Origin of the sequence: Neptuniibacter marinus, from assembly GCF_001597725.1 — a bacterium.
In the GTDB taxonomy this organism is placed as follows: domain Bacteria; phylum Pseudomonadota; class Gammaproteobacteria; order Pseudomonadales; family Balneatricaceae; genus Neptuniibacter; species Neptuniibacter marinus.
In genome coordinates, this window is sequence record NZ_LUTR01000002.1 from 288172 (window position 1) to 383178 (window position 95007).

The window sequence follows — 95007 nt, forward strand, 5'->3', positions numbered from 1 at the left end:
AGCATCAACTAAGCGGTGACGCAAAAACTGGAAAACTGAACGCTGCGCAGAAAACACCCTGAAGGTTAAGGAAAACTCATCAGATTCAGGAATCATATTTGCCGTTAAGGCATCTCAGGCGAGTGCTCAAAACTCTGTCCAAAAAAAGCTTGTAAGGTAAACAGGAATAACGATGTCACGCCCCAAACTAAACCGGTAACGACGCCTAAATCGATAATCCCTCGCCAAGGCTGTTCAAGCTGATGAACAAGAAGAACCATCCCGACAATCCCTAACGTCAAGCAATAGGTCACTATCATCCTTTTACGCACAATGGAGAAAAAGCCCATACAAAACAACGGTGCTAAGAACACTCTTAAAGGGGAGGCGTTCTGAGAAAGATATAAAATACGTGCAGCTACCCGCGGAGCCCAAGCTTTTTGGAATCCACGATAACCTTCAGCAAACCCCATAAAAGCAATACAAACGGCCATCGCCAACCAATGATACCACTCCAGCTCATATGTGAAGGTTTGCCAACCTATCGAACTTAACCGATAAATCGCACTGCCTAACAATAAACTGATGCCGGTAATACCCCACAGCGCTGCTAAATAACCTAACACCCTAGTATCTCTTTTCTGCCGTAAATAGTTTGAACGGCGGATTATACCTGTTGCAACACGAACTGCCCAATAGTGCTAAATAACAAAGTAGCACTAAACAAAAAAAACCACCGCAAGCGGTGGTTAAATGCACTAATCAACAGATTAGAAATGGGAAGTTTTAAGGGAAACCTCCCAGGGACGAGATTAATTAATAACCATTTAATTGGTCGATATATTCTGGCAGGAATAATGATATCTGAGGAACATAAGTAATCAGCATCAAGAAACCTAAGAGCAAACACAACCAAGGTAGACACGCCTTGATAACCCATATCATGTTTTCCCCGGTTATCCCGGCTGTGACAAAGAGATTGAGCCCCACCGGCGGGGTCAGCATCCCTATCTCCATATTCACCACCATAATGATGCCTAAATGGATAGGATCGATACCCAGCTTCATAGCAATCGGGAACAAGATAGGCGCCATAATCAACAATATTGCTGAAGGCTCCATAAAGTTACCGGCAATCAATAACAAGATATTGACTACGATGAGGAAGCCCCAAGCAGGTAAGCCCCAAGCAATAATTTGCTCAGCAATGGTATGAGGGATACGCTCTGTCGTCAGTACATGGGCAAACAGCATTGCGTTGGCAATGATAAATAGCAGCATCATTGAGACTTTAGATGCATCCAGCAACACTTTACGTACTTCCGGATCACTGATGGACTTAGGAATAGCAATAATCATCTGCACAGAGTTACGTACTGCTGCAGCAATGATATTCTCCCCCGATTTCTGCCAAGGAATGCCTTTCATAGGACCTATATCTCGGTACCCCATCACAGCAATAAAATAGCCATAAACAGCCGCAACCGCCGCAGCTTCAGTTGGCGATGCCACACCACCGTATATAGAACCTAATACGATGATAATCAGCATTAAGCCGCCTAAAGCAATCAAACCCGATTTAGCCAGCGCTTTAAAACCTGGGAAAGGCTGAGAAGGCAATCCTTTAACTCTCGCTACAATATAGATAGCGATCATCAAAATAAGACCCATCATCAAACCTGGAAGAAAGCCCGCCATAAACATGCGCGATGCAGATACTTCTGTAGCTGCAGCATAAACAAGCATCACAATCGAAGGCGGTATCAAAATACCTAAAGTACCCGCATTGGCAATAACGCCCGCAGCAAATGCTTTTGGATAGCCGGAACGCACCATGCCTGCGATACAAATAGTACCTATAGCCGCAACAGTGGCAGGCGATGAACCTGATACGGCTGCAAACAGCATACACGCCATAACCGATGCCATCGCTAAGCCGCCTCGAATATGACCAACAGTATCAACTGCAAAGTTAATCAATCGTTTAGCAACACCGCCTGTTGATAGGAAGGATGAGGACAAAATAAAGAAAGGTATAGCGAGTAATGTATAGTGTTCTGATGTCGCTTCAAATAGCTTCAACGAGATTGAAGCAAGGGAATCATTTGAAAACAACAGAATCGTTGTTACAGAAGATAAACCTAGAGCAATAGCGATCGGCATACCGATCAACATGCAACCAAAAAGCATGATAAATAGCACGGCAATAGTCATTATTTATCCCCTTCTTTAGATACTTTAGATACTTTCTGGGGCTGCTCATCACCAAGTGCTGTTTCTTTTAGCTCTTTAGCGATCTCCATAGATTCTTCCGCTTCATCAGCAAAATGAAAACCATCTGCTTGATTAGTCACAACCTTCCAGCCTAGTTGCAAGAAACGAATAATTAGTAAAACAAAACCGATGACAAGAATACTCATAGGAATCCACTTAGGTATAGGTAGATCCTCCAACTCAATTCCGATCATTTTCATCTTGCTTAGGTAGATCCAAGAACCGTAAAGAAACAGCCCGCAATAAACCAAGCATAATGCTACGGCCACTAACGTAATAAAACGGTGTGTATTTTGAGGTAATAGTTTTACGAACACATCAACGCCGATGTGTGCACCTACTTTAACGCCGTAAGAGGCACCAAAAAGGACAAACCAAGCCGCAAGAAGAAGCGTTACTTCCTGCGCCCAGTGGATGCCTGCATTAAAACCAAAGCGAGCAATTACTTCAGCAAAAACAAGCAAGGTCATTGAAACTAGAAGCGCAGATAAAAAGCCCTCTTCCAGCTTAGTTACGAGATTACGTACCATAATGGCCCCCGTAGCGACTCACGTCGTTCGATTAGAATAGTTAGGTGAAACAACATTCACAGGACAACTCCAATAAATAATATTGGTTTGTCTGAAGCTCTCCTCTGAATGTGGGAGAGATAGATACCGGGTAGAAGGAGCGAGATTCCTACCCGGTGAGAGTCCCAACTTATATTAGTTGTTAGACGCTTCGGCAGCTTTGATTAGATCGGCACCGATCTGATCTTCAAACTTTTTCCAAACTGGCTTCATCGCTTCAACCCACTGAGCGCGTTCAGCGTCAGAAAGTGTTAGCACTTCAGAGCGTTTAGAATCAATAATCTTCTGCTTATCAGAATCCGCTTTCTGAGCAGCAATAGAATTACCATGTTTAATTGCTTCATCTAGCGCTTTCTTAACTTCAACTTTCAGATTGCTATCCAAGCCCATCCAAAATTCAGCAGAAGTTACCACTAAGTAATCAAGAACACCGTGGTTCGATTCTGTGATGTACGGCTGCACTTCGAAGAATTTTTTCGAGTAGATGTTAGACCATGTATTTTCTTGACCATCAATTGCTTTAGTCTGAAGTAATGTGAATACTTCGGAGAATGGTTTTTTCAATGGTACAGCATCAACCGCTTCAAACTGCGCCTGAAGTACATCAGATGTCATGATGCGGAACTTTTTACCTGACGCATCACCTGGTACTTGTAACGGGTTGCTAGCAGAAAGCTGTTTCATACCATTATGCAGATAACCAAGACCGACAAGGCCTTTCTTCTGCAGAGCATTCAATAATTTCTGGCCTTCTGGACCGTTCTGAAATTTCTCTACCGCTGCCATATCTTTAAATAGGAACGGAAGGTCAAAAATCTGAAGCGTTTTAGTGTACTTCTGGAATTTAGACAGTGAAGGCGCAGCCATCTGCACATCACCTAACAGCATAGCTTCAAGTACTTTGTTATCACCAAAAAGCTGAGAGTTAGGAAATACTTTTACTTCAACCTTACCAGCAAGACGCTCATCAACAAGCTCTTTAAACTTAATTGCCATCTGGCCTTTAGGTGTGTTTTCAGCAACTACGTGTGAGAATTTAATCTCTACTGGAGCAGCGGAAACAGCTTGCGCTCCAAAAGTTAAAGCTAGGGTAGTGACTGCAGCAGTCAGTAAACGCATGTGAAATCTCCTGTTATGGGACTTTTATTTATCGTTCTTGTTTTTAAACTCAGCGCTATTCCACTTTTTTACGCAGACTTGCCTGAATCTATATACCCAATACAGCAAAAAGAAGGCCAACTCAGATAAAAACGTATATCGCTAAGCTGGAGAACCCATAGTTACTGATATAAATAGATAAACTACGGTTTAAAGAAAGCTCTATTCTTGAGCCGAAAACGGCGGATAACCACACATCCAAAAAAAATTTAAGGCGGATACTGACCCCTTTTTTGTAGAACAATAGTGGACGCAAAACCTTTTCCTATAGTTGTTTGATCTGCATCTATCTTATTGAGCTATAAGCGGTATACGAAAATATCACTTCACCTTAGTATAAATATACAGCTAATATGATCCCTAAACCTATGAAAAACAGGAGCTAGAGTGTGAAACTAGATGGCCTTTCAATTCAAACAAAAGTAAACCTCTCATTAGCGGCTGTTTTTCTTATTATCTTAGTCAGCTCCCTAACCGCCATCTATAGAAGTGAATCGGGACTAGTTTCAGAAGTAGTAAAAAAGAACACCAGCGATACAGCAGATTCCTATTTTGACAGTATAAATATACTGATGCTCAGTGGCGCAATGTCGAATCGTGGAGCGCTACAAAAAAAGATTTTAGCGAACCCCGATGTGTTGGAAGCAAGGATTATTCGTGGGGATATAGTCTCCAACATATACGGCCCAGGCACCGCGGATTCAAAAATTGAAGATGAGCTTGATCTTAGAGCAATGGGTGGCGAACATATAGTTGAGGAGGTTAATGATACGCAAGGACACCGCCTCACGATTATTACTCCTATGAAAGCCCTATCTGATTACAAAGGGACCAACTGCTTACTCTGCCACCAAACGGAAGAGGGTAATGTTTTAGGTGCAGTACGCGTAACCTATTCTTTTGAAAATTTAGATAACACCATTCGTAGCAATCTAATTAGCGTTGCCGTCACAGAGCTAGTGCTCTTCATTGGCGGACTCATCCTTATCAGTTTACTTTTGGGTCACCTGGTTATCCGCCCTGTACGCAAAATGGGTAACACTATTAATACCATCCATAAAGATTCTAACCTTAAGCTCAGAATCGAGGTCAACTCCAAAGATGAGATAGGCATGATGTCTAACTCTCTAAATGTCATGTTGGAAGATTTCCACGGCAGTTTAAGCAAAGTAAGTTCCACCGTTCACCAACTAAGTACATCAAGCACCTCGATTAATGATATTGCCGACTTAGCGAATAGCGCAGTTCATAGCCAACAGGTACAAACCGATGCGGTTGCGGTTGCAATGGAACAGATGGAAATATCCACCCAAAATGTAGATACGAATGCCAGCAACACAGTTTCAGCTTCTGATATGGCATTAAAACAAAGCCAAGAAGGTACCCTCATCACCGAGCAGGCACTGAATGCCATCGAGCAGCTAAAAAATAACATTGATCGTGCTCTCGAAGTTATCAACAAACTTGACCAACAAAGTCAGAGTGTCGGCACTGTTCTAGAGGTAATTCAAAAAATAGCAGAGCAAACCAACCTCCTCGCACTTAACGCCGCAATCGAAGCAGCACGCGCTGGTGAGCAAGGCCGTGGCTTCTCCGTAGTTGCAGATGAGGTGCGTACTTTAGCCAGTAAAACGCGCTCCTCCACGGAAGAGATCAATACCATTATCGAAGAACTGCAAGAAAATGCTAAAGACGCAGTAACGGTCATGGATCAAGCACATATTAGCGCTGAGGCGGGTGTCACAAAAGTACAAGAGACCTCTGTGGCTCTTACAAAGATCTCTGACGAGGTACGTAGGATCAACGATATGAACCATATGGTTTCATCTTCAGCAAAAGAGCAAACAGTGATGACGTCTAGCGTAGATACAAGCGTCCAAGAGATTGCTCGAACAGCTGCACAAACCTCATCCCGTGCTGGAAAACTAAATCAAGTGGCCCATGAACTGAATACTTTAGCTGGGCAGCTGGAATCTATGGTGCAGAAGTTCAAACTTTAAAAATACTGCAAACCCAAAAGCCCCTAAACCTGAATTTTATAGGGGCTTTTTAGTATATGGGATCTCATAACAGCGATCTAACTCAGTACAAACAACTTAGTTTCACTTATTCGAGCTATTTAAAATCTTTCTTATCTAGGCCATATTTCTTCATTTTGTCGTACAGTGTTTTCCTTGGTAGACCTAAGCTGATTAATGTTTCTTTGATAGACCCTCCACAACGAGATAACTCAGCTTGGATCAACATACGTTCAAATTGGTCTACTTTATCAGGCAAGGTCATATGGTTGCTTGCGTTAACATCAGTAATCGGCCTATTTTCAAAATCGAATGAACAGCTCTCCCCGAGTAATACATAGCGTTCAGCCAAATTACGCAACTCACGCACATTGCCAGGCCAATCATGCATCATTAAACTATGCATCCGTTCAGGGGATAATAAAGGTACCTCTCGGCCATATTGAGAAGATGCTATTAAGGCAAAATGTTGAAATAACATGCCAACATCATCTCTACGCTCACGTAAGGCTGGAATATCAACCCGCACTACATTTAAGCGATAATACAGATCCTCTCTAAATTCACCTCGCTCCGCCGCTTCCTTTAAATCCACTTTAGTGGCGGCGATTACACGCAGATCCAGAGGTATAATTTCATTCGCGCCTAAGCGCTCTATTGACCTATCTTCCAATACCCTCAATAACTTAATCTGCAAAGTCATCGGCATGCTCTCTATCTCATCGAGAAATAGAGTACCTTCATTGGCATATTCAAATTTTCCGATCCGTCGAGCCTTAGCATCAGTAAACGCACCTTTCTCATGCCCAAACAGCTCTGACTCAATTAAATTTTCAGGCACCGCACCACAATTAATCGCTACAAAATTTTTATCGCTACGATAACTATGTTCATGAATATAACGCGCGAGTAGGTCTTTCCCTGTACCGGTTTCACCTAAAATCAAAATATCAGCGGGGGTATCCGCTATGGTATGCACTAAGTTTCGTACTTGGGCAATAGGTCCTGTTTTACCAATAATTCGAGGGCCCGGCACACTTTGCGCTTCAAGCTCCTGCTTTAGACGACGGTTTTCAATAATAAGATGACGCTTTTCTATAGCTCGACGTACCACATCAAGCAACAGCTCAGAGGAAAAGGGTTTTTCTATAAAGTCATAAGCACCGTCACGCATTGCGCTTACAGCCATAGATATATCACCATGTCCAGTAATCAAAATAACGGGCAGCGTGGCATCTAAAGCCACCACTTGCTTCATCAAATCTAAACCATCTATACCGGGTAGATTGATATCGGTAATTAAAATCCCTGGCCAATCAGATGTAATAATATTCAACGCTTGTTCGGCTGTTTCTAGCGCCGTAACGTCATACCCTCCAAGCTCTAAAGCCTGCCCCGCTGCCAAACGGATATGCTTCTCATCATCAACAAGAATAATGGGCAGGGGACTCTGATCACTCATATAAGATTCCAACTATCTATTTTAAGAAATAACATTATCAGGTGCTTGAGCTATAGGTAAACAAATCTTAAAGACAGCACCACCTTGGGGATGATTCTCTACTGATAATTGCCCTCCCATACTTTCAATAATTCGGAATGAGATTGATAGCCCTAAACCTAAACCTTGCCCTGCTTTTTTTGTTGTATAAAACGGTTCAAAAACTCGATTTAAATCATCTTCAGGAACCCCTAGCCCATGGTCTCTCACCAGTAGAACCGTCCACTTTGGTTCGTTATATAGTTCGATATCAACCACGGGGGCCTGTTCGCTTTCCATCGCCTGAAGCGCATTACTGATCAGATTCACTAGCACTTGCTCTAAACGCACAGTATCACCCATTACATAACTACGATCTAAGTCATGTGGCCAGTTAACCTGGGCTTTTACCTTATTAAGGCGGCCATACATTATCGACATAGCCCCATCATGTACGTTTTTAAGACAGACAGGTTCAGCATTTCCTGACGTTTTTCGTGAGAACTCTTTCAATGGATGGATAATTTTAGCCATCCTTTCCGTTAATTTACTTATCTCATTCAAATTCTTTTCAGCCGTATCCGTACGCCCTAGCTTAAGAAAAGCCTGTGCATTATCAGCATAAGTACGAATAGCCGTTAGCGGTTGATTAAGCTCATGGTTAATACCAGCTGACATCTGCCCTAATACCGCCAGTTTTGCCGTCTGAATCAACTCATCTTGTGTATTCTGATGTTTTTCAACCTCTTCCAACAGCTTTCTATTCGCATCTGTTAGATCAGCCGTTCGCTCTTCAACACGGTGTTCAAGAAGCTCTCGAGCATGCTTCAGCTCCTCTTCATACTGCTTACGTTGCGTAATATCGTGGATCGTGACAATAAACCGTTTAATCGCACCATAATCCATATGCCCAATAATTAATTCAATTGGAAAAACCGAACCGTTTTTACGTAAGCCCCGCGCCTCGGTGAATAACTCACTTTGACGATCCTCATCTGATGCGGTCAGATGCTGCCAACAGATTGCTCTATCTTCTTGGGCTAAGAGTTTACTGATATATTCAGATCTAACATTGACCTCATCATACCCAAATAGCTTCTCACCCATAGAGTTCATGCTTTCAATCCGCCCTTGAGCATCTAAGGTAATCAAGCCCGCTTGGGTATTATCAATTATCGCCCTAACTCTCGTTTCATTCTCTTCTAGTGCTTTTGTTTCCAGTAATTTAAAACGTGCCCGCTCCCGAGTAATACGCTGTCGAGTCAGTAATACCATGATCAACAAAACTAAGGCGATAAAGATAAACCCTATAGTCAAAGCGGTATAAAACATTTTAACTTTGACAGACTTAGTACTCGCTAAGACAACAACCGTAAGACCGCTATCTTCTAAGTCTCTACTTTGTAGAAGAAATTCTTTCGCTTGAACCCCGTCTAAGGCTTCGTTATTGATCCTATCCCCATCCACCAGTGTGACGAGTGTACCGCCCTCTTCACGCTCTTTTTTCTCAATAATATCTAGGGCTGTTAATTGGTGATCCCCGTACCTTAAACTTTCTGCTATTCGCTGAACCGCTTGTTGAGATAAAGGTTTAAGGGTTCGAAACTTCCAGTCGGTCTGAGTTGATATAAAAATCACCCCATCTTCATCTGTTACTAAGATGTCTAAATCAGGGTCTGTCCAATCCGATTCAATCTCATTTAAATCAATTTTAACAACCACGACACCAACAATTTGATGATGCTCGTAAACTGGGTAGGAAAAGTAATAGCCTCTTTTTTTCGACACAGAGCCTAACGCAAAATAACGCCCTACTTTTCCTTCCATGGCATCTTTAAAGTAGGGCCTAAACGCATAGTTCTTACCTACAAAAGAGCGCTCATTCGCCCAATTGCTTGCAGCAATAGTTAGCCCGAGGTTATTCATCAAATACACATCTGCAGCATTGATCGATTGATTAACCTGTTCCAGATAGATATTAGCCCGCTGTGTCGATAAATTATCCGGCCATTGAAGCGCATCGGTCAAAGTAGAATGAGATGATAAAAGTTTAGGTAGGTCTTTATAGCGATCCAACTTTTGCTGAAGGCTCAAAATATAACGGTTTAAATCAGCACTAGAACGATGCTGTAGCTCATCCAGCCCTTGAGTACGACTGATTAAGGTTGTTTGCACAACAACAACGACAAAAGTAGAAACCAGAAAGGTCACGAATAGCAATCGGTAACGACGCCAAGTTGTCGATAAAATATGAGACATAAATTTATGGCCAGTGAGGTTATCTGCTCGTTTATTAAAGCTCTTTTTATACTTAGTATCTAGAAATACTTAATTCGTACACTTAGTAGCACTATACTAGAGTCTAATGTTTCTCAAATACGGAGCAAATTTTTCTCATGTTGAAACGTACAAAAATTGTTGCCACTTTAGGCCCATCCACTGACCAGCCTGGTGTATTGGAAGAGATTCTTCGTAATGGGGTAAACACAGTCCGCCTAAATTTCTCCCATGGCAGCGCAGCAGATCACCGAAAAAGAGCCAGTGACATTAGAAAAACAGCACGTAAACTGGGATTATCCATCGCAATACTTGGTGATTTGCAAGGTCCAAAAATTCGTATTGCTCGTTTCAAAGATGATCGCATTACTCTTAAGAAAGGTGATCAATTCACATTAGATGCACAACTCGGCAACCAAGATGGCAACCAACAGCAAGTTGGAATTGATTATAAAGCGCTTCCAGAAGACAGTTCGGCTGGAGATATTTTGCTGTTAGATGATGGCCGCGTGCAGCTCAAAGTTTTGAGCATTGATGGAAGCCGAATTCTGACAGAAGTTGTGATTGGCGGCCCACTTTCAAATAATAAAGGCATCAACCGTCAAGGCGGTGGCCTTTCTGCTGCCGCCCTAACAGAAAAAGACAGAAGAGATATTAAAGTTGCTGGCGAAATCGATATGGACTACATCGCCGTATCGTTCCCTCGTAATGCAGAAGACCTGCACGAAGCCCGTAGATTATTGGATGAAGCGGGAAGCCGTGCGGAGATAATTGCTAAAATTGAACGTGCAGAAACCGTTGCCAGCAATGAAGCGCTAGATCAAATAATCCTTGCCTGTGACGGTATTATGGTTGCCCGTGGTGATCTAGGAGTAGAAATTGGGGATGCGGAACTTATCGGTGTACAAAAACATCTGATTCAACGCTCCAGAGAACTAAACCGCTTTGTCATTACCGCAACACAGATGATGGAGTCTATGATCGAAAACCCAATGCCTACCCGTGCAGAAGTTTTCGATGTTGCTAACGCTATCCTTGATGGAACCGATGCCGTCATGCTGTCAGCAGAGACCGCAGCAGGTCAACACCCTATAGAAGTCGTTAAATCAATGACCTCTATATGCCAAGGCGCGGAGAAACATCAAATAGCACGCCCAATGGAGACAAATATCTCCATAAAAATGGAACGTTTTGACGAAACTATCGCACGGTCTGCAATGTATACGGCTAACCATCTCATCGGTGTAAAAGCGATAATCTGCCTAACAGAATCAGGGTCTACTCCATTATGGATGTCACGTATCCGCTCGGGCTTACCTATATTTGCGCTAACTCGCAATGAAAGAACTATGCGCCGCACCGCACTTTATCGAGGTGTTGAACCGATCTTCTTTGATGCAACCCAGATCAGCGAGGATAAACTTAATACCGAAGTCCTTGCAGGTCTCAAAGCACGTAATCTACTCCAAACCGACGATCTTGTTATCCTTACCCGTGGCGCAACTTTAGGAAAAGATGGCGGCACCAACTCAATGCAGGTATTAAGCGTACCCTGAGCCATTTTCATTAGAGCAGGTATTTTCTTTACCTGCTCTAATGAATTATTTCATTTAAATCCGGTCAATATTGCGAACAATTCGTTTCATTGCAGCAATTTAGCGTTTGCTCAATTATAATGCCCCCCTTCAATGAGTGACTTAAAGGATCAGCGTTTGTCTTCCACAACATCCTATTCCCAACTACAGCAGAAGCTCAGCTGGTTAAAAGAAAGTGGCCACGTTAATTTATTAACTCAGCTTCAGCATGGTTTAGAGAAAGAAGGTTTACGTGTAGATCTTGATAAAGAACTCGCACAAACTTCTCATCCTGTAGCCCTTGGGGCTGCTCTTACTCACGAATATATAACTACGGATTATTCTGAGTCGTTACTGGAGTTTATTACCCCAGTCTTTGAGCAGTCATCTGATGCATTACAATTTTTGGCGGATCTACATCGCTACACCTACCAAAATTTGGACGAAGAGCTGATCTGGCCAGCCAGTATGCCATGCCACCTTTTAGATGAATCAATAATTCCAATTGCCCGTTACGGCGATTCCAATGTTGGGAAGATGAAATACATCTATCGCGTAGGTTTAGAAAACCGCTACGGTAAGATGATGCAAACCATTGCCGGTATTCACTATAACTTTTCAATGCCTACCGACTTTTGGCCGATACTCCAAACCTACATGGGCGATAGCGGCTCCCTGCAAGAGTTCAGATCAGCCTCCTATTTTAGCCTTATAAGAAACTTTCGCCGCTACTCTTGGTTATTAATCTATTTATTTGGTGCATCACCTGCGCTTTGTAGCTCTTTCCTAAAAGGGAAGAAACACGCACTAGAGAGCTTATCAGGAGATACCCTCTATCTGCCTTATGCAACCTCTTTACGCATGAGTGATTTGGGTTATTCCAACAAAGCACAAGCGGGCCTTAATATCTGCTTTAACCACTTACATACTTATGCTAGCTCACTGAACCGAGCGATCCGCACACCCTACGAACCTTATGAAAGCTTAGGTGTTAAGGTCGATGGGCAGTACAAACAGTTAAACGCTAACGTACTGCAAATTGAGAATGAATATTACAGCGATATCCGTCCTAAGCGTGTGACACAATCTGGCGAAAAGCCTGTACACGCATTGATTGCTCGCGGCGTGGAATATATCGAAGTACGTAATACCGATATAAATCCATTTTTACCTCTAGGTATAGATCAATGCCAAGCTGATTTCTTAGACACCTTCTTGCTAACTTGCCTTCTAATGGAAGAAAGAGAGATTAGCACCGAAGAGTGCGATCAGATTAGTGAAAACCACCAGCGCGTTGTTAGCCGAGGCCGAGAACCAGGGTTAACGCTTCTCAAAAATGATCAGGAGATCGCTCTAGACCAATGGGGTAGTGAACTATTGCTAAAGATGCAACAAACAGCCGCTCTATTGGATGAAGCTTACGGAAGTACGAACTACGTACAATCGGTACAAGAACAACAAAAGAAATTAGACAATCCAGAACTCACTCCTTCAGCACAAGTACTAAAAGTAATGCGTGAGCAAAACCTAAGTCATAGCGAATTTGTTATGCAACAAGCCAAACTGCATAAACAAGCGCTCTTGTCTGACCCTATTGATCAGAACATGGAAGTTAAACTGAGAGATATGCAAGGTGACTCTCTGCAAGAACAGCGTGAGATTGAAGCGACTGACAGCCAAGATTTCGATAGTTATCTAGCTGAATACATGTCAAATTAAAGAGTTATATCTTGGAATAAAAAATGCGGGCTTAGCCAGCATTTTTTATTCCAACGAACAATATATAAGCTTACTGAACAACAAAGCTGGTAAAAAACAGGTCAGACACAAAGCTCTCGCTTTCTTCTGCAATGAGAACATCCTGTACGACTTTCAACGCTTTTTTAGCCAATATATTTTGTGCTTCAATCGTCCCAACCGTTTCATCATTTTGAGAACTTAACAAAAAGACCAAATCATTTCTGATTTGCGGCATGTGAGCATTAACCGCATGATGTGCCGATTCACTCGAAACTTGAATTGTTACTTCGCATTTAAGAAAACGAGGTTTACCTACACCATCCAAGTTCGTTGTGAATGACTTCAATTCGATATAGTTCACATAATCTTCAACTGTTTTCTCTGTATCACCTTCAGCCCAAGCCAACTGCACAGAAAAAACCAATACCATTAATAAAGCCAGTCGTTTAAACATTTATCGCCCCGTAAAATCCAACAATATTCCGAGTATAACCCGCTCAGGTAATGCCCAACAGCCGCTCTGGAGAATATTTTCACTCAAGTACAGAAAAATAGCACTGGAACCATGAAGCAACTCAATAAAAATGCGTTTTTCAGACAATGGCTGTTGCGCCTTGAAACAGCTTAGGAATATGATGGTTAAACCAAAGAGCAAAAGTATTGTTACAAACTTATTCTTATATGACTGCCTAAATTAAAGGCAGCAAAGGAGCGCATAATGTTAGAAAAATGTAAGAGCGCTAAGGAACGTTGGGGCGGTGTCAGCGAAATTATTGATAATTGGTTAGAGGGACGGCAGCGATTGATCAGCCTATTTGTCCATCTACCTGAACAACCAATCGATGATGAACTCAATCTACGTGTTCAAACCTTCTGCCAAGTAATGATGGATTACCTCTCTTCTGGGCACTTTGAAGTTTATGAACAGCTACTACTTGAAGGCAGTGACTTCGCTGACGGTAGTTTAGAAGAGGGTCAAGAACTCTTACCTAAAATTCAGGTAAGTACGGACATTGCTCTAGACTTCAATGATGATTTTTCGACTTTATCTGAGCCGACCGTACAGACAATCAGAGAGTTCTCTGAGAATTTATCTAAACTCGGTGAAGCATTAGAGGAACGTTTTGAGTTAGAAGATAAAATGATCGCTGTACTGCATACTTCTCATCAAGATGCTGTAGTGGCTGAGTAAGGATTAAATCATGCCGCGTGTCGTAAAATCTATTCTAGCCGCTAGTGGTTTACTCGTCCTTGCAGGGTGTGACAGCGGCGATGCACCCTCAGCATGGAAAGAGTACGCCCTCCGAGGGGCGTACACGGCAAGCATATCCACAGAAGGAACCTACAGCGTGATCGGCTCATTCGATCACGGTGGAAGTTTATGGGAACTCGACAACCACGAGCGTCTCTACAATTGGAATCATCGAGCAAATACACCTTCTATTATTGCCGCGACCGCCTTCTCTCCTGAAGAGAGTTATGCCGCCACAGCGGACCAACAGAATCTTGTTCTTTGGAGCCTAAGCACAGGTCAGGCAGAAGGGTTCTGGAGCTCTCCAGCCGAAATAATGCAAATGGATCTATCACCCAATGGCAATTATGCTCTTTTAGGATTAGCTAACCATACCGCCGTTTATTTTGATGTGAAAAGAGGTGGGGTTAAACGGACATTTCGCCATGATGCAAGAGTAAGGAGCGTCGATCTAAGCGATGATGGTTCTTTAGCTTTAACGGGATCAGACGCTTACAAAGTCAAACTCTGGAGTGTTGAAACCGGCGAACTACTACAAGAGCTAACCTTAGGAAATGTAGTCGATACCGTTGCTCTTTCACCTAATAAAAAAACGGCCTTTAGTTCAGGTAGTTTGGATAAAGCGATTATCTGGGATATTGATTCAGGTAATGAAATTCATACACTGAGCAACATCGCTAGTTTTTCTCAAAAGAGAATCAGCTATCTCAGTGCCCGTTTTTCCCCTGACAGCCAGCAACTACTCACAGGTACCGCCTCAGGTTTAGTGCAATTATGGGATGTAACCACTGGGGAAGAGTTAAAAAGCTGGAGAGTTCACCGCAGAGACGCCTACGGCCCAGTGCAAGCTGGAGTCTATGCCGTTGGCTTTGGCCAAGGGAAATATTATGCCCTTGCCTCTAATGGCATAATGAACGAACTGAAATAACAGTTCGATAAAAGCCCCCCGCACTACATAACAAAAAAGGCCGCAACATTGTTAATAATGTTGCGGCCTTTTTTATTAATCCAAAGAGAAGAGGTTATTTAGCTTCTTCTTTTGCTTCTTCAGCTTTTGGATTAATTTCAAGTAACTCCACTTCAAAGATCAGTGTTTCGTTCGGTCCAATAGCACCGCCCATACCACCGGGTCCATAAGCTAGCTCAGATGGAATAACTAAGCGTGCTTTACCACCCTCTTTAATAAGCTGTAGACCTTCAGTCCAGCCTGGAATAACACCATTCAGAGGGAAAGAAACAGGCTCTTTACGCGCATAAGAACTATCAAACTCAGTCCCATCAATCAACGTACCACGGTAATGAACTTTTACTATATCTTCAGCCGTTGGCTTTTTACCTTTACCCGCCGTTAGCTCTTCATACTGAAGACCTGATTTAGTTGTTTTGACAGCTTTCTTTTTGCCATTTTCTGCAAGGTACTTTTTACCTTTTTCCAGATTATTTTGGCTTAACTCATCAAATTTCTTTTTCTGTTCGGCAACTTGACGCTCTTGGAAAGCTTTCATAACCTCTCCAACTTGATCAGGTGTCAGCTGTGGCTCTTCACCAGCATAAGTCGTCTTGGCTGCTGTGATGAAAGTATCAAAATCAAGATTAGAAATCGTTTTAAGTTGCTCGCCTACCATTAATCCAACGCTGTAGCTAACTTTCTGTTCTTCAGTTTTTAGTTCTACCGCTGTGACAGCTGGAGAGATTAACGCGGCACTAAGAGCAACCGCTAATAAAGTTTGTTTCATCTGTTCTTATCCTTATTTATTATTCATTGGAAGTCCGTATTCATAGATAACTTCCTAATAACCAAAACCATTTAAGGGCCAATGCAAACGTCTTTCCAGTCCACTTCAGTGTTGCTTAGTCCACGATTAAACCGCAAAGTTCACTCGTAAACCACCCCATTTATTCATAATAGTGATTTAGTGCTGAAAAAATAGGTCCAATGGCTAATTCAAGCTCGGGACTCAATTCAACATTTACTGCTGCTATATAATGCTCAAGATTACTTTGTACTAAATAGCGTGAGCCTTTCGGCTGCACATAAACTCTCTTTTGCTGATATAACAGAGCCAATTCAACCTGCTCACAGGCAAGTTCAGCTTGTTTCAATTTATCATAACATTCAGCGAATTCTCCACAATCAACCTTCTGCTCTCGCACACGAAAGCGTATATTCCTCAATGCACCTGTAACCTCAAGCTGCCATTGATCAGCAGCATCACTTGCTCCAACCTCAGCTTTTTCACCTTGGCAGCCACACCAAACGGCATAGATAACCCGATTGATACTCAAGCCAAATTGATCTTGTAGTAACAAACAAGCCGATTCAATACCGGGTTGTTGATAAAAATTGAGCGCAAAGTCCCATAGATCGTTTTTCAATTGCATCTGTATGTTAAAATCCGCCGCCATGATTCAATTACAAAAAGTAAGCTTACAACGCGGCCATAACATTTTGCTAGAGCAGGCCGATTTAACACTACATCCTGGCTGGAAAGTAGGGCTTGTGGGTGCCAATGGTGCAGGTAAAACCTCGCTATTCAAACTGATTCTAGGAGAACTCCACTGTGATAGTGGCGATTTAGAGCTACCAGGGGGGTTACGTATGTCCCATATGGCTCAAGAAGTCCCTACATCGAATAGATCAGCGCTTGAGTATGTGCTAGACGGTGACATTGAACTGCGTAAAGTCCAAAACCAATTAGCCCTCGCGGAAAAAGAGCATCAACATACCCGCATTGGCGAGTTACATGCAGAGCTAGATAATCTCGATGGCTATACCGCTGAATCTCGCGCAGCACAGCTACTGGCTGGACTAGGCTTTAGCCATACCGATATTACCCGCGGCGTGAAAGAGTTTTCAGGGGGTTGGAGAATCCGTTTAAATCTAGCTCAAGCATTGATGTGCCCTTCTGACCTTTTGTTACTCGATGAACCCACCAACCATTTAGACCTAGATGCCACAATCTGGCTAGAGCAGTGGCTTCGACAGTACCCTGGGATGCTTATTCTTATCTCCCATGACCGCGACTTTTTGGATAATGTTGTCACTCATATTACCCATGTAGAACAGAAGAAGTTGCTGCTATATAAAGGTGGATACTCAGCGTTTGAACGCCAACGAGCAGAGCGCTTAGCTCAACAACAAGCGGCCTTCGTTAAACAGCAGCAGCGAATTAGCGAAGTAGAAGATTTTGTCCGCCGTTTTCGTGCAAAAGCGACAAAAGCAAAACAAGCACAAAGCCGTATAAAAGAGCTAGAGCGCATGGAGAAGATTGCACCTGCGCACATTGATAGCCCTTTCAGTTTTCAGTTTTGCTCTTCTGATAAGATGTCCTCACCCTTGCTCACATTATCCGATGCTGAATGTGGATATGATGGAAAAACGGTACTCAACAAAAGTTCGCTTTCTCTAACACCGGGAACACGTATTGGCCTGCTTGGCCCTAATGGCGCAGGCAAATCCACCTTAGTTAAAACCTTGGTTGGTGACTTAGCGCTCTGCAATGGGGAGCGTCAGGAGAGTGATAATTTACAAATAGGTTATTTTGCCCAACATCAGCTTGAAGCTTTAGATATGGCGGCATCCCCTCTACTCCATATCAAACGGATAACGCCCAATGCTTCAGAGCAAGAAATCCGCAATTTTTTGGGTTCCTTTGGTTTTATAGGCGATCGAGCATTAGAGCCTGTACAGAATTTCTCCGGCGGTGAAAAAGCACGTGTTGCCCTCTCTATGATCGCTTGGCAAAAGCCGAATCTATTATTAATGGATGAGCCGACCAACCATCTCGATCTTGAAGTTCGTCACGCGCTCACACTCGCCCTGCAATCATTTGAGGGGGTACTCATTTTAGTCTCCCATGACCGCCACCTGCTTAGGAATACTGTTGATGAGTTCTTATTGGTCGCTAATGGCCAAGTATCAGAATTTAAAGGTGATTTAGATGATTATCAAAACTGGCTTTTAGAACAGAAACGCCAAGACCAAAAGGCTGAAGCCGACGCCTTCTCTAGGGAAAAAACGGACGAGAAAAAATCTCTCTCGGCAACTGAACGAAAAGAGCAAAAACGCTTAGCCGCGGAACGTAGAAATCAACTACGACCTATCAAGAAGCAAATTGAAAAACTCGACGCTGATATGGAGAAACAACACGAGCAGTTAACAGCAATAGAAGCGGCGCTCAGTGAAAGCTCAATCTACGAAGCGGTAAATAAAAACAAACTGAAAGAGCTCCTGCAGCAACAAGCTAGTTTAAAGCAACAAGCAGAAATAACAGAACTTGAGTGGATAGAACAACAAGAAGCTCTGGAACGTTTAGAAGAAGAACTCAGCGAATTGGAAAAATAACACCCACAGCCACGGGGATCATTATGCGACACCGTGGCTGTAGTCCAGAGAGCCTAATCACCCAATATTTTAGTTAACTCTTTGATATTATTTTCATTACGCATTAGCTCCTGCAGCGTCTCAGCCACTTCATCTTCATTTAAGCCTAGCTCTTGGTACAACTCATCAGGTATCTTATTTACAGGCCCATCACTAAGTCCTTGCTGCCGAAGTAAGCGATTGGATAGATAGAGCAGTTTAGCGTATTGCTCATGCTCACCTTTGTACTCCAGATTATTTTGCTGCCTAATCGCGACAGTTACAGGCTCTGGAAGATCCCAGTTCGCCAACAACCAGCTCCCTATTTGCTCTCGAGTAACACTCAAAATTTGCTTCTCTATCGCATCTAAAGCGAAGTGTGGATTAGCCTCAATATAACGGGAAAGCAATGAAAAATGAGGAGGAAAAAGATGCGCTAACAACAAATAGCCGAAATTATGTAGTAAGGCAGACAGATACACTAAGCCCGGCAGTGGACGATCATCCGTCGCCATCATACGACAAAGCTTCTCTGCAAGGCTCGCATTATAGACCGCTTGCATCCAATAGGGGGTCGCACCACGAGGTAAGTCATCGGGAATAGTCAACATCTGTCCCATTGCCGTACCTAACGCCATATTGATCACAAGATCAAAACCAAGAACTCGAATCACGGCATCATCAATAGAATGCACATCCCCAGGTGCTGCATAGTAAGGCGAAGCCGCCCAACTCATAACCTGAGCAGACAAGCTAGGATCGAGTTTCACCACAGGAACTAATTCTTTAACACCCGCCTCGGGATCCGAGCGTAACATAATAATTTTCTTAACCGTTGGCGGCAACGATGGTAAGCCCAACGTATCTTCAAGTCGCTGCTGTATACGCAAAACCGTAAAACGCTCCACGGCCTTAGAGATCACAGCAGTATCACTACCTTCCGGCTGAAGCTCTGTAATCTGATCCAAAGTCAGCCCCAACTCTAAACGCTGGCCCATTTCCAACTGCTCAACGATAGCAATAAAACTTAATCCCGAATGAGGTTCAATTAGCTCCAACTGCTCATGCTGCAAGCATTCTGAAGCGATAAACAACTTCAATGAAAGCAGTTTGGCTTGCCCATCAGGGAAATTCAATGCATCTTGGCTAAAATATCGGCTTGCATCTTCACCTTTAACCGGCTGAAGCTGACGCTCGGTTTTTTTCCAAATCGCAACAAGGTTAAGGAGCGAATTAGCTGGTAATATAGCTAACGCTTTTCCTTCAGCATCATGCAATAACACTAATCGGAACTGCGGCAGTTCACCGCGTTTTTCCTGAACGCATACACCTACTGACAATTTCCTTTCTCCAAATGCTAGTCTTAGCTTAATGTTAAGAGTAGATTATTAGTAACACTTTTAGAAAGCAAAACTCTTGATTAATTATTCACTTATAAGTGCAATTTTTACCATTTTAACTATGAACTTACCGCACATACATCGAATTGTACTACTTTTTCTTCTATTTTCGCCTTCAATAACTTATGCAGTTAAGGAAGACTTAGCACCTGAAAATAGTACAGGGCTTCAAAAAAACATTATTTCAAGTGAATATAACTCCCTTGTTGTCACAGCCAATCCCCACGCAACAAAAGCCGGTTTACATATACTCAAACAAGGCGGTACTGCTGCGGATGCAGCTGTTGCCATTCAGGCAATGCTCACCTTAGTTGAACCACAATCATCTGGTATTGGTGGCGGAGCCTTTCTCTTATATTGGGATCAAACAACCGAAAAGCTAGTTGCCTTTGATGGTAGAGAAACAGCCCCTCTCGCGGCTAATCCACAACTATTCTATCGTAACAAAAAACCTATGCGCTGGGTTGATGCACTTGTGGGTGGACGTTCTGTGGGTACACCTGGTGTACTAAAAATGCTGGAGCTAACACAATCTAAGTACGGTAAACGGCCATGGAAAACCTTATTCAATGATGCAATTAACCGATCAAAAGAGGGCTTTAAAATAAGCCCTCGCCTGCACAAATTAATCGCTAGCGGCATTAACCCAGGCTTAAATAGATATCCGGAAGCACGAGAGTATTTTTATCTAAAAGACGGCTCACCATTACCTACTGGTTTTCTTCGCAAAAACCCTGCTTTGGCCGATAGCCTTGAGCTGATTGCCCAACAAGGGAGTTCAGTCTTTTATCAAGGCACTATAAGCACTAAAATCGTCAGTCAGGTTCAAAACGGAACAGATAATCCCGGCTTACTCAGTACCGCTGACCTAAAGCAGTATAAAGCGATTGAGCGCGCCCCCATTTGCTTACCCTACCAAGCGTATAAAGTTTGTGGTTTTCCACCCCCCACATCCGGCGGCGTAACTGTCTTACAGATATTGAAGTTGCTAGAGCATACAAACTACTCAGCACTCGCACCTGACAGTTCAACCGCGAAGCACCTATTTACACAAGCATCACGTCTCGCCTTTGCTGACCGTGGTCGTTATTTAGCTGATAGTGATTTTGTTGATGTGCCGGTTTCCGGCCTATTAAATGAAAACTATATTCAGCAACGTGCCCAGTTAATCAATCCCAGCAAAGATATAGGCACCTTAGCACCGGGACGCCCTCAAGGGGTAAATACTGCATGGCAAGACGACCAATCACCGGAGCTTCCCTCCACCAGCCACTTTGTCGTTGTAGATCAATGGGGTAATGCGGCCTCTATGACAAGCAGCATAGAGATGGCGTTTGGATCTACACTCATGGCGGGGGGCTTCCTACTCAACAACCAGTTGACCGATTTCTCATTTACTCCTGAAAAACAAGGTCGTTTAATTGCCAATAGAGTTCAACCGGGCAAGCGCCCACGTAGCTCTATGTCTCCTTTTATGATATTTGATTCGGAGGGCAAGCTATATGCCGCTGTTGGCTCACCCGGCGGGAGCCGTATTATTAGTTATGTTGCAGAAAGCTTATTAATGATGCTGAATACAGAGCTACCGTTGCAGCAAGCAATCAATACACCCCACGTCAGTAACCGTAATGGCATTACAGAATTAGAGGCAGAAACGGCAGCCACACAGCTGGTTGAGCCGCTGAGTCAAATGGGACATGAAATAAAAATTCGTGATCTCAACAGTGGATTACATGCATTTCGCCGTACAGATAATGGTAAATGGGAAAGTGGTGTTGATAATCGAAGAGAGGGCTTAGCCTTAGGCCAATAAGTATAATACGTGCTATTCCCGCGTGATCCGGTTAACACTCTTCAAGTTACGCAACTTTTTCATCACACGAGCCAGATGAATACGGTCAGTCACAGTTACCTCCATATGTACATTAGCTAGCGGCCCTTCATGATCTCCTATATCAATCGCTACAACATCAACACCCGCACTTGCAGCGGTTGTTGCGAGCTCAGCAATAATACCTCGATGAGACTCAACCTCAGTCTTCAAGTTAACGCTAAACTCTTCCTCTAACTTATCGGACCATTCAAGGTAGATACATTTTTCTGGATCATCACGGAGGTAGCCAATATTCCGGCAATCGGTTTGATGGATCACTAACCCTCGCCCCGTACTAATATGGCCGATGATTTTATCGCCAGGAATGGGCAAACAGCATTTCGCATATTGCAGCACCATACCCTCTGTCCCTTTAATGGACATTGGTTTTTGATTACGTAAGCGCTCACTTCCCACTTCATCGCCATTCACAGGCTGCTCGGGGCGCAGGCGTCGTGCTACCACATAGGCCATCCGGTTACCCAATCCAATATCCTCGAGCAGATCATCTAGGCTTGTAAGCTCAGCTTCATGGAGCAGATCACGTAATTTAAACGGATCTATATCATTAACCGAGGTGCCATAATTAGCGAGAAACTGGTTTAACAGGCGCTGGCCAAGCTCGACAGACTCATGCCGCTGTTGGTTTTTCAGATAGTGTCGAATCGCTGTGCGTGCTTTACCTGTTACAACAAAGTTTAACCATGCCATGTTCGGCTGTGCACTAGGCGTCGTGATCACCTCGACAGTTTGACCATTTTCCAAAGGTTGGGACAACGGCGCTAAGCGGCGATTAATACGACAGGACACACAGGAATTTCCTACATCAGTATGTACCGCATAAGCAAAATCAACTGCCGTCGCGCCACTCGGTAATTCCATTATTTTGCCTAAAGGCGTAAAGATATAAACTTCGTCGGGAAATAGGTCCGTCTTAACACTATCGATAAATTCCATGGAGTTGCCCGCACTTTGGTGCATCTCCAATAATCCTTTAACCCACTTGCGAGCGCGCTTATAGGAACCTAAAGCGCTTTCTGAAGCATCACTACCATCATCATTTTTATAATGGCTATGTTCAGCAATTCCTTGACTAGCGACAACATCCATTTCATGGGTACGAATTTGCACCTCAATAGTAATATCTCGTGCACCAAACAGGTCTGTATGCAAAGACTGGTAACCATTTGCTTTAGGAATCGCTATATAATCTTTAAAACGTCCGTGCACAGGCTTATATAAGTTATGTACTGCGCCTAAAGCACGATAACAATCATCTACGTTATCAGTAACTATGCGAAACGCAAACACATCCATAATTTCTGAAAAAGATTTACGCTGCGCTTTCATCTTAGAATAGATGCTATAAAGATGCTTTTCCCGTCCTGTGACAGTACCGCTTAGCCCCTCTTTTTCTAACCGTTTTTCAATTGTTTCCTGAATCGAGCTAATAACATCTTTACGCTGCCCCCGAGCTTGAACCACAGCTCGACGTATATATTTAGCACGCATCGGATAATGAGACTGAAATGCCAAGTCTTCTAGCTCAACTTGAACATCACGCATCCCTAAACGAGCAGCGATGGGTGCATAAATATCGAGTGTTTCACGAGCAATACGGCGCTGTTTATGAGGAGGCATCGCACCTAAAGTGCGCATATTATGTAGACGATCAGCCAACTTAACCAAAATAACGCGAATATCTTCCGCCATGGCCAAAACCATTTTTTGGAAGTTACTCGCTTGCGCTTCGGCTTTAGTTTCAAATTCAAGGTGAGTTAGTTTAGAAACACCATCAACAATATCCGCCACAGATGTACCAAACTGAGACTCGATACCGTCATAGCTGATATCTGTATCTTCAATAACATCATGCAACATCGCCGCCATTAGACTCTGATGGTCCATACGCAGCTCGGCCAAAACATTAGCGGCTGCCAATGGGTGAGTTACATATGGTTCACCACTTTTACGCTTTTGGCCATCGTGCGCCTGTTCTGCGTAAAAATAGGAACGACGCACCTGCTGGATCTGCATTGGATCCAGATAATCGCTTAAGCGTTGTGATAGTGCGTCTATTGTTTGCATTGCCTCTCCATACCACCTGCGTTATACAGAAATAATGCCGTAATAACGCCACTAGGAAAAGTCTTTAATAACGAAAACGCCCTGATAAATCAGGGCGTTTGAAAAGAAATTCTTAACTGAGTAATTAATCGCGTTCGATTTCGTCCAAAATAGAGCGTCCAGTATGGCCTTCAGCGATTTCGCGTAATGCCACAACAGTAGGTTTATCATTCTCCCACTCTACCTTAGCTTCTTTACCGCCAGTAGCCAGCTGACGTGCGCGCTTAGCAGCAACCATTACTAACTGGAAACGGTTATCTACATTTTCCAGGCAATCTTCAACTGTAACTCGTGCCATCGGTAAAACCTCGAAAATTTTGGGGTGTATTTAAAGACCGCGTAGTGTACCGCTTGATCTATATTATGACAAGAGACTAACCAGCAAATCGTGGCAATGATCTTTTTGACGATCAATCTTCATCCGTTGTGCTAAAAAGATACCGTGTAGCTCCATTAGAGCGGTATCAAAGTTGTCATTAATCACCAGATAATCATATTCGGAATAATGACTCATCTCACTTGCCGCTTCAGACATACGTAAGCCAATAACTTCCTCACTATCCGTGCCACGCCCATTCAAACGCTGCTCTAAAACTTCACGCGAAGGCGGCAGGATAAAAATAGATAAGCAATCAGGCATCAAACGCCGGATCTGTTGCGCGCCTTGCCAATCGATCTCTAAAATAACATCTTTTCCTTGTGCTAACTGAGCCTCAACCCAACGCTGAGATGTGCCATATTTATTAGTGAACACTTCAGCAAACTCAAGAAAATCAGCGTCCTCAATCATCTGATTGAATTGCGTCATCGATACAAAATTATAATCAACGCCATCGACCTCGCCAGGTCGCATATCCCGCGTAGTATGAGAAACCGATACAACGATCTCACTATCTTGTTCCAACATTGCTTTAACTAAACTAGTTTTGCCCGCACCAGAAGGGGCAGAAACAACATACAAGGTGCCTTTAGCCATTAGATCATCTACCCTAATCAATCAGATATTATTGAATATTAGTCATTACCGACATATCTATTCATGCAAGTTAGCAAGATAAACTACCCTATTATTTCACTTAAATAGATCTAAAAAATCACATCAATTATTATTTTATCACTAAAATAGTGACTACGCGCAGAGTTACAGTTAGTAAATACGGGCCTTTCAGCCATTAATAATATATGATTAAAATAATATAATTCTAATTTTTAGTATGATGGTAAATTAATGCGCTGGATTTCATCCTCAGCCAATTTTGTTACAGCACTGCCTAAAATCCACCGCAAAGCGCTGGCATTTTTAGCCGTACTGCTACTCATAGCACTCCTTCTTCCCTCTTCGAATAGCTCGGTTAGTACGCCGTTATCCCTGGATCATCTTGTAGATACTGATGCACCTTTATTTGAAACACCCACACTCACTATCCGTCAATTAAAAGCACCTTGGGCTTTTGACTCAGTGCCCGAAAACGAAACCTTATTGGTACCTGCGGCAGGCCTGCGTAATAGCTATCAATATATTGTGCGTAAAGGCGATACCTTAAGCAGTATTTTTGAGCGTCTACAGCTGCCACAAAAAACCATGTATCAACTTTTAGAGGCCGACCTTAACGTCTTAGCCTTAGATAACTTAAAACCTGGCCATACCTTAGTCTTTGAAAAGCAAGACCAGCTGCTGCAGCGTTTAGAATTACAATTTAGCCTTGCGCACAAAGTAGTCTATCAACGTAAAGAAGGCGACGGCTTTGAGTTTAATGAAGTGCAGCTGGAAGGTGATTGGAAACAGCAACTGATAAGCGGCGAAATTCTTTATAGCTTCACAGGCTCCGGCAAACAAGCAGGTCTAAGCCAATGGGAAGCACAAACCATCACCGAACTACTCAAACAACGTGTTGATTTCCGTCGCGACATCCAACGTGGAGATAAATTTGAAGTACTACTCTCGCGCCAATATGTAGATGGCGAAGCGACTGGCGATAATAAAATTGAGGCGATTCGTATTAAAAATCGGCGCCATGAGATCAATGCCTTCCTGTTTGAAGATAACTATTACGACGAGAAAGGCCGTAATTTAGAGAAAGCCTTTCAACGTTATCCATTCAATGGAAAATACCGCCTTTCCTCTAACTTTAACCCCAAACGACGCCACCCAATTACAGGCTTAATTAGGCCTCATAATGGTACTGATTTCGCGATGCGCGTAGGCTCTCCCGTTGTAAGTATTGGCGATGGCATCGTATCTCGCGTAGTTCGCCATAAATATGCCGGCTTATATATAGAGATCCAACATGGCCAAAGTTATAAAACACGTTACCTCCATTTAAGTAAATCTTATGTAGTTAAAGGGCAACGAGTGAAACGTGGCGAGCGAATCGCCAAATCCGGTAATACAGGCCGATCTACCGGTGCTCATCTTCACTTTGAGCTGCACGTGAACGGTCGCCCAGTTAATGCGATGACCGCAAAAATCCCAATTGCAGTCTCCCTAACCGGCAAGAAAAAATCTGCATTTCAGCGTCAGTTAAAGGATTATTTAGCGAGAATAGAAACTGCCCACAAGCAACAATTAGCGTTAAATAAGCAAGACCCTAACAAACAGGAATCAACACTTTAATACCGACTCCGTAATCTGGCACAATGAGAGAGCAGGTCGATAGGCAGCCTGCTCTTCGTTCACAGCCCAAACTTTACAGTTCTTTACAGTTCCTTTAACCCTTATTTACCCTTACCCCTGTTAATTTACCTCCATTAAAATTAGAGGACGTAAAAATGGACAGGAACCTATCGGGTGCAAGGAATGTAGCTCGCTATACTTTACTGGTCGGGTTATTGACATTAACAGGCTGCTCCGTAACTGAACCCCTAACATTCAGTACTCAAGCACATAATGACCTAGACAGTATAGAGCACTGGGAACAATCAGCGGTGTCCTCCCAAACGTCAGCCAAACTACTGGACCTTATTGATTCAAAAGAGGTTGAATATCTTCTTGAGATTGGTCTAGCTAACAGCCCAGACATCAAACAAACCACCTTAGCTATGCAGATCGCCAACCTATCTGTCACTAATGTTGAGGGCAATAATCTTCCTCAAGCAAGCCTATCTCTCAACCAAGAAAAAACAGAAAGTACTGACTCCGTATTCAATTCAGCCTTACAAATTAGTTGGGCGGTAGATATCTGGGGCCAGATGCAGGACAGCATTAACGCGGAACAATCGAATCTTTCAGGCTCCATCGCTGCGGACAAATATGCTCGCGATCTACTCGCTGCCAGCATCATCGACAATTGGTTGCTGCAAACGGAACTTCAGCAACTCATCAGTATTGAACAGCAACGTACCGCTATTTTAGAAACAAATGAAGCCACTATTGAAGAGCGATACCGTCTAGGTTTAGACAATCTCTCTGACCTTGATACAGCAAAGAGCTCCACTGCCAGTTCACAAGCAACATTAACGGCTTATAAAGAGCAACTACAAGTAAGTCGGCGAGCGCTTAAAACACTGCTCGGCGGCCATGACGAGCTCCCAGAAACAAACGCTCGCTTCCCTAAAACGAGTATCCCGCTCGCCTCTTTACCCGCACAGGATTTAGGCCGCAGACCCGACCTACAAGAAGCTTACTTAACAATCAAAAACGCTGAATTTAACGCCGATGTGGCATACAAAGCCTTACTTCCCTCCTTCTCTCTAGAAGCCGCTTTTTCAGGGAGCAACGGAAATCTAACGGACGCTCTTTATCAAAGTGCCGCATGGAGTTTATTAGGTCAACTAACCGCGCCGATCTTTCAGGGCGGAAAATTAAGAGCGCAAGCAAGCAGCGCAAAACTAGAAGCAGAACAAGCTTACTGGGCCTATCAAAAAACTTTGCTAGCCGCCGTCAACGAAGTGGAGAACGCTTTAGGGCAGGAAGCTTCGCTGAATAAACAACAACAGCATATCTCCCAAGCGCTAGCTCATGCCCAGCTCAGTAGCGATACCTATAGAGAGAAATATCGTCAAGGGCTGGTTAGTTTTCTTGATCTATTAGAAGTACAGCAGCAAACATTTAATTTAGAAGCTCAACTGACAGAGATTACCTATCAGCGACTAACAAACAGAATAACACTCGGCTTGGCCTTGGGTTTAGGTGTGTAGACAAGCCTATAGCGCTTGAGGAGATTCAACATGAAAGTTTCAAAAATACAATTAGTCATCACATTTATTGCTGCTGGTAGTATTGCCTTAGCCTTTGCGGTTAGCAGTAACGATTTAGAAAGCTTGCAGAGAAAGGCCCCTCCTAAAAAGCAGGCTGAATATCCAGTTGTAACAACGGTGCCGGTTTCTACAGGTACTTACACCGCATTAGTTAAAGGGTTTGGTTCTGTCACACCCAACCAATCATTACAGCTAACATCTGAAGTCAGTGGGCGGATCGTCCATCTATCGCCAAAACTTAAAAGCGGCCAAACCTTCAAAGCAGGTGCTGAACTATTAGTCATTGATGACGTGGAGTACCAAGAGGCCGTTGCCAGCGCAAAGTCGGATTTAGCCACCACAGAAGTTGAACTGCTACAAGAACAGCTCAATCAAAAACAAGCCCAAGAGGAATGGAAACGCTCAGGTTTAAAAGGACAACCGAACTCTGATTTAGTTTTCTATATTCCCCAAGTCAAAGCGGCTCAAGCAAAAGTAGAATATGCACGTAAAGCCTTAGAAAAAGCCAAATCAGACCTAGCCTACACCCGGGTTAAAGCGCCATTCAATGCTCAGGTTATATCCCGCTCAGTTGAAACTGGAAGCTATGTGCAAACAGGAACTGAACTGGTGCAACTATACGATACAGACCTAGTGCAAATTTCAGTGCCACTCTCTTCACAGCAGTGGAATAATTTGCCAAATATAGAAGCTATGCAGGGAAAAACAGAAGTCACATTAACAAGTGCTGATGGGAACAAACACTGGACAGGCTTTGTTGCTAGGGCCGAACAGCACCTAGATAGTACAAGCCGTCAACGCTCACTTATTATCACCGTTGAAACCCCCCTCAAGTTAGATACGCCTCTCTACCCAGGTAGTTTTGTACAAGCGTCAATCCCCGGAAAGGCAGTCGGTAATCTCTGGCAGATACCTGCATCATCTCTGACCCAAGATAATAAAATTTGGTATTTGGATGCCAACAGCACACTGCAAGCGGCACAAGCCAATATTCATTTTTCTGCCAATGATTACATTTTTGTCAGTCCTATCGAGGGTTTAAAAGAAACCAATATTGTTATTCACCCCTTAAGCAGTTACCTGCCAGGCATGCGCGCAGTGGATAGAAACGCAACAAAGCAAACAACACAGCAACAACCTAATCGACCAACATCTGTTGAAACTGACAAAAGGGATCAACAATGAGTACATCCAACGAAAGACGCATAAATTACAATGGCATTATTGGTTGGTTTGCAGGTAATAGCGTAGCTGCCAATCTACTCATGATCTGCATTCTTATTTTAGGTGTACTCTCCGTCGACAATCTACGCAAAGAGGCGTTCCCCTCTCGCGAATCAGACACCATTTCCGTATCTGTAAGTTATGACAGCGGTGATGCTTTATTAACTGAAGAAGGGATCGCAGTAAAAATAGAGGAGGCATTAACTGATGTATTAGGCATTAAACGTGTCACTTCAGTATCCAACGCCAGTAGCTCTACTGTTAGTATCGAAAAGAAGAGTGACTATGATCTAGACATCCTTCTAAGGGATGTAAAAAACAAGGTTGATGCGATCTATAACTTCCCCGCGGATGCGGAAAATCCGGTTATTGCCAAACAGGAACGTCTAAATCACGCCTACTCAATTAAAATTTTTGGTGATACCGACCGCTCCACACTGCAAACCTTAGCTGAACAGCTAAAAGCCGACCTTCTTACTAAATCTGCGATCAGCAATGTCACCATTAACGGCGAAGCCGACCGACTTATCTCCATCGAAATAGACGAGAAAAAGCTCGAAGCTTATGACATTACACTGACTGATATAAACAATGCCATCAATGCCGAATCCTCTTCTCCCATATCCACCAGCTTAAGAAATGAAAACAAAGTTATTCAACTCAAAGCATCGACCCAAGCCTATTACACAAGAGCATTCTCTCAAATTCCCCTTATTACAACTGAAACAGGGGCGATTATCCGCTTAGGTGATGTAGCAAAAGTTGAAGATACCTTTGAGGATAGCAGCCTAATTTTATCCCGATATGATGGCCTTAACGGTATAGGCATTGAACTCAGCGTTGATCAAACCGGCGATATAATCAAAATTGTTGATGTGGCCAAAACCGTGGTTGAAGAATGGAAATCACGCTCAACACTACCCGCCAATATCAGCGTTGAAACATGGAATGATGGCAGTGAAATGATCAGCGACCGCTTATCTCTGCTAATGAAAAACGCCCTCTCCGGTATCGCATTAGTTTTTCTTGTTCTTGCTCTCTTTCTCAACTTGCGTGTGGCCCTATGGGTCACCGCAGGCTTGCCTTTTATATTTAGTGGCACACTGTTTTTTATGACCGACAATTTTACCGGCATGTCGATCAATGAAATGACTACCTTCGGCTTTATTCTTGCCTTAGGTATTGTGGTAGATGACGCTATTGTTGTGGGCGAAAGTATCTACTCCACACGAAGCCAAGAGGGTGACAGCCTAAAAAGTACAATCAAAGGCACCTTAAAAGTCGCTACACCTACTATTTTTGGTATGCTGACGACTATCGCAACCTTTATCGCCTTAAGTAATGTTGAGGGCGGCCTAGGCAATGTTTATGCTCAATTTGCTGTGATTGTAACAATCTGTTTGCTTCTATCATTGGTCGAATCAAAGCTAATCCTCCCCGCTCACTTAGCCCATATTAACACCCACCGAAAACGCGGCAATGGCTGGAAAGATAGTTGGGCGCACGTTCAACACGCCTGTGATAGCGGGCTAAAATGGGTCAACCATAAGCTTTATCTACCACTTATTAAGTGGGCAATCACGTTTCGCTATGCGGCAGGCCTATTTTTTATCGCCATTTTTGTCCTCGTTATTAGCATGCCTTTTAACGGCAATGTCCGCTTAGCCTTCTTTCCAGAAATACCGGGCAGTTCTGTAGAAGCAAGCCTAACCATGCAGGATGATGCCAGCTATGGACTAACGCGAGACAACTTGCTCTACCTAGAAAAACTCGCTACAGAAACAGATAGCGAGTTGCAAAATGGTCACACCCCCAGTGCTATCACTACTGTGGAGGTCATCGCTAGTGATGATTACAACGGTTCCGTTACTATAGAGTTAGCAGATGACGCCCCCTACTCTTTAACCGAATTTGCTGCCCACTGGAAACAGCGGGTAGGTAGCCTAGAAGGGGTGAAAAAGCTCAATATTAAATCACGCTTTGGTAAAGTCGATAATTTCAAAGTAGAGCTCAAAGCTTTGGACGATCAATCCCTAAAACTGGCCGGTCAGCAATTTAGACAAGCACTAGAAAGCATCCCAGGGGTGCAAGGGATCGATGATAACTTCAACTCGGGGCAAGCCCAGCTAAAATTCACCTTAACCGAGCAGGCCTACACGCTCGGCATGACCACTGCAGAGCTATCTCGACAGCTATTACAAGCCTTTGGCGGCGAAGTTGTACAACGCTACCAACGGGGCAAAAACGAAATAAAAGTAAGGGTTCGTTACCCTGAACAATCTCGCCAAACGATTGAAGATGTAATGAATGCCAACGTACGTACTAACGATGGCACCGTAGTACCTCTATCATTAGTCGCCACCGTTACAGCAGATTATCAACAAAACACACGTACTCGAATTGGCGGGCTACCCGCCTACTATGTAAGCGCCAGTGTTGATAAAGAACTCATATCATCCAATGAGTTAGTGCAACAATTACAGCGAGACCTTGTCCCTCAGATAACGGAAGCCTATCCAGACTTATCCATTCACTTTGCGGGAGAAGCCGAAGAGCAAGCAGAAACTGCGGGATCTATGAGTGAGCTATTTATAATGGCGATGCTGGCAATCTATATACTATTGGCCGTGCCGTTAAGATCCTATATCCAGCCTATCATTATCATGACCGCTATCCCCTTTGGCTTAGTCGGGGCTATTCTAGGTCATTGGCTCAATGATATGACACTCACTATCCTTTCCTTTAACGGTATCGTGGCCTTAAGTGGAGTGGTTGTGAACGATAGTTTACTGCTGGTTTCTCGAATTAATGAGAGTTTGAATGCAGGCGAAGATATTCGCAGCGCTATTATTGAAGCCTGTACCGGACGTTTAAGAGCGGTCTTACTGACCTCATTCACGACATTTGCCGGATTAGTGCCCCTATTAAGTGAGACCTCAGCTCAAGCACAATTTATTATTCCGGCTGCCACCTCACTAGGTTATGGCATTCTCTTTGCGACTGTCATTACCCTTATCCTGATCCCTTCATTAATCATGATCCAACATGATGTGATTGCTCTATTACAAAAAATAGGTGTAATGCAAGCAAAACCGATTCTTGGCAATGACGAGACCAGCGTATTAAGCGACAGCAACGCCTGATATAGCTATCAAGGCAAACGCTCGCAGCATTCTATGCGTCCATAAAATGCTGCGACATCTCGACTAAGCCCTCTGACAACAAATTCATAGCATGAATCTATTCAGGAAAAAGAGAGACGACCCCAAGCTTAAAAAGAGAAGTCGAACAACTGATAAGTTTTTCCTATCAGAAATAGGGTCAATTATTAATTAGACGCCTCCCCTCCTTTCAGCCATGATGACTACTAAGTATGCGTTAAAAGGAAAAGGCCTAAGCAAAATGAGCGATAAGAAAAATAGCACAATACCACTAAATCAATTTCTGGATATCCGCCATGTTGATGAAATAATGAAAGCGGATGAAAACAGTTGGTGGGTACAGCGCCGCTCTATAGGCGTAAACGGCAAGCTCAGCAGCCAATCACGTATTGTATTTTTTGCTCATACCCAAGCCGCCGCCGAACAATGGATAAGAACGCAATAAGAATCTATCCTTAATCTCGCACTACCGATCCGCTTAATAAGCGGGTTCATCGTTGCAAACTTCCGCGGATAGATAACTGAAAACTATAGATTCCAGCTCACCATATATAGGGTTAGATATGACATCAGATAAAACGCCTTTACAGATTCGCCAGATGATTCGTCACGGTGAACATAATGCAAATACCTCTGGTCTAGCTCAAGGTTTCGTACAGGGTAACTTGGCCATTATGCCGCAAGACTGGGCTAATGATTTTTTAAGATTTTGCCAACTAAACCCTAAACCTTGTCCTATTGTTGGCATGTCTAACAAGCCCGGTGACTTTATGCTGCCAGATCTAGGTGAAGATTTAGATATTCGCCGCGATGTACCTAAATATCGTATCTATGAAAATGGCCAACTCACACAAGAACTTAATGATGTATCAGAGGTTTGGCGCGATGATCTTGTTACTTTTGTGCTAGGTTGCTCCTTTTCTTTTGAGGAAGCACTGATAGCCGACGGGCTAGAGATCAGAAACATTACAGAAGGCGTCAATGTGCCTATGTATCGAACCAATATTGAATGCCGTCCTGCGGGTCGCTTCAGTGGATCAACGGTTGTTAGCATGCGTCCAATGAAAGCCGCCGATGCAATTCGCGCAGTCCAGATCTGTACACGTTTCCCTTCTGTACATGGTGCGCCACTCCATTTAGGTGATCCATCACAGATTGGTATCACTGATATCAACCAACCAGACTTTGGCGATGCTGTCACAATTAAAGAGGACGAACTACCTGTTTTCTGGGCCTGCGGAGTGACACCTCAGGTCGCTATAGAGCAAGCAAAACCGCCCTTCTGTATTACACACAGCCCCGGTCATATGATCATTACTGATCTACCCAATTCTCGTTTAGCTATTCTTTAATAAGGAGCGGTCTATGTCATTACGCTTAAATTGTGATCTAGGTGAAAGCTTTGGCTCTTGGAAGATGGGCTTAGATGAAGCGGTCATGCCTCATATTGATCAAGCAAACATAGCCTGCGGATTTCACGCAGGTGATCCGTTAGTAATGCAAAAAACATTGGAATTAGCTAAACAAAATAAAGTCACTGTTGGGGCTCATCCTGGCTACCCCGATTTAGTCGGTTTTGGTCGTCGCAGTATTAAAGCCAGCAGCGCTGAATTAAAAGCTATGCTGACCTATCAGATATCGGCTATGGATGGGATGGCTAAATCCGTAGGCTTAACCTTGGAATACGTTAAACCCCACGGTGCAATGTATAACGATATGATGGCTGATAAATCGGTTCGTGAGATTGTTATGCAAACCATCGCAGATTACCACCAGCCGCTGATATTAATGTTACAAAGCACGCCTGAGGCAGAACAGCATCAACAGGAAGCCGATGCTATAGACATCAAACTCTGGTTTGAGATCTTTGCCGACCGCTGTTATGACGACGATGGCAAATTACTCGCACGCAGCCGCGAAGGTGCAGTCCACAATAAAGAAAAAATGCTCGAGCAAGTAAAACAGCTAAAAGAGACAAGTACAGTCACTACTGTCAGCGGAAGCCGACTTAAGCTTCGAGCCGATACACTCTGCGTCCACGGTGACAATATGGATGGTATTAATGCAATCCAGCAGATCCGCGAGCTTATTAGATCATGAACATTAAAGTTGCCGGTGAAAATGCACTCATCATCTACTTTGGTGAAAAAACCGACCCCGCCACATCCGCCAAAGTGCAGCAAGCCGTCACCATCTTAGAAAAGGAACTGGCCGAGCAGCTGATTGATATGGTGCCATCCTACGCCTCACTCTTAGTGATCTATGACATGCTCCGCTGTGATCACTTGGAGATTCGTAGTCAATTACGCAAACTCCTTGGCCAGCTAGAAGAAAGCAGCGCTATATCTGGAAAAATAGTGACTTTACCGGCGTACTACAGCACAGAATCAGGCCCCGACTTAGAGGCATTAGCAACACGGGCTCAACTCAATATCGAAGAGGTTATAAAGATCCACAGCGATATGGAATACCGAGTTTATGCTATAGGTTTTGCACCAGGATTTGCTTATCTAGGAGAAGTTGATCCACGTATTGCTGCACCACGTCTATCTACACCTCGCCAGAAAGTACCAAAAGGTGCGGTTGCTATCGCCGATCAGCAAACTGCTGTCTACCCGGCGGTGTCACCGGGTGGATGGAATTTAATCGGCCTTTGTCCAGCGCCTATGTTTGACCCAAAAGCCGAACCGACAATGCCTGTCCAAGTGGGTGATAGAGTTAAATTTGAACCTATTAACCGTGAACAGTTTATCGCGTTAGGAGGCCAACTATGAGTGGTTTTAAAGTACTTCAGCCCGGCCTCCTTACACTTATTCAAGATGCGGGGCGTTTTGGCCACCACCGTATTGGGCTAACAACCGGCGGCCCTTTAGATGCACAAGCCTTCAAATGGGCTAATCGTCTATTGGGAAATGCATTAAATAGCACCCTACTTGAAGTCAGCATCGGCGGGCTCGTACTAGAATCAGAAGTCGACACCCATTTAGTCGTTACTGGCGCTGAAATGCCACTGAAGATCAACGGGGTGGAACAAGATCGTTGGCATGCCCATCACATACACCAAGGAGACCGCATCGAGCTTGGCTTTTCTACTCAAGGGGCTAGAGCCTATTTAGCTGTCACTAATGGCTTTAACGTAGAACACAGTTTTTCCAGTAGCTCGACCGTCTCCCGCGAAGGCATTGGCGGGCTGAATGGCGGAAAACTACAGCAGGGTGATTATCTACGCTGCGAACCTGACACTCAAGGTCAAGCGTTTCGCTTAGCTGAGCATCATCGCCCAAGTTACACCGATAATATAAGCCTACGTGTTATTACTGGCTATCAAGAACAAGCCTTCAGCGATCTTGATAAACGTATGTTTTTTAGCAGCGAATATGAAGTAACTAATCGGGCAGACCGTATGGGCTATCGCCTTTCAGGCCCGGAAATAAAAGCATCAATGGATGGTATTTTATCGGAAGGGATCTGCCATGGCGCTATTCAAATTCCAGCCGATGGCCAGCCAATAGTACTGCTTAATGATCGCCAGACTATTGGCGGTTACCCCAAAATAGGCTCAATGATCTCCCTTGACACCGCCCGCTTAGCACAGCAATTACCAGGCTCTACCGTCTCATTTGAAGAGATCAGTATTGATGAAGCCCATAACTTACACTGCCTTGCCCACGTAAAATTTGAACGAACAACACCCGAAAACATAGGCAAGTAGTACGTTAAGAGACGAATACGCGTTCGCAGCCTAGCTGCGGGTCAACATAATTTTGGAAACAAAACCTATGCAGAACAACTCGATCAACGAAGCAGTATTAAGCAAACAAATTGAAGATCTATTAGTTGCGCGTAATCTACGTGGGATGAAAACAATACAGCCAGCACTGGCCAGCGGCTACTATCTGCGTGCCGCTCGCACACTCAACAAATGTAAAGGCCATGTATTGATTGGCACAGGCTTTCCGGTTGTTGATACGTTTGAAACCGATGGTCCTGTAGGAGCGATCGCCCTTTACCAAGCATTAGAAGCCTTAGGCGCTACCCCCGTTATTGTTTGTGGCCCTCCCGTATCCCAAGCACTAATGAACAATTACCGTATACACGAGATCAGCGTCGGTGAGCATCAAGAGCGTACGCTAGAAGCTTTCAAAGCTTTATATAACTACAACCCTGACGCAGTATTATCAATTGAACGTCCAGGACAGGCGGAAGATGGCGAATACTACAATATGCGCGGTGAAAGCATCAGCGATCGCACAGCCTGCTTCGATACCTTCGTCCGTAATGCAAAATGCCCAACAATAGGCATTGGCGATGGCGGTAACGAGATCGGCATGGGCAATATTCAAGAAGCCCTGAAAGAGCTCGATATTATGGCATCCGCCACAAAAGTAGATGAACTGCTTATTGCCGACGTTTCTAACTGGGGCGCATACGGAATTATCACGTTTCTAAGCCTCTGGAACGACAAAGACCTACTTAATGATGTTAAGCCTATCGAGATTCTGAAATACCTATCAAAACTAGGTAGTGTCGATGGCGTCACCCGTGAAAACGAGCTAACCGAAGATGGCTTACCCGTTTCCGAGGGAGACAGTATTATTGCCGAACTACGTGGATTAATCGGTTATAACTAAAACCGAACGACGATTTTAAGCTATATTCGTATGCCAATCTTGGCTCTTTATGACCCTAGATTGGCTGAACAGACTTAGTTATAGTGAGTAGCTTCATTTTAATGAGATGCGCGCTATGCGTCTAAGAAATATAAACACCTTTGTAAAAGTCGCAAGGCTCGGTAGTTTCCACGCGGCGGCTCAACAACTCCATGCGACTCAGCCCACAATCTCTGCTCGAATCAATTCACTCGAAGATGAATTAGGCGTACAACTTTTTATCCGCGATCAACGGGGCACTCATCTCTCTCCACGCGGCGTACAACTACTTCCTTATGCAGAAAAGATTCTCGCTATCAGTCAAGAGATGAAGGAGCAGGTCAGCGAAGAGAACCCTCAACGAGGTACATTACGTATCGGCATTACCGATACCCTCTCGTACCTGTGGCTATCTGACTTACTTAAGCACTGGCAAAAGCAATATCCACTTATATCGTTTGAGCTTATTAGTGATGTCACTACAACACTAACTAAGCAACTAGAGGAGTATCAACTCGACTTAGCACTAACCGTCTCCAACCTTACTCCCCACCCAAAACTGGTAAGCGAACCCTTATGCAGTTATCCACAGCACTGGGTTGGCTCACCCAATCACCCAAATATTGATAAAATAACCACGATTACCGACCTTACTCGCTACTCAATTCTTAGTTTTCCCCGCAATACTCGCCCATGGGAATATATGCAGCAGCTATTTGCACCTTACAAGGACGACCCACTGCTTTTTCATACCTGTAGCTCAGTTATAAATCTATTATCCTTAGCTCAACAAGCTATTGGGGTTGCTCTACTTCCTGAGCCTGTTATCAAAGACTCCTTAGTGCAGGGGTCACTTATAAAACTCGACATCGGACAACGCCCCCCCGATTTAGGTTTTAGCTGCCACTGGCGTTTAGATGACGATCGAATTTTGCCTAAACTATTAGCCGACAGCAGTCGTGAAATCATTACCAGCTAAAACCTTAGGAAATGATCATCAACAACACGCACCTTAATGATTAGCTAAATAAGCTACCAAATAAGAAAAATATAGATAAAAAACCTGTATTTTAAAATTATAAAAGAATATTTCATTATTTTTATTAAGCTATTGAAAGAAATAAACTTTTACTAGAAACTTCGCATCCAGCTGCTTCAGCCTAAAGATCGGCCCTGCTGTTCTGTCGATAGGTAAAATCAACAGACTCACCAAACAGCACTCAACACATTCCGATAATGTGTGACTAAACAAAGCCGTCTAGTGCTATGCCCTTTTATATACAACGCTATACTTAGCAGACGACTAGAAGCAGAAAACCCATAAGCATATAAGTGGAAGGAACGTTAGTATGAGCATTTCATACCTGAATGGCGAATATCAGCCCCTGTCAGAAGCACGAATTTCTCCTCTCGATCGAGGCTTTTTATTCGGCGACGGCATTTATGAAGTTATCCCATACTATGCTGGGAAATCTGTAGGCTTAATGCCCCACATCGAACGTATGATCAATGGCCTTGCCGCGATTGAGATCAAATGCACAAAGACAGCGGAAGAGTGGAAAACTCTTCTGGATGACCTTGTTGCACGCAACAGCGACTTAGCAACTAATCTAGGCGTCTATGTTCATATCTCACGCGGAACCGACGTAAAGCGTTACCACGCCTACCCAGAAAATGTTGAGCCGACGGTCTTTGCTTTCACATTCCCAATCAAAGACCCTGAGCCTGTAGATCGCGCTAAAGTAACTCAATACAGCATGATCAGCACTGAAGATCTTCGCTGGCAGCGTTGTCACATTAAATCAACTGCGCTATTGGGTAACGTGATTCATTTCCAAGAAGGCTACTCCTCTGGAAACGATGAAGCCCTACTCTACAACGCCGACGGTGAATTGACAGAAGGCAGCTCATGCAACGCCTTTATCGTAAAAGATGGCGTTGTCATCACACCGATTCAGGATAACCAAATCCTACCGGGTATTACCCGCCGTATTATTTTGGACAGCCTAAAAGCCGACGGCTCGCTAAAAGTAGAAGAGCGTGTTGTGACAATGGACGAAGTGCGCAATGCAGACGAGCTATGGATTACTAGCTCATCGAAAGAGATCGCACCCGTAACTAAACTTGACGGCAAACCGGTCGGCAACGGTGAAGTGGGCGAAGTTTGGGAAAAAGCGTTCCAGATCTATACTGATACGAAATATGATTTCTAAAGAGTAGGCATCATCTATCGTAAAAAACGCATCCAATGGATGCGTTTTTTTTGCGCTCAGGTCAGCTTATGGTTCTTCGATATCCTGGATCTGCTCATTGAGTAGCGGCCTAGACCCTAACAAACTCAATTAGTTACCGAAAAGAAACCGTTCAAAAGTGCTTATTTCTCACCACTCCCCTTGGCTTTTACTGAATATTAGTGATACTTCTTGGCTATTGAGTGTGTAAAAACAGTGCTGTTTTCACACTGCTGTTCGGGGTAAAAAATAGCAGTATTGAAAGGCTTTATCGGGCACGATTTCCGTCAACATAGCTTTGCCATTTTTTTACTGGTTCTATGCAATAGTGGTTAGTCAGTAGGAAACTCACCTAACCTGAAATGGACATTATGGTGTCTATTTTAATAAAAATAAGCTCAATATGGATACTATTTTAATAAAAATAAGCTCAATATGGATACTATGGTATCCAATATTGATAAATCAGAGTATCGAATATCAAGGTCTACAGATTATTACCTTTGAAGTCACCTTGTATAGACCTCTAACCGCTGCATTTTCCCGTTCCGTAAAATACACAGATGATTACTTACCTTGCATCCCACACTTTTTCGCGCAGAAAAGTGTGTAATTTTACATTTTTATGCGCATAAAAGTGTAATTTGATGGTCTTTGGCATTCAGGGATTCACATTTTCGCCTTGGCCAACGCGCAAACCAAACCTAAAAACAGGATATAAATCCAATTATATTGAGTAAAATGGGAATATAGTCCCTTTGGTTGGTGTTATGGCTAAACGTGATTTGCACAATGTACTGTTTCCAAAGCAGCGCAAAATTCTGACTCATTTTGGTGAAGACTTGCTGTTGGCTATGAAACGACGTGGTTTTACAAAAAAGCTGCTGTGTGAACGTACTGGCTTTGATCATAAAACCGTGAACAAAGTCTTCGCAGGTGATCCGGGCGTTGCCATAGGCACTTACTTAAAAGTGATGGCCGTTCTTGGCATGGAAAGCAACTTTGCAGAAATGGCCGCTCATGATGAAGTGGGTATCAAGCTGCAAAACATAAAATTGCTGGAAGGTTCAAGATGAGCCGTGAAATCGTCGAAGTCTATGTCGACTGGCAGCCAATTGAGCCCCCTTTGCTAATAGGACAGCTGACTTACAGCGATTCAAGCCGAGGTGGCGTGTTTAGTTTTGCCTACGATAAAGCATTTTTAACTTCAGCCTATCGTTTGCAAATTGATCCCATCCTGACCCTCCACTCCGGTGAACTCTACAACGATGAAGCCAATAAAAACTTTCGTGCATTTCTTGATTCATCGCCTGATAGATGGGGGCGTATTTTAATGCAGCGGCGTGCGGCCATTGAAGCGCGCAAAGGTATTCGAGCAACAAGTCGATTAAACGAGCTAGATTACCTGCTGGGCGTACACGACTCTTACCGGATGGGTGGTATTCGATTTAAGCGAACAGGCTCGGCTGCGTTCTTAGATGACAACGCTGAGTTTGCTGCGCCACCAATGGCTTCTTTGCGAGAGATAGAGCACGCAGCAATGCAGATTGAAAAAGACGATAACATCGACAGTGACGAGTATTACCGCTGGTTGAAAATGCTGATTTCCCCAGGCTCATCATTAGGTGGTGCAAGGCCCAAGGCTTGTGTCACAGATGAACAAGGCCACTTGTGGATTGCCAAGTTTCCCAATCTAAATGATACCCATGACGTGGGCGCATGGGAGATGGTCTGTTATGAATTGGCTCTTGCGGCAGGTGTTCACATGTTTCCAAGTGAGATCAAGCAATTTTCGTCACAGCACCATACCTTTTTAACCAAACGGTTTGACCGCGACGGTGAAAAGCGGCTGCATTTTTCATCGGCCATGACACAGCTTCGCTATTTTGAAAACGAAAAGTATGATGGTGAACAATCTCAAGGTGCCAGCTACTTAGAGATTGCTGAATTTATTTCCAATTCTGGTGCACAAACCGAAGCTGATTTAGCACAGTTATGGCGACGTATCGTGTTTAATATTGCGGTGTCCAACACGGATGACCACCTGCGTAACCATGGGTTTTTATTAACAAAGAATGGCTGGAAGTTATCACCCGCTTATGATTTAAACCCGATAGTGGGTAAGCATGGCCTGCATCTGAATATTACCGATGCAGACAACGCTTTAGACTACCAATTAGCGTTTGACGTAAAAGACTTCTTCCGACTTTCGCAAACCCAAGCCATGCAAATTTACGATGAAGTATTAATGGCGGTTAAGCTGTGGCAAACCGTTGCTAAGCGCCTAGGGATCAGCCGAGCAGAGCAAGCCATGAAAGAATCGGCGTTTAGCGTTTAATGAGTAAGTGAAACACTATTTCATTTTTGGTTGGATAATGAAGTTATAGTTTCACGTTCATTCTTTACCTCATACTCCATGTGTTGTAACACGCCACTTACCCCTTGGGCTTTTGGGGCAGTTTGGGCATAGTCTTAAAGACTACCATTACCTAGCAACAGAAAGCTTCGTTTGCATGGGTGTGTGAACGATGCCTTTGATAGTTTTGGTATCTTTAGAAACGAAAGGCATAGCCCTGATTACCCCAATAAGTACCCAAAAGATATGTATAATTTTCTTTGAAATTTATACATATCAAACGTCACAAGTATAAATTATTGCTTTGTGTATACATAAACTAAGACAATCTTGTCTTGTTATCTATTATGGGTATGATTATGCGATTTGTGATAAGAAGCTAATGAAGACTAAAGAAGCGCTAGTTATTGACCTTTTTGCAGGTCCTGGCGGACTCGGGGAAGGCTTTTCATCGGTAAAAGATGGAAACGGTCATGCATTTTTCAAGATAGGTGTTTCTGTAGAAAAAGAGGCTTCAGCTCACAAAACACTTACCACTCGAGCTTTTTATAGAAAGATTAAAGATTCTGGGATTGGCCTCAATAGCTACAACGACTATCTACTGGGTAACTTAACTAGAGAAGAATTATTTTCTCGTTTTCCTCTAGAGGCGAAAGAAGCTCAGCAAGAGACTCTTTATACTCCCCATGCATTGGGCGATGACAACGACGACATTCATCAGAGAATCGAAGAACTGGTTAAAGCTCACGGAAATAAGCCGAGAGTGGTTATAGGGGGCCCTCCGTGTCAGGCCTATTCACTTGCAGGTCGTTCTCGCAACGCAGGCATAAAAGACTATAAGGCAGAAAAAGATCATCGTAACTTTCTGTACAAAGAATATCTAAAAGTGCTATCTATCGCGCAACCGGATGTATTCGTTATGGAAAATGTTCGAGGTATCCTCTCTGCAAAAATAGACGGGGAAATCATGTTCCCGAGAATTCTCAAAGATTTGAGAGCCCCGGGACGTGTGACAAAAATTGCAACACCCAGATACAAAGTGTTCTCTTTGGTGGTAAAGGCAAAGGATGCCACTAACCCAGTTTATGATGACCCTAGCGACTTCCTAATAAAGTCTGAGAATTACGGTGTTCCTCAAGCCCGTCATCGAGTTATTTTATTGGGTGTACGTGCTGATCTTGGAGGGATTCCGGGGACTCTTATCCCCTTTGACCACCAATCGACGGTAGAACAAGTATTAGGGGAGCTACCAAAGTTACGAAGTGGTTTTTCAAAGCGCAAAGACATAACCAAAGATTGGGAAACGACCATTTCAAAGAATGCGACTACTATTAATCGATTACTTAAAGAACGGTTTAAACAAGCAGGAGCGCTAGATATTAAGCCTCTTAAAAAACTAGCACGTTCTGCATCCCAGCCCGTTGAGTACCCAAGGCAAATGCCGAAGCATTTAATTGAGTGGTATAGAGCTGAAAAGCCTCCTTGCGTGCTAAATCATGAAACTCGTGGGCATATGGAAAGCGATTTTCTGCGCTATGCATTCAGCGCTGCTTATACTCAGTTAAGTGACGGGACATCACCTAAGGCAAGAGACTTTCCGGATGATCTTGCTCCTGCTCATGAAAACTGGAAATCGGGTGCACACGCTGATCGTTTTAGAACTCAAGCTGCGAACAAGTGTTCTACAACCGTTACCAGTCATATTTCCAAAGATGGTCACTATTTTATTCACTATGATCCTAAACAGTGCCGTAGCTTAACAGTACGCGAAGCCGCGCGTTTGCAAACCTTCCCAGATAACTATTTATTTGAGGGGAATAGAACACAGCAGTATGTTCAGGTAGGAAATGCTGTGCCACCGTATTTGGCACAACAGATTGGTAGAATCGTTCTGGAATTGTTAACTTGAAGAAATGAGCTAGACAGTAGATACAAACACTTCCTCATCATCAATGAATAATATCATTATTTATTAAGGATTTACTCGGGATTTCATTTTTTATAATCCAATTTGATTCAGAATAACATTTACGTTATAACAACATAACCGCATGAAATTAAAAGACTTTATCTTCCATGAAAAGATATGAATTGTTGATAACAATCGATTGGATTGATAACTCACACCTTACCTAGAATTAAGCACAGTGATATAAAAAATTTAATTAAATATTGACTCGATACCTATGACATTAAGTCAATTCAGCTTCGATATATTTTCTACTTACATGATCTAAAGAGGTGAGTCATAGTGAGAGAAGTAACATTACCACCTAGTGCTGCATCACTGTCTGAGTCTATGAGAGACCTTGGATATTCTTTGGCAACAGCTGTTGCTGACATAATAGATAACAGCATTACTGCTGGAGCGACTGAAGTCGATATCTACTGCGATTTGACTTGCGAAAAGCCGACACTGGTTATCATAGATAACGGAAGTGGAATGACAGAGGACGAACTTCTACTCGCAATGAAACATGGTTCAGCTAACCCCAAGCAGGCTAGAGAGCCTAATGACCTGGGTCGATTTGGTTTGGGCTTGAAAACAGCTTCATTTTCACAATGTAGAAATTTGACGGTCGTCAGCTCGATAAATTCTATAGTTTGTGGGGCTGAATGGGACTTAGATCATGTAAGTAAGAGAGATGAATGGTGTCTCTCAATTCTGGATGACGAGGACATCAAAAAAATACCTTATTTAGGACAGTTAGGTGCGACTGGAACAGCGGTTGTCTGGACTAAGCTGGATCGGTTGTTTGAAGATCAGTATGGTAGCAAGCGAAATGAAATTGTTTTTGAAAAACTGGATCTCGTTGATCGTCATTTGTCTCTGGTTTTTCATAGGTTTCTAGCTGGTGAAGTTAAACATCATCCTAAATTTAGCATTCGTATAAATGGTAAACCCGTAGATGCATTCGATCCTTTCTGTCGAAAAATTAAAGCGACACAGGTGCTACCAGAGGAAATAGTCCGCGTTGATGGTATGGAAGTAGTTATACAGCCATACATCCTACCGCATCATAGCAAGCTCACGGCGAAGGAATATGATTTCTACGAAGATCGAAGCAGCTTTATCTCAAACCAGGGAGCATATATCTACCGGAATGGCAGGCTTATGGCTTGGGGAGACTGGTTCAGATTGGTTCCCAAGGGCGAGGCTACCAAGCTTGCCAGAGTTCAGATTGATTTTCCAAATGCTCTAGACGAAAGCTGGACAATTGATATTAAAAAATCGAGAGCAAGACCGCCGCACGAAGTTAGAGAAAGGCTTAGGCAGATAATATCTAAAGTCACTGGCACAAGTACCAGAATTCATCGGGGTAGAGGGCAGAAGCTTTTTCAAGATTCTCCTGAGCCAATTTGGGAACGTTATGGTGATAAAGATCGAGTTCGGTTTGAGTTGAATTTATCTCATCCTCTTTTACAAAGCTTAAAGGAGGGTTTGTCAGGCCAACAGTCTTCAACTTTACGTTCATATCTGGAAGCCGTTTCAGCAGCAATTCCAGTAGAGATGATCTACTCGGATTATTCTTCAGCGCCTAGAAGCATTGATCAATTCTCAATAGAGAAAAACAATGTTTTGCAAAAGCTTGAAGAGCTTAGAAATTCTTTATTTGGTTCTGGTGAGATAAATGTCGATATGTTTCGGAGTGTTGTTGACTCTGTACGCATGTTTGAGGCTCACAAGGAACTGGTAGAACAATATTTTGAAGGGATTAAAAATGGGGAATGAGAAAGCGAAGTTGGAGGCAAAAAAGAATTTTACTGTCTCCTTGATCACAGCTGCAAAAACGCGTTGGTCAGAGTATGTTCCAACACGCGAAGAAGTTGATGCCTTGGCAGTAGATCTGGCAAAGGTGTTAGGCCTTGATGACGGTGATGCGATAAGTTGTGCAAAGGAAGCTTACTATGAAATAGATTCCAGAATGGGATTGGGTGTTTCACTTGTTGACCCCGAAGCCACTCATGACAAAGAGTGGGTTTATAAGCGTAAAGATATTGAATGGTTTTATTCTGACGCATATGAAAAGCATCTTAAGAAAGAGAAATGGTCTCCTACTGTAGTTCAGTCTTTGAGTGATGTAGGCACGAAAATACTTGGTCATCTTCAAGATCCGACATCGTCCGGTGTGTGGGATAGACGTGGATTAGTTATTGGTCACGTGCAATCGGGTAAAACAGCGAATTATATGGGATTGGTGGCAAAAGCGGCAGATGCTGGATACAAGTTCATTATTGTAATCGCTGGTGTTCATAATAACCTCCGTAAACAGACGCAAGAGCGGGTTGATGAAGGTTTTGTTGGTAGGACACGCGTTGAAGACAAGTGGAAAATTGTTGGAGTTGGTCATGACGATTATCCTCACCCAGCTACTCTGACTAACATATATGCAGATTTTAATAAGAAGACAGCTGATCACAGTGGTTGGAGTATCAACGACTTTAGTAAGCCGGTGATACTCGTTATCAAGAAAAATGTTTCAACATTAAAATCACTGCACCGTTGGTTAGATGAATTGAATTCTAAAGGGCATGGAAAAATTAAGGACGTTCCCATGCTGATGATTGATGATGAAGCTGATAACGCGTCTATCAATACTAAAAAAGAAGATACTGACCCGACACAGACAAACAGAAGAATTAGAGAGATTTTGAGTTTGTTTGATAAGTCTTGCTATGTTGGATACACGGCAACGCCGTTCGCTAATATTTTCATTAATCCTGATGCATATGGTGATGAACAACTTCGAGAAGAGCTCTTTCCTCGGGACTTTATTTATTGTCTCGATGCTCCGACAACATATTTTGGCCCTGATAGGGTTTTCCTGGATGATGAGAGCTCTGATCGAATTTTGGAAACAATTGATGATGCAGAAAACTACATACCTTTCTCCCATAAAAAAGATTTCGATGTTCAAGATCTTCCTCCATCGCTTTACAGGGCTACACGGCAATTTGTTGTAGTGAAAGCAATAAGAAAGCTAAGAGGGCAAGATGAAAAACATTGCTCCATGCTCGTAAATGTTTCGCGGTTTGTAGACGTTCAAACATTAGTCCGCACACACATCAGCGTATATCTCAAAAAACTGAGGGAAGCCATCAAGGCAAACTATTTGATGCCGGATTCAGTCTCTCAAAAAAATGAAAATATGGATCAGTTGAAACAGGTTTTTGAAGCTGATTTTTGGGATGCTGATGTTTCTTGGGAAGAGCTAAAGCGTGAGTTGTATGACGCTGCTGAATCCATAAGAACTTTTGTTGTTAACAGTAAGTCCGATGAGCCGCTTGATTACAAAAAATATGAAAGAGATGGTCATGGTTTAACAGCTATTGCTGTAGGTGGTTTAAGTCTTTCTCGTGGTCTTACAATTGAGGGCCTATGTATTAGTTACATGTACAGAAACACTCGAATGTACGACACGCTAATGCAGATGGGGCGTTGGTTTGGCTATCGTTCCGGTTATGATGATTTATGCAGGGTTCACCTGTCTAGAGATTCAATAGATTGGTATTCGCATATTGCTGAGTCTTCTGATGACTTAAGAGAGCAGATCAAGCAAATGCGAAGAGACGGCCTTAGTCCGAAAAAGTTTGGTTTGTATGTCTTGGATCACCCAGATCGCCTTCTCGTAACTGCTACAAATAAGATGAGGGCTGGAGAAAAGCGTACTTTTAAACATAACTTTAGTGGTCGACTTGTAGAGAGCTACATTCTTTCAAATGACGATGATATTTCCAGCGATAATCGAGATTTAGTAAAGAACTATTGGAAGGCGGGGTTCGGCAAAGGTAGTTCTTACATTGAAGATACAGATAAGGGTTGGATTATAAGAGACGTCAACCTGAACCAGCTTGCTAAGTTCCTAAATTCATTTCGTGTTCACGAGAGTTTTTTGGAGAGAAGGTCAGCAGTAGTATCATATATAAAGTCAATTTATCCCTTGTTTTCATCTGCTGATGTACTTCTCATTTCCATGAAAAAAGGCGAGGACAGTGCTGAAGGAGTTCTTGGGCCACAGTTAAGAAAAGGCGCTGAGGTCAAAGAAGGCAGGTATTGGCGTTTGACTAAAGACCGTGTAGCCAGTAGGGGAGACGAAAAATTAGGTCTTAGCGATTCTCAGAAACAAGCGGCCCAAGATTTAGCCACTGAAAGTGGTAAGAAGCCGTCTGATTTCCACTATCGAACTATCAGGAAAAAACCACTCTTAATGGTGCACGCTTTGAATTTAGGTGAAGGGGAAGGTTCGAAGGAAGATGTCCCTGCATTCGGAATCAGTTTTCCTCCTGGGGATTACTCAGAGGGTGTCAGCGTCGTAGCGAACACTGTTTGGGTTAATCAATTGCATGGCGGAATATTTGATGCGCCAGAAGATGAGGATGATGATGAGTAAAACAAATCCATGGAATGATATTAAGACGCCCGTTGAAGACCTAAGTGTAAGACAGATAAAAATCAGCAGACATCTTCCGTTGTACTGGGGAAAGGACTCTAGCGGACACTGTGTCTTTATTTATGAAATGAGTGAAGATGGAGCAGAGATCTTTCAAAAAAATATGGTGTCTATTCATGGGATAAAGATTGATTACAGGTTGCTAAGCACGACAGGGAATCAGGGCTTGATTCTGGTTCTTGAGAAGCATGTCGATCAAGATCTCTTTTATAGCTTATGCGAAACATTGATTCATGAACTTTCTGAAGTCTCAGACCCATTGGTTGGGTTGTCTGTTGCTCTTTCCCAGATAAAACGCTGGAAAGCATTTATGGCAGGGAAGAAAGGCCGGGTGCTGAGTGCAGAAGAAGTAAGGGGATTATTCAGTGAGCTTAAGTTCCTGCAACAAATGATAGGTGAAATGAATAATGAGCTGGATGCATTAGAAGCATGGCAGGGCCCCGAAACATCTCATCAGGATTTTATATTTTCAGATACTGCCGTAGAGGTTAAGTCACTATCAGGCCGAGAGAGAAATGCAGTCAAAATATCTTCTGAAGATCAGCTCGAAAGCTTAAACAGCAGCCTGTTTCTCAAGGTTTTTAGATTAGTTGATATGCCTGAACCAAAAGCATCAATTTCCTTGAACGAGTTAGTAAATGCAGTTGAGGAAATGCTAACTGAGGCTGAAGCTATAGAGATGTTTGATACAAAGCTAGCTAAAGCTGGCTATGTGCAAATGCTTGCTTACGATAAGCCTAAATTTATTGTCGCTGAAGAGCAGACATATCGCGTCGAAAGTGAGTTTCCAAAGATCGTAAGATCTGAATTAAATATAAGTCTTACAAGAGTTGGTTATGAAATTAAGTTAGAAAGCGTTCACGATTTTTTATGCGCAGATAAGGATGTATGGGGGAAGTAAAATGGAACAAACCATCCAGGAATTTTTTCATGATTTCAAACAGGACTTGTTAGCTGGAGCAGAAGCCAGTAATAGCTTTCAATTGTCGCAGTTTGTAGAAACCGTCGCTGATGAGTTGATGGATACCGGATTTTTGGAAGGGTTTGAGCTTTGTCACTATCGCGCACAAAGAGGAATGAGGGTTGATGGTTACTGGTTTAATGATGAGGGGGCTCTAGATCTTTTCGTTGCTGATTTCGATTGTAGAGAAGAGCTGGCTTCTCTTACGGGGACGGATGTAGATAGCGCTTTTAAGCGAGTTGCGAAGTTTTTTGACGCAAGTAAAAGCAAGGAATTATTCAAAGATCTCGAAGAGACTGCTCCTGAATATGGGCTATCAAGGCAAATTTATGATCGAGGACGCGCAATTCGAAAGGTGAATTTTTATCTCTTTTCTGAGCGAGCTTTGAGTGGTCGAGTTAGCGCTATTGAAGATGGTGAGATTTCTGGGGTGCCAGCTTCATATCATATTTGGGATGTTTCAAGGTTACAGCGCCAACAAAGCTCCCGAGGCCATAAGGAAATTCTTGATATCAATTTTCCTGAAACCTATGGGGCGGGGATTTCGTGCTTGCCAGCACATTTAGGCTCAGATACTTACAAGTCTTATCTTATAGTCATCCCAGCAACTATGTTGTCATCAATGTATGAAAAATATGGTGCTCGCTTATTAGAACAGAACGTCCGATGTTTTTTGCAGGCCCGAGGGAATGTTAATAAAGGTATTAGAAGTACCATTATCAATGAGCCGCAAATGTTCTTTGCTTATAACAACGGTATTACTGCCACTGCTCAGGAAGTAGAAGTCAGGCAAGGAGATGCCGGGCTTGAAGTTGTGCGCATGAAAGATCTACAAATAGTGAACGGTGGTCAAACTACAGCTTCTCTATTTCATACCAGTCGTAAAGACAAGGCCTCCTTGGAAGGGATTTTTGTTCAGATGAAACTATCAGTTATTGATAGCGAACAAAGTGAAGTCGTCGTACCGAGAATTTCTGAATACGCAAACACTCAGAACAGAGTAAATGCTGCTGATTTCTTTTCAAACCATCCGTTTCATATTCGTATGGAAGAATTCTCAAGGCGTATTTGGGCGCCGGCTCAACAGGGGGCACTACGAGAGACAAAATGGTTTTATGAGCGTGCTCGTGGTCAATATGCTGACGCGCAAAGCAAGCTTACTCAAGGTGAAAAGAAAAAGTTCCAGGCAGAAAATCCTAAGCCACAGATGTTCACCAAAACCGACCTTGCTAAGTTTGAGAATGTCTGGGATGAGAACCCAAGGTTCGTTAACCTTGGGGCGCAGAAAAACTTTGCTCAGTATGCGAAGCGAATTGGCTCTGAATGGGAAAAATCATCTGAAGGCTTTAGCGAGTTTTATTATAAACGGGCTATAGCCCGCGCCATCCTGTTCAGAAAAACAGAAAAGCTGGTTTCAGCTCAGCCTTGGTATAACGGAGGTTATAGAGCAAATGTTGTTGCTTATACATTAGCTCTATTGGGGCATTATGCTTCAATGCACAACAAGTCTATAGACTTTATGCGCATTTGGAATGTTCAGTTTATATCAAGTGATTTAGAAAGGGCCTTAGAGATTACTTCAGAGCTCGTTCATGACGAGATTACTTTACCTCAGCAAGGAATATCTAACGTTACAGAGTGGTGTAAAAAGGAAGGGTGTTGGCAAAGGCTAAGAGAGCGATCAGACAGGCTGGATGATCTATTGCCACAGGGTTTTAAAGATAGTCTTGTCTCAAAAGAAGCTATACAGAATGAGAAAAAGCAAGCTCGCAAAGTCCAGAAAATGGACGATGGAATTGAGGCACAGAAGCAGATCTTAGATATCCCTGCGACCAAATGGACAGCTCTGTTACAGCAGTGCCGCACAAAAGGACTGCTGTCTCAAAAAGAAGTTGGCATTGTAAATGTTGCTACTAAAATGCCAAGTAAGATACCTACCGAGAAGCAATGTCTTGTGCTTGTTGAATTGCTTGAGCGTGTAAAAGGCGAAGGAATTGTGGTTTAAGTTTGTGGTGGATACTTGAATTCGTCTGTCTCAATCGCCATCACGCTCAATGGCGGGTCAATCCGCTAAGAAAAGCCGCGATAGAAGAAGTGGGTATTGGCGCGCATTATTACCTAGCCAAAATGAGTCCAGTCAAACTGATCCTAGCCAGACTGTGAGTGGTTATTCCGGTCACCAGTGGTTGCTAGAGTTCTTGCAAGCCCAAATTGGTACAGCACCTAATACACAAACAGGGCAAGGCAATGAGACCATGTATCCCGTGGCCGGCATGGCGGAAAGGCTCTACGTACAAGAAGCTGCACGCATACCCTATTACGGCATGCGCCAAGTGCTGTACCCTGATTTGACGATGACAGTAGCCTTAGGTGGGCAACGTGGCCGTGATAATGGCTACTTTGACAAATTTGAGCACGGCATAGCGCAGTGGTATCACCTGCCGCAAAGTACGTTTTTGCAGAAATTTAAGCAACATATCGCCGAGGAAATTCGTTATTTAGCGTTGGCGTCTACCTCAGACACCCAAAGTTCAACTAAGCAAATTGACAAACTTTGGCCGGTTAAACGCGTAACTGTGTTACCACGCTACACCATTACCGAAGATCAAGCGGGTAAAAAATCAGGGTCTGCTGATTTGTATTATTTATTTGAGCTCGGCAAACCGCTATCGCTGCAAACGCCAGTGACCAACGTGCCACATCGCCCAATGAAAAACTCGATGAAACTCACAACCTTAACTCACCTAGAGAGCGTAACTAAGTTTACCGAGGTTGAAAAAGTGTACGAAGAGGCAGTGGTGTGAAAAAAGGGTGTTATCAATTATGCCGAAGGTGAAATGAATGACAGAACATATCCCTCAAGCCATGATTGGTGAGTTGTATGGGAAAGCAAAAGAACCATTAGTGGGCATATAAAAAATATCTTTACTGAAGGTGAATTAGACGAAAATGCAGTTGTTCGGTTATACCGAACAACTGCCTTACCAACTTCTACTTTTAATTTCATTTAAGAAACAACTAAGGCTATTCATCGTTCAGAAGCTCAATAAAAATTTGATATTTTTCAAACTCGCCTTCCCGTTTAACCCATTGACTAATTTCATCAAGATCGTAATTATTTACCTGATCTTTAGCGACCCAAACAGCCTGCTCAAGCGCTTGCCGATCATTCCAGTAAAAGTAAGCACTTAATCGATCTTTAATGCAATCTTGCGGAGTGATCAGGGTAAACGTACCCATAGAGGTAGCGAGCGTTGACCACTCCCTTATCGGGTCATCGCCAACCGAAAGCGGACCTGCGGGAAATTCAATAACAAAAGGAGAATCAGGATGCTCGTAGTAACGACCTACTGGACTAAAGCCAATTTGAGCCATTACTTCTTTTAGCTTTTTACTGGGTGTATAGGAAGGGTCCACAAAATCTAAATCGTCAGATTGATAAAAATCATTTGAGTAAATTGAAACACAGGTTCCTCCCACTAAGGTCACATCAATACCTTGAGCTGCTAAATGATAAGCAATTAAACCGGCTAACTCTCTAGCACTTATTTCTGAATGAATTAATTTTTGATCAGTCACTTATGCTTCGCTTTAGAGGCTTCTCTGGTTTACGCGGACGGCGGCGATTATTCAGTAAAGCGGTGGAAATATCTTCTGGATAGAACTCGAGTGCCCGCGTGATAAGCGCCTTAAGCTCCTTTACATAAACACATCGAGGGTTAAATGAATACACTCGAGACCGGCCAACCAAGCGACTATACAACACACCAGCGGTTTCAAGTTTCTCTGCTTGAACCTGTATAGGTGTTGCTGGCGCATTAAAAAAATCAGCTATTTCACTTGGATAACCATCACCACGCGCGGTTAAATAAACCAGCACTCGTTCTTTATTAACATTACCTAAAACATCTTCCAACATCGTTTTTATCTACCCTTCACCACCATTATGGCTCAAAAACAAAACCTGTATGGGGCCAATATAAACTTACATCAAGCCCATATCAACCTATATCAGGCCAATATAAACTTATATTAGATTTATATAAATAAAGATAATCGAATAAATGGGATCAGAATAAAATTACTTAAGTAAAGGATAAGCGCTTTGAAGCTCGCTCTTCAGTTATCTATTTCCGCAACTTATCCCCTTAAAAGCTATCCAACGCATTGTAACTTACACCTCTCAATAAAAGAGTTTACTGCAATCATTGATAAAAACAGATCGAGTGAAAGTGCACATAACATAAGGCCTGTACAAACCTAATTCAGGTTTATATCTATAAATTAAAAACACAAAAAAGCCCCGAAAAACGGGGCCTTAGCTTCACAACGGTTCGCTTAATATCACTTAAACATCATTCTATATTTTGGATCTGCTCATTGAGTAGCGGTCTAGACCCTCAAAAAATCAATAAGTTACCGAAAAAAAACCGTTCAAAAATGCCTGTTTGCCCACCAAACTGCCCACCACTTGCCTATGGCTTTTACTAAATCTTAGTGGTTAGCAATGGAAAAACAGTGCCGTTTTTACGCTGCTGTTAGGGTTTAAAAATAGCAGTTTTGAAAGGCTTTATCGAGCACGATTTCCGTCAACATTGCTTTGCCATTTTTTCACTGGTTCTACGCGATAGTAATGAGTCAGCAGAAAGCTCACTTAGCCTGAAATGGACATAAAGGTGTCCATTTTAATAGAAATAAGCTCAATATGGATACTATGGTATCCAAAAGAGATAAGACTGAGTGTCGAATATCAGGTATCAAGGTTTACAGCTTATTACCTTTTAAGTCGCCTTGTGTAAGCCTCCAACCTCTGCATTCCCCCGTTCGGTAAAACGCATAGAGGACTCAACTTGCATTGCACACTTTTACGCGCATAAAAGTGTAAGCGGGTTCTGGTTGAGTATAAATCAGCACCTTAATAGCTATCCTTCTTCTTTGAAGCTGGCTGGCATTATTTGCCAAGTTTTAGCGATGTGGACATGAGCAAATGCTATAAGAATATGACGCCCTTATTTTTTATTTAGCAATTGGATGTCTTGCAGCTTTCTTCCTAGCTCGTCATCACGGGCGACCTTGGTTAGGTCGTCTAACAAGCCTAGGACTGCCAAAACCTTAACGTAGTGACCAAGTGAAACGGAAGGATCACCTTTTGATATTTTACGTAGTGTTGGCTTAGAAATCCCTGTCCTACTATGCATCATTTCTTGAGTAATGCCGCGTCTCTTCATCGCCAATGTTAAGTTTTCTCCCAAGATGTTTAACATCTTCCTTTGTCTAGGGAATATGACCGCAGTGCGTTTTGATTTTGGCTCGACAGTATCCATAGTGAAACTATATTTTCTTAAATATTAATTTAGTGAAATCATAGTTTCACTTTTATCTTCAAGTTGTAAAGAAATAAATTGCCAATCTCTCGAAGTAAAGTGAGCCAAGATCTGAGCTGGTCATGTCGATTTTTTACTGTTTTTTCGACATGTCTTTCTTGTGTGTCGATACACTCGACATATAAACACTCCATCCATACGACTCACCAAAACCGAGTTTTGAGTAGGAAACTTCAAAGCAGTACGCCATCCCTTGGGCTTTTGGGGCAGTTTGGGCAAAGCCTTAGTTCACGCCACTTAGGCACACACTAACCCTGCCCACAGGGAATTTATGACTTGGGGCATAATGTCAATTCTGGGGCAGCTAGCTACCTGTACCCTCAGAAAGCTGCACGATCTGGGCATTTATCTGCCTACTGCGTCCGATTAGTACTGGCAAACTCCTAACTGAACTTAACAGATCAGTGAGGAAGCAAACGATGAACCCAACTACACAATCATCCACCACATCAACACACTCAGCGCGTCAACAGCGGATTTTGCGCTTGCCCGAGGTAAAGGCCAAAACAGGCTTTGGCCGCAGCACCATTTATGCCTTGATGGCCAACGGTGAATTCCCAAGTTCCATTCGTATTGGCGCGCGTGCCGTGGGCTGGTTAGAAAGCGATATCGACCAGTGGATTGAAACCCGCCGTATCGGTGCTGCTTATGGCCGTGGATAAACCATTAGCATCAACCCCGTTACCTACTGCCAATGAGGTGAATAACAACATGCCAACATTACCGGCTGGTTTTGCTTATAACGCGCAAAACTGGCTGGTGATGCAACCGGCGGGGCAAGATAGCCCAATTAAAATCTGCTCTTGGCTGCAAGTGGCCGCCCGTACCCGCGATCCGCAAGGGGACAACTACGGTTATTTGTTGCACTGGTTAGACGATGACAATCGCCATCGTTACTGGGCCATGCCCGCAGAACTATTGGCCGGAGACGGCAGCGAGTACCGCCGAATCCTACTCAGCCGAGGCATGCGGCTGAGTAACAGTGTCAAAGCGCGGCAGTTGCTCTCCCTGTTTATTCAACAAATGGGCGAACTGGCCACGCAAAAGGCCATCAGCGTGAACTGCATTGGCTGGCATCACCACGCTTATGTACATCCGCGCCTCACCTTTTATCCAAGCGAACACAACAACCCGTGCATGGTGCTGCAAACTATGCACCCGATAGAAGGCTTTATTCAACAAGGCAGTAGCGACAGTTGGCGGCAGCACGTTGGCCGCTATTGTCTGGATAACCCGCTATTAATTGTTGGTGTCTGCGCTGCACTGGCTGCGCCTTTGTTGCATTTGTGCGGGGTGGATGGTTTTGGTTTACACCTCTACGGTGCCAGCAGTACTGGTAAAACTGCGGCGCTGTATCCGGCATTATCGGTGTGGGGCGAACCTAATCAACTGCGCCACAGTTGGCGTGCCACGGCCAACGGTTTAGAAGGCACAGCATTAGCGCATAACGATGCCTTACTGGCGCTAGACGAAATGGGCGAAGTTGACCCCAAAGAGGCGGGTGATGTCGCTTATATGCTTGCCAATGGCCAAGGTAAAACCCGTGCAGGCAAATACGGTGAAATGCGCTTACCCGCGCGTTGGCGTTTGGTGTTTTTATCTACTGGTGAAGTGACGCTCGAAAGCCATCTTGCCAGTATCGGCAGGCGCGTGAAAGCGGGGCAGCAAGTGCGCGTGATTGATCTCAGTGCCGATGCCGGAGCGCAAATGGGCGTGTTTAACCAGAGTCATGGTATGAGCGCTGCCGATTTAGCCGATCATCTAAAACAGCAAAGTCGCCAACATTACGGCAGCTTGGCCTTGGACTGGTTACGGTATTTAGCGCAGCACAGCGCGCAGGTGCGCCCCGTTTTCCAGAACGTACGCCAACGCTTTTTAGCTAGCTTACCAACCGAGGCTGACGGCCAAGTGCGCCGAGTCGCCGAAAAATTTGCCATACTGGCCAGCGCAGGCCTGTTAGCCATTCAAGCCAAAATACTCGATTGGCCAGTTCAAAGTGTCGAAGCCGCCTGTTTAAGCCAGCTTAACCAATGGATACTCGCCCGCGGTGGTGTGGCCGCCAATGAAGACCAACAAGCCATTCGCCAAGTACGCAGTTTTATTGAGCAGCATGGCGAAAGCCGCTTTACGCCTAAACAAACTGGTTACAGCAGCCAAGTACGCCAACGGGCGGGCTGGATAGACACCAGCGGCCCACAAACCCTCTACCTGTTCTACCCAACTGGCTGGCGTGAAGCCACCGAAGGTCTCAGCCCAGATCGCGCCGCCAAAGCACTGATGGCCGCAGGCTACCTAGTTCCCGATGGCAACCGACCACAGCGAAAAGTCAGCCTGCCCGACAACACCCGCCCACGCATGTACTGCGTGAAAGGCTGCATCTTGGATGACTAAAAAGGCGATGAATCCTGTTTAGGCTTGTAGCCTTGCAGTGAACCGCCAGTCAACACAAATAGCTAGCGAGGCTTGAAGTCCAACACAGACAATACCGCCAGAGGCATTCCCGTGAACCGCCAGCGTACCAATAACCAGCACCGAACGAATAACAAATACGCTCAATTATTTGGTTTTAACTCAAATAAGTTGAGAATAATCATAATCGTGGTAGGGTAAGCAACAGTGAAAAATCCCCAAGTTTATGGTTAAGAAAACACCGTGGAGAGAGCATGATCCGCTGCCACCTAGCCCGATTAATGGGCGAGAGAAAAATGCGCATTAGCGACGTGATGCGAGAAACCGGCCTAAGCCGAACCACTGTCACGCTACTGTACAAAGAAACCGCGCTCAAGGTGGACTTAGAGGCGCTCGATAAGCTGTGCAGTTTGTTTAACTGCGAGTTAAACCAATTATTGGAACATATTCCGGCCAAAAGCCAGACGACGAAAGATTAAGGAACCCAAATGGCCATTAAGAAAACCGAACTTTACTCTTCCCTTTGGGCCAGCTGCGATGAACTACGCGGCGGTATGGATGCCAGTCAGTACAAAGACTATGTGCTGACCATGCTGTTTATGAAGTATGTTTCTGATAAATACAAAGGCGACCCGTACGGCATGATTGTGGTGCCGCCAGGTGCCAGCTTTGACGATATGGTCGCACTGAAAGGCGACAAAGAGATCGGCGATAAAATCAACAAAGTCATCAGTGCACTCGCCGAAGAAAACGATCTAAAGGGCGTCATTGACGTTGCCGACTTTAACGATGAGGACAAGCTTGGCAAAGGCAAAGAAATGGTTGATCGGCTAGGTAAGCTAGTCGGCATTTTTGAAGGGCTAAACCTTGGCGATAACCGTGCCGATGGCGATGACTTGTTGGGCGATGCTTACGAATACTTGATGCGCCACTTTGCCACCGAATCGGGCAAATCCAAAGGCCAGTTCTATACGCCGTCAGAAGTCTCGCGCATTCTCTCAAAAGTGATTGGTATTGATAGTAACACCCCGCAAGATGCCACTGTTTATGACCCAACCTGCGGGTCTGGCTCGCTATTGTTAAAAGCCAGTGATGAAGCGCCCCGTGGCTTGAGTATTTTTGGCCAAGAAATGGATAACGCCACCAGTGCCTTGGCGCGCATGAACATGATCCTGCATAACAACGCCACCGCAAAAATCTGGAAAGGCAATACTATTGCCGACCCACAGTGGAAAGAGGCAAATGGCCAATTAAAGACCTTTGATTTCGCCGTGGCCAACCCGCCGTTTTCCAACAAAAACTGGACCAGTGGCATTAACCCCAACGACGATGAGTTTGGCCGGTTCAGTTGGGGCATTCCGCCGGAGAAAAACGGCGACTACACCTTTTTGCTGCACATCATTAAAAGCTTAAAAAGCACCGGTAAAGGTGCGGTTATTCTGCCGCACGGTGTTTTATTCCGTGGCAATGCCGAAGCGCGCATTCGTGAAAACCTGATTAAACAAGGCTATATCAAAGGCATTATCGGTTTGCCAGCCAACCTGTTCTATGGCACCGGCATTCCTGCTTGTATTATCGTGATTGATAAAGAACATGCGAATGCCCGCAGCGGTATTTTTATGATCGATGCCAGCAAAGGTTTTGCCAAAGACGGCAATAAAAACCGCCTGCGCAGCCAGGATATTCATAAAATTGTCGATGTTTTTACCAAGCAGTTAGAACTGCCGCGCTACTCGCGTATGGTGCCGCTCAGTGAAATTGCCACTAACGACTACAACCTGAATATTCCGCGTTATATTGATTCCAGCGAACCGGAAGACCTGCACGATTTAAGTGCACATCTGCAAGGCGGTATCCCAAGCCGCGACATCGATGCTTTAGAGCGTTACTGGCAAGTCTTCCCGAGTATTCGCGCCTCCTTGTTTGAGCCTGCCCGTGAAGGTTATAGCCAAGCCTTGGTTAAGGCTTCCGAGGTGAAAAGCACCATTCTGAACCATGACGAGTTTAAAACTTTCGCCGCACAAAGCCTTGAACCTTTTACTGCGTGGGCGCAGCGTTCAAACCTGAACGCCATTGAACAAGGCGAATTACCTAAACAGATTATTCACCGCATTAGCGAAGATCTGTTGCAAAGCTATGCACAAACGCCACTCCTGAGTAAATACGACATCTACCAGATCCTGATGGATTACTGGGCAGAGTCCATGCAAGACGATGTGTATGTGCTGGTGCAAGACGGCTGGCCAGCGGGAAAGGTGCTGCGTGAGTTAGTCGTTAAAAAAGGCGAAAAACTGAAAGAAACGCCTGAGCTAGTGATTGGCAAAGCTAAATACAAAGCCGAACTGATACCGCCTGCGTTAATCGTGGCGCGCTTTTTTGCCGCTGAACAAGCCAAAGTGGATAACCTGCAATCGCTACTTGATAGCGCTAGCCAAGCGTTAGAAAGTTTTATTGAGGAAAATAGCGGCGAAGACGGTTTGCTGAATGATGCACTCAATGACAAAGACAAAGTTACCAAAGCCACGGTCACGGCGCGTTTGAAATTGGCCACCGACTCGGATGAAAAGGCCGCGCTAAAACAAGCCAAAAAGCTGTTTGATGCGGAGGCCGATGCCAAAAAAGCCCTAAAAGAAGCACAAGACGCGCTCGATTTAGCGGTATGTAAGCAATACCCCAAACTTAGCATCGATGAGATTAAATCCCTGATTGTGGACGACAAATGGCTGGCAACGCTTGAAAGCAATATCGTCGCCGAAATCGAGCGCGTCACCCAACAACTGGCCAATCGGGTGAAAGAGTTGGAAGAGCGCTATAGCGAGCCACTGCCTGCTCTTACCCAATCGGTAGAAAACCTGAGCGATAAAGTGGCGGGTCACCTAAAAGCCATGGGTTTGGAGTGGGCGGTATGAGCGGAGTAGCTGAAGTAAGTCCAAAGTATCTGGCGGATATAGCTACGAATGGCGTTCCTGTTGGATATAAGCAAACGGAAGTTGGAGAGATTCCAGAAGACTGGCAGGTAACCACTGTGGGTAAAGTTGTTTCTATCACAACAGGCAATAAGAATACGCAGGATAAAGTTATTGATGGGCTTTATCCGTTTTTTGTGCGCTCTCAACAGGTTGAAAGGATTAACACCTATTCGTTTGATGGAGAAGGCGTATTGACCGCTGGTGATGGCGTAGGTACAGGTAAGATCTTTCACCATATAGATGGGAAGTTCGATTTTCATCAAAGAGTGTATTTAATGTACAACTTTGGTGATGAATTGGATGGCTACTATTTTTACATCTATTTCAGCAATAACTTCTATGATCGAATAATGTCGATGACTGCAAAGTCATCAGTCGACTCGGTTCGCCGTGAAATGATTGCTGATATGTTGATGGTTATGCCTCCAAAGGCAGAACAAGCCGCCATCGCCAATGCGCTATCCGATGTCGATGCGCTGATCAGCGAGCTGGAAAAACTGATCGCCAAAAAACAGGCCATCAAAACCGCCACCATGCAACAACTCCTCACCGGCCGCACCCGCCTGCCGCAGTTTGCCCTGCGTGAAGATGGAACGCCAAAACGCACCAAGCCAAGTGAGTTGGGGGAAATACCGGAGGATTGGGAGGTTACTGGTTTAGGGGATATTGCAGCAATAACAAAGCTCGCGGGATTTGAATATACAAACCACTTCAATTCTTATAAAGATGGCGGGGAGGTCATAGTTGTCAGAGGTACTAATATAACTAAAAATATTTTGGACTTGAGTGATGTAAAAACAATTCCAACAAGTACCTCTAAGCTATTGCCTAGAAGTCAATTGAGCGCAGGCGACATAGTGTTTGCATATGTCGGTACTGTTGGTCCTGTATATATGATTCGCGAAGATAATAAGTACCACCTTGGTCCAAATACGGCAAAAATAACGTGTAACAATAAGGTTGCCCCGGAGTTTTTACGAACGTATTTCACTAGCTATCTGATTAAGCAACAAATCGATGAGCATTTAAGTGTTGGTGCCCAACCGAGTCTGTCAATGGGAAAAATTCGTTCTTTTAATATTTTATTGCCCACCATTGCGATGGAACAAACCGCCATCGCCACCATTCTGTCCGATATGGACGAAGAGATTCAGGCGCTGGAACAACGCCTTGGCAAAACCCGCCAAATCAAGCAAGGCATGATGCAAGAGTTGCTGACGGGTAAGACACGATTAATAAAAGGGGAAGCACATGGTTGATTATCAAGAAACCGAGCTCGATGAAGAATTGGTTGCTCCAGGTGCAGAAGAGGATGAGCCGGAACTGCTTGATGAGGTGATGCACCCGTTCAACCCGACCGATATTGATATCGTCTCTGGCCCGATGTCGTTGGATGCTCTGATAAAACGTATGCGCTACGACGAAATTGATATGAATACCGATTTTCAGCGCCATGCGGAGTTATGGGATAACCGCAAGATGAGCCGATTAATCGAATCCATTTTGATCCGGTTTCCGTTACCAGCATTCTACTTTGATGCGTCTGAAGATGAAAACTGGTTAATCGTAGATGGTCTGCAGCGATTATCCTCTATTAAAAAATTTGTCATTGACGGAAAGCTCCGTCTAAGCGGATTAGAGTTCTTGGCAGAGCTTAATGGAAAGACTTTCGCTGAGCTTTCTCGACAATACCAACGACGAATAGAAGAATGCCAGGTCACGGTATATACCATCCGCCCGGGAACACCAGAAGAGGTTAAATACTCGGTATTTCGCCGTATTAATACGGGCGGCTTAACGCTTAATAATCAAGAGATCCGTAATGCGCTAGCGAAGCCACGAGACAGAGAACTGCTTGAGGAGTTAGCCAATTCTGAATACTCGAAAGTGATGTTAGGTGATCTTTCCAAACGTATGAAGGATCAGGAGCTGGTATTACGATTCTGGGCATTCTATCGTTTCGACTATCTTGACCCCAAAAACAAAAAGGAAATTGCCTCGTTTTTAGACAAAGCCATGGACGATATAAAAAGTCGTGATGAAGAAGAACGAGTCGAATTTAAACAACGGTATCTAACGGCAATTCATCGGTGTTACGGGTTACTTGGTCGCTCGGGTTTTGAGAAAGATCCTGATAATTCTCGAAAGAGATCCAAAAACACCACGCTGTTTGAAGTGTGGATGGTAGCGCTGGCTAAGTTGACGGACACGGAATTCAATTGCCTTATGAATAAGCAAAGCATCTTTCAGGCAAAGGCGCGCGCACTACTCAAAGATGGCGAATTTTTCAATGCCATTACTTATTCGACGCAGAAGAAAGACCATGTTGAACGACGCTATGAAAAGGTTAATGCGCTGATTAATGAGGTACTAAGTGATTGAATTTATTAATATTCAGAATTTTAAAACCTTGTTGAATGCCAGCTTTCCACTGGGCAATCTGAATTTATTTTCAGGCCTTAATGGCATGGGAAAATCGACGCTTGTGCAGAGCTTGTTGCTTTTAAGGCAGTCTTACGAACGTAATACCCTTAAAACCAAAGGGCTGCTGTTAAATGGTGATTACGTCAATATCGGTACGGGTAAAGACGCGCTCTCCAGTTTTAGCGAGCAAGAAGAGATTATTTTCACCGTTAAATGGCGTGAAAAAGAGCAGCCAGCACGGTTTGAGTTTGACTATCAACATGACTCGGATCTTTTACCACTACGCAAGTCGGGTATTGACGGTGATTCTGAATCCTTGAGTTTATTCAACTCTAATTTTCAGTACCTGTGTGCTGATAGATTAGGTCCACAAAGCCATCACCAGTTGTCTGAATTTCACATTCGTGATTTAAAATCGCTTGGCCATCATGGTGAGTTTGCGGTTCACTTTATCGCCGTTAATGGCGCTAAAGACTTGGAAATAGAAGCGTTGCGTCATCCAAAGGCAGTTTCAGGGACTCTACTTGCCAATATTGAAGCATGGATGTCGGATATTACACCCGGGTTAAAAATCAAAGCAGTGGCGCAGCCTCAGTTTAATTCGGCGAGCCTGAGTTACTCTTTCAACCAAGGTAAAGAAACAACCGAAGAGTTTAAGCCGCAGAATGTGGGCTTTGGCCTAAGTTACGTACTACCTGTCGTGACCAGTATTTTAAGTGCGGCAAAAGGTGATTTGCTGATTATTGAAAACCCGGAGTCACACTTGCACCCCGCTGGGCAATCATTAATGGGTAAGCTATGTGCCATTGCTGCCAATAATGGCGTTCAATTAATCGTTGAATCTCATTCTGACCATTTCCTCAACGGTATTCGGGTTGCGGTGAAGCAAAAAGTAGTTGCGGCTGACGATGTAAAAGTCTTTTTCTTGCAGCGAGATGTTCATAACTCTATTCATGCCTCAGAAGTCATGTATCCCAATATTGATGATGAAGGGCGCATTGACTGCTGGCCAGAAGGCTTCTTTGACCAATGGGATAAGGAGCTGGATAGGCTGCTATGAGCAATGGAATTGTGTTGAACCATCACTCTTTGCCGTTTGCCAGCAAAGAGGATGCAGATAATGGATTATTGGCTTTTTTTAACGTGCTTAAAGTTTGTCGAACTTCGGGTCTAAAAATCTTGTTAGTCGATGAAGATCAAGATAAGTCACTGATGGGGCTGGAACTGGCTAACGGCTACTATGTGCGCAATTGGTTTGCCACGGCAAGCAAGGTTGCAGAGCTTGCGGATTGGTGCCGGTTTCTTAAATCCCTTGAAACGAAACAGCCTCTCTTTGAAACCGTGGATATTGAAAGTGTTGGTGATGCATTAGAAGTTGGCTTGCCAGGAGAAACTTCAGGTAAACCGGTGCTATTGGCCGCGTTATATTTTGAGACATTTCTTGCCAGTTTCACTGCTCTGTCTGCCTGGGCAAATAGTCATGTTAAAGTTTGGGTTTTCGAGCTGGATGCAACACCAGAACAAAGGGATGAAGCGCTTTTAAATCTGAGTGATTCTGCAAGCTTAGGTGTGCATGGTGATGAGCTCAAACAACGCCGTAATACGTTGTTATGTTCCGCTAAGAATATTTGGTTGCAAAGAGCGGAATTGTTTCCTCATATCACTTTTCCACTGTCAGGGCAAATTGGTACAAGTCTGCAAGGTTGGTCTGCCAGGCAAAATGTCTTGCTCAAGGCGCGTGATGCACTCAATGTGATGGAGTCGTTTAGTGATAAATGGCTTGCAGGTGACTATGTTGAATATCGCCATGAGTACTTAAGAGACTTGGGCTTGGCTGCTGAAGTTAGCGGTGAATCAGACAGCGTAGCTAATGATCCCAAAAAGAAAAAAGAGCGCATGTTTTGGTTAGATGATGGGCGACAGGTCTATTGCGAGAATCATGTAAAACTACCTGACGGCTACCGCCTGCATTTTTATGCTGATGCATTAAATACGCGGATATATGTAGCGTATTTAGGACCGCATTTAACTTTATGAATTTAAGGAAGCCTCATGATTAACTTAGCTCCATTCTGTATGGCACAGCTTAGCGCACTTGGAGATTGCCATGCCCGTTGATATGACATCGCAACAGTTGCAGGGGTTATTAAAAGAGCTCTGTTCATTGCCCACCGAGACAGAATGGGTTGAGTTTAAACGCAATGCCGATGTTGAAAAAATCGGTGAATATATATCGGCGCTGTCCAATTCGGCTGCATTGATTGGCAAACAAAGTGCTTACATGGTGTTTGGTGTCGATGATGATTCCCATCAAGTAGTTGGCACAACCTTTAAGCCATCGCAGCAAAAACATAAACAACAAGAAATTGAAAACTGGTTATTGCAAAAGTTGCAGCCAAAAATCCACTTTCGCTTTTATGAGTTTCTGGCGGGTGAACTCGAAGAATTGGCCGTGGTGATTTTAGAAATACAACCAGCCACGCACAATCCTGTTCAATTTGACGGTATTGAGTTTATTCGTAGTGGTTCTTATAAGAAAAAACTCAAAGAGTTTCCGGAAAAAGAGCGAGCCTTATGGCGAGCGTTTGATAAAACGCCTTTTGAGCAACAATTAGCTGCAAGCAATATCTCATCCGAAGAAGTGTTGAAGCTGCTTGAGTACCCAGACTATTTTGATTTAACCGGGTTACCCTTGCCTGACAACCGCAGTGGGATTTTGGAAGCGTTAAAAGCCGATAAGTTGATTCAGCCTGCCGTAGGCGGGCAATGGAATATTACAAATCTTGGTGCGATCTTATTCGCAAAGAAGCTGCAAAACTTTGCTCACCTAAGCCGCAAGGCTGTCCGTTTAATTCAGTATAAAGGCAATAGCCGAATTGAAACTGTTAGGGAAATTGAAGGCAATAAAGGGTATGCGGTTGGTTTTGAGGGGCTGATTGATTACTTAAAAACGTTATTGCCGTCAAATGAGGAAATAGGAAAAGCGTTTCGCAAAGAAGTGCCAATGTACCCTGAATTAGCGATTCGTGAGCTAGTGGCTAACGCCATTATCCATCAGGATTTTTCTTTAACCGGTACTGGCCCCTTGATTGAAGTCTTTGAGGCTCGAATGGAAATCGTTAACCCGGGGACTCCTTTGGTTGCGACGGAGCGATTTTTAGACTCACCACCACAAAGTCGTAACGAGGCGCTGGCTTCTTTTATGCGGCGGGTAAACATTTGTGAAGAGCGCGGTTCGGGTATTGATAAGGTCGTTTCGCAAACGGAGTTCTATCAACTGCCTGCGCCGATATTTGAGATGACTCAAAACCATACTCGATCGGTGCTCTTTGGCCATAAAGAGTTTGCTGAAATGGACAAAGAGGATCGCATTCGTGCGTGCTATCTGCATTGCTGTTTAAGACATGTGAACCGTGAGCATATGAACAATGCTTCTCTACGTGAACGCTTTGGTATCGAACAAAAGAATCAAGCTCAGGTAAGTCGAGTGATAAAAGACACCGTGAACGTAGGGTTGATCAGAGCCTATGACCCAGACGCTGGAACGAAAGCTATGCGTTATGTGCCTTGTTGGGCGTAATTTGCTTGATCGTTGCTTGACTGAGTGGTGCTGAATCTAACTGGTTTGGTAGTAATGTATTGATTTAAATGGATAAAATTTGCTTGATCGTTGCTTGATTGGCAAGGGGAACAAGCTTCGAATTGATTAGAGGTTAGGATGAGTAACGTTGGTCAGCGTGAGCGCGCTACCCAAAATCGTATCGTTCAGTTTTTTCAAACTGACTTAGGCTATCGCTATTTAGGCGATTGGCAGGAGCGCGCTAATAATAAAAATATTGAAGTAGATATCCTCGTTGATTGGTTAAAAAAGCGTGGTGTCAGCGAGGCGTTGATCAATCGTGCTATTCGTCAATTGGATACGGCAGCAGCGCTGGGCGAAGGTAAAAAGCTCTATTACGCCAACAAAGAGGTTTATCGCTTGCTGCGTTACGGCGTGAAAGACAAAGAAGGTGCTGGCCATCTTAATGAAACTGTGTGGCTGATTGACTGGAAAAACCCAGAAGCAAACGATTTTGCCATTGCCGAAGAAGTGTCCATTAAGGGCGAGAACCTCTCCCCTAAAATTAAGCGCCCAGACATAGTGCTGTATGTTAACGGTATTGCTGTTGGCGTGATTGAGCTGAAACGCTCTTCTGTGTCGGTTTCCGAAGGTATTCGGCAGAACCTCGATAATCAGAAGAAAGATTTTATTCGTAACTTCTTTACCACCATGCAATTGGTGATGGCGGGTAATGATACGCAAGGCTTGCGTTACGGCACGATTGAGACACCAGAAAAGCACTACCTAGAGTGGAAGGAAGATTGCAGCAGCCATGAGCCAAATAGAGGGCCATACGATCATAAACTCGATTTTCACCTGAGCCGCGTGTGCAACAAAGCGCGCTTGCTGCAAATTATCCATGATTTTATTGTTTTCGATGCGGGTATTAAAAAGACCTGTCGTCACAATCAATTCTTTGGTATTGAAGCGGCAAAACGCCATATCACAAGGCGAGAAGGCGGCATTATTTGGCACACGCAAGGTTCTGGCAAAAGCCTCACTATGGTATGGCTGGCCAAATGGATTCGTGAGAATGTCAAAGACGCCCGTGTATTGATCGTGACCGATCGCACAGAGCTGGATGAGCAGATTGAAAAAGTGTTCACCGGTGTTGAGGAAGATATTTATCGCACCAAAAGCGGTGCCGATTTGGTGGCGACGCTCAATCAGCCCAACCCTTGGTTGGTTTGCTCTTTAGTCCATAAATTTGGTCGGCAGTCTGATTCGGAAAACGATACCGTGACGGATGAGTTTATTGCCGAGTTGAAGAAATCCCTACCATCGGACTTTAAAGCCAAAGGCGATTTGTTTGTGTTTGTGGATGAGTGTCACCGTACTCAATCGGGCAAGTTGCACGAAGCGATGAAGTCCATCCTGCCAGAAGCCATGTTTGTCGGCTTCACCGGCACCCCCTTGATGAAGAAAGACAAGAAGAAATCGGTTGAGGTATTTGGCCCTTACATTCACACCTATAAATTTGATGAAGCCGTGGCCGATGGGGTGGTGCTCGACTTGCGCTATGAAGCACGAGACATTGACCAAAATGTCACTTCGCAGAAAAAGGTTGATGAATGGTTTGAGGCCAAAACACGCGGATTATCTCGATTAGCGAAAACCCAGTTGAAACAGAAATGGGGCACCATGCAAAAGGTGCTGTCCAGTAAATCGCGTTTGCAGCAGATTGTGAATGATATCTTGCTGGATATGGACACCAAACCACGCCTGATGGATGGCTACGGCAATGCCATGTTGGTCTGCTCTAGTGTCTATCAAGCTTGTAAAGCTTATGAAATGTTCAGCCAAACAGATTTAGCCGGTAAGGTGGCTATTGTCACCAGTTTTCAGCCGACCGCTGCCAGCATTAAAGGGGAAGAAACCGGTGAAGGCTTAACGGAAAAGCTCTTTAAGTACGATATTTACCGCAAAATGCTTGCGGATTACTTCGAGCAACCGGAAGACAAGGCCGCAAACCGGGTCGAAGAGTTTGAACAAGAAGTTAAAAAGCAATTTATTGATGAGCCAGGGCAAATGCGCTTACTGATCGTGGTCGATAAGTTGCTGACTGGCTTTGACGCCCCTTCGGCGACCTATTTGTATATTGACAAACAGATGGCTGATCACAATCTGTTTCAGGCTATTTGCCGCGTGAACCGCTTGGATGGCGATGATAAAGAATACGGTTACATCATTGATTACAAAGATCTGTTCCGCTCGTTGGATAAAGCGATTTCTGATTATACTCAAGGCGCATTTGATGGTTATGACAAGGAAGACGTTGCAGGGCTGCTGAAAGATCGTTTAGAGCAAGCCAAGCTCGATTTGGATAATGCGCTTGAAATGGTGCGCGCCTTGTGTGAGCCAGTCATAGCGCCACGCAATACGGAAGACTACATTCATTACTTTTGTGGTAAGTCAGGTCTGAACCAAGACGAGCTTACTGAGAAAGAGGCACTGCGTTTAACGCTTTATCAGAACGTTGCCAAACTGCTGCGTGCGTTCGCCAATATCGCCAATGAAATGCCTGATGCAGGCTATTCTGCGCAAGATGTAGACTCGATAAGAACAGAAGTGGCTCATTTTGAAAAAGTCCGTGACGAAGTAAAACTGGCCAGTGGCGATTTGGTAGAAATGAAACGCTTTGAGCCTGCCATGCGCCATTTGTTAGATATGTATATTCGTGCGGATGACAGCGAAGTGCTGATGGATTTTGAAGAGCTGGGTCTAATTGAGCTTATCGTTGAAAAAGGCGCTGATGCCGTGGAGGCTTTGCCTGAAAGTATTCGTAAGAATCAGGAAGCCATGGCCGAAACCATCGAAAATAACGTGCGTAAAACCATCGTTGATGAAAACCCGGTTAACCCCAAGTATTACGAGCAAATGTCGGTGTTATTGGATGAGCTGATTGAGCTTCGTCGCCAAAAAGCGATTGAATATCAAGAGTATCTGGAAAAAATCCGTGAGCTATCTCGTAAGGTTATACGTCCTGAGCAGACAGCGGCTAACTATCCGCCATCGATGGACTCTAATCCCAAACGCGCGTTTTACGATAATTTTGGTCAAGATGAATTACTGGCTACCAAAATAGATAGTGCCATTCGTTATACCAAAAAAGCGGACTGGGTGGGAGATCGCTTTAAGGAGCGAGAAATTGCCAATGCTGTGCGAGAAGAAACGGCGGGTTATGAAGTGGATATTCAGGGTGTAATGGAATTGGCAAAAGCGCAAAAAGATTATTTATGAATAAAGAAAAATATTAATGCCTAATATCGAGATTGGTGCTATTAAGATGCAGCTAAATCGTAAGGCGATTAAAAACCTCCATATTAGCGTATTGCCGCCCAATGGACGTGTGCGTGTTTCTGCTCCTGAATCTATGACAGAAACCGCAATCCGGATGGCAGTGATCAGCCGCATTCCTTGGATCAAGAAACAGCAGAGTGATTTTGCCAAACAACCTCGCCAATCTGATCGAGCAATGGTTAGCGGTGAATGTCATTACCTGTGGGGCAGGCGTTATCGTCTGAATCTTATCGAGCGCTCCGGAAAGCATGAAATCAAGCTAGGTCGTGGTCGATTGCATTTATATGTCAATCCCGCAACCACTCTTGAGAACAAGGCGCTGGTACTGAGCTCATATTATCGAGATGCACTTAAAGCGCGAATCGCTGAGTTATTGCCTGTTTGGGAAGATAAGATCGGCGTTACAGCTGCCGATTGGGGAATCAAAAAGATGAAAACCAAGTGGGGCAGCTGCAACACGCAGGCCAAGCGTATTTGGCTGAATTTAGAACTTGCTAAAAAGCCACCGGAGTGTTTGGAGTACATCCTAGTACATGAATTGGTGCACTTGCTTGAGCGTAATCACAATGAACGCTTCAAGGGGTATATGGACAGGCTACTTCCCGATTGGCGAGAGCGCCGTGATTTGTTAAACCGAATGCCTTTAGCACATAATAATTGGATTTATTAAAGTTTGGTTTTGTTTAATGCAGGTGAACTGGGGTATTGACGGGTATTGTTGACCATTTCGTGGTTCTACTCGAGATGGTGCGAATATATGGCCATTCAGCTTTATTAATATTAAAATCGCATCAACAATACCCCTCCCGCTACCCGTTAGATCAGCGCCCCGCGAGGGGTTATTCGTTTTTAAGGCTTCTAATTTTTGGTGCCGTAATGAGTTACGGCACCAAAATTCGCTTTCAACCACACATCATTCTCCGGTCCACAAAGGTGGCGCAACAGCGCTAGGTTGATTTGGTGGCTGATCACGTTGGCGTTTCGTTTTTGGCTCTCTTTTTTCAAACCTCTCAGTAATAACCCTGTACATGATTTGCCCATTTGCTCCGGCGAACTGGGCAGGCAAAAGGCGCGGTTTTGCTGTTTGGGGTGCAAGGTAGTGCGCTTTCCTGTTTTAGATAAAGGTGTAACGCACCAAAAGATACAGGCGTTGGCGGGTGCGTTGGCTTGCAATATTCTAGTTTGAATCGTGCCATCCCTATTTGTCGGTAACAAATGTGCCGGTAACAAAACTAACCCGCCTTGCGCGTGGCCATCAACCTCAGGTAAAGGCAACCAATATAAGTTGGGCCATTGCTCGGGACTCTGCCATTTTTCTACGATCACTTGCGTGCCAATGCTATTTAGCCATTGGTGAATCGGGCAGCCTGGGTGTGCTTGTTTAACACGCGGTAACTGATAGGTCAGCCAGCGGGTTAAGCGTTCGGCTACATTATCGCATTGGTTTAATGCTGGGTAGAGGGTAAACGCGCCATGCCCAATCAGTAACGCGACCACCTGCTGTATCCATTCTCTATCCCAATCGTTACCACTTGCCCATAACACGTCACTTTTCACCTTGTTGGTTCGTCATGCCGTCTATTTTCAGTTGTCGGGTACAGACTTGGAGGTGAATTAGATGAAAGAAATGGCCATCAAACTAACCGGTCAAATCAGTTTTTTCTGATGACCTGTGCGCTGTTAACTGTTTGATATACATAGTCCAATACAGCGCTGTTTGACGGCATTTAGCCCATGCAAAAAAATCGAGACGCCAAACGATCGTTTGCATTCTGGGTTAGAAAAAACAAACGGTTTGTACTTTGGATTCGAGGTTGGTTTAGAGTACAAAAAGTGCCAAACCTTGCTTTGAACCAGTACTGGCAAGGCCTGCCGGCTTTGGACTTCAATCGAGACGCCAAACAGTAAATGGGCTAATTTCCCTGTTTGGCGTTTCGATCCAAAAGCCAAACGGATAGTGGTTTTGGCGTATGGGGGTAAAGGCATGGGGAAGTGTGTGGCGGCTGTTGAAACTCATGGATTAGCAAATGACGCCTAGGGGATTGCATCAGCTGATCAAAGTAAGTAATTGGGTTGGTTGATTTAGCTTAAAGCTGGGTGTGGTATTTTGTAAGCGAGCTATCGGTAGGAAAAGCAATGGCTGGATAGTGACAAGGCGAAATGAGAACCGACGCGTACAAAAATGCACAGGCGTCGGCCATAGTGGCTTGAAGATTATGTTTGGTGGCTTGTTGTGTTAATCCAAGCCCCAATTGCCCCATTCCTTAGGGCAGTGTAATTTCCTCTTATTCACCCTCTAATGCCCGTCATATCAAGTGTTGCCCCATTGTCCCAACTGCCCACGGTAAGTGAGCAAATGGGGGCTGCTAGTTTCTCCTGATTGGCTTTTTCGGCATACGGCTGCGTTTGCCATCGAAGAAGGCCAATACTCTGAACCAATAGAGTGATTCTTCATAACCTAGGCTGTACGTTGGGCGTGCTGGCGGGATGAGCCCCAGTTTGCGTCCTAGGCTGACAATCACGAAGAGCGTGAGCTTTAGCGTCAGCCAAGGAACGAGTACCACGAGTACCATCAGGCAATACCGAGTAAGTGCGTAGCCTATGCCATAAGGTTGTTCGAGTAAGGCAATGCCAATACACCAACCAAGTCCTGCCAGCATGGCTATTGGAAAGGTAATGGGGGCGAGTCGTATCATAAGTTGCATGTTAACGCCCTCCTGTTTGGTGTTGTGAAGCGGGCTCAAAGTTCACCAGTGGTTCGATCACATCAGCCACGGTTTGATGGGCAATACGGCGCTCTTCAAAGTAATCGTGGCGGTCGTAGATACCCTCAACGCCTTTTAGCTTATGGTTAAGACAGCGTTCGGCCACGTTGCCTGCGATGCCTAAAGAGGCGGCAAGGCTGCGAAAGGTGCGGCGTAAATCGTGTACGGTGAAGTGTTCAAGCTTGCCCATTTTATTGGGTGGTTGCTTTTTGCGCCCAGGCTCGCGACCAAAGAGTTTAGAAATGGCACGGTTCAGCGTATCTGGCCCCATATGCGGACGATGGCTTGCTCGTCTGGCTGGAAAAACATAAGGCGAGCCACAAGCGCGGATTTGCAGCTCGTTAAACCAAGCAATGGCTTGGCGCGGTAAAGGGATGCTAATTGGCACGCCAGTTTTACTGCGTTCTTTGGGTAGATCCCACACGCCTGTGGTTAAATCCATTTCACGCCACATGGCTTCGCACAGTTCGCTTTTGCGCACGCCCAACACCAAAAACAGGCAGCAAGCGAGGTAATTGTCGCGGCCAAAGCTATTGATATGGGTATGAAACACGCTGAAGGCGTAGTGAATTTCCTCTTTGCTGAGCATCCTGTCTTTACTGGACTCCACGCCACCGGCATCGTCCACGGTAAATGCTGCGGCGGGGTTGTTCAGCGTTAAGTCGAGCTTTATCGCATGTCGAAACAACTGCTTCATGTACATCAAGGTGTCGTTGGCAATGGTAGGGCGGTTACTTTCTCGAATGCGCTCTAATACTTCGCGTACGTCACGTGCGGTCACCTCAGCAATACACTTAATGCCAATGACAGGGCTTATGTCTTTGGTGTAAACCCGATACGGAATTTTGGGATGCTTTAGTCGTCTACTCAGATCGGTTCGATACCAGTCATGGAACAGTTGATCCACGGTTTCAATGTCAGGTAACTCGATTTTCTGTTTTTCTAGAAGAGGATCTATGCCGTCACGTACTTCCTTTCGAAAGTATGCGGCGGCAATTCTGGCGTCTGCCAACGACATTAAAGGAAATTGCCCCAAGGTTGCTTCTCGTCTTCCTTTGGCTGTGGTGTAGCGGATCATCCAGTAAGGCGAGCCTTGTTTGCGGACGCAAAAGTATAGCCCTTCACCATCTGAATATTTTTTTGGGTCGGCTTTGCAGTATGCAATAACCTGTTTTGCTGTGAGTTTTCCCATGTTTACTCCATAGTTGCTGAAATAATGGAGGGGGCAATAATGGCTGCCCACCACCGATTTGCTTATTGAATCAGCAGCTAACCTGTTGTGGTGGCGAGTTAAATGCGAAAATTGGGTAACTTACTGCCCACCAATTTGCTCACCGCAAAATGCTTATTGAGCCAAAATGAGGGGGCTGCCCACCATTCTGCCCACCACTAAACAGGTAGTTGGTAACGGACATCTGCAAACCGATTTGGACGGGAAAAATAAAAAAGCCCTGTATTTTCAATGCTCTTCACAAGGTAATACAGGGCTTTTAGGACATTCTTGGACGGGTAGAAAAACTATTCGATGTTTTGGATCTGCTCTCGCATCTGCTCAATCAGCACTTTAAGTTCAACTGCGCATTGGGTAGTGCTGGCGACAATTGATTTTGAAGAGAGTGTGTTCGCTTCCCGGTTAAGCTCCTGCATAAGGAAGTCTAAACGGCGGCCGACGGGCCCCTTCTGTTTTAAAACACGGCGCACTTCTTGAACATGGGTGTCTAAACGATCCATCTCTTCGTCTACGTCAGCTTTTTGCGCCAGTAATGCAATCTCTTGCTCTAACCTACCTTCATCTAGGTCAGCTTTTAGTTCAGCAAGGCGCTGAGCTAAGTTTTCTCGCTGATTTTGCAGGATTTTAGGCATGCTTTCGCGCACTTCTGCCACTATAGCGCTGATAGAGTCTAGACGTTGATTGATTAATGTCGCGAGCTCGACACCTTCACGCCCTCGCCCTTCCAGCATGTCGTCCAGCGCTTTAGTAAAAAGTGCTTTTGCTGAGTTTTTAACGAGATCCATATCTAACTTGGTGTCTTGTAGAACGCCAGGCCAACGTAATAACTCTAAAGCGTCTAAGGGTTGGTGATTCTCAACCATCGCTTGTAACGACTCAGCGGCCTGAATAACTTCTTTAGCATAAGGTTTATTAACCACAAGTTGTTGCTCTGTGGCTTCTGGATTAAATCGCAGTGTGCATTCAACTTTGCCGCGACTCAGTGTTTTTCGCAGCGTTTCGCGTAAGAAGCCTTCTAATTCTTTCAAGTTATCTGGCAAACGCAAGTGAGGTTCTAGGTAACGATGGTTAACTGATCTGATCTCCCAACTAAGGGAACCCCATTCATGCTCGGCTTCCTGTCGAGCAAAAGCTGTCATGCTGCGTGTCATATGATCCATTCTCGATTAAAATGCGTTATTGAATACAATTGTAACAGTCTGGCACCGCTCTGCCACGCCATGACTGACTAGAAAATTGATTAAAGGACCGGCATGACTTCATCTATCTCAGAACAACTGCAAAATCTTGGTATCAGCAAGCATCGTCCAAGTGGACGTGAAAACGATCAGATGCGTGAGGTTAAGATCACACGTAACTTCACTATGCATGCGGAAGGCTCTGTATTAGTTGAGTTCGGCAATACCAAGGTCCTTTGTACAGCAACGGTTGAGCGTGGTGTACCGCGCTTTTTACGTGGTTCTGGCCAAGGCTGGGTGACTGCTGAATACGGTATGTTGCCCCGTGCAACCACCAGCCGTACCGGCCGTGAAGCGGCTCGCGGTAAGCAGAGTGGCCGTACGGTTGAGATTCAACGCCTGATTGGTCGTTCTTTACGTGCGGCACTGAACCTTAAGAAGATGGGCGAAAACACTATTACAATCGATTGTGATGTATTACAGGCAGACGGTGGCACACGTACGGCATCGATCACGGGTGCTTTTGTAGCCTTACAGGATGCGATTAATGTGTTGAAAAAAGATAAGCATGGCGCGATGAAGGGCGACCCCGTTGTGCAGGCGATTGCTGCTGTGTCTGTAGGCATCTATGACGGTGAGGCGGTGCTGGATTTAGATTACGCTGAGGATAGTAAAGCAGAAACCGATATGAATGTTGTGATGACAAGCAAAGGCGGCTTTATTGAGGTTCAGGGAACCGCCGAGGGTGCGCCTTATTCTCAGGAAGAGTTGAATGCAATGCTTGATCTCGCCCGCAAAGGGATTAATGAGTTAGTCGAAGCGCAAAAGATAGCATTGGCTGAATAGCCTTTCGTTAGCGCACAAAAAAAGGAGCGATTAAGCTCCTTTTTTTTAATTGTGCTACGCCGTTAGCCAATATCATAATCAATAATAATCGGCGCGTGTTCGCTAAATGATTGATCTCGATAGATCCGTGCGTTTTTAACTGTCTTACGCAGATTAGCCGTAGTAATCTGATAATCTAAACGCGCACCTTCATTAAGCTTACGAGCACGATTGTAAGCCGGCCACCAGCTAAATTGACGTTCCGCCTTGTTAATCTGGCGGAATGCATCCACATAGCCCATCTCATCAAATATATCAGCCATCCAATCACGCTCAACTTGTAAAAAGCCGGAAACAGTTTGGTTGGCATACCAGTTACTTAGATCTACGGTTTTATGGGCAATATTTGTAGTACCACAGAAGATAAATTCGCGGCGTTTACGTAAGGTTTTACTTAAATGCCCTAAAAATTCGGCCATAAAAGCTTCTTTTTCTTGCTGGGCTTCTTCGCTCTTCAAACCTGAGGGGATAAAAAAGGAAGAAACACTTACATGCTCAAAGTCCGCCTGTATAAAACGGCCATGCTGGTCACATAACTCAAAGCCTAAACCGGTCATGATCGCTTTAGGTATCTCACGAGTGTAGATCGCAACGCCGCTATAACCATCTTCCCAAGCATCAAAAAAATAGGAGTGATAGCCTTCCGGATGGTAGCGTTCATCATCGAGCTGATATTCTTTTGCTCGTAAATCCTGTAAGCAAATAACATCAGCATCCTGTTGGACCATCCAATCGAAGAAGCCGTTTTCTGCAGCCTGTTCAATACCTTGAGTATTGAAGGTGATGACGCGCATAGAGTGTGTTCCTGTCTGAAAGCAGACCAATAGCAAATTAGTATTATTTTTACTCTGAGGGTCGAATTGTATAGCGAAGTGAACAAAAATGAAATTTTTTGCTGCATATCAGAACAATGGAGCCGAAGGCCGCTCACTGGTAGAATAGCCTCTGCCTATTTACCCCCTATTTTAACCTTATTAACCAGCGGAGATTGCTATGCAGGATTATCAGCGTGAGTTTATTGAATTTGCTATTGAACAGAACGTGCTACGCTTTGGCGAATTCACGCTTAAATCCGGCCGTACAAGCCCCTACTTCTTTAATGCAGGCCTATTCAACACAGGAAGTGCGCTAGCCAAATTGGGCCGTTTTTATGCCCAAGCGATTAAAAACTCGGGGGTTTCATTTGATGTTTTATTAGGCCCTGCGTACAAAGGGATTCCGCTGGCAGCAACTACCGCCGTCGCGTTGGCCGATCACCACGGCGATGATGTTCCTTATGTATTTAATCGTAAAGAAGCTAAAACCCATGGTGAAGGCGGCAGTTTAGTTGGAGCAGCACTCGAAGGCGGCGTCATGATCATTGATGATGTGATCACTGCTGGAACAGCTATTCGTGAAGTAATGACGATTATTGATCAAGCAGGCGCAACACCGGCTGGGGTTGTTATCGCACTTAACCGTCAGGAAAAAGGTAAAGGTGAACTGTCCGCGATCCAAGAGGTCGAACGAGATTACAATATGCCTGTTATCAGTATCGTGAGTTTAGGTGATCTTATCGATTACTTAACGGAAAAGGGTGATAAAGCGGAAGAGCTTGCGTCGATCCGTAAATATCGTGACGAATATGGTATAGAAGCTTAAAGAGTAATGACCTGAGTTAGAGCGGCGTTTATTGAGCCGCTCTAATGACTACACGCCTAGATGCACCATCTAAGCCATCCCCTCCACAAAACCCCGTACTATCGATAGTCCAGAACTGCCCGACAGATGAGCTCACCGTATAGTAATAAACTTCAGCGTAGCAATCTTTAAGACCCGTGACAGAAAAACGTGAGTTGGACGTTGGCCCTGGCCAATAATCCCAGCTTGTGGGCATGCTCCCAACAGCAGCAGAAGCAGTACAACCTGATACCCCATGTTCTAAACAGGTTAACTCTAACTCTATCCCTGTCTGAGCGGCTGTAATAGCTCTAGCGCCCAAAAACTCCTGTGCAGTAACATTCTGACCTATAGAAAAAAACCGTGTCATACCGGCGATAATGACCGCTAAGATGGTAATAACAAAAATTGCAGAGATGAGCCCTAATCCCTTTTGGGACTGCCGAGATACGTTCGCCTTCCAGCCGCTTTGCTTCGTATTAAGGTACATTTTTCACCTGCACCTCAAATTGGATACGGATACTTTCTTGTCTGTTGTCTGCAACGGATAACTGTTGGTTTTCAACAAAAAGGTCAAATAATACGATGCCATTACGCAGTAACGTTGCTTCACTGTATTTAAACGGAGTACTTCCCGACGGTGCAATTACATCGCTTGCCAATAATCCTCTTTGTGGCTCAGCGAGGTCTGCGAATAACGTAGCGCCATCAGGCTGATTAATCGCATAAGTATAGTTGCTTGCCGCTACTCCCTGAAAACGATATAGGTCAGTTCCAACAACACAAAAACTAACCGGTTCATCCACTATAAAATAACGTTTAGAGGGAGAATCGGTTGGAAACGCATGGTTAGAGGTTAAGAGGACATCAACCGTACCAGATGCAGATTCTAAAGCACTACTGGCACTCATCGGCGGTGAGATAATAGACCAGCTATCTAAATCGTAAATAGGGTTTGATGTACGAGTCGGCTCATCCCCATTATTTGTATCTATAGGGTACACCGCAATGCGTCCTTGACTAGGCTCCAATGCAAACGGAACAGAAACAAAGCTGTTCATCGCTGCAGAGGCCGATAAAGGTATAGATATATAACGTGAGGCCGCAAGCGAAGGAATAAACTCAATACAACTCCCCTCATTATTGACCCGAATACTATTGGGCAATGCATTTCTGATCTCTCTTGCCATACGCTCAACTGCAACCCTTACGGCTGATGACAACTGATCACGCCGTGTGAGATCCGCATAACCTTGCATCGTTGATGTGATAAAGCCCACCGTAACAAGGGAGATAATACCTAATAATGTAATAACAACGATCAGCTCAATCAACGTAAAGCCTTGTTGTGTATTACTACGAAGCCCCATTAATAATTCCCCCGTAACGCACTAAACTGCACAGGGTTTTGGCCTGTGTTTTGGGGGGGAGTCACCGTCACCACAATCTGCTTCACCAGCTCATGATTACTCGCTGAAAAATAACTATCGCCAGCATACTGCACCTGCACGCTGACTTGATAGCCGTTATAAGATTGAATGCCTCCGGCTGTAACCAGAGAGTTAAATAAACCAACAGCGTTTTCTGTTAAACCATGATAGTCGTCAACATCATCAAATGTTTCCCGTGTTTCACTACCATCTGGACCAAAACTGCCCTCAGCCGTACAGGGATCACAAAGAGGGCTCCCGCCTGCAGGCGTTAATTCGTCATAACGGCGGGATAAAATTTCTTCTAAATAGGCTTGTCCAAGATACGATACTCTGGTCTGCCACATCACATCAGAACTATGTCGTGCGATATTACCCCATCCAGCTATCGCAGCCGTTAAAGCAACACCAATAATAACAATGGTGATAACGACCTCAACCAGAGAGAAACCTTTTTCAGCGACAGGTCGATGCATAATTATAACCCGTCAAAGAGAGACAAAAATCGCCACTGCGATCACTAAACTGCAAACTACTATCCACTGAGTTCGCAACATTAGGGAAAGAACTTTCGCTAGTTAAGGCAACACCATTTTTAACACTGATCATATCGCCTAACTGATTATACAAAATCACTAGATTATCACCCGTAGAGAGTGAACCTGCTAAGCTTCCACCCGCATCTAGTGACACAGAATAGGACAGGCTAATATCACCAGGAATTGACGTTTGAAGCTGCGGCGGCGATATATCTACAGGAGGAATGCCGTCATTAGTATCGGCATCAATCACTAAGCTAATCTGCCATTCATCAAGGGAGGGACGTTCTAAAACCCAATATACCGATGATGCGTGCTGAGCTAAGGCTGTTTTTTGAGCCAACCTCAAAGAACCGAGGATAGAGCTGCGAAGGGAGGACTCTTGGTAACTAGATACATTACCAATACGCGGAATGGCAACAGCAGAAAGCACACCAAGCAGAATAATAACAACAATAATCTCAACCAGCGTGAAACCACGCTGGCGAGATTGAGAGCAGCGACCTTTAGCTAGAAATAAATGTTCACTACTCATCGTTGTAATATCAATGCTATAGGTTATTCGTCAGCATTGTTCACAGTGACGTTACCAGACTCAGCATCGTAAACGATCTCACGATCGTCGCCTGAAGGTGCTGCTTGACGATAAGTAAATGTACACTCAGTATCATTATCTCGCACAGCCTGATAATCAACACCAGGAACGACTGATGGATCCGCATCTGATGCAACTGGTCGACTGCCTTGCAGTACGTTATTCCAGATATCAACACAATCTCCATTACCACCAATGGTAGATCCCGCACCTGAAGCCCCAACAGGATAACCAGAGCCATTAATCGCTACAGCAGCCGAACCATCTAATTGAACATTAGCCCCGGAACCTGCATTTTCAACCACAGCTTTAGCTTTAGCTAAAGCTATACCGGCGGCAAAACCACCCGCAGCGCCTTTAACCGCTGCATTATGTGCATCGTCAGTTACATTAATAAAACGAGGTAGTGCAACCGCTGCCAAAATGCCTAACAGGGCAATGACGACTACCAACTCAATGATTGTAAAACCCGTTTGCTTTTTCATGGAACCCTCTGCCACTAGATATTAAATTGTAATTGATTGATTTTTAACAAACTACAGATGACTTGTATAGATCAGCCATCGCTATCAACTTGCCAAGTAAAGCTATATAGAGGCCTTAAAATCACCTCTGTTGCTAGCCCTTGTTCATGACGCCCATGTTGAAACTTTACTGTTAATTGAAACGGTAAAAGGTCCTTTTGTTGAAAGTCATTTTTTAAGTGCTCACTTCGTTTAACTTTATATACAAGCCAATGCTTATCCGAAACAAAGTACCAACGCTCGCTCTGAGCAACCAACAACTCATTATAGTCTAATTCACCCACATAATTTGTAGGTTTGTATGAAATAAGTGAGATAGGGTTACTCTTTTCCAACTCCTGACCTGAAACATACTGCTGCTCTGCAAACCAGTATGCCACTTTTAATGTGACTTGTGCCTGAATATTGTTCCGAACCCCTTCAAAAGAGACACGCTCAACATCTTCAGCTAGACGCTCTAGCTTGATATAAGCGACGGCCATTAAAACCGCGACCACTAAAATTGAGACCACTAATTCAAGTAGCGAAAAACCTTTCTGAAAAGACCTCAACGAAGCAATACGATTAGCCATTTATTGTTGTACTCAACTCCCATAACGGTAAGAAAACACCAAGGGCTAGCACTAAAACCATTCCACCAATAGCCACAATCAAAATAGGTTCGATCGCACTGGTAAGGTTTTTAAGATCATACTCCACTTCCTGCTCATAGAAGCCCGCAGCCTCTTCAAGCATCTCATCAACTCGACCTGTTTCTTCACCTACCGCCAGCATCTGCATGACTAACGGGCTAAACATGCCAGTTTGATGTGCAGTTTGAGTAAACGACTCACCTCGTTCAATCCCTTGGCGCATTCCGGAAACTTTTTGACCTATATAACGATTACCAACAGCTTTAGAGACAATAGATAAACCTTGTTCTATTGGCACACCGGCTTTCAAAACAATACTAAAAGTACGAGAGAAGCGTCCCAAAATAACTCTATAGAATATCGACCCAACAATGGGAAACTTCAGCTTTTTCCTATCCCACGTCATATGACCAGATTCTGTTTTTCGCCAACGGTAGAAAGCGATATAAAGCAGAACGCCGCCGCCAACGATTGCCCACCACCAATCAACAGTAAAGTCAGACACTGTAATTAATGCCTGCGTTTGCCAAGGCATATCACCACCAAAACTCATAAAAACAGATTTAAAGGCAGGGATAACAAACACATTTATAATCCCTATAGCAATAGAGATCGCCACCAGTACAAAAATAGGGTAGCGCGTCGCCTGTTTTACGTTTTGAACCGTTTGACGTTCTAACTCTAGATACGCAGCCATTTGCCTAAAGGACTCATCCAACTGCCCAGTATTCTCACCTACGTGGATCATACTTATATACAATTCACTAAATATTTTCGGATACTTAGCCAAAGCAGAAGAAAGTGCGTTACCCCTCTCCAACTCATCTGCCAAGCCCGCCAGAGTTTCCTCTAAAAGTGGATTGTTAACTGTATTAGCTAACCCTCTCATCGCACGCGTAATGGGAACACCAGCTTTGGTCAGGCTAAACATTTGACGGCTAAACATGATTAACTCATCAATACTAATCTTTTGGAATAACTGAAAGTTTAGTTCTTTACTGCCCGTTGATGATTGTTTCTTCTCTGCGACGGCTTCATGGATGGTTATCGGGATAATGCCATCAACAGATAGCTGTGATGCGGCCACAGCCGCCGTGCCTGCCTCTATATTGCCGGAGACTTCTTCACCTTCTCTGTTTCTGCCTCGATAACTATATGTTGCCATCTAATTCTTTACCCAGTCATTCAAGTTCTAAACCACCGACATCCATTGAGCCAAGCTCAATTGAGGCATCAGGTGCGTCGAGATAAATAGATTCGTCCAACTGCTCTGTTACACGGAACACTTCATCTAATGAAGTTACTCCAGCGATAGCTAATTCCAAAGCGCTATAAGCTAACGGTTTATAATGTGAATCTGTTTTAGCAGCAATGGTAAAACCTGCGCTATCATTGCGGCGAAGAGCATCAGCCATATTTTCGTTTATTTCTAATAACTCAAATATACCGGTACGCCCTTTGTAGCCCGTATTATTACAATAAGTACAGCCGCGCCCTTTTTGTAGGCTGATATTATCTAATCCTAGCTCCTCTTGGCGCGTATCCAGCCATAGCCTTTCTGAATCAGTAGGCTGATAATCTTGAGTGCAGTTTTCACAGATTTTGCGCACTAAACGCTGTGCCAAAATCCCATTCAATGCAGACGCAACCAAATAGCCTTCGATACCAATATCAATTAAACGCATAGCGCTCGATACAGCATCATTAGTATGTAACGTGGACAAGACAAAGTGTCCTGTCATCGCTGCACGCAAGGCAATATCAGCGGTCTCTTTATCTCGAATCTCCCCGACTAAAAGAATATCCGGATCCTGACGCAAGGTAGCACGCAGTACTGTGGAAAAATCTAAACCTATATTGGGGTGAACCTGTACTTGGTTTACTCGAGGTAAACGATATTCCACTGGGTCTTCTACAGTAATAATCTTCTTCTGATGGCTATTTAGCTCATTAAGCGCACCATATAAAGTTGTAGTCTTACCACTACCTGTAGGACCCGTCACCAATAAAAGCCCATGGGGCTCGTGAATCATTCTACGGAGCCTATGTAACATATCATTAGGCAAACCAGCTTTTTCTAGTCCTATAATTCCACCGGACTGATCAAGCAAACGCATTACAACTGATTCACCAAACTGAATAGGTAAGGTCGAGATACGTACATCAACACTATGCCCTTTTACACTAATATTGAAACGACCATCTTGAGGCAAACGCTTCTCTGATATATTTAATGAGGCCATTAGCTTTAAGCGTAGTACAAGCGCTGAAGCTATACGTTTCTCTTTCATAACATGCTCATGGAGCACACCATCAATACGCTGCCGAATACGTAACACCGTTTCATCCGGTTCAATGTGTATATCTGAGGCACCAACTTGAACCGCATCTTCAAACAAGCTTTTCAGCAGTTTGACGACCGGAACATCTACTTCATCTGTAGCTGTTAGGGCGGCCAAATCAAATGCATCATCTGCAATTTCTTCATTTAACTGATCAGCTAAATCTTCAATATCACTGGTCTTGCGATAAAGTAGATCCATAGATTGCAGCAACTGAGCTTCAGATACGACTGCAATTTCGATAGGTTTAGGTAACACTCTTTGCAATTCATCAAACGCAAAGATATCCATTGGGTCAGACATCCCAACTAGAAAATGATCAGCATCTTCCTTTAATACTAGCGCCCTAAAGCGCCGAGCCTGAGTTTCAGGTAAACGTAAAACATCTTCCTGATTAAATGAGTAATGAGTCAACTCAACCAGAGGAATGTTCAGCTGCTGGGATAGAAAATCAAGAAACTGCTGCTCCTTTACATACCCCATAGATACCAGTGTCTTACCCAATTTCTGACGCGTCTGTTTCTGCTTATCTAGCGCTTCCATTAGCTGAGCTTCAGACAAAACACCGTTCTGAACCAGTAAGTCACCAATACGGATTTTCATTTTGGGTGCGCCCATTCGGCCCCTTCCTCCTAACGACCCACCAGCGTTTCAATACGCTGGCGAGCATAACTTTTCAACCGACTATCAATTGTCGGGATCTGTAAAGCGCTCTGATATGCATTACGAGCATCAGCATAACGCTTTACTTGTTCCAGCGCATAACCCATTCCAATCCACCATCGTGGAATGCTGTTATTCGATTGCAGCAATTGGAAATAAATTCGCGCAGCATCTTCCGAATTACCGCCTTGCTGATAAGCACTTGCTAACAACTCATGGTACTCTTGATCAGTTTCTAGCAACGGGAAATCAGCACTAAGCAGATCGACTGATTGAGACGCTTTATTCTCAGCCATCCATATACGTGCCTGTAATTTCTTTAAATCACTATTATATGGATGCAGGTCGCGACTTTTCTCTATCGACTTTTGAGCTGCAGCGGTTTCACCTTTAGACAACAATAAAGTTGCTAGCAGCACTCTAGATTGTTCAGTTTTAGATGGTTCTTGAGCTATCGCCTTAGTTAATAAACTCTCAGCCTCATCCAATTTGCCTTCATTAATCATCCGCCGTGCACGCTTAGCAAACTGACGATCTGTTAATGCATTGGACGACTTAGTGACCGGCTTTGAAACAACAGGCTTCGTAGCCTGCAACGCTTCGGTAAGATTAACCTGTAGCTCAGCAGAAGATCGAATACTGTCCTTTTCACTGCCTACACTGATAACGGTTAAGGGCGTCTGTATAGTTGATACGCCAATATCAGTAATCTCGACCGTCTCAACATCAGATGGATCATTAATAACGAGAGCAGCTTCATCAGGTATTACACCAAGAATAAGGGTTGTCGGTGAGGTTTGAACACGAAAAGAAAACTGGCTTTTTCGATTGGTCGTTAATGTTAACAAGGTTCGGTTTCTATCCGGTTCAGCCTCAATATCTAAGCGCTTAATATAATTACTTGTTATCGAAGGAAGCGTCGTTCTTAAAACAGCATCATCAATAGCAATCACGATACTATTATCTTTCTGATTTAAAACTTGGATATCAGCATCGCCATCAAGCCTCACAACTAAATCACCACCAAAATCAGCCCCCGCCCATTTAATATCATTAATAGAAACGAGGCCTGTATTTTTCGGAGCTGGGGTGACAGAAAGTGGCTTCTCTATTGCCGAGGAGCCCTGTAAGCGCTTTTCAGCACTTAATTCGCTAAGTTCTGAGCCTTGTTGTTCCTCGCTGTCTGCAGCATTCAGAGATGCGGTAGATAAGCCCTTAGTGTCAGTATAGGTTTGAGTTTTTTGTATCTGATGCCACAACAACCAGCAGGTTGTAAATACTGCAACTAGACCGATCAGCCACAACGTAATTCGAGGTGCTTTACTACCGGTCTCTTCTTCAACATATTGAGCGGCTTTAACAGCTGACTGCAGCCCAGGAACCTGCTTAGCGCTTTCATTACGCTGCTCTAAGTCCCTTAGCATGTCATTAACCAAACTCATTGATTAACCCCTATATACACAAGATAAAGCGTGACTAAGAGTAAACAGCTAATAGCGCCCCATAAAAGAGGTCGACTATCCTTTGTCTTTACAATACCTTGTGTATCCTCGATAGCACGTACCACATGAGAGCTTTCTACGTTTAAAGCGCCCTTGCCATACGCAACCATCAACGCTTTATGCGCTAGAATATTGATAAGTCGAGGCGTACCAGCCGAAGCTTTCGCTATTTTACGTGACGCCTCTTTCTTAAAAAGAGAAAGCCCAGTAAAACCGGCTTTTTGTACCCGCTGTTCAATATAGTGCTCTACAGCCTCACTCTCCAGATGACTCAATTCATAACTAAAGGTAATTCGCTGTAATAACTGCCTTAAAGACGCTTGGCTCAGTAATTCATCCAGTTCTGGCTGCCCGAACAACACCACTTGAAACAACTTAGTCGTTTCTGTTTCAAGATTGGTTAACAGCCTTAAAGCCTCTATTGTTTCTTCAGGGATAGCCTGTGCTTCATCAACGAGTAGCACGACTTTACGTTTACTCTGCGCCAATTCTACAAGGCGCTGATTAATCGCATTAAGAAGATCAAAGTCTTCAAGTCCATTAACATCGAGCCCTATCTCTTGAGCAAAGCTTTTACGAAATTCGTAAGGACTTAAGTAAGGATTAGGTATGTAGGCTGTAACATATTCATCATTGTCTAATGCATTAAGCAGTTTGCGGCACAACAGCGTTTTACCTGTACCAACTTCACCTACGACTTTAACAAAGCCATCCCCACCGGCCAGAGCCACCAACATTAAATTCAGCGCTTCATGATGGGTCGGCATATTCAAAAAGAAATGCGTATTAGGTGTCAGCGTAAAAGGTAATTCGCTTAAACCAAAGTGTTCCGTGTACATCCATTAGCCTCAGCTACTGTGCAGGAGTAGGCTGCAAATTTTTAAACGACCGAAGACTACGTTTTAATTCATCTTGTAAATTATCATGATTAGCTAGTACAGGACGCAACATAATAACTAACTCGGTTTTACTTCCCGCTTGGCGCTTTTGTTTAAATAAACGTCCAATACCGGGCAAATCGCTCAAACCCGGTGCATTAGCCTCTGTATCACTATCGGTTGATTTCATTAATCCGCCGATCACAATCACTTGACCACTTTCAGCTCTTACGATGCTATCTGATTCTCGAATAGAACTTAAAGCAAGGGGGATATTAAAGTCATCTGAACCAACACTGATCTGTTTTTGTTGGTCGATAACTTCTGAAACCGTTGGGTGGATATGTAAAACAATATCTCCCTTCTCACTGATCTGAGGTGTTACATCTAAAGCAATACCTGAGAAAAAGGGCGTCAACTCTATACTGGGTGAAGAAGTCGTACTGGTACCTGTTGTTGTTGTATTTTCAACATCCGTTACGAAAAACTCATCTGTACCTACTTTAATAACTGCTTTTTGGTTATTCACCGTTGAAACTCGGGGACTAGACAGCACCTGAACATCACCTTGGCTTCCTAAAAGCTCAATCACTGAAGTGAAATCACCTAAGCTTAAATCAGCTTTAAATATTCCACCTATATCATCGTTATTAGTCAGTGTTTCTGACGACAAACTAAGCAAAGCCGTTTTTCCTGTACCGGGTTCAGCCAGCGCGGTCCAGTTAACACCCGCTTGGAAGCCATTATTTAAGGTTACTTCTAATATTTTTGCCTCAATAACAACTTGGCGATGCAAAATAAGTTCAGCTTGTGTAAGGTAATCTCTTACTGTTGCTAATTCGCTTGGCAAAGCACGAACAACAACAACCCCCGTTTGAGGCGTGACAACCACTTTACGACCTTCTCCAGAAATAATCGTATTTAAGGTACTTTGTAAAGTCCCCCAGAAGTTAGTCGATGTCTTCGTACTAATTCGTGTTCCTATAACCTCATCCGTACTCGAATTATCGCCCGACGAGCTCACAGAACCTGCACTGACTTGTGTATCCGAACTTCCTTGACGATCTATATCAAGGTAGTTTATCTGAAAGATCTGGGTTTGAAGTGAAGCAGGCATCACCTGATATAAATTACCACTACGTGTGTATTCATAACCATATACCCGTTGAATAGCGTTCATCACTTCATCTACGGAAACATCTTTTAATTCTACAGAAATAGCGCCTCCGACATCTTGATGAACAATCATGTTATAAGGTGTCCCTTGGACTAAGCCCATAAAAAATTCTCTTGCGGGTAGCGCCTCGGCAGTAATATCAAACCGTTCTTCCGAAGATGAAGCCGCTGCACCTAGATTTAGCGGGGGCAACAAAGCAATCGGAGCCGATGGAGGCGCAGGTATTTCCCGCTGCTGCTCATTAACCGCAATGGCTTCTTCAATAGCAGCAACACCGTCCTGCTGAGTTGTTGAACCAGCAATGGGCGAGATCCCCTGACAGCCACTCACAAACAGTAAACAAACAAGGACGTGGATATTGAAAATGTATTTCATAACTAATAGACCTATTTCCCACTCTTTACTTTACTGAATCCTTTCCGATCAGATAAAGAGATCAATTGTTGCTTATTTCCAATATCAAGCATGACACCTTCACGACTAATTGATAAAACCGTAGCGCTATCAATTAAATCTCCCACTTCTACACGTTGACCATTAACAACAGCCGTATTTTTTTTCTTACCTGTCACTAGAGAGCTCACTTTATAAACAGAGGCTACCCGCTTAGCTGGCGACAGATGATACATGCCCGTTGCCGGACGAGTCGGGTCAGCAGGCAAGCGCTCAGCTAAAACTGAAGAGGAGCAGATACAGAAAGACAAACCGATAACCAACTTATGCACCTAACCACCTCGCTTCAGAGCTTAAGGTATGCACTCTTATTTTTACTTTTGCTGCAGGGTATTCATCTACGGCATAGTTCAGAGTATCCCAAAAGAAAACGCCATCTAATTGCTCAATCTTTTGTAGATAATCATATATACCCTGATAGTTACCTTGTAACTCAATCTCAAAAGGGTGCGCATAAATGACAGCGGAAGGGGTAGACGATCCGGATTTTGTATTCGTATTGTTCCCGCCTAACTCTAGAGTCTCTACAGCTAAACTTTTAGCACTGAGCAAAGAAACGCCTTGCTCATTCTTTAAAACATCTTTCAGCATACTTAACATTTGATCAGGAGAGACTAAATTGGTCGCCGCTCGTCTAATATCAGCATTCGCATTTGTAAGCTCTAGACGTAATCGCTTTAGCTCTTCACGCACAGCAATATTAGGATCTACAGGCTCTTTAGCCCTTAAAAGATCCAATACCTGCTTTTTACTCGCCATCTCAATTTTCAGATCTGTAGACTTTGCATGCTGATGCTGAAGACTTATAATGCTCGGCTCAATTAGCGCAATGTAAATAAGCACAACAGGAATAACCACCGCAGAAATAATTACTAACCATCGCTCTCGCGAACTCAGTGCATCCCACTTGTGAGCAGCCTTATTCATAGGCACGTAACTCCGCAGTCGCTTTAAATAGAACACCCGATTCACCCGATTCTAAATCAAGTTCACCAATACTCAGGCCTTGAAATACTTCAGTGCGAGATACTGCTTCTAACAAAACAGGTACCGCTGGAGCCTCAACCGCACCGCCATATGCGCTAAAGCGATGTTGCGTATTATCTAATTGAAATTCAATTAGCCAACTATCAGGCTGTGATGACTCAGCTAAAGCGTAAAGGTAAGATGAAAAGCTAGTTCCGTGACTAGGCTGAATACGATATAGCAAGTTTTTAAGTTGCTGCCTTGATGCAATTTGACTTTGTATACGTTGTTTCTCAACAATCAGTTCCGCATTCGCTTCTTTCAGCGAAAAACGGGCCTGTTCCGTGTTAACCGCTGCTTCCAGTTTTTTCTGATCGCTGATTAAAGCTTCTAGCTGGCCTTGTTGGTAATTTGTATAAACCGTCAATCCTAGACCTACAACTAAAAATAGGACAACGATCGTCCCAACTAGAGTTAAGCTACCACTATAGCTCAGAGGATCGAACTTCTGTTTAGATTTATTAGAGTTGTAGAGATTAACTCGTTGTTTCATAGAACCCTGTCCACCTCTAAGCTTTCACTTCTTAATGCTGCAGCAACCGCGATCGTTGTCCATTGTTGCAGATCATCGGATAATTCAACTGAACTTGAGATAAGGTTGTTAAGATTTAATGAATGAATATCAAGATGTAAGTTTTGACGTAGTTCACTCATCAGTGGTGTATCATCTGACTGAAATGGCAACACTAACAAACGAACACAAGGCGGCTTACCAACTTGGCTTTCGTAATAATCGAGTGAGCGCTGTAACTCTAATACAGCGGCACCTGCATCAGCAGCACCGTCCGTTCGGCTATATTGTAAATGACGCGTAAAATAGAGCGAGGCATCCGACAGCAGATTTATCGAGCTACTTTCATCGCCTAAAAAGAATGCAGCTAATCCTGCTTCAGTATCAGCAAGATCTTCAGTAAGGTTCAACAACGCTAATTCAGGAACATCCACAACAATCGGTTCTAGGCCGATGCTTTCACACCATTCAACACGACGATCAATTTCATCCTGTTGGGCAGCAACGGCATACAACATACGTGATCGGCCACGATAGGCATCATCAGGCAGCTCTATATAATCGATCACCGCTTTTTCAATATCAAAGCTAACTAAATCTTTAATTTTCCAACGCAGTGCATCTCTAAGCTCTTCATCAGGAACGGATGGACGTTCAACTAGATGAATTTGATAGCTCGATTCAGGCATAACGATAAGTGCACTATTACCGTTGAGCCCTTTATCTTTAATTAATTCAGAAAAACGGGCCGACTCATTCAAAGGATTAGAAGAAAAAACATGCTCACAGAAAGATAGTTCTGGATGAGAAGCTGTTTGCTTTACATGGGCGAAAGAAACACCTTTCCCAGTAAACACAACTGAGGTTATTCCGCCAGATTTCATCTTCTTTTTAAACAGTGAAAGCAATCTTTTCACTCCTGAAGTGTTTTACTCAAATATAGACCTACAAATTTACCGGTCTTAAACTGCCGATACAATCACTTAATTGAAGATTAACAAGAAAGAACTCATTAGAATGTAATAATCGGCCGATATAGGAATAACTTAAAAGAAAAAGGGTGAATATTCTTAGCTATCATATTGTTTTGGCACAAAAATAAAAAACCCAGAGAATCTCTGGGTTAATATTTAATGAAAATAACGGAGTAAAAAGAACTTAACCTACAATACAAACACCGTGATCAACATAATGTGTAGTTCCTGTCACGCCACGAGAGAGATCACTTAAGTAATACAGCGCAGCCCCCCCAACCTCTTCAGTTGTAGGTAACAGATGATCAACCGCTTTGTGTCGGTTATATTCTAGCATTGCATCAAAATCTTTTATCCCGCCAGCCGCACGAGTCGCTATAGTTCCTGGGGAGATGCAATTAACTCGAATATGCTGCGGCCCTAAATCACGCGCAAGATAGCGAGTAGCCGCCTCAAGGGAGGCCTTTGCACAACCCATGATATTATAATCACCGGTAGCTAACGCGCTTCCTAAGTAGGAGAAGTTAATTAAAGAGCCCCCTTCCGACATCAGCCCTTTGGCCATGCCTGCCATCTCAATAAATGAGTAACAGGAAACATCCATCGCCTGCAAAAAGCCGTCTCTTGAGCATTCAGAGATTGGGGCATGCAGATCCTCTAAAGGACAAAACGCCAACGAATGGATAACCCCATCTAAAGAACCCCATCGCTGCTCAATTTCTGAAAATACAGCAGACATATCCCCAGGTACTGTCACATCTAGGGGCATAAAGATACTTGCCTCGAGTTCATCTGCAAGAGGTTCTACAAAGCGTTTAGCTTTGTCATTCAAGTATGTTATCGCAAGTTCCGCACCATGTTCTTTAAGCTTTTTCGCACAGCCGTAAGCAATACTCTTATCATTGGCAATACCAACAATAAGCACTTTTTTTCCCGCCATCAGTAAGTCAGACATAAAAACTCTCTGCTAAATAGGTTAATACTAACGGCTATTACCGCACATGCACAATACAGAGAAATGACAATTGGATATAAAACAAGAAAAACAAACTTAATCAGAATTTACTTACCTAAACCTTAAATCTAAAGGCCCTAACGCCAGAGCCCCACAAAGTCGTCCCAAGCCCCAAACGCAAAAAACCCCGGCTACGTAGTAACCGGGGTTTCTCTAAATAAATGCTTGGCGATGACCTACTCTCACATGAGGAAACCCCACACTACCATCGGCGATATTGCGTTTCACGTCTGAGTTCGGGATGGATTCAGGTGGTTCCACAACTCTATGGTCGCCAAGCAAAACTGTCACAATTAAGATTCAAATTCATTTTGATTTAGAAGGGAGTCTGTTGTCTCAACCTTGTACTTTCTAACACACGCTAATTCGTTACTCTCTATCGTGTTTATTCTCTACTTAATCAATCACTTGCCAAACGCCTTGGGCGTTATATGGTCAAGCCTCACGGGCAATTAGTATTGGTTAGCTCAACGCCTCACAGCGCTTCCACACCCAACCTATCAACGTCGTAGTCTTCAACGGCCCTTTAGGGGAATCAAGTTCCCAGTGAGATCTCATCTTGAAGGAGGCTTCCCGCTTAGATGCTTTCAGCGGTTATCCCGTCCGAACGTAGCTACCCGGCAATGCAATTGGCATCACAACCGGTACACCAGAGGTTCGTTCACTCCGGTCCTCTCGTACTAGGAGCAACTCTTCTCAAATCTCAAACGCCCACGGCAGATAGGGACCGAACTGTCTCACGACGTTCTAAACCCAGCTCGCGTACCACTTTAAATGGCGAACAGCCATACCCTTGGGACCGGCTTCAGCCCCAGGATGTGATGAGCCGACATCGAGGTGCCAAACACCGCCGTCGATGTGAACTCTTGGGCGGTATCAGCCTGTTATCCCCGGAGTACCTTTTATCCGTTGAGCGATGGCCCTTCCATACAGAACCACCGGATCACTAGAACCTACTTTCGTACCTGCTCGATGTGTCTATCTCGCAGTCAAGCACCCTTCTACTCTTGCGCTCATTGCATGATTTCCGACCATGCTGAGGGTACCTTCGTGCTCCTCCGTTACTCTTTGGGAGGAGACCGCCCCAGTCAAACTACCCACCACACAATGTCCCTGATCCCGCTTAGGGACCTAGGTTAGAACCTCAATATTACCAGGCTGGTATTTCAAGATTGGCTCCACTCTATCTGGCGATAAAGTTTCAAAGCCTCCCAGCTATCCTACACAAGTAATATCAAAGTCCACTGTGAAGCTGTAGTAAAGGTTCACGGGGTCTTTCCGTCTAGCCGCGGGTAAACGGCATCTTAACCGCTATTTCAATTTCACTGAGTCTCGGGTGGAGACAGTGTGGCCATCGTTACGCCATTCGTGCAGGTCGGAACTTACCCGACAAGGAATTTCGCTACCTTAGGACCGTTATAGTTACGGCCGCCGTTTACCGGGGCTTCGATCAAGAGCTTCGGACGAATCCTAACCCCATCAATTAACCTTCCGGCACCGGGCAGGCGTCACACCCTATACGTCCTCTTTCGAGTTTGCAGAGTGCTATGTTTTTAATAAACAGTCGCAGCCACCTGGTATCTTCGACCGGCCTCAGCTTAGGGAGCAAGTCCCATCACTAAAACCGGCGCACCTTCTCCCGAAGTTACGGTGCCATTTTGCCTAGTTCCTTCACCCGAGTTTTCTCATACGCCTTAGTATTCTCTACCTGACCACCTGTGTCGGTTTGGGGTACGGTTAGTTATAACCTGAAGCTTAGAGGTTTTTCCTGGAAGCATGGCATCAACTACTTCGTTCCATATAGGAACTCGTCATCGGTTCTCAGCCTAACAAGGACCCGGATTTACCTAAGTCCTTAGCCTACTACCTTAAACGCGGACAACCAACGCCGCGCTAGCCTAGCCTACTCCGTCACCCCATCGCAGTTATAATCAGTACAGGAATATTAACCTGTTTCCCATCGGATACGCTCTTCAGCCTCTCCTTAGGGGCCGACTCACCCTGCCACGAAAAGCGTTGGACAGGAACCCTTGGTCTTCCGGCGGGGAGGGTTTTCACCTCCCTTATCGTTACTCATGTCAGCATTCGCACTTCTGATATGTCCACGGTGCCTTACGGCTTCCGCTTCAACCACTTACAGAACGCTCCTCTACCATGCACTAAGTGCATCCGTAGCTTCGGTGTTATGCTTAGCCCCGTTATATCTTCCGCGCGGGCCGACTCGACTAGTGAGCTATTACGCTTTCTTTAAAGGGTGGCTGCTTCTAAGCCAACCTCCTAGCTGTCTAAGCCTTCCCACATCGTTTCCCACTTAGCATAAACTTTGGGACCTTAGCTGACGGTCTGGGTTGTTTCCCTTTCCACGACGGACGTTAGCACCCGCCGTGTGTCTCCCGTGATTGAACTCATGGGTATTCGGAGTTTGCATCGGGTTGGTAAGTCGGGATGACCCCCTAGCCGAAACAGTGCTCTACCCCCCATGGTTAGACACGAGGCACTACCTAAATAGTTTTCGAGGAGAACCAGCTATCTCCGAGTTTGATTAGCCTTTCACTCCTATCCACAAGTCATCCGCTGGCTTTTCAACGACAGTCGGTTCGGTCCTCCAATGCATGTTACTGCATCTTCAACCTGCCCATGGATAGATCACTCGGTTTCGGGTCTACTCCTAGCGACTGGACGCCCTATTAAGACTCGGTTTCCCTACGGCTCCGCAATTGCTTAACCTTGCCACTAAAAGTAAGTCGCTGACCCATTATACAAAAGGTACGCAGTCACCGTCCTAAAACGGCTCCCACTGCTTGTACGTACACGGTTTCAGGATCTATTTCACTCCCCTCACAGGGGTTCTTTTCGCCTTTCCCTCACGGTACTGGTTCACTATCGGTCAGTCAGGAGTATTTAGCCTTGGAGGATGGTCCCCCCATGTTCAGACAGGATATCACGTGTCCCGTCCTACTCGATTTCACAATAAATAAGTTTTTGAATACGGGGCTATCACCCACTATGGCGGCGCTTTCCAGCGCCTTCTTCTAACTACATTATTGCTTAAGGGCTAATCCCCGTTCGCTCGCCGCTACTTAGGGAATCTCGGTTGATTTCTTTTCCTCCGGGTACTTAGATGTTTCAGTTCCCCGGGTTCGCCTCTAATGCGTTATGTATTCACGCAAAAGATACCTATAAATAGGTGGGTTTCCCCATTCGGAAATGTCCGGATCAAAGCTTGTTTACCAGCTCCCCGAACCTTATCGCAGGTTACAACGTCCTTCATCGCCTCTGACTGCCAAGGCATCCACCGTGCACGCTTAGTCACTTGACCATATAACCCGAAGGCGTCTGGAATCATAGTAACTGATTAGTACAGTAACGATAGATTTCGCCGAATTGGCGCTTGTATGAAAAATACAAGTCAATCTAAATCAATGAATCTAAATCCAAATTGTTAAAGAGCGTTTAAAGCAAAAAAGCTTTAAAAGATAAGTCACTTAGTAAACAATCTTCACTAATTGAGCTATGTTTTAAAACTCTTAATCCTTAGACTGAAGAGTTATGGTGGAGCTATGCGGGATCGAACCGCAGACCTCCTGCGTGCAAAGCAGGCGCTCTCCCAGCTGAGCTATAGCCCC

General features: G+C 44.1%; 78 protein-coding genes, 1 tRNA gene and 2 rRNA genes (1 of these 81 only partly in view). 40 read left to right on the top strand and 41 right to left on the bottom strand.

The features are described from left to right. From A3774_RS03300 to A3774_RS03320, 5 genes are all read right to left on the bottom strand, one after another. Positions 1-96: the 5' portion of an RluA family pseudouridine synthase gene (locus A3774_RS03300; protein WP_082792331.1), read on the bottom strand. Its footprint begins 840 nt before the window's first position; only the first 96 of its 936 coding nucleotides appear in the window; its start codon is at positions 94-96; its stop codon lies beyond the left edge, outside the window. A gap of 8 nt (positions 97-104) precedes the next feature. After that, positions 105-605, bottom strand: a complete 501-nt coding sequence (locus tag A3774_RS03305; RefSeq protein ID WP_067863053.1) for a hypothetical protein — start codon at positions 603-605, stop codon at positions 105-107. Between the two features lie 190 nt (positions 606-795). Beyond that, positions 796-2193 (bottom strand): TRAP transporter large permease, encoded by a 1398-nt coding sequence (locus tag A3774_RS03310; RefSeq protein WP_067863055.1) that lies wholly within the window; start codon positions 2191-2193, stop codon positions 796-798. Beyond that, the gene (locus A3774_RS03315; protein ID WP_067863059.1) at positions 2193-2783 is read right to left on the bottom strand and encodes a TRAP transporter small permease; all 591 of its coding nucleotides are present in this window, start codon (positions 2781-2783) and stop codon (positions 2193-2195) included. The genes A3774_RS03310 and A3774_RS03315 overlap by 1 nt, the downstream gene beginning before the upstream one ends. Positions 2784-2957: 174 nt before the next feature. Continuing rightward, positions 2958-3941 (bottom strand): TRAP transporter substrate-binding protein, encoded by a 984-nt coding sequence (locus tag A3774_RS03320; RefSeq protein WP_067863062.1) that lies wholly within the window; start codon positions 3939-3941, stop codon positions 2958-2960. Positions 3942-4369: 428 nt separating this feature from the next. Here A3774_RS03320 and A3774_RS03325 point away from each other — a divergent pair, with 428 nt between their 5' ends. After that, positions 4370-5980, top strand: a complete 1611-nt coding sequence (locus A3774_RS03325; protein WP_067863065.1) for a methyl-accepting chemotaxis protein — start codon at positions 4370-4372, stop codon at positions 5978-5980. Between the two features lie 115 nt (positions 5981-6095). Here A3774_RS03325 and A3774_RS03330 read toward each other — a convergent pair whose 3' ends face one another. Beyond that, positions 6096-7460, bottom strand: coding sequence for a sigma-54-dependent transcriptional regulator (locus tag A3774_RS03330; protein WP_067863068.1), 1365 nt, complete (start codon positions 7458-7460; stop codon positions 6096-6098). 21 nt (positions 7461-7481) lie between these two features. Then, positions 7482-9737, bottom strand: a complete 2256-nt coding sequence (locus A3774_RS03335) for an ATP-binding protein (RefSeq protein ID WP_082792332.1) — start codon at positions 9735-9737, stop codon at positions 7482-7484. 137 nt (positions 9738-9874) lie between these two features. On the opposite strand from A3774_RS03335, the gene pyk reads away from it, so the two are divergent. Together pyk and gshA are read left to right on the top strand one after the other, a co-directional pair. Next, on the top strand, positions 9875-11311 hold the full coding sequence (gene pyk, locus A3774_RS03340; RefSeq protein ID WP_067863071.1) for a pyruvate kinase: 1437 nt from the start codon (positions 9875-9877) through the stop codon (positions 11309-11311). A 132-nt stretch (positions 11312-11443) separates the two neighbouring features. After that, a complete protein-coding gene (gshA, locus tag A3774_RS03345) occupies positions 11444-13048 on the top strand; it encodes a glutamate--cysteine ligase (RefSeq protein ID WP_067863074.1) in 1605 nt (534 codons plus the stop codon). A gap of 70 nt (positions 13049-13118) precedes the next feature. Here gshA and A3774_RS03350 read toward each other — a convergent pair whose 3' ends face one another. Further along, on the bottom strand, positions 13119-13523 hold the full coding sequence (locus tag A3774_RS03350) for a flagellar basal body-associated FliL family protein (RefSeq protein ID WP_067863081.1): 405 nt from the start codon (positions 13521-13523) through the stop codon (positions 13119-13121). Between the two features lie 264 nt (positions 13524-13787). Between A3774_RS03350 and A3774_RS03355 the strand changes: the two genes are divergently transcribed. Further along, positions 13788-14261, top strand: a complete 474-nt coding sequence (locus A3774_RS03355; RefSeq protein WP_067863084.1) for an Rsd/AlgQ family anti-sigma factor — start codon at positions 13788-13790, stop codon at positions 14259-14261. 10 nt (positions 14262-14271) lie between these two features. Further along, on the top strand, positions 14272-15249 hold the full coding sequence (locus A3774_RS03360) for a WD40 repeat domain-containing protein (RefSeq protein WP_067863087.1): 978 nt from the start codon (positions 14272-14274) through the stop codon (positions 15247-15249). A 94-nt stretch (positions 15250-15343) separates the two neighbouring features. Here the strand turns inward: A3774_RS03360 and A3774_RS03365 are convergent, their stop codons facing one another. Further along, positions 15344-16057: an FKBP-type peptidyl-prolyl cis-trans isomerase gene (locus A3774_RS03365; RefSeq protein ID WP_067863090.1), complete on the bottom strand. Its 714-nt coding sequence runs from the start codon at positions 16055-16057 to the stop codon at positions 15344-15346. A gap of 160 nt (positions 16058-16217) precedes the next feature. Next, complete coding sequence (locus A3774_RS03370) at positions 16218-16703, bottom strand: TIGR02444 family protein (protein WP_197467999.1); 486 nt, start codon at positions 16701-16703, stop codon at positions 16218-16220. A 22-nt stretch (positions 16704-16725) separates the two neighbouring features. On the opposite strand from A3774_RS03370, the gene abc-f reads away from it, so the two are divergent. After that, positions 16726-18666 carry a ribosomal protection-like ABC-F family protein gene (abc-f, locus tag A3774_RS03375; protein WP_067863340.1) on the top strand — a complete coding sequence of 647 codons (1941 nt, stop codon included), beginning with the start codon at positions 16726-16728 and terminating at the stop codon, positions 18664-18666. 53 nt (positions 18667-18719) lie between these two features. On the opposite strand, the gene A3774_RS03380 is transcribed toward abc-f, so the two are convergent. Further along, positions 18720-20024: an HDOD domain-containing protein gene (locus A3774_RS03380; protein WP_067863096.1), complete on the bottom strand. Its 1305-nt coding sequence runs from the start codon at positions 20022-20024 to the stop codon at positions 18720-18722. 121 nt (positions 20025-20145) lie between these two features. Between A3774_RS03380 and ggt the strand changes: the two genes are divergently transcribed. Beyond that, positions 20146-21897 (top strand): gamma-glutamyltransferase, encoded by a 1752-nt coding sequence (gene ggt / locus A3774_RS03385; RefSeq protein WP_067863343.1) that lies wholly within the window; start codon positions 20146-20148, stop codon positions 21895-21897. A gap of 12 nt (positions 21898-21909) precedes the next feature. On the opposite strand, the gene A3774_RS03390 is transcribed toward ggt, so the two are convergent. The 3 genes from A3774_RS03390 to gmk form a co-directional block, all read right to left on the bottom strand. Continuing rightward, complete coding sequence (locus A3774_RS03390; RefSeq protein WP_067863099.1) at positions 21910-24045, bottom strand: RelA/SpoT family protein; 2136 nt, start codon at positions 24043-24045, stop codon at positions 21910-21912. A 124-nt stretch (positions 24046-24169) separates the two neighbouring features. Next, a complete protein-coding gene (rpoZ, locus tag A3774_RS03395; RefSeq protein ID WP_067863102.1) occupies positions 24170-24382 on the bottom strand; it encodes a DNA-directed RNA polymerase subunit omega in 213 nt (70 codons plus the stop codon). A 63-nt stretch (positions 24383-24445) separates the two neighbouring features. Next, positions 24446-25060 carry a guanylate kinase gene (gene gmk, locus A3774_RS03400; protein WP_067863105.1) on the bottom strand — a complete coding sequence of 205 codons (615 nt, stop codon included), beginning with the start codon at positions 25058-25060 and terminating at the stop codon, positions 24446-24448. A gap of 252 nt (positions 25061-25312) precedes the next feature. Between gmk and A3774_RS03405 the strand changes: the two genes are divergently transcribed. The 20 genes from A3774_RS03405 to A3774_RS03500 all read left to right on the top strand — a co-directional run bounded on the left by A3774_RS03405 (position 25313) and on the right by A3774_RS03500 (position 52119). Continuing rightward, positions 25313-26698, top strand: a complete 1386-nt coding sequence (locus tag A3774_RS03405) for a peptidoglycan DD-metalloendopeptidase family protein (RefSeq protein ID WP_067863108.1) — start codon at positions 25313-25315, stop codon at positions 26696-26698. A 155-nt stretch (positions 26699-26853) separates the two neighbouring features. Further along, complete coding sequence (locus tag A3774_RS03410; protein ID WP_067863111.1) at positions 26854-28221, top strand: TolC family protein; 1368 nt, start codon at positions 26854-26856, stop codon at positions 28219-28221. 30 nt (positions 28222-28251) lie between these two features. Further along, positions 28252-29466, top strand: coding sequence for an efflux RND transporter periplasmic adaptor subunit (locus A3774_RS03415; RefSeq protein ID WP_067863114.1), 1215 nt, complete (start codon positions 28252-28254; stop codon positions 29464-29466). Then, complete coding sequence (locus A3774_RS03420) at positions 29463-32648, top strand: efflux RND transporter permease subunit (protein WP_067863117.1); 3186 nt, start codon at positions 29463-29465, stop codon at positions 32646-32648. Before A3774_RS03415 ends, A3774_RS03420 begins: the two co-directional genes overlap by 4 nt. Before the next feature lie 259 nt (positions 32649-32907). Continuing rightward, the gene (locus A3774_RS03425) at positions 32908-33111 is read left to right on the top strand and encodes a hypothetical protein (RefSeq protein ID WP_067863120.1); all 204 of its coding nucleotides are present in this window, start codon (positions 32908-32910) and stop codon (positions 33109-33111) included. Between the two features lie 118 nt (positions 33112-33229). Next, positions 33230-34018, top strand: a complete 789-nt coding sequence (locus A3774_RS03430; RefSeq protein WP_067863122.1) for a putative hydro-lyase — start codon at positions 33230-33232, stop codon at positions 34016-34018. A gap of 13 nt (positions 34019-34031) precedes the next feature. After that, positions 34032-34766, top strand: a complete 735-nt coding sequence (locus A3774_RS03435) for a 5-oxoprolinase subunit PxpA (protein ID WP_067863126.1) — start codon at positions 34032-34034, stop codon at positions 34764-34766. Beyond that, entirely contained in the window at positions 34763-35440 is a 678-nt protein-coding gene (pxpB, locus tag A3774_RS03440; protein WP_067863129.1) for a 5-oxoprolinase subunit PxpB, read from the top strand. Before A3774_RS03435 ends, pxpB begins: the two co-directional genes overlap by 4 nt. Further along, entirely contained in the window at positions 35437-36378 is a 942-nt protein-coding gene (locus tag A3774_RS03445; RefSeq protein WP_067863133.1) for a 5-oxoprolinase subunit C family protein, read from the top strand. The genes pxpB and A3774_RS03445 overlap by 4 nt, the downstream gene beginning before the upstream one ends. A gap of 67 nt (positions 36379-36445) precedes the next feature. Then, positions 36446-37297 (top strand): DUF4392 domain-containing protein, encoded by an 852-nt coding sequence (locus A3774_RS03450; RefSeq protein ID WP_067863136.1) that lies wholly within the window; start codon positions 36446-36448, stop codon positions 37295-37297. A gap of 115 nt (positions 37298-37412) precedes the next feature. Next, on the top strand, positions 37413-38294 hold the full coding sequence (locus A3774_RS03455) for a LysR family transcriptional regulator (RefSeq protein ID WP_067863140.1): 882 nt from the start codon (positions 37413-37415) through the stop codon (positions 38292-38294). A 370-nt stretch (positions 38295-38664) separates the two neighbouring features. Next, positions 38665-39528 (top strand): aminotransferase class IV, encoded by an 864-nt coding sequence (locus A3774_RS03460; RefSeq protein WP_067863142.1) that lies wholly within the window; start codon positions 38665-38667, stop codon positions 39526-39528. A gap of 788 nt (positions 39529-40316) precedes the next feature. Beyond that, the gene (locus A3774_RS03465) at positions 40317-40622 is read left to right on the top strand and encodes a helix-turn-helix domain-containing protein (protein WP_004249763.1); all 306 of its coding nucleotides are present in this window, start codon (positions 40317-40319) and stop codon (positions 40620-40622) included. Then, positions 40619-41884: a type II toxin-antitoxin system HipA family toxin gene (locus A3774_RS03470; RefSeq protein WP_067863144.1), complete on the top strand. Its 1266-nt coding sequence runs from the start codon at positions 40619-40621 to the stop codon at positions 41882-41884. The genes A3774_RS03465 and A3774_RS03470 overlap by 4 nt, the downstream gene beginning before the upstream one ends. Before the next feature lie 400 nt (positions 41885-42284). After that, positions 42285-43811, top strand: coding sequence for a DNA cytosine methyltransferase (locus A3774_RS03475; RefSeq protein ID WP_067863147.1), 1527 nt, complete (start codon positions 42285-42287; stop codon positions 43809-43811). 342 nt (positions 43812-44153) lie between these two features. Beyond that, on the top strand, positions 44154-45635 hold the full coding sequence (locus A3774_RS03480; protein WP_231867926.1) for an ATP-binding protein: 1482 nt from the start codon (positions 44154-44156) through the stop codon (positions 45633-45635). Further along, on the top strand, positions 45625-48294 hold the full coding sequence (locus A3774_RS03485; RefSeq protein WP_067863150.1) for a Z1 domain-containing protein: 2670 nt from the start codon (positions 45625-45627) through the stop codon (positions 48292-48294). Before A3774_RS03480 ends, A3774_RS03485 begins: the two co-directional genes overlap by 11 nt. Further along, entirely contained in the window at positions 48263-49255 is a 993-nt protein-coding gene (locus tag A3774_RS03490; RefSeq protein WP_197468000.1) for a PD-(D/E)XK motif protein, read from the top strand. The genes A3774_RS03485 and A3774_RS03490 overlap by 32 nt, the downstream gene beginning before the upstream one ends. 1 nt (position 49256) lies before the next feature. Then, positions 49257-51320 (top strand): AIPR family protein, encoded by a 2064-nt coding sequence (locus A3774_RS03495; RefSeq protein WP_067863156.1) that lies wholly within the window; start codon positions 49257-49259, stop codon positions 51318-51320. A 49-nt stretch (positions 51321-51369) separates the two neighbouring features. Then, a complete protein-coding gene (locus A3774_RS03500) occupies positions 51370-52119 on the top strand; it encodes a hypothetical protein (RefSeq protein ID WP_067863159.1) in 750 nt (249 codons plus the stop codon). A 220-nt stretch (positions 52120-52339) separates the two neighbouring features. Here A3774_RS03500 and A3774_RS03505 read toward each other — a convergent pair whose 3' ends face one another. From A3774_RS03505 to A3774_RS03515, 3 genes are all read right to left on the bottom strand, one after another. Beyond that, a complete protein-coding gene (locus tag A3774_RS03505; RefSeq protein ID WP_067863162.1) occupies positions 52340-52894 on the bottom strand; it encodes a hypothetical protein in 555 nt (184 codons plus the stop codon). After that, positions 52887-53234: a winged helix-turn-helix domain-containing protein gene (locus A3774_RS03510; protein ID WP_067863164.1), complete on the bottom strand. Its 348-nt coding sequence runs from the start codon at positions 53232-53234 to the stop codon at positions 52887-52889. Before A3774_RS03510 ends, A3774_RS03505 begins: the two co-directional genes overlap by 8 nt. A 1090-nt stretch (positions 53235-54324) precedes the next feature. Continuing rightward, positions 54325-54579 carry a helix-turn-helix domain-containing protein gene (locus A3774_RS03515; protein ID WP_015068503.1) on the bottom strand — a complete coding sequence of 85 codons (255 nt, stop codon included), beginning with the start codon at positions 54577-54579 and terminating at the stop codon, positions 54325-54327. Positions 54580-55118: 539 nt separating this feature from the next. On the opposite strand from A3774_RS03515, the gene A3774_RS03520 reads away from it, so the two are divergent. The 11 genes from A3774_RS03520 (at position 55119) to A3774_RS03570 (ending at position 70072) form a co-directional block, all read left to right on the top strand. Further along, the gene (locus A3774_RS03520) at positions 55119-55361 is read left to right on the top strand and encodes a helix-turn-helix transcriptional regulator (RefSeq protein WP_067863167.1); all 243 of its coding nucleotides are present in this window, start codon (positions 55119-55121) and stop codon (positions 55359-55361) included. Then, positions 55348-57090: a DUF927 domain-containing protein gene (locus A3774_RS03525; protein ID WP_067863170.1), complete on the top strand. Its 1743-nt coding sequence runs from the start codon at positions 55348-55350 to the stop codon at positions 57088-57090. Before A3774_RS03520 ends, A3774_RS03525 begins: the two co-directional genes overlap by 14 nt. A 272-nt stretch (positions 57091-57362) precedes the next feature. Next, on the top strand, positions 57363-57587 hold the full coding sequence (locus A3774_RS03530; protein ID WP_067863173.1) for a helix-turn-helix domain-containing protein: 225 nt from the start codon (positions 57363-57365) through the stop codon (positions 57585-57587). Positions 57588-57596: 9 nt separating this feature from the next. Next, positions 57597-60017, top strand: coding sequence for a type I restriction-modification system subunit M (locus A3774_RS03535; RefSeq protein ID WP_067863176.1), 2421 nt, complete (start codon positions 57597-57599; stop codon positions 60015-60017). Further along, positions 60014-61336 carry a restriction endonuclease subunit S gene (locus A3774_RS03540; protein WP_067863179.1) on the top strand — a complete coding sequence of 441 codons (1323 nt, stop codon included), beginning with the start codon at positions 60014-60016 and terminating at the stop codon, positions 61334-61336. The genes A3774_RS03535 and A3774_RS03540 overlap by 4 nt, the downstream gene beginning before the upstream one ends. Then, entirely contained in the window at positions 61329-62459 is a 1131-nt protein-coding gene (locus tag A3774_RS03545; protein WP_067863180.1) for a DUF262 domain-containing protein, read from the top strand. Before A3774_RS03540 ends, A3774_RS03545 begins: the two co-directional genes overlap by 8 nt. Further along, on the top strand, positions 62452-63561 hold the full coding sequence (locus A3774_RS03550; protein ID WP_067863183.1) for an AAA family ATPase: 1110 nt from the start codon (positions 62452-62454) through the stop codon (positions 63559-63561). Before A3774_RS03545 ends, A3774_RS03550 begins: the two co-directional genes overlap by 8 nt. Continuing rightward, on the top strand, positions 63558-64538 hold the full coding sequence (locus tag A3774_RS03555) for a hypothetical protein (RefSeq protein ID WP_067863186.1): 981 nt from the start codon (positions 63558-63560) through the stop codon (positions 64536-64538). Before A3774_RS03550 ends, A3774_RS03555 begins: the two co-directional genes overlap by 4 nt. Before the next feature lie 70 nt (positions 64539-64608). Then, on the top strand, positions 64609-66081 hold the full coding sequence (locus A3774_RS03560; RefSeq protein WP_067863189.1) for an ATP-binding protein: 1473 nt from the start codon (positions 64609-64611) through the stop codon (positions 66079-66081). A gap of 138 nt (positions 66082-66219) precedes the next feature. Next, positions 66220-69342 carry a type I restriction endonuclease subunit R gene (locus A3774_RS03565; protein ID WP_067863191.1) on the top strand — a complete coding sequence of 1041 codons (3123 nt, stop codon included), beginning with the start codon at positions 66220-66222 and terminating at the stop codon, positions 69340-69342. 16 nt (positions 69343-69358) lie between these two features. Beyond that, positions 69359-70072, top strand: coding sequence for a M48 family metallopeptidase (locus tag A3774_RS03570; protein WP_067863194.1), 714 nt, complete (start codon positions 69359-69361; stop codon positions 70070-70072). Between the two features lie 188 nt (positions 70073-70260). On the opposite strand, the gene A3774_RS03575 is transcribed toward A3774_RS03570, so the two are convergent. From A3774_RS03575 to A3774_RS03590, 4 genes are all read right to left on the bottom strand, one after another. Then, a complete protein-coding gene (locus tag A3774_RS03575; RefSeq protein WP_231867927.1) occupies positions 70261-70959 on the bottom strand; it encodes a hypothetical protein in 699 nt (232 codons plus the stop codon). An 809-nt stretch (positions 70960-71768) separates the two neighbouring features. Next, complete coding sequence (locus A3774_RS03580) at positions 71769-72107, bottom strand: hypothetical protein (protein WP_067863200.1); 339 nt, start codon at positions 72105-72107, stop codon at positions 71769-71771. A 1-nt stretch (position 72108) separates the two neighbouring features. Continuing rightward, entirely contained in the window at positions 72109-73359 is a 1251-nt protein-coding gene (locus A3774_RS03585) for a tyrosine-type recombinase/integrase (RefSeq protein ID WP_067863203.1), read from the bottom strand. Positions 73360-73685: 326 nt separating this feature from the next. Beyond that, positions 73686-74549: a YicC/YloC family endoribonuclease gene (locus A3774_RS03590; protein WP_067863205.1), complete on the bottom strand. Its 864-nt coding sequence runs from the start codon at positions 74547-74549 to the stop codon at positions 73686-73688. A 102-nt stretch (positions 74550-74651) separates the two neighbouring features. Here A3774_RS03590 and rph point away from each other — a divergent pair, with 102 nt between their 5' ends. Further along, positions 74652-75422: a ribonuclease PH gene (gene rph, locus A3774_RS03595; RefSeq protein ID WP_067863210.1), complete on the top strand. Its 771-nt coding sequence runs from the start codon at positions 74652-74654 to the stop codon at positions 75420-75422. Between the two features lie 62 nt (positions 75423-75484). Here rph and A3774_RS03600 read toward each other — a convergent pair whose 3' ends face one another. Further along, on the bottom strand, positions 75485-76255 hold the full coding sequence (locus A3774_RS03600) for an exodeoxyribonuclease III (protein ID WP_067863213.1): 771 nt from the start codon (positions 76253-76255) through the stop codon (positions 75485-75487). Between the two features lie 199 nt (positions 76256-76454). On the opposite strand from A3774_RS03600, the gene pyrE reads away from it, so the two are divergent. Continuing rightward, positions 76455-77102: an orotate phosphoribosyltransferase gene (gene pyrE / locus A3774_RS03605; RefSeq protein ID WP_067863216.1), complete on the top strand. Its 648-nt coding sequence runs from the start codon at positions 76455-76457 to the stop codon at positions 77100-77102. A 28-nt stretch (positions 77103-77130) separates the two neighbouring features. Here pyrE and A3774_RS03610 read toward each other — a convergent pair whose 3' ends face one another. The 19 genes from A3774_RS03610 to A3774_RS03700 form a co-directional block, all read right to left on the bottom strand. Further along, positions 77131-77610, bottom strand: a complete 480-nt coding sequence (locus A3774_RS03610) for a hypothetical protein (protein WP_067863219.1) — start codon at positions 77608-77610, stop codon at positions 77131-77133. Then, positions 77600-78490 carry a PulJ/GspJ family protein gene (locus A3774_RS03615; protein ID WP_067863222.1) on the bottom strand — a complete coding sequence of 297 codons (891 nt, stop codon included), beginning with the start codon at positions 78488-78490 and terminating at the stop codon, positions 77600-77602. Before A3774_RS03615 ends, A3774_RS03610 begins: the two co-directional genes overlap by 11 nt. Beyond that, the gene (locus A3774_RS03620) at positions 78490-79026 is read right to left on the bottom strand and encodes a prepilin-type N-terminal cleavage/methylation domain-containing protein (protein WP_067863227.1); all 537 of its coding nucleotides are present in this window, start codon (positions 79024-79026) and stop codon (positions 78490-78492) included. Before A3774_RS03620 ends, A3774_RS03615 begins: the two co-directional genes overlap by 1 nt. Beyond that, positions 79007-79624, bottom strand: a complete 618-nt coding sequence (locus tag A3774_RS03625) for a pilus assembly FimT family protein (protein ID WP_067863230.1) — start codon at positions 79622-79624, stop codon at positions 79007-79009. Before A3774_RS03625 ends, A3774_RS03620 begins: the two co-directional genes overlap by 20 nt. Positions 79625-79647: 23 nt before the next feature. Next, entirely contained in the window at positions 79648-80169 is a 522-nt protein-coding gene (locus A3774_RS17130; RefSeq protein ID WP_067863233.1) for a type II secretion system protein, read from the bottom strand. Between the two features lie 71 nt (positions 80170-80240). Next, a complete protein-coding gene (locus tag A3774_RS03635; RefSeq protein ID WP_067863236.1) occupies positions 80241-80780 on the bottom strand; it encodes a type II secretion system protein in 540 nt (179 codons plus the stop codon). Beyond that, positions 80773-82005, bottom strand: a complete 1233-nt coding sequence (locus tag A3774_RS03640; RefSeq protein ID WP_067863239.1) for a type II secretion system F family protein — start codon at positions 82003-82005, stop codon at positions 80773-80775. The genes A3774_RS03635 and A3774_RS03640 overlap by 8 nt, the downstream gene beginning before the upstream one ends. Before the next feature lie 16 nt (positions 82006-82021). Continuing rightward, a complete protein-coding gene (locus tag A3774_RS03645) occupies positions 82022-83800 on the bottom strand; it encodes a GspE/PulE family protein (RefSeq protein WP_067863242.1) in 1779 nt (592 codons plus the stop codon). 14 nt (positions 83801-83814) lie between these two features. Further along, positions 83815-85287 (bottom strand): tetratricopeptide repeat protein, encoded by a 1473-nt coding sequence (locus tag A3774_RS03650; protein WP_067863245.1) that lies wholly within the window; start codon positions 85285-85287, stop codon positions 83815-83817. Continuing rightward, positions 85284-86186, bottom strand: coding sequence for an ExeA family protein (locus A3774_RS03655; RefSeq protein WP_067863248.1), 903 nt, complete (start codon positions 86184-86186; stop codon positions 85284-85286). The genes A3774_RS03650 and A3774_RS03655 overlap by 4 nt, the downstream gene beginning before the upstream one ends. Before the next feature lie 13 nt (positions 86187-86199). Next, positions 86200-87777, bottom strand: coding sequence for a pilus (MSHA type) biogenesis protein MshL (gene mshL, locus A3774_RS03660; RefSeq protein ID WP_067863251.1), 1578 nt, complete (start codon positions 87775-87777; stop codon positions 86200-86202). Between the two features lie 11 nt (positions 87778-87788). Continuing rightward, complete coding sequence (locus tag A3774_RS03665; RefSeq protein WP_156473646.1) at positions 87789-88127, bottom strand: hypothetical protein; 339 nt, start codon at positions 88125-88127, stop codon at positions 87789-87791. Next, positions 88120-88782 (bottom strand): type II secretion system protein GspM, encoded by a 663-nt coding sequence (gene gspM, locus A3774_RS03670; RefSeq protein ID WP_067863257.1) that lies wholly within the window; start codon positions 88780-88782, stop codon positions 88120-88122. Before gspM ends, A3774_RS03665 begins: the two co-directional genes overlap by 8 nt. Next, entirely contained in the window at positions 88775-89374 is a 600-nt protein-coding gene (locus A3774_RS03675; RefSeq protein ID WP_067863260.1) for a hypothetical protein, read from the bottom strand. The genes gspM and A3774_RS03675 overlap by 8 nt, the downstream gene beginning before the upstream one ends. Beyond that, the gene (pilM, locus tag A3774_RS03680) at positions 89371-90300 is read right to left on the bottom strand and encodes a pilus assembly protein PilM (RefSeq protein ID WP_156473647.1); all 930 of its coding nucleotides are present in this window, start codon (positions 90298-90300) and stop codon (positions 89371-89373) included. Before pilM ends, A3774_RS03675 begins: the two co-directional genes overlap by 4 nt. A gap of 250 nt (positions 90301-90550) precedes the next feature. Next, the gene (gene fabI / locus A3774_RS03685) at positions 90551-91321 is read right to left on the bottom strand and encodes an enoyl-ACP reductase FabI (protein WP_067863266.1); all 771 of its coding nucleotides are present in this window, start codon (positions 91319-91321) and stop codon (positions 90551-90553) included. A gap of 223 nt (positions 91322-91544) precedes the next feature. Further along, positions 91545-91660, bottom strand: a 5S ribosomal RNA gene (gene rrf / locus A3774_RS03690). Positions 91661-91812: 152 nt separating this feature from the next. Next, positions 91813-94700: ribosomal RNA gene (locus A3774_RS03695) — 23S ribosomal RNA — on the bottom strand. A gap of 231 nt (positions 94701-94931) precedes the next feature. Continuing rightward, positions 94932-95007 (bottom strand) — tRNA-Ala (locus A3774_RS03700).

Coding starts and splice junctions, on each gene's coding strand:
- A3774_RS03565 (WP_067863191.1), top strand. CDS start 66,220: ATGAGTAACGTTGGTCAGCGTGAGCGCGCTACCCAAAATCGTATCGTT.
- A3774_RS03335 (WP_082792332.1), bottom strand. CDS start 9,737: ATGTCTCATATTTTATCGACAACTTGGCGTCGTTACCGATTGCTATTC.
- A3774_RS03365 (WP_067863090.1), bottom strand. CDS start 16,057: ATGAAACAAACTTTATTAGCGGTTGCTCTTAGTGCCGCGTTAATCTCT.
- A3774_RS03450 (WP_067863136.1), top strand. CDS start 36,446: ATGCAGAACAACTCGATCAACGAAGCAGTATTAAGCAAACAAATTGAA.
- A3774_RS03515 (WP_015068503.1), bottom strand. CDS start 54,579: ATGTTAAACATCTTGGGAGAAAACTTAACATTGGCGATGAAGAGACGC.
- abc-f (WP_067863340.1), top strand. CDS start 16,726: ATGATTCAATTACAAAAAGTAAGCTTACAACGCGGCCATAACATTTTG.
- A3774_RS03530 (WP_067863173.1), top strand. CDS start 57,363: ATGATCCGCTGCCACCTAGCCCGATTAATGGGCGAGAGAAAAATGCGC.
- A3774_RS03355 (WP_067863084.1), top strand. CDS start 13,788: ATGTTAGAAAAATGTAAGAGCGCTAAGGAACGTTGGGGCGGTGTCAGC.
- A3774_RS03620 (WP_067863227.1), bottom strand. CDS start 79,026: ATGCATCGACCTGTCGCTGAAAAAGGTTTCTCTCTGGTTGAGGTCGTT.
- A3774_RS17130 (WP_067863233.1), bottom strand. CDS start 80,169: ATGAAAAAGCAAACGGGTTTTACAATCATTGAGTTGGTAGTCGTCATT.
- A3774_RS03495 (WP_067863156.1), top strand. CDS start 49,257: ATGGAACAAACCATCCAGGAATTTTTTCATGATTTCAAACAGGACTTG.
- A3774_RS03500 (WP_067863159.1), top strand. CDS start 51,370: ATGGCGGGTCAATCCGCTAAGAAAAGCCGCGATAGAAGAAGTGGGTAT.
- A3774_RS03460 (WP_067863142.1), top strand. CDS start 38,665: ATGAGCATTTCATACCTGAATGGCGAATATCAGCCCCTGTCAGAAGCA.
- A3774_RS03415 (WP_067863114.1), top strand. CDS start 28,252: ATGAAAGTTTCAAAAATACAATTAGTCATCACATTTATTGCTGCTGGT.
- A3774_RS03430 (WP_067863122.1), top strand. CDS start 33,230: ATGACATCAGATAAAACGCCTTTACAGATTCGCCAGATGATTCGTCAC.
- A3774_RS03350 (WP_067863081.1), bottom strand. CDS start 13,523: ATGTTTAAACGACTGGCTTTATTAATGGTATTGGTTTTTTCTGTGCAG.
- A3774_RS03405 (WP_067863108.1), top strand. CDS start 25,313: ATGCGCTGGATTTCATCCTCAGCCAATTTTGTTACAGCACTGCCTAAA.
- A3774_RS03390 (WP_067863099.1), bottom strand. CDS start 24,045: ATGCAAACAATAGACGCACTATCACAACGCTTAAGCGATTATCTGGAT.
- A3774_RS03645 (WP_067863242.1), bottom strand. CDS start 83,800: ATGGGCGCACCCAAAATGAAAATCCGTATTGGTGACTTACTGGTTCAG.
- fabI (WP_067863266.1), bottom strand. CDS start 91,321: ATGTCTGACTTACTGATGGCGGGAAAAAAAGTGCTTATTGTTGGTATT.
- A3774_RS03615 (WP_067863222.1), bottom strand. CDS start 78,490: ATGGGGCTTCGTAGTAATACACAACAAGGCTTTACGTTGATTGAGCTG.
- A3774_RS03635 (WP_067863236.1), bottom strand. CDS start 80,780: ATGGCTAATCGTATTGCTTCGTTGAGGTCTTTTCAGAAAGGTTTTTCG.
- A3774_RS03525 (WP_067863170.1), top strand. CDS start 55,348: ATGGCCGTGGATAAACCATTAGCATCAACCCCGTTACCTACTGCCAAT.
- A3774_RS03600 (WP_067863213.1), bottom strand. CDS start 76,255: ATGCGCGTCATCACCTTCAATACTCAAGGTATTGAACAGGCTGCAGAA.
- A3774_RS03540 (WP_067863179.1), top strand. CDS start 60,014: ATGAGCGGAGTAGCTGAAGTAAGTCCAAAGTATCTGGCGGATATAGCT.
- A3774_RS03370 (WP_197467999.1), bottom strand. CDS start 16,703: ATGCAATTGAAAAACGATCTATGGGACTTTGCGCTCAATTTTTATCAA.
- A3774_RS03485 (WP_067863150.1), top strand. CDS start 45,625: ATGGGGAATGAGAAAGCGAAGTTGGAGGCAAAAAAGAATTTTACTGTC.
- A3774_RS03330 (WP_067863068.1), bottom strand. CDS start 7,460: ATGAGTGATCAGAGTCCCCTGCCCATTATTCTTGTTGATGATGAGAAG.
- pyrE (WP_067863216.1), top strand. CDS start 76,455: ATGCAGGATTATCAGCGTGAGTTTATTGAATTTGCTATTGAACAGAAC.
- gspM (WP_067863257.1), bottom strand. CDS start 88,782: ATGAATAAGGCTGCTCACAAGTGGGATGCACTGAGTTCGCGAGAGCGA.
- gshA (WP_067863074.1), top strand. CDS start 11,444: ATGAGTGACTTAAAGGATCAGCGTTTGTCTTCCACAACATCCTATTCC.
- mshL (WP_067863251.1), bottom strand. CDS start 87,777: ATGAAATACATTTTCAATATCCACGTCCTTGTTTGTTTACTGTTTGTG.
- A3774_RS03470 (WP_067863144.1), top strand. CDS start 40,619: ATGAGCCGTGAAATCGTCGAAGTCTATGTCGACTGGCAGCCAATTGAG.
- A3774_RS03490 (WP_197468000.1), top strand. CDS start 48,263: ATGCGCCAGAAGATGAGGATGATGATGAGTAAAACAAATCCATGGAAT.
- A3774_RS03570 (WP_067863194.1), top strand. CDS start 69,359: ATGCCTAATATCGAGATTGGTGCTATTAAGATGCAGCTAAATCGTAAG.
- A3774_RS03650 (WP_067863245.1), bottom strand. CDS start 85,287: ATGAGTTTGGTTAATGACATGCTAAGGGACTTAGAGCAGCGTAATGAA.
- A3774_RS03590 (WP_067863205.1), bottom strand. CDS start 74,549: ATGACACGCAGCATGACAGCTTTTGCTCGACAGGAAGCCGAGCATGAA.
- A3774_RS03580 (WP_067863200.1), bottom strand. CDS start 72,107: ATGCAACTTATGATACGACTCGCCCCCATTACCTTTCCAATAGCCATG.
- A3774_RS03445 (WP_067863133.1), top strand. CDS start 35,437: ATGAGTGGTTTTAAAGTACTTCAGCCCGGCCTCCTTACACTTATTCAA.
- A3774_RS03455 (WP_067863140.1), top strand. CDS start 37,413: ATGCGTCTAAGAAATATAAACACCTTTGTAAAAGTCGCAAGGCTCGGT.
- A3774_RS03320 (WP_067863062.1), bottom strand. CDS start 3,941: ATGCGTTTACTGACTGCTGCAGTCACTACCCTAGCTTTAACTTTTGGA.
- rpoZ (WP_067863102.1), bottom strand. CDS start 24,382: ATGGCACGAGTTACAGTTGAAGATTGCCTGGAAAATGTAGATAACCGT.
- rph (WP_067863210.1), top strand. CDS start 74,652: ATGACTTCATCTATCTCAGAACAACTGCAAAATCTTGGTATCAGCAAG.
- A3774_RS03410 (WP_067863111.1), top strand. CDS start 26,854: ATGGACAGGAACCTATCGGGTGCAAGGAATGTAGCTCGCTATACTTTA.
- pyk (WP_067863071.1), top strand. CDS start 9,875: ATGTTGAAACGTACAAAAATTGTTGCCACTTTAGGCCCATCCACTGAC.
- A3774_RS03425 (WP_067863120.1), top strand. CDS start 32,908: ATGAGCGATAAGAAAAATAGCACAATACCACTAAATCAATTTCTGGAT.
- A3774_RS03655 (WP_067863248.1), bottom strand. CDS start 86,186: ATGTACACGGAACACTTTGGTTTAAGCGAATTACCTTTTACGCTGACA.
- A3774_RS03545 (WP_067863180.1), top strand. CDS start 61,329: ATGGTTGATTATCAAGAAACCGAGCTCGATGAAGAATTGGTTGCTCCA.
- ggt (WP_067863343.1), top strand. CDS start 20,146: ATGAACTTACCGCACATACATCGAATTGTACTACTTTTTCTTCTATTT.
- A3774_RS03555 (WP_067863186.1), top strand. CDS start 63,558: ATGAGCAATGGAATTGTGTTGAACCATCACTCTTTGCCGTTTGCCAGC.
- A3774_RS03310 (WP_067863055.1), bottom strand. CDS start 2,193: ATGACTATTGCCGTGCTATTTATCATGCTTTTTGGTTGCATGTTGATC.
- A3774_RS03535 (WP_067863176.1), top strand. CDS start 57,597: ATGGCCATTAAGAAAACCGAACTTTACTCTTCCCTTTGGGCCAGCTGC.
- A3774_RS03585 (WP_067863203.1), bottom strand. CDS start 73,359: ATGGGAAAACTCACAGCAAAACAGGTTATTGCATACTGCAAAGCCGAC.
- pxpB (WP_067863129.1), top strand. CDS start 34,763: ATGAACATTAAAGTTGCCGGTGAAAATGCACTCATCATCTACTTTGGT.
- gmk (WP_067863105.1), bottom strand. CDS start 25,060: ATGGCTAAAGGCACCTTGTATGTTGTTTCTGCCCCTTCTGGTGCGGGC.
- A3774_RS03420 (WP_067863117.1), top strand. CDS start 29,463: ATGAGTACATCCAACGAAAGACGCATAAATTACAATGGCATTATTGGT.
- A3774_RS03475 (WP_067863147.1), top strand. CDS start 42,285: ATGAAGACTAAAGAAGCGCTAGTTATTGACCTTTTTGCAGGTCCTGGC.
- A3774_RS03315 (WP_067863059.1), bottom strand. CDS start 2,783: ATGGTACGTAATCTCGTAACTAAGCTGGAAGAGGGCTTTTTATCTGCG.
- A3774_RS03675 (WP_067863260.1), bottom strand. CDS start 89,374: ATGAAACAACGAGTTAATCTCTACAACTCTAATAAATCTAAACAGAAG.
- A3774_RS03640 (WP_067863239.1), bottom strand. CDS start 82,005: ATGGCAACATATAGTTATCGAGGCAGAAACAGAGAAGGTGAAGAAGTC.
- A3774_RS03435 (WP_067863126.1), top strand. CDS start 34,032: ATGTCATTACGCTTAAATTGTGATCTAGGTGAAAGCTTTGGCTCTTGG.
- A3774_RS03360 (WP_067863087.1), top strand. CDS start 14,272: ATGCCGCGTGTCGTAAAATCTATTCTAGCCGCTAGTGGTTTACTCGTC.
- A3774_RS03610 (WP_067863219.1), bottom strand. CDS start 77,610: ATGTACCTTAATACGAAGCAAAGCGGCTGGAAGGCGAACGTATCTCGG.
- A3774_RS03560 (WP_067863189.1), top strand. CDS start 64,609: ATGCCCGTTGATATGACATCGCAACAGTTGCAGGGGTTATTAAAAGAG.
- A3774_RS03625 (WP_067863230.1), bottom strand. CDS start 79,624: ATGAGTAGTGAACATTTATTTCTAGCTAAAGGTCGCTGCTCTCAATCT.
- A3774_RS03520 (WP_067863167.1), top strand. CDS start 55,119: ATGAACCCAACTACACAATCATCCACCACATCAACACACTCAGCGCGT.
- A3774_RS03465 (WP_004249763.1), top strand. CDS start 40,317: ATGGCTAAACGTGATTTGCACAATGTACTGTTTCCAAAGCAGCGCAAA.
- A3774_RS03510 (WP_067863164.1), bottom strand. CDS start 53,234: ATGTTGGAAGATGTTTTAGGTAATGTTAATAAAGAACGAGTGCTGGTT.